This window comes from Caulobacter sp. CCG-8, from assembly GCF_037402475.1.
Taxonomy (GTDB): Bacteria; Pseudomonadota; Alphaproteobacteria; order Caulobacterales; family Caulobacteraceae; genus Caulobacter.
The window spans coordinates 1-113108 of the sequence record NZ_JBBEUD010000011.1 but is presented as its reverse complement, the minus strand read 5'-3'; the positions used below and the strand labels follow the sequence as shown (position 1 = coordinate 113108).

104 protein-coding genes, 2 tRNA genes and 1 riboswitch (1 of these 107 running past the window's edge) are annotated in these 113108 nt (G+C 70.1%); of the genes, 55 read left to right on the top strand and 51 right to left on the bottom strand.

Going from position 1 to position 113108, the window contains the following annotated elements:
* Positions 1-563 carry the 3' portion of a flavodoxin family protein gene (locus WAE60_RS12675; protein ID WP_337686832.1) on the top strand. Its footprint begins 43 nt before the window's first position, so only the last 563 of its 606 coding nucleotides appear in the window; its start codon lies off the left edge, out of view; the stop codon is at positions 561-563.
* 170 nt (positions 564-733) lie between these two features.
* Here WAE60_RS12675 and WAE60_RS12670 read toward each other — a convergent pair whose 3' ends face one another.
* Entirely contained in the window at positions 734-1588 is an 855-nt protein-coding gene (locus tag WAE60_RS12670) for a DUF2807 domain-containing protein (RefSeq protein ID WP_337686831.1), read from the bottom strand.
* Between the two features lie 185 nt (positions 1589-1773).
* On the opposite strand from WAE60_RS12670, the gene WAE60_RS12665 reads away from it, so the two are divergent.
* Complete coding sequence (locus WAE60_RS12665; protein WP_337686829.1) at positions 1774-2574, top strand: SDR family oxidoreductase; 801 nt, start codon at positions 1774-1776, stop codon at positions 2572-2574.
* Between the two features lie 80 nt (positions 2575-2654).
* Here the strand turns inward: WAE60_RS12665 and WAE60_RS12660 are convergent, their stop codons facing one another.
* Positions 2655-3350, bottom strand: a complete 696-nt coding sequence (locus tag WAE60_RS12660) for a MarC family protein (protein ID WP_029910736.1) — start codon at positions 3348-3350, stop codon at positions 2655-2657.
* An 85-nt stretch (positions 3351-3435) separates the two neighbouring features.
* Between WAE60_RS12660 and pyrF the strand changes: the two genes are divergently transcribed.
* Positions 3436-4125, top strand: a complete 690-nt coding sequence (pyrF, locus tag WAE60_RS12655; protein ID WP_029910734.1) for an orotidine-5'-phosphate decarboxylase — start codon at positions 3436-3438, stop codon at positions 4123-4125.
* Positions 4126-4175: 50 nt separating this feature from the next.
* Here pyrF and WAE60_RS12650 read toward each other — a convergent pair whose 3' ends face one another.
* A complete protein-coding gene (locus tag WAE60_RS12650) occupies positions 4176-4391 on the bottom strand; it encodes a DUF1674 domain-containing protein (protein ID WP_029910727.1) in 216 nt (71 codons plus the stop codon).
* Between the two features lie 98 nt (positions 4392-4489).
* Between WAE60_RS12650 and WAE60_RS12645 the strand changes: the two genes are divergently transcribed.
* The 10 genes from WAE60_RS12645 (at position 4490) to WAE60_RS12600 (ending at position 15723) form a co-directional block, all read left to right on the top strand.
* Positions 4490-4894, top strand: coding sequence for a hypothetical protein (locus WAE60_RS12645; protein WP_029910723.1), 405 nt, complete (start codon positions 4490-4492; stop codon positions 4892-4894).
* A 41-nt stretch (positions 4895-4935) separates the two neighbouring features.
* Positions 4936-6216, top strand: a complete 1281-nt coding sequence (locus WAE60_RS12640) for an RsmB/NOP family class I SAM-dependent RNA methyltransferase (protein WP_337686827.1) — start codon at positions 4936-4938, stop codon at positions 6214-6216.
* Positions 6217-6346: 130 nt separating this feature from the next.
* Entirely contained in the window at positions 6347-7006 is a 660-nt protein-coding gene (rpe, locus tag WAE60_RS12635) for a ribulose-phosphate 3-epimerase (protein ID WP_029910718.1), read from the top strand.
* A 9-nt stretch (positions 7007-7015) separates the two neighbouring features.
* Positions 7016-8794 (top strand): heparinase II/III family protein, encoded by a 1779-nt coding sequence (locus tag WAE60_RS12630; RefSeq protein ID WP_337686825.1) that lies wholly within the window; start codon positions 7016-7018, stop codon positions 8792-8794.
* Positions 8795-8897: 103 nt separating this feature from the next.
* The gene (locus WAE60_RS12625; RefSeq protein WP_337686823.1) at positions 8898-10625 is read left to right on the top strand and encodes a PAS domain S-box protein; all 1728 of its coding nucleotides are present in this window, start codon (positions 8898-8900) and stop codon (positions 10623-10625) included.
* A gap of 67 nt (positions 10626-10692) precedes the next feature.
* A riboswitch (ZMP/ZTP riboswitch) is annotated at positions 10693-10773 on the top strand.
* 32 nt (positions 10774-10805) lie between these two features.
* Positions 10806-12395 carry a bifunctional phosphoribosylaminoimidazolecarboxamide formyltransferase/IMP cyclohydrolase gene (gene purH, locus WAE60_RS12620; RefSeq protein ID WP_337686822.1) on the top strand — a complete coding sequence of 530 codons (1590 nt, stop codon included), beginning with the start codon at positions 10806-10808 and terminating at the stop codon, positions 12393-12395.
* 61 nt (positions 12396-12456) lie between these two features.
* The gene (locus WAE60_RS12615; RefSeq protein ID WP_337686821.1) at positions 12457-13953 is read left to right on the top strand and encodes a phosphomannomutase/phosphoglucomutase; all 1497 of its coding nucleotides are present in this window, start codon (positions 12457-12459) and stop codon (positions 13951-13953) included.
* A gap of 120 nt (positions 13954-14073) precedes the next feature.
* The gene (locus WAE60_RS12610; protein ID WP_029910707.1) at positions 14074-14829 is read left to right on the top strand and encodes a prolyl oligopeptidase family serine peptidase; all 756 of its coding nucleotides are present in this window, start codon (positions 14074-14076) and stop codon (positions 14827-14829) included.
* Positions 14830-14917: 88 nt separating this feature from the next.
* Positions 14918-15382: a hypothetical protein gene (locus tag WAE60_RS12605; RefSeq protein ID WP_337686820.1), complete on the top strand. Its 465-nt coding sequence runs from the start codon at positions 14918-14920 to the stop codon at positions 15380-15382.
* Positions 15379-15723 carry a hypothetical protein gene (locus tag WAE60_RS12600; RefSeq protein WP_029910700.1) on the top strand — a complete coding sequence of 115 codons (345 nt, stop codon included), beginning with the start codon at positions 15379-15381 and terminating at the stop codon, positions 15721-15723. Before WAE60_RS12605 ends, WAE60_RS12600 begins: the two co-directional genes overlap by 4 nt.
* Before the next feature lie 13 nt (positions 15724-15736).
* On the opposite strand, the gene WAE60_RS12595 is transcribed toward WAE60_RS12600, so the two are convergent.
* The 4 genes from WAE60_RS12595 to WAE60_RS12580 form a co-directional block, all read right to left on the bottom strand.
* Entirely contained in the window at positions 15737-16966 is a 1230-nt protein-coding gene (locus WAE60_RS12595) for a DUF418 domain-containing protein (RefSeq protein WP_337686819.1), read from the bottom strand.
* A 75-nt stretch (positions 16967-17041) separates the two neighbouring features.
* On the bottom strand, positions 17042-18361 hold the full coding sequence (locus WAE60_RS12590; RefSeq protein WP_337686817.1) for an MFS transporter: 1320 nt from the start codon (positions 18359-18361) through the stop codon (positions 17042-17044).
* Positions 18362-18443: 82 nt separating this feature from the next.
* Positions 18444-23285 (bottom strand): NAD-glutamate dehydrogenase, encoded by a 4842-nt coding sequence (locus tag WAE60_RS12585; protein WP_337686815.1) that lies wholly within the window; start codon positions 23283-23285, stop codon positions 18444-18446.
* A 269-nt stretch (positions 23286-23554) separates the two neighbouring features.
* Positions 23555-24700, bottom strand: a complete 1146-nt coding sequence (locus tag WAE60_RS12580) for an AI-2E family transporter (protein ID WP_337686814.1) — start codon at positions 24698-24700, stop codon at positions 23555-23557.
* A gap of 131 nt (positions 24701-24831) precedes the next feature.
* On the opposite strand from WAE60_RS12580, the gene WAE60_RS12575 reads away from it, so the two are divergent.
* A complete protein-coding gene (locus tag WAE60_RS12575; RefSeq protein WP_337686813.1) occupies positions 24832-26376 on the top strand; it encodes a helicase HerA-like domain-containing protein in 1545 nt (514 codons plus the stop codon).
* A gap of 87 nt (positions 26377-26463) precedes the next feature.
* Here the strand turns inward: WAE60_RS12575 and WAE60_RS12570 are convergent, their stop codons facing one another.
* From WAE60_RS12570 to WAE60_RS12545, 6 genes are all read right to left on the bottom strand, one after another.
* Positions 26464-28899, bottom strand: coding sequence for an EAL domain-containing protein (locus tag WAE60_RS12570; protein ID WP_337686895.1), 2436 nt, complete (start codon positions 28897-28899; stop codon positions 26464-26466).
* A gap of 70 nt (positions 28900-28969) precedes the next feature.
* Positions 28970-29863, bottom strand: a complete 894-nt coding sequence (locus WAE60_RS12565; RefSeq protein ID WP_337686893.1) for a DMT family transporter — start codon at positions 29861-29863, stop codon at positions 28970-28972.
* Positions 29864-29912: 49 nt separating this feature from the next.
* On the bottom strand, positions 29913-30800 hold the full coding sequence (locus WAE60_RS12560; RefSeq protein WP_337686811.1) for an SDR family oxidoreductase: 888 nt from the start codon (positions 30798-30800) through the stop codon (positions 29913-29915).
* Between the two features lie 109 nt (positions 30801-30909).
* On the bottom strand, positions 30910-31104 hold the full coding sequence (locus WAE60_RS12555) for a hypothetical protein (RefSeq protein WP_029910660.1): 195 nt from the start codon (positions 31102-31104) through the stop codon (positions 30910-30912).
* The gene (locus WAE60_RS12550; RefSeq protein WP_029910656.1) at positions 31101-32018 is read right to left on the bottom strand and encodes a WecB/TagA/CpsF family glycosyltransferase; all 918 of its coding nucleotides are present in this window, start codon (positions 32016-32018) and stop codon (positions 31101-31103) included. The genes WAE60_RS12555 and WAE60_RS12550 overlap by 4 nt, the downstream gene beginning before the upstream one ends.
* Positions 32019-32224: 206 nt before the next feature.
* The gene (locus WAE60_RS12545; protein ID WP_337686807.1) at positions 32225-33223 is read right to left on the bottom strand and encodes an NADPH:quinone oxidoreductase family protein; all 999 of its coding nucleotides are present in this window, start codon (positions 33221-33223) and stop codon (positions 32225-32227) included.
* An 84-nt stretch (positions 33224-33307) separates the two neighbouring features.
* On the opposite strand from WAE60_RS12545, the gene WAE60_RS12540 reads away from it, so the two are divergent.
* From WAE60_RS12540 to WAE60_RS12515, 6 genes are all read left to right on the top strand, one after another.
* On the top strand, positions 33308-34186 hold the full coding sequence (locus WAE60_RS12540; protein ID WP_029910649.1) for an isoaspartyl peptidase/L-asparaginase: 879 nt from the start codon (positions 33308-33310) through the stop codon (positions 34184-34186).
* Positions 34187-34321: 135 nt separating this feature from the next.
* Positions 34322-35959, top strand: coding sequence for a phosphoglucomutase (alpha-D-glucose-1,6-bisphosphate-dependent) (gene pgm, locus WAE60_RS12535; RefSeq protein ID WP_337686805.1), 1638 nt, complete (start codon positions 34322-34324; stop codon positions 35957-35959).
* Positions 35960-36131: 172 nt separating this feature from the next.
* Positions 36132-37787 carry a lysine--tRNA ligase gene (locus tag WAE60_RS12530; protein WP_029910644.1) on the top strand — a complete coding sequence of 552 codons (1656 nt, stop codon included), beginning with the start codon at positions 36132-36134 and terminating at the stop codon, positions 37785-37787.
* A 112-nt stretch (positions 37788-37899) separates the two neighbouring features.
* A complete protein-coding gene (gene galE / locus WAE60_RS12525) occupies positions 37900-38889 on the top strand; it encodes a UDP-glucose 4-epimerase GalE (RefSeq protein WP_337686802.1) in 990 nt (329 codons plus the stop codon).
* An 8-nt stretch (positions 38890-38897) separates the two neighbouring features.
* The gene (locus WAE60_RS12520) at positions 38898-39323 is read left to right on the top strand and encodes a hypothetical protein (protein WP_337686800.1); all 426 of its coding nucleotides are present in this window, start codon (positions 38898-38900) and stop codon (positions 39321-39323) included.
* Between the two features lie 119 nt (positions 39324-39442).
* Positions 39443-39652, top strand: a complete 210-nt coding sequence (locus tag WAE60_RS12515; RefSeq protein WP_029910636.1) for a hypothetical protein — start codon at positions 39443-39445, stop codon at positions 39650-39652.
* Between the two features lie 14 nt (positions 39653-39666).
* On the opposite strand, the gene WAE60_RS12510 is transcribed toward WAE60_RS12515, so the two are convergent.
* A complete protein-coding gene (locus tag WAE60_RS12510; RefSeq protein ID WP_029910633.1) occupies positions 39667-40317 on the bottom strand; it encodes a helix-turn-helix transcriptional regulator in 651 nt (216 codons plus the stop codon).
* 186 nt (positions 40318-40503) lie between these two features.
* Between WAE60_RS12510 and WAE60_RS12505 the strand changes: the two genes are divergently transcribed.
* From WAE60_RS12505 to WAE60_RS12485, 5 genes are all read left to right on the top strand, one after another.
* Positions 40504-40983 (top strand): MerR family DNA-binding transcriptional regulator, encoded by a 480-nt coding sequence (locus tag WAE60_RS12505; protein ID WP_337686892.1) that lies wholly within the window; start codon positions 40504-40506, stop codon positions 40981-40983.
* Between the two features lie 104 nt (positions 40984-41087).
* The gene (locus WAE60_RS12500; protein WP_029910625.1) at positions 41088-42878 is read left to right on the top strand and encodes an acyl-CoA dehydrogenase C-terminal domain-containing protein; all 1791 of its coding nucleotides are present in this window, start codon (positions 41088-41090) and stop codon (positions 42876-42878) included.
* Positions 42879-42880: 2 nt separating this feature from the next.
* A complete protein-coding gene (locus WAE60_RS12495; RefSeq protein WP_029910622.1) occupies positions 42881-44044 on the top strand; it encodes an acyl-CoA dehydrogenase family protein in 1164 nt (387 codons plus the stop codon).
* Positions 44045-44046: 2 nt separating this feature from the next.
* Positions 44047-44418, top strand: a complete 372-nt coding sequence (locus WAE60_RS12490; RefSeq protein WP_029910619.1) for a hypothetical protein — start codon at positions 44047-44049, stop codon at positions 44416-44418.
* Positions 44418-44804 carry a hypothetical protein gene (locus WAE60_RS12485; protein WP_029910616.1) on the top strand — a complete coding sequence of 129 codons (387 nt, stop codon included), beginning with the start codon at positions 44418-44420 and terminating at the stop codon, positions 44802-44804. Before WAE60_RS12490 ends, WAE60_RS12485 begins: the two co-directional genes overlap by 1 nt.
* Before the next feature lie 15 nt (positions 44805-44819).
* Here WAE60_RS12485 and WAE60_RS12480 read toward each other — a convergent pair whose 3' ends face one another.
* Complete coding sequence (locus WAE60_RS12480; RefSeq protein WP_337686791.1) at positions 44820-45752, bottom strand: phytanoyl-CoA dioxygenase family protein; 933 nt, start codon at positions 45750-45752, stop codon at positions 44820-44822.
* A gap of 81 nt (positions 45753-45833) precedes the next feature.
* Here WAE60_RS12480 and WAE60_RS12475 point away from each other — a divergent pair, with 81 nt between their 5' ends.
* The 3 genes from WAE60_RS12475 (at position 45834) to WAE60_RS12465 (ending at position 50159) form a co-directional block, all read left to right on the top strand.
* The gene (locus tag WAE60_RS12475) at positions 45834-47039 is read left to right on the top strand and encodes an acetyl-CoA C-acetyltransferase (protein WP_029910610.1); all 1206 of its coding nucleotides are present in this window, start codon (positions 45834-45836) and stop codon (positions 47037-47039) included.
* Positions 47040-47057: 18 nt separating this feature from the next.
* Positions 47058-49256, top strand: coding sequence for a 3-hydroxyacyl-CoA dehydrogenase NAD-binding domain-containing protein (locus WAE60_RS12470; protein WP_337686788.1), 2199 nt, complete (start codon positions 47058-47060; stop codon positions 49254-49256).
* A gap of 261 nt (positions 49257-49517) precedes the next feature.
* Complete coding sequence (locus tag WAE60_RS12465; protein ID WP_337686787.1) at positions 49518-50159, top strand: hypothetical protein; 642 nt, start codon at positions 49518-49520, stop codon at positions 50157-50159.
* A gap of 119 nt (positions 50160-50278) precedes the next feature.
* Here the strand turns inward: WAE60_RS12465 and WAE60_RS12460 are convergent, their stop codons facing one another.
* The 5 genes from WAE60_RS12460 to WAE60_RS12440 all read right to left on the bottom strand — a co-directional run bounded on the left by WAE60_RS12460 (position 50279) and on the right by WAE60_RS12440 (position 58854).
* The gene (locus tag WAE60_RS12460; RefSeq protein ID WP_337686785.1) at positions 50279-54061 is read right to left on the bottom strand and encodes a LamG-like jellyroll fold domain-containing protein; all 3783 of its coding nucleotides are present in this window, start codon (positions 54059-54061) and stop codon (positions 50279-50281) included.
* Positions 54062-54280: 219 nt separating this feature from the next.
* Positions 54281-56299, bottom strand: a complete 2019-nt coding sequence (locus WAE60_RS12455; RefSeq protein WP_337686783.1) for a TonB-dependent receptor — start codon at positions 56297-56299, stop codon at positions 54281-54283.
* 26 nt (positions 56300-56325) lie between these two features.
* On the bottom strand, positions 56326-56850 hold the full coding sequence (locus WAE60_RS12450) for a hypothetical protein (protein WP_029910594.1): 525 nt from the start codon (positions 56848-56850) through the stop codon (positions 56326-56328).
* Between the two features lie 547 nt (positions 56851-57397).
* Positions 57398-57919 carry a polysaccharide biosynthesis/export family protein gene (locus WAE60_RS12445; protein ID WP_337686781.1) on the bottom strand — a complete coding sequence of 174 codons (522 nt, stop codon included), beginning with the start codon at positions 57917-57919 and terminating at the stop codon, positions 57398-57400.
* Between the two features lie 140 nt (positions 57920-58059).
* On the bottom strand, positions 58060-58854 hold the full coding sequence (locus WAE60_RS12440; RefSeq protein ID WP_029910588.1) for a metallophosphoesterase family protein: 795 nt from the start codon (positions 58852-58854) through the stop codon (positions 58060-58062).
* A 306-nt stretch (positions 58855-59160) separates the two neighbouring features.
* Here WAE60_RS12440 and WAE60_RS12435 point away from each other — a divergent pair, with 306 nt between their 5' ends.
* A complete protein-coding gene (locus WAE60_RS12435) occupies positions 59161-59943 on the top strand; it encodes a transglutaminase-like cysteine peptidase (RefSeq protein WP_337686780.1) in 783 nt (260 codons plus the stop codon).
* Positions 59944-60139: 196 nt separating this feature from the next.
* Here the strand turns inward: WAE60_RS12435 and WAE60_RS12430 are convergent, their stop codons facing one another.
* Positions 60140-60298: a hypothetical protein gene (locus WAE60_RS12430; RefSeq protein ID WP_156035672.1), complete on the bottom strand. Its 159-nt coding sequence runs from the start codon at positions 60296-60298 to the stop codon at positions 60140-60142.
* Positions 60299-60487: 189 nt separating this feature from the next.
* On the opposite strand from WAE60_RS12430, the gene WAE60_RS12425 reads away from it, so the two are divergent.
* A complete protein-coding gene (locus WAE60_RS12425) occupies positions 60488-61141 on the top strand; it encodes a sugar transferase (RefSeq protein WP_081916652.1) in 654 nt (217 codons plus the stop codon).
* Between the two features lie 90 nt (positions 61142-61231).
* Here the strand turns inward: WAE60_RS12425 and WAE60_RS12420 are convergent, their stop codons facing one another.
* The 9 genes from WAE60_RS12420 to hemC form a co-directional block, all read right to left on the bottom strand.
* Positions 61232-63196 (bottom strand): O-antigen ligase family protein, encoded by a 1965-nt coding sequence (locus WAE60_RS12420; RefSeq protein ID WP_337686775.1) that lies wholly within the window; start codon positions 63194-63196, stop codon positions 61232-61234.
* Entirely contained in the window at positions 63186-65402 is a 2217-nt protein-coding gene (locus WAE60_RS12415; protein WP_337686773.1) for a polysaccharide biosynthesis tyrosine autokinase, read from the bottom strand. Before WAE60_RS12415 ends, WAE60_RS12420 begins: the two co-directional genes overlap by 11 nt.
* Positions 65403-65442: 40 nt before the next feature.
* Complete coding sequence (locus tag WAE60_RS12410) at positions 65443-66702, bottom strand: outer membrane beta-barrel protein (RefSeq protein WP_337686772.1); 1260 nt, start codon at positions 66700-66702, stop codon at positions 65443-65445.
* A gap of 83 nt (positions 66703-66785) precedes the next feature.
* On the bottom strand, positions 66786-67253 hold the full coding sequence (locus WAE60_RS12405) for a hypothetical protein (protein ID WP_337686771.1): 468 nt from the start codon (positions 67251-67253) through the stop codon (positions 66786-66788).
* A gap of 612 nt (positions 67254-67865) precedes the next feature.
* A tRNA-Thr gene (locus tag WAE60_RS12400) sits at positions 67866-67941 on the bottom strand.
* A gap of 95 nt (positions 67942-68036) precedes the next feature.
* A complete protein-coding gene (locus tag WAE60_RS12395; protein WP_029910570.1) occupies positions 68037-69596 on the bottom strand; it encodes a heme biosynthesis HemY N-terminal domain-containing protein in 1560 nt (519 codons plus the stop codon).
* Entirely contained in the window at positions 69593-70537 is a 945-nt protein-coding gene (locus tag WAE60_RS12390; protein WP_337686769.1) for a hypothetical protein, read from the bottom strand. Before WAE60_RS12390 ends, WAE60_RS12395 begins: the two co-directional genes overlap by 4 nt.
* A 43-nt stretch (positions 70538-70580) precedes the next feature.
* Complete coding sequence (locus tag WAE60_RS12385; protein WP_337686767.1) at positions 70581-71288, bottom strand: uroporphyrinogen-III synthase; 708 nt, start codon at positions 71286-71288, stop codon at positions 70581-70583.
* A 5-nt stretch (positions 71289-71293) separates the two neighbouring features.
* Positions 71294-72250, bottom strand: a complete 957-nt coding sequence (hemC, locus tag WAE60_RS12380) for a hydroxymethylbilane synthase (protein WP_337686766.1) — start codon at positions 72248-72250, stop codon at positions 71294-71296.
* 71 nt (positions 72251-72321) lie between these two features.
* Here hemC and tsaD point away from each other — a divergent pair, with 71 nt between their 5' ends.
* The 6 genes from tsaD (at position 72322) to WAE60_RS12350 (ending at position 76736) form a co-directional block, all read left to right on the top strand.
* The gene (tsaD, locus tag WAE60_RS12375) at positions 72322-73437 is read left to right on the top strand and encodes a tRNA (adenosine(37)-N6)-threonylcarbamoyltransferase complex transferase subunit TsaD (protein WP_337686765.1); all 1116 of its coding nucleotides are present in this window, start codon (positions 72322-72324) and stop codon (positions 73435-73437) included.
* Positions 73434-74429, top strand: coding sequence for an NAD(P)H-dependent glycerol-3-phosphate dehydrogenase (locus WAE60_RS12370; RefSeq protein ID WP_337686764.1), 996 nt, complete (start codon positions 73434-73436; stop codon positions 74427-74429). The genes tsaD and WAE60_RS12370 overlap by 4 nt, the downstream gene beginning before the upstream one ends.
* Positions 74430-74530: 101 nt before the next feature.
* A complete protein-coding gene (locus WAE60_RS12365; protein WP_337686763.1) occupies positions 74531-74812 on the top strand; it encodes a YciI family protein in 282 nt (93 codons plus the stop codon).
* Positions 74813-74964: 152 nt separating this feature from the next.
* Positions 74965-75333, top strand: coding sequence for a Rieske (2Fe-2S) protein (locus tag WAE60_RS12360; RefSeq protein ID WP_337686762.1), 369 nt, complete (start codon positions 74965-74967; stop codon positions 75331-75333).
* A 61-nt stretch (positions 75334-75394) separates the two neighbouring features.
* Positions 75395-75895: a hypothetical protein gene (locus WAE60_RS12355; RefSeq protein WP_337686761.1), complete on the top strand. Its 501-nt coding sequence runs from the start codon at positions 75395-75397 to the stop codon at positions 75893-75895.
* 58 nt (positions 75896-75953) lie between these two features.
* Positions 75954-76736, top strand: coding sequence for a class I SAM-dependent methyltransferase (locus WAE60_RS12350; RefSeq protein ID WP_337686759.1), 783 nt, complete (start codon positions 75954-75956; stop codon positions 76734-76736).
* Positions 76737-76779: 43 nt separating this feature from the next.
* Here the strand turns inward: WAE60_RS12350 and WAE60_RS12345 are convergent, their stop codons facing one another.
* The gene (locus tag WAE60_RS12345) at positions 76780-77529 is read right to left on the bottom strand and encodes a creatininase family protein (protein WP_337686757.1); all 750 of its coding nucleotides are present in this window, start codon (positions 77527-77529) and stop codon (positions 76780-76782) included.
* 124 nt (positions 77530-77653) lie between these two features.
* On the opposite strand from WAE60_RS12345, the gene WAE60_RS12340 reads away from it, so the two are divergent.
* The 8 genes from WAE60_RS12340 (at position 77654) to WAE60_RS12305 (ending at position 88359) form a co-directional block, all read left to right on the top strand.
* Positions 77654-78313: a peroxiredoxin gene (locus tag WAE60_RS12340; RefSeq protein ID WP_337686756.1), complete on the top strand. Its 660-nt coding sequence runs from the start codon at positions 77654-77656 to the stop codon at positions 78311-78313.
* Between the two features lie 220 nt (positions 78314-78533).
* Positions 78534-80474: an acetate--CoA ligase gene (gene acs, locus WAE60_RS12335; protein ID WP_337686755.1), complete on the top strand. Its 1941-nt coding sequence runs from the start codon at positions 78534-78536 to the stop codon at positions 80472-80474.
* A 35-nt stretch (positions 80475-80509) separates the two neighbouring features.
* The gene (locus WAE60_RS12330; protein WP_337686754.1) at positions 80510-81115 is read left to right on the top strand and encodes an SRPBCC family protein; all 606 of its coding nucleotides are present in this window, start codon (positions 80510-80512) and stop codon (positions 81113-81115) included.
* Positions 81112-81561 carry a thiol-disulfide oxidoreductase DCC family protein gene (locus WAE60_RS12325; RefSeq protein ID WP_029910530.1) on the top strand — a complete coding sequence of 150 codons (450 nt, stop codon included), beginning with the start codon at positions 81112-81114 and terminating at the stop codon, positions 81559-81561. Before WAE60_RS12330 ends, WAE60_RS12325 begins: the two co-directional genes overlap by 4 nt.
* A 10-nt stretch (positions 81562-81571) precedes the next feature.
* The gene (locus WAE60_RS12320) at positions 81572-83260 is read left to right on the top strand and encodes a DUF4166 domain-containing protein (protein ID WP_337686751.1); all 1689 of its coding nucleotides are present in this window, start codon (positions 81572-81574) and stop codon (positions 83258-83260) included.
* Between the two features lie 73 nt (positions 83261-83333).
* Positions 83334-86204: a pitrilysin family protein gene (locus tag WAE60_RS12315; RefSeq protein WP_337686750.1), complete on the top strand. Its 2871-nt coding sequence runs from the start codon at positions 83334-83336 to the stop codon at positions 86202-86204.
* Positions 86205-86297: 93 nt separating this feature from the next.
* Positions 86298-87116 (top strand): TIGR00730 family Rossman fold protein, encoded by an 819-nt coding sequence (locus WAE60_RS12310; protein ID WP_337686749.1) that lies wholly within the window; start codon positions 86298-86300, stop codon positions 87114-87116.
* A gap of 10 nt (positions 87117-87126) precedes the next feature.
* On the top strand, positions 87127-88359 hold the full coding sequence (locus tag WAE60_RS12305) for an NAD(P)/FAD-dependent oxidoreductase (protein ID WP_337686747.1): 1233 nt from the start codon (positions 87127-87129) through the stop codon (positions 88357-88359).
* Positions 88360-88507: 148 nt separating this feature from the next.
* Here the strand turns inward: WAE60_RS12305 and mscL are convergent, their stop codons facing one another.
* The 6 genes from mscL to aroA all read right to left on the bottom strand — a co-directional run bounded on the left by mscL (position 88508) and on the right by aroA (position 95382).
* A complete protein-coding gene (mscL, locus tag WAE60_RS12300; protein ID WP_029910513.1) occupies positions 88508-88927 on the bottom strand; it encodes a large-conductance mechanosensitive channel protein MscL in 420 nt (139 codons plus the stop codon).
* Positions 88928-89012: 85 nt separating this feature from the next.
* Positions 89013-89297 (bottom strand): integration host factor subunit beta, encoded by a 285-nt coding sequence (locus tag WAE60_RS12295; protein ID WP_007676040.1) that lies wholly within the window; start codon positions 89295-89297, stop codon positions 89013-89015.
* A gap of 144 nt (positions 89298-89441) precedes the next feature.
* Positions 89442-91409 carry a DUF3857 domain-containing protein gene (locus tag WAE60_RS12290; RefSeq protein WP_337686741.1) on the bottom strand — a complete coding sequence of 656 codons (1968 nt, stop codon included), beginning with the start codon at positions 91407-91409 and terminating at the stop codon, positions 89442-89444.
* Between the two features lie 142 nt (positions 91410-91551).
* Positions 91552-93261 carry a 30S ribosomal protein S1 gene (gene rpsA, locus WAE60_RS12285; RefSeq protein WP_029910506.1) on the bottom strand — a complete coding sequence of 570 codons (1710 nt, stop codon included), beginning with the start codon at positions 93259-93261 and terminating at the stop codon, positions 91552-91554.
* 134 nt (positions 93262-93395) lie between these two features.
* Positions 93396-94046 carry a (d)CMP kinase gene (cmk, locus tag WAE60_RS12280; protein ID WP_337686740.1) on the bottom strand — a complete coding sequence of 217 codons (651 nt, stop codon included), beginning with the start codon at positions 94044-94046 and terminating at the stop codon, positions 93396-93398.
* Between the two features lie 4 nt (positions 94047-94050).
* Positions 94051-95382, bottom strand: coding sequence for a 3-phosphoshikimate 1-carboxyvinyltransferase (gene aroA / locus WAE60_RS12275; protein ID WP_337686738.1), 1332 nt, complete (start codon positions 95380-95382; stop codon positions 94051-94053).
* A 116-nt stretch (positions 95383-95498) separates the two neighbouring features.
* Here aroA and WAE60_RS12270 point away from each other — a divergent pair, with 116 nt between their 5' ends.
* From WAE60_RS12270 to WAE60_RS12260, 3 genes are all read left to right on the top strand, one after another.
* On the top strand, positions 95499-95966 hold the full coding sequence (locus WAE60_RS12270) for a TIGR02300 family protein (RefSeq protein WP_029910500.1): 468 nt from the start codon (positions 95499-95501) through the stop codon (positions 95964-95966).
* A gap of 192 nt (positions 95967-96158) precedes the next feature.
* A tRNA-Ala gene (locus tag WAE60_RS12265) sits at positions 96159-96234 on the top strand.
* Positions 96235-96383: 149 nt separating this feature from the next.
* Entirely contained in the window at positions 96384-96944 is a 561-nt protein-coding gene (locus WAE60_RS12260; RefSeq protein WP_337686735.1) for a hypothetical protein, read from the top strand.
* Positions 96945-97091: 147 nt separating this feature from the next.
* Here WAE60_RS12260 and WAE60_RS12255 read toward each other — a convergent pair whose 3' ends face one another.
* Positions 97092-98075 (bottom strand): alpha/beta hydrolase, encoded by a 984-nt coding sequence (locus WAE60_RS12255; protein ID WP_337686733.1) that lies wholly within the window; start codon positions 98073-98075, stop codon positions 97092-97094.
* Positions 98076-98198: 123 nt separating this feature from the next.
* On the opposite strand from WAE60_RS12255, the gene WAE60_RS12250 reads away from it, so the two are divergent.
* A complete protein-coding gene (locus WAE60_RS12250) occupies positions 98199-99029 on the top strand; it encodes a helix-turn-helix transcriptional regulator (protein ID WP_337686732.1) in 831 nt (276 codons plus the stop codon).
* Between the two features lie 59 nt (positions 99030-99088).
* On the top strand, positions 99089-100039 hold the full coding sequence (locus WAE60_RS12245) for an EF-hand domain-containing protein (protein ID WP_337686730.1): 951 nt from the start codon (positions 99089-99091) through the stop codon (positions 100037-100039).
* Here the strand turns inward: WAE60_RS12245 and cysQ are convergent.
* Together cysQ and WAE60_RS12235 are read right to left on the bottom strand one after the other, a co-directional pair.
* A complete protein-coding gene (gene cysQ / locus WAE60_RS12240) occupies positions 100036-100812 on the bottom strand; it encodes a 3'(2'),5'-bisphosphate nucleotidase CysQ (protein ID WP_337686728.1) in 777 nt (258 codons plus the stop codon). The two genes, WAE60_RS12245 and cysQ, sit on opposite strands and share 4 nt — an antisense overlap.
* Positions 100813-100998 (bottom strand): DUF3553 domain-containing protein, encoded by a 186-nt coding sequence (locus WAE60_RS12235; RefSeq protein ID WP_337686727.1) that lies wholly within the window; start codon positions 100996-100998, stop codon positions 100813-100815.
* 96 nt (positions 100999-101094) lie between these two features.
* On the opposite strand from WAE60_RS12235, the gene chpT reads away from it, so the two are divergent.
* The 3 genes from chpT to WAE60_RS12220 all read left to right on the top strand — a co-directional run bounded on the left by chpT (position 101095) and on the right by WAE60_RS12220 (position 103042).
* The gene (gene chpT / locus WAE60_RS12230; protein ID WP_029910481.1) at positions 101095-101772 is read left to right on the top strand and encodes a histidine phosphotransferase ChpT; all 678 of its coding nucleotides are present in this window, start codon (positions 101095-101097) and stop codon (positions 101770-101772) included.
* Positions 101773-101855: 83 nt separating this feature from the next.
* A complete protein-coding gene (locus tag WAE60_RS12225) occupies positions 101856-102233 on the top strand; it encodes a response regulator (protein WP_197026670.1) in 378 nt (125 codons plus the stop codon).
* Positions 102230-103042 carry a protein-glutamate O-methyltransferase CheR gene (locus WAE60_RS12220; protein ID WP_337686726.1) on the top strand — a complete coding sequence of 271 codons (813 nt, stop codon included), beginning with the start codon at positions 102230-102232 and terminating at the stop codon, positions 103040-103042. Before WAE60_RS12225 ends, WAE60_RS12220 begins: the two co-directional genes overlap by 4 nt.
* A 3-nt stretch (positions 103043-103045) precedes the next feature.
* Here the strand turns inward: WAE60_RS12220 and WAE60_RS12215 are convergent, their stop codons facing one another.
* The 5 genes from WAE60_RS12215 to WAE60_RS12195 all read right to left on the bottom strand — a co-directional run bounded on the left by WAE60_RS12215 (position 103046) and on the right by WAE60_RS12195 (position 107104).
* The gene (locus WAE60_RS12215) at positions 103046-104107 is read right to left on the bottom strand and encodes a hypothetical protein (RefSeq protein WP_029910472.1); all 1062 of its coding nucleotides are present in this window, start codon (positions 104105-104107) and stop codon (positions 103046-103048) included.
* Positions 104108-104397: 290 nt separating this feature from the next.
* On the bottom strand, positions 104398-104532 hold the full coding sequence (locus WAE60_RS12210; protein ID WP_029910469.1) for an entericidin A/B family lipoprotein: 135 nt from the start codon (positions 104530-104532) through the stop codon (positions 104398-104400).
* 69 nt (positions 104533-104601) lie between these two features.
* Positions 104602-106314: a sensor histidine kinase gene (locus tag WAE60_RS12205; RefSeq protein ID WP_029910466.1), complete on the bottom strand. Its 1713-nt coding sequence runs from the start codon at positions 106312-106314 to the stop codon at positions 104602-104604.
* Entirely contained in the window at positions 106311-106916 is a 606-nt protein-coding gene (locus WAE60_RS12200) for a sigma-70 family RNA polymerase sigma factor (protein ID WP_028040105.1), read from the bottom strand. Before WAE60_RS12200 ends, WAE60_RS12205 begins: the two co-directional genes overlap by 4 nt.
* Positions 106917-106918: 2 nt before the next feature.
* Positions 106919-107104, bottom strand: a complete 186-nt coding sequence (locus tag WAE60_RS12195) for a NepR family anti-sigma factor (RefSeq protein WP_028040104.1) — start codon at positions 107102-107104, stop codon at positions 106919-106921.
* 245 nt (positions 107105-107349) lie between these two features.
* Between WAE60_RS12195 and WAE60_RS12190 the strand changes: the two genes are divergently transcribed.
* Positions 107350-108150, top strand: coding sequence for a response regulator (locus WAE60_RS12190; RefSeq protein ID WP_029910462.1), 801 nt, complete (start codon positions 107350-107352; stop codon positions 108148-108150).
* An 84-nt stretch (positions 108151-108234) separates the two neighbouring features.
* Here the strand turns inward: WAE60_RS12190 and WAE60_RS12185 are convergent, their stop codons facing one another.
* The 4 genes from WAE60_RS12185 to WAE60_RS12170 form a co-directional block, all read right to left on the bottom strand.
* Positions 108235-108486, bottom strand: a complete 252-nt coding sequence (locus WAE60_RS12185) for a hypothetical protein (RefSeq protein WP_029910459.1) — start codon at positions 108484-108486, stop codon at positions 108235-108237.
* An 11-nt stretch (positions 108487-108497) separates the two neighbouring features.
* Positions 108498-108707, bottom strand: coding sequence for a hypothetical protein (locus tag WAE60_RS12180; protein WP_337686715.1), 210 nt, complete (start codon positions 108705-108707; stop codon positions 108498-108500).
* A 327-nt stretch (positions 108708-109034) separates the two neighbouring features.
* Positions 109035-109499: an OmpA family protein gene (locus WAE60_RS12175; RefSeq protein ID WP_337686714.1), complete on the bottom strand. Its 465-nt coding sequence runs from the start codon at positions 109497-109499 to the stop codon at positions 109035-109037.
* Positions 109500-109583: 84 nt separating this feature from the next.
* A complete protein-coding gene (locus WAE60_RS12170) occupies positions 109584-109925 on the bottom strand; it encodes a glycine zipper domain-containing protein (protein ID WP_029910449.1) in 342 nt (113 codons plus the stop codon).
* Positions 109926-110057: 132 nt separating this feature from the next.
* Between WAE60_RS12170 and WAE60_RS12165 the strand changes: the two genes are divergently transcribed.
* Together WAE60_RS12165 and WAE60_RS12160 are read left to right on the top strand one after the other, a co-directional pair.
* Complete coding sequence (locus WAE60_RS12165) at positions 110058-110921, top strand: diacylglycerol kinase family protein (RefSeq protein ID WP_337686712.1); 864 nt, start codon at positions 110058-110060, stop codon at positions 110919-110921.
* On the top strand, positions 110918-111769 hold the full coding sequence (locus WAE60_RS12160) for a metallophosphoesterase (RefSeq protein ID WP_337686710.1): 852 nt from the start codon (positions 110918-110920) through the stop codon (positions 111767-111769). Before WAE60_RS12165 ends, WAE60_RS12160 begins: the two co-directional genes overlap by 4 nt.
* Before the next feature lie 13 nt (positions 111770-111782).
* Here WAE60_RS12160 and WAE60_RS12155 read toward each other — a convergent pair whose 3' ends face one another.
* Positions 111783-112397, bottom strand: a complete 615-nt coding sequence (locus WAE60_RS12155) for a superoxide dismutase (RefSeq protein ID WP_347349852.1) — start codon at positions 112395-112397, stop codon at positions 111783-111785.
* 96 nt (positions 112398-112493) lie between these two features.
* Entirely contained in the window at positions 112494-112826 is a 333-nt protein-coding gene (locus tag WAE60_RS12150) for a hypothetical protein (RefSeq protein WP_337686708.1), read from the bottom strand.
* Positions 112827-113108: the final 282 nt, after the last annotated feature.

Sequence of the window (113108 nt, the reverse complement as noted above, 5' to 3'; positions counted from 1 at the left end):
CCGCCGTCCTCGCCGACAAGATCGCGGAAGGCGTCCGCGACGCCGGCCAGACCCCGGTGCTGCTGAAGATCGAGAACGCCGCCCAGGACTTCGCCCCGATCATCGAACAGATCACCGCGGCCGACGCCGTGGTGTTCGGCGCCCCGACCTACATGGGCGACGTTTCGGGCGTGTTCAAAGTGTTCGCCGACGCCACCGCCGGCGTGTTCTTCACCGGCGCCTGGAAGGACAAGCTGGCCGCGGGCTTCACCAACTCGCACAGCTTCGCGGGCGACAAGGGCCACGCCCTGGAGAGCCTGACCATCCTGGCCGCCCAGCACGGCATGAACTGGGTGAACCTGGGCCTGGCCCCTCCCGGAGTGACCGCCGCCGAACGCGGCCCCGACACGCTGAACCGCGTCGGCTCGTTCATCGGCCTGGCCGCCCAGTCCGACAACGCCTCGCCCGAGATCACCCCGCCGGCCGGCGACCGCGAGACCGCCCGCCTGTTCGGCGTCCGCATCGCCGAGGCCGCCGTCCGCTGGACGCGCGGCGCCCAGCCGGCGCTCAGCGAAGCGGCGTAACGAAGTCCGCCCGTCCTTCCTGATCCCCCAGCCCGAAGGACGGGCCCGCGGCGCTCCGGCGCCGCCCGAGGGGACGCTTGAGCCCGAGCATCCCCTCCCCCTTCCTCCGTCGCGAAGCGGGGGAGGCGGCGCGGCGCGAACGGCGCCCTGACGGAGGGGCCGTCGCCGGCCTACGGTCCGACCACAACCTGGCCCGATCCGGCGACCGCCTTGCTGACCGGCCCCTCGGCCTTGGCGACCACCACCCTGCCGGAGCCCGAGACCGAGGCCGAGACCTTGCCGGCCACGCCGTTGAAGTCGACCTCGCCCGCTCCCAGGATACTGACCTCGACCTCGGTCGACCGGCCGCCCGCCACGCTGACGCGGCCCGGACCGGCGACATGGGCCTCGAACTTGCGGCCCACGCTGGTCGCCGCCACGCCGCCCGAGCCGGCGACGAAGATCTCCAGGTCGCCGTCGACGCCCTGGAGCGTCAGATGTCCCGAGTCGGCGATGTGGACCTCGGCCTCGCCGGCCCGGCCGGCCTTGGTGTCGCCCGGGCCCGCCTGGTTCAGTTCGAACGCGCCCTTGACGTCACCCACCGTCCAGTCGCCGCAGCCGGCGTTGGACAGCTCCAGGCTGTCGGTGCGACCGACCTCGCCGAACACGGCGCCGCTAGTGGCCAGCTCGACGCCCATCGGCGCGTGGATCACCACTTGCGGCATGTCGGCCCAGGCCACGTCGCCGATGTCGCGCACCGCGACGACGGGCTTGCCGTCCTCGACGTCGCAGCCCTTGATCCGGTCGCCGTCGACGCCGCCCGCCAGTCCGCCGTCGATCACGATGCGCGATCCCGATGGCCGGACCTGCAGCGGCAGCCTGGGGTTGGAATTCTGGATCTCGACCTTCACGTCGCTCCGCGCCTCGGGGATCACGGTCACGCGGGCGACGGCGTTGGTGATGTCGATCGACGACGCGGCCGAAGCGGCGTCGGCAATGCCCAGGGCGGCGGCGGTGGCGGCGGCGAGGATCGAAAATGCGCGCATGCTTCACTACTCTCGAAAAGGGGTGCGGCCAGAGATAGCGACGGCTCCGGCGGGAGACGACTTAATTCGAGGTCATGACCCCCGAGGCCGTGATCAGGCCGAGGCGCCGCCGCCCCGCCTTGAACCAAACGCCCGCCCGTGCTCGACTCCAGCCAAGTTTCACCGTTTCGCTGGACACTCGCCGCATGGCCCGCCGTCTCGCCCTGATCACCGGCGCCTCCGCCGGCATCGGGGCCGCCTTCGCCCGCATCTACGCCAGCCACGGCTACGACGTGGCCCTGACCGCGCGCCGGCTGGACCGGCTGGAGACCCTGGCCGCCGAGATCCGCCTGCGGTTCGGCGTCGAGGCCTATCCGATCGCCGCCGACCTGGCCCAGGCCGACGCCGTCGACCAGGTGCTGGCGGCGATCGAGGCCGAGGGGCGGGTGGTCGACGCCCTGGTCAACAACGCCGGCTACGGCCTGCCCGGCGCCTACGCCCAGACCACCTGGGCCGACCAGAGCGCCTTCCTGCAGGTGCTGCTGGTCTCGGTCTGCGGCCTGACCCACAAGGTGCTGCCGGGCATGGTCGAGCGCGGCTTCGGCCGCATCGTCAACGTCGCCTCCCTGGCGGGCCTGGCCCCCGGCGCGGCGGGCCACACCCTCTACGCGGCGACCAAGAGCTTTCTCGTGAAGTTCTCCCAGAGCCTGCACCTGGAGAACCAGGCGGCGGGCGTGCACGTCAGCGCCCTGTGCCCGGGCTTCACCTATTCGGAGTTCCACGACGTCAACGGCACCCGCGCCCAGGTCAGCCAGAGCCTGCCGACCTGGCTGTGGCTGGGCGCCGACGAGGTGGCCGCCGCCGGCTACGAGGCCGCCGAGGCCAATCGCGCGATCTGCGTGCCCGGCTCGCCCAACAAGGCCATCGCGGCCATCGCCAAGCTGGTCCCCGACGACTGGGCCCTGGCCCTGATGGCCAGCCAGGGAAGCCGGTTCCGGAAGGTCTAGGACGGTACGGGGGACACACGCTCGCTCCCGACCGCCTCCGATTTCACACCGACGCCATGCGGCGCGTGTTTCTTCGTCCGCTACCTGTGCTCGGCGTACGGGGCCTTGGCGTCGGCCCGGATCAGGCCGCGGGTGGCGTCGCCCACGCCGATCAGCACGAACTGCACCGCCAGGGCGCAGAGGATCAGGCCCAGCACCCGCACCACGATGCTCATGCCGATCCGGCCCAGCACCTTGCTGATCACCGGCGCGGCCCAGAACACGGCGACCAGCACCACCGAGACGGCGGCGATCACCCCGACGCCGGCGGCCAGGCCCGCCAGGCCCAGGGGCCGGGCCTCGCTGGCGTAGATGATCACGGTCGAGATCGCACCGGGCCCGATCAGCAGCGGCATGGCGAACGGCACGATCAGCCGCTCGAACCGCTGCTTGGCGTAGACCCGGGCCGACTGGCCCTCCACGCCCTCGGCCGCGTCGGCGAACATGGTGGTGAAGTCGTCGCGCACCATGTCCAGGCCCAGGATGAACAGGATGATGCCGCCGGCGATGCGGAAGGCCGGCATCGAGATGCCGAAGAACTCCAGCAGGCTGACGCCCGTGAAGAAGAAGAAGATCAGGAAGGCGGCGACGAACAGGCCGATATAGACCGCCACCATCCGGCGGCCGGCGGCGGCCGCGCCCAGGGTGGCGGCGGCGAACAGCGGCACGTTGCCGATCGGATCGATCAGGGCGAACAGGGCGACGAAAAAGTTGACGGCGAGCTCAGCCTGGCTCATTCGGGGTGCTTAGCCTTCAATTCGCGCGGATCCGCATCCTTCTTAGGGTGATGCGAACGCGCGCGCCAACCCCAAGGGGACCGCCATGACCGCAGATCCGCGCCTGATCCTGCCGCTCGACCTGCCCAGCACGGCCGAGGCCCGTCAAATGGTCGAGACCCTGGGCGACGCGGTGTCGTTCTACAAGATCGGCCTGGAGCTGCTGGCCACCGACGGCATGGCCCTGGCGCGCCAGCTGAAGGGCGAGGGCAAGCAGATCTTCCTCGATTGGAAGCTGCACGACATCGGCGCCACCGTGGAGCGCTCGGCCCGGGTGCTGGCCGGGGCCGGCTGCGACCTGCTGACCGTCCACGCCGAGCCGCAGGTGATGCAGGCCGCCGTCAAGGCCAAGGCCGGCTCGGACCTGAAGATCCTGGCCGTCACCGTGCTGACCAGCCTGACCGACGCCGACCTGATCGAGATGGGCTACGCCTTCTCGGCGCGCGACCTGGTGGCCCGGCGCATCCGCCAGGCGGTGGAGTGTGGGGTGGACGGCATCGTCTCGTCCCCGCAGGAAGCCGCCCTGGCCCGCGAGATCGCCGGCCCCGACTTCCTGGTGGTGACGCCGGGCGTGCGCCCCTTCTGGTCGGCCAAGAACGACCAGGCCCGCGCCGCCACCCCGGCCGACGCCCTGAAGGCCGGCGCCAGCCACCTGGTCTGCGGCCGTCCGATCACGGCGGCCAACGACCCGCGCGAGGCGGCGCTGAAGGTGGTGGCGGAGATGGCGGGCCACTAGCGCTCGCCAGCGAGGCCCTCCCCCACAGGGGGAGGAACGGGGCTTCGCCCCTAGAAATCCACCGCCACGCCCTTGCGCTCCCAGTCGCCGAACCGCGTCGGCTCGGGACCGTCGCGGCCGCCCTCCTCGGTGGGCAAGGCGGCGGCGTGCTCGGCCGCGCGGCGGGCCGCGGCTTCTTCAAGCGCGCGGCGGGCGGCCGGGGTCAGCGGCTTGTCCGGCGCGGCGCCGGGCGGAAGGTCGGGCTGGGGGGAGGGAAGCTCGGACATGACCAAGGTTTAACATCGTCCCTCTTGCCCGCGAAATCCTTCTGGTGTTCAACCCCCGGCTTCCGAATAACCGCGTTCTGCAACTCGGGGGAGTTTCCATGACCACTAGCCGCTGGCCTCACGCCTTCTTCGCCGCCGCCGCCACCTACGCCATGATCGGCGTCTGCTGGGGCCTGACGATGAGCATCACCCAGAACCACGCCACCTATTCCGCCCACGCCCACCTGAACCTGCTGGGCTGGGTCAGCCTGGCGCTAATGGGCGCCTTCTACGCCCTGCTGGGCCAGAACGTGCCCAACTGGGTCAAGCTGACGAACTTCACCCTGTCGAACGTGGGCGTGATCTGCATGATCAGCGGCCTCTTCATGTATCTGGGCCAGGTCGGACCTGTCTCGATCTACGGGCCGCTGCTGGCGGTGGGCGGGCTTTGCACCGTCGCCGGCTTCCTGCTGTTCGGCGTGACGGTGATCACGAGCCTGGTGCGCAAACCGGCCGCGGCCTGATTCCGCTTGCGCTCGCCGTCGCCTTTGGGCACGGCGAGCGGGTGACTCAGGAACTCAACGACGGCCTCCCGGCACGGGAAGGCGCCCTTGCCCTCATCGACGCGGCCCTGTCGCGGCGCGGCGGGCTCGACGAAGCCGCCTCGGCCAACGCCTTCCGCTTTCTGGAACCGCGCGAGCGGGCCTTCGCGCGCGCCCTCGCCATGGCCGCCCTGCGCCATCTGGGGCCCATCGACCGCGCCCTGGCCGGCAAGCTGGCCAAGGAGCCGCCGCCGCGCGTGCGCAACCTGCTGCGCCTGGGCGCGACCCAGGCCTTCTTCCTGGAGGTGCCGGCCTTCGCCGCCGTCGCCACCAGCGTCGAGCTGGCCGGCGCCAACAAGACCAGCCGCCCGTTCAAGGGCCTGGTCAACGCGGTGCTGCGCGGCCTCCTGCGCGACGGCGGCCTGTCCGACGCCGCCGAGGACCTGGCCCCGCCGTGGCTCTACGCCCGCTGGGTCGGCGCCTGGGGCAAGGAGACCGCCGACGCCGTCGCCGGCCAGATCGCCTTCGAGCCGGCCACCGACCTGTCGCTGAAGCCCGGCGCCGACGCGGCCGACCTGGCCGCCCGGCTGGAAGGCCAGATCCTGCCCGGCGGCACGCTGCGCACCGAGCGCCGGGGCGACGTCTCGGCCTGGCCGGCCTTCGACGAGGGGACCTGGTGGGTGCAGGACGCCGCCGCCGCCATCCCCGCCCGCCTGCTGGACGTGAAGGCCGGACAGACCGCGCTCGACCTCTGCGCCGCGCCCGGCGGCAAGACGATGCAGCTGGCCGCCGCCGGCGCGCAGACCGTGGCCGTCGACCGCTCGGCAGCCCGCCTGCAGCGCGTCACCGAGAACCTGGCCCGCCTTTCCCTGACCGCCGAGGTGGTCGCCGCCGACGCCGGGGCCTGGGAGGACGCGCGGACCTTCGACGCCGTGCTGCTGGACGCGCCCTGCTCGGCCACCGGCACCTTCCGCCGCCATCCGGACGTGCTGTGGGCCGCCCGCCCCGGCGACGTGGCCAGCCTGGCCGCCGTCCAGAGCCGCCTGCTCGACAGCGCCGCCGGCCGCCTGAAGCCCGGCGGCCGCCTGGTCTACTGCGTCTGCTCGCTGGAGCCGGAAGAGGGCGAGGCCCAGGTCGAGGCCTTCCTGGCCCGCCGTCCGGACATGGCCCTGGACCCCATCGCCCCGGAGGAAGGCGGCGCCCCGGCCGCCAGCCTGACGGCGCGCGGCACGCTGCGAATCCTGCCCCACCACCGCGAGGGCGGACTGGACGGCTTCTTCGCGGCGCGATTCGTCAAACGGTAGCCTGGAAAGCCGGCGTCCCGGCCCAAGCTCCGCGCTTGCGGACGACAACCTTGAGGCGGATGAGTGCGTTAAGCTTCCGGGCGAAGCACTCGCTTGTGGCGTGAGCCCGACACAGCTAAGCCAGGGACCCATGACCGCGCCGCTGATCGCCCCGTCCATCCTCGCCTCCGACTTCGCCAAGCTGGGCGAAGAGGTCGCCGCCATCGAGGCGGCCGGCGCCGACTGGGTGCATGTCGACGTGATGGACGGCCATTTCGTGCCCAACATCACCCTGGGCCCGGATGTCGTTCGGGCGATCCGGCCGCACGCCAAGATCCCGTTCGACGTCCACCTGATGATCAGCCCGGCCGATCCGTACCTGGAGGCCTTCCGCGCCGCCGGCGCCGACCTGATCAGCATCCATCCGGAAGCCGGCCCTCACCTGCACCGCAGCCTCAAGCGCATCCGCGAGTTGGGGGCCAAGGCCGGGGTGGTCTTCAACCCCTCGACCTCGATCGACCACGTCGAGTGGATCCTCGAGGACGTCGATCTCCTGCTGGTGATGTCGGTCAATCCCGGCTTCGGCGGCCAGAGCTTCATCCCCGGCCAGCTGCGCAAGGTCGAGGCCCTGCGCAGGATGATCGACAAGGCCGGCCTCGACATCATCCTGGAGGTCGACGGCGGCGTCACCCCGGTCACCGCCCCGCAGTGCGTGGCGGCGGGGGCCACGGCCCTGGTCGCCGGCTCGGCGGTGTTCAAGGGCGGCCCCTCCGCCTATGCCGGCAACATCCGCGCCCTGAAGGGCGGCTGATCCAGCGGCATGGAGGGGGCTCCCGCGACAGGTTCCAGCCGCAAGTCCTCCGCCCTCGCCGGCGGCCCCTCCTCCCGTGGCTCTGGAGCCCGTGGCCGCGGAGCCCGCACCAAGGGCGTGACGCTCAAGGCCCTCGGCGCGGCGATCAAGGGCAACCTGGAACGCGAATGGTTCGGCTCGCCGCCGCACCGCGCCTCGATCAGCCGGCCCAGGCCGGTCGGCCTGGCCGGCCATCCCCACGATCCCCGTCCCGTCGATCCCGACCGCGGCCGCCAGCTGCTGGACGGCCTGCTGGTGCTGGACGGCGGCGCCCTGCGGCTGGGCGAGACCGGCGACCCCTTCGACCAGCCCAGCCCGACCCGCCAGTTCGCCACCGCCCTGCACGGCTTCGACTGGCTGCCGCACCTGCTGGCCGCCGGCCCCGGATCGTCGCGCCTGGCCCTGCGGCTGCTGCAGGACTGGCGGCGGGTGTTCGGGACCTGGAACGCCTTCTCGTGGAGCGGCGAGCGGCTGGAGCGGCGCACCTTCCACCTGGCCTGCGCCGCCAAGGCCCTGGCCCCCGAAGCGTCCGACGCCGAGATCTCGGCCATGACGCAGGACATCGCCCGCGGGGCGCGCCAGTTGCTCAAGGCCTCCGACGCGCCCGAGCGCCGGCTGGAGCGGGCCGTGGTGGTGGCCATCGCCGGCTGCGCCCTGACCGGCAAGGCCAGCGACCGGCTGACGGCCCAGGGCCTCAAGCGCGTCCACGCCCTGCTGGACCTGGTCGTCCTGCCCGACGGCGGCCACGCCAGCCGCTCGCCGGAGGCCGGGCTGGAGCTGCTGTTCGACCTGCTGACCCTGGACGACGCCCTGGGCCAGCGCGGCCGTCCCGTCCCCGAGGCCCTGACCCGCGCCATCGACCGCCTGAGCTCGTCGGTGCGCTTCTTCGCCCTGGCCGACGGTCATCTGGCCGCGTTCCAGGGCGGCGAGGCGATCGAGCCGAAGCGGATCGCTGCGGCCCTGGCCCATGACGACCACGGCCCGCGCCCGCCGCAGAGCGCGCCGCATGTCGGCTATCAGAAGATGCAGGGCGGCAGCCTCCAGGTGATGGCCGACGCCGGGCCGCCGGCCACGGGCGTGCTCAGCGTCACCGCCTGCGCCCAGCCGGCCGCGGTCGAGATCGTGTTCGGCAAGGACCGGCTGATCACCAGCTGCGGCTGGAGTCCGGAAGCGACCGGCGCCAACGCCTTCCGGCTTTCGTCCGCCGCCTCGACCGTGTCGGTGGGCGACGGCTCGGCCGGCCGGCCGCTGTCGGGCTGGCGCGCCGACGCCCTGGGCCCGTGGCTGGTCGACGGCGCGACCGAGGTCGAGGTCAAGCGCCACGACGCCGACGTCGGGGTGTGGCTGGACATCGTCCACGACGGCTGGCGGCGCCTGGGCCTAACCCACGCCCGGCGGCTGTTCCTGGACCTCAAGGCCGACGAGCTGCGCGGCGAGGACAGCCTGATCCCGATCGGCTCGGCCAATCCCGACGGTCCGCGCCGCTACCTGCCGTTCTCGGTCACCTTCCACCTGCATCCGGACGCCCGCGCCTCGCTGGCGCGCGACGGCAAGAGCGTGCTGATCAAGGGGCCGTCCAACGTCGGCTGGTGGCTGCGCAACGACGCGGTCGATGTGGCCATCACCCCCTCGGCCCATTTCGACCACGGCCACGCCCGCCCCGCCGGCGCCATCGTGCTCAAGAGCCAGGTCCGTCCCGAGAAGGGCGCCAAGATCCGCTGGAAGCTGGCCCGGGCGACGGATCACTGATCCCCTGCGACATTACGTCCCACGCGCCCGCCGGAGCGCGGAATTCACAGCCCCCACCCTGTCCTGTAGCTGTTTTCGACCGCGTCGGCTGAGGGAGGGGCAGATGTCGAGCCTCGCCGCCCTGCGGCCCATCCTGAACACCGCGATCGACCCCGTCGTCGTCATGGACGCCAAGGGCGTGATCCTGGACTGGAACGCCCGCGCCGAGGCGGCCTTCGGCTGGCCGCGCGACGAGGTCCTGGGCCGGGGCCTGATCGACCTGCTGGCCCCGCTGCGCCATCAGGCCCACTACCGGCAACTGCTGACCAAGCGCCTGGCCCTGGCCGAGCCGCCGGCCGCGCGCCAGGGCTCGCAGCTGATGGCGGTGCGCAAGAACGGCAGCGAGATCCCGATCGAGGTGTCCCTGGCCGCGTTCGGCGATCCGGACGCTCTCCTGTTCCTGGGCTTCATCCGCGACATCACCGACCGGGTCGAGGTGCATGAACGGCTGGCCGCCAGCGAGGCGCGGTTCCGCGCCGCCATCGGCGCCGTCGACGGCATCCTGTGGACCAACGACGCCTCGGGCCGGATGGTCGGCGACCAGCCCGGCTGGGCCAGCCTGACCGGCCAGGCGCACGACGACTATCAGGGCTTCGGCTGGGCCGACGCCGTCCATCCCGACGACGCCGAGCCGACGATCCGGGCGTGGAACGAGGCCGTCGCCCGGGGCGGCCCCTTCACCTTCGAGCATCGGGTGCGTCGCCACGACGGGGTGTGGCGCGACTTCGCCATCCGCGCCGTCGCCGCCCTGGAGGCCGACGGCTCGATCCGCGAATGGATCGGCGTGCACACCGACATCACCGAACGCAAGCGCGCCGAGGAACGCCTGCGCGAGGGCGAGGCCCGGTTCCGCGCCATGGCCGATTCCGCGCCGGCCCCGGTGTGGATGACCTCGGTGGAGGGCGGGATCACCTTCGCCAACGAAGCCTTCGGCGAATACACCGGGGTGGCGCCGGCCGACCTGCTGGGCGACGCCTGGATCGGCCTGATCCATCCCGACGACATCCCCGGGGTCGGCGCCCGACGGGCGGCGGCGCGCACCGCCGAGGGCGGGCCGACGGCCTACGGCTTCGAGGCGCGGTTCCTGGGAGGCGACGGAAACTATCGCTGGATGGTCGCCAACGCCCGACCGCAGATCGACGCCCAGGGCCAGTTCCAGGGCTATATCGGCATGGCGATGGACATGACCGAGACCAAGACGGCCCAGGCCCGCCAGCGCCTGCTGATCAACGAGCTGAACCACCGCGTGAAGAACACCCTGGCCTCGGTCCAGTCGATCGTCCGCCAGACCCTGCGGCCGGAAGAGGCGGTCGAGGCCGTGCGCGAGCGGCTGATCGGGCGGCTGCTGGCGATGTCGGCCGTCCACGACGTGCTGACCCGCGAGAGCTGGGAGGGCGCGGCCCTGGACGACATCGTCCGCCAGGGCCTGGCGCCGTTCGTCGACGACCAGGATCCCGACCGGGTGGCGGTCAGCGGCCCCGCCCTGCGGGTGGGCGCCAGCACCGCCCTGTCCCTGGCCCTGGCCATGCACGAGCTGGCCACCAACGCGGCCAAGTACGGCGCCCTGTCGGCGGCGGGCGGCCGGGTGGACGTCGCCTGGGAGCAGACGGCCGAGGACCGGGCGGTCCTGAGATGGACCGAGCGCGGCGGGCCGCCGGTGCAGCCCCCCGAACGCCGGGGCTTCGGCACCCGCCTGCTGGAGCGCGGCCTTGCCGGCGACCTGGGCGGCCGGCCGGAACTGACCTTCGCGGCGGACGGCGCGCGGGCGGTGCTGCCGGTGCGGCTGGGGTAGCCCGGTTCTCCCCCTGTGGAGGAGGCCCCGACCCCGATTGACTCCTCTCGCCTCCCCCGTATTTTCCGCGCGTTCGCGTGACTGGCGCTAGTGATGGGCAACCATCGGGGAGCGCGGACCTCATATGCCGCGCGCCTGGGCTCCGTTTTCTCGTCCAACCAGACCAGCCAGGAGTCCGCCGTGCCCGCCGCCCCCGACTATCCGTCCGCCCCCGATCTCGTCGCCCCCAAGCGCGCCCTGCTGTCGGTCTCCGATAAGACCGGCCTGGTCGAGGCCGCCAAGGTCCTGCACGAGGCGGGCGTCGAGCTGGTCTCGACCGGCGGCACCAAGGCCGCCATCGCCGCGGCCGGCCTGCCGGTCAAGGACGTCTCGGACCTGACGGGCTTCCCCGAGATGATGGACGGCCGGGTCAAGACCCTGCACCCGATCGTGCACGGCGGGCTGCTGGGCGTGCGCGACGCCCCCGAGCACGCCAAGGCCATGGCCGACCACGGCATCGGCGGCATCGATATCCTGTACGTGAACCTCTATCCGTTCGAGGCCACGGTCGCGAAGGGCGGTTCCTACGAGGAGTGCGTCGAGAACATCGACATCGGCGGCCCGGCCATGATCCGCTCGGCGGCCAAGAACCACGGCTATGTCGCCGTCTGCACCGACCCATCGGACCTCGCCGAAGTGCTGGAGGCCCTGAAGGCCGGCGGGACCACCCTGGTCCTGCGCAAGACCCTGGCCGCTCGCGCCTATGCCCGCACCGCGGCCTATGATGCGGCGATCTCGACCTGGTTCGCCGCCCAGCTGGGCCAGGACTTCCCGGCCCGCAAGAGCATCGCCGGCGAGCTGCGCCAGACCATGCGCTACGGCGAGAATCCACACCAGAAGGCCGCCTTCTACACCTTCCCCAACCCGCGTCCGGGCGTGGCCACGGCCACCCAGCTGCAGGGCAAGGAACTCAGCTACAACAACATCAACGACACCGACGCGGCCTTCGAGCTGATCGCCGAGTTCGATCCGGCCCAGGGCCCGGCCGTGGCGATCATCAAGCACGCCAATCCCTGCGGCGTGGCCGTCGGCAAGACCCAGCGCGAGGCCTATGAGCGGGCCCTGGCCTGCGATCCCACCAGCGCCTTCGGCGGCATCGTCGCCGTCAACAGCCGCCTGACCCGCGAGGCGGCCGAGGCCGTGGTCGAGATCTTCACCGAGGTGGTGATCGCCCCGGAAGCCGACGACGACGCCGTCGCCGTGTTCGCCGCCAAGAAGAACCTGCGCCTGCTGGTCACCGGCGGCCTGCCGGACGCCCTGTCGACCGGCGACACCTTCAAGTCGGTGGCCGGCGGCTTCCTGGTGCAATCCCGTGATGACGCGCGCATCACCGCCTCCGACCTGAAGATCGTCACCCAGCGTCAGCCCACGGACGAGGAAGTGCGCGACATGCTGTTCGCCTTCACCGTCGGCAAGCACGTCAAGTCCAACGCCATCGTCTACGCCCGCGCCGGCCAGACCCTGGGCGTCGGGGCCGGCCAGATGAACCGCAAGGACTCGGCCCGGATCGCGGCCCTGCGCGCCGCCGACTTCGGCCTGGACCTGAAGGGCTGCGCCTGCGCCTCGGAAGCCTTCTTCCCGTTCGCGGACGGCCTGATCCAGGCCGCCGAGGCCGGGGCGACGGCGATCATCCAGCCGGGCGGCTCAATGCGCGACCCCGAGGTGATCGAGGCCGCCGACAAGCTGGGCCTGACCATGGCCTTCACCGGCGTGCGGGTGTTCCGACACTAGTCTGCGACAGCGGGCGGGGTGTGGTAGCTAGGGCTGTACGAAGACTTTCGAAGCAGCCTCGATGCTCCCCACACCCCGCGCCGACCTCGTTCCCAACACCGTCGCCTACGAGAACGAGCCCCTGGTCAAGGCCACGGGGTTTCGGGAATACGACGCGCGCTGGCTGTTCGGGTCCGAGATCAACCTGCTGGGCGTCCAGGCTCTGGGCCTTGGCCTGGGGACCTACATCCACGAGCTGGGCCATTCCCGGATCGTGGTCGGCCACGACTTCCGGGGCTATTCGCTGTCGATCAAGCAGGCCCTGACCCTGGGCCTGATGAGCGCCGGCTGCGAGGTGCACGACATCGGCCTGGCCCTGTCGCCCACCGCCTATTTCGCCCAGTTCGACCTGGACATCCCCTGCGTGGCCATGGTCACCGCCAGCCACAACGAGAACGGCTGGACCGGGGTGAAGATGGGCGCCCAGAGGCCCCTGACCTTCGGCCCCGACGAGATGGCCCGCCTGAAGGCGATCGTGCTGGGCGGTGAATTCGTCGAGCGCGACGGCGGCAAGCTGGTCCGCGTCGAAGGCGAGGCCGAGCGCTATCTGGCCGACGTCGCGAGCCGCGTCCGCCTCACCCGGCCGCTGAAGGTGATCGCCGCCTGCGGCAACGGCACGGCCGGCGCCTTCGCGGTCGACGGCCTCCGGCGCATGGGCGTTTCCGAGGTGATCGGCCTGGACGCCGAGCTCGACTACACGTTCCCGAAATACAATCCGAACCCGGAAGACGCCGCCATGCTGCACGCGATGGCGGACGCCGTGCATGCGCACGGGGCCGACCTGGCCTTCGGCTTCGACGGCGATGGCGACCGCTGCGGCGTGGTCGACGACGAGGGCGTGGAGATCTTCGCCGACAAGATGGGCCTGATCCTGGCCCGCGACCTGGCCCCGCTGCACCCGGGCGCGACCTTCGTGGTCGACGTCAAGTCGACCGGCCTCTTCGCCACCGACCCGATCCTGGCCGCCCACGGCTGCAAGGTGGTCTACTGGAAGACCGGCCATAGCTACCTCAAGCGCAAGAGCGCCGAGCTGGGGGCCCTGGCCGGCTTCGAGAAGAGCGGCCACTTCTTCATGAACGGCGACCTGGGCCGCGGCTACGACTGCGGCCTGAGCGCCGCCGCCGCCATCCTGGCCATGCTGGACCGCAATCGCGGCGTGAAGCTGTCGGACCTTCGCAAGGCCCTGCCCACGGCCTTCACCTCCCTGACCATGAGCCCCCGCTGCGCCGACGAGGCGAAGTACGGCGTCGTCGACGAGGTGGTGAAGGAATACCAGGACCTGTTCGCTGCCGGCGGCTCGATCCTGGGGCGGAAGATCACCGAAGTGATCACCGTCAACGGCGCGCGGGTCCAGCTGGAGGACGGCTCCTGGGTGCTGGTCCGCGCCTCGTCCAACAAGCCCGAGGTCGTGGTGGTGGTCGAGAGCACCCGCTCCGAGGACGACATGCGCGCCCTGTTCCGCCAGGAGGTGAAGCCGCGCCTGGGCGACCGGGTCGGCGCGTACAACCAGGAAATCTGAGGTCTCGGGCCGCAGACCCCAGACGGCCAAAGAAATTGAGTTTCCGCCGCCGTTCGACCATGCTGACCGCCGGAACTTTCGCGCGGGGGCGCCGTAGGATCGCATGCTGAGCGCCGACTTATGCTGAGCGCCGACTGGGGAACCAAGGTCGCCGACGCCTCGAAGGTCTTCAAGCCCGCGGGACCGGGTCCGTTTCCGGTCGCCCTGATCCTGCACGGCTGCGGCGGCAAGACCCCGTTCCTGGAGACCTACGCCCAGGTAGCGGTGCAGGCCGGCTGGGCCGCCGTGGTGGTCGACAGCTTCAAGCCGCGCGGCATGTCCACCCTGGACGGCAAGCTGTTCGTCTGCACGGGCATGACGCTGCAGGGCCTCAAGCGCTCGGCCGACATCTTCGCCATGCTGGCCTGGCTGGAGCGCCAGCCCTGGGCCGACGCCCAGCGCGTGTTCCTGGCCGGCTGGAGCCATGGCGGCTGGTCGATCATGGACGGCTATGCGATCGGCGTGAACGCCGCCCGCGCCACCGGGATCGCCGACGCCGATCCGCTGAAGCTGCGGACCCGCGTCAAGGGCGCCCTGCTGGTCTATCCGTACGCGGCCTACCCCTCCCTCACCGCCAGCCGCGGCTGGGGCCAGGGCCCGAAGGTGTTCTCCGTGGTCGGCGGCAAGGACCAGGTGGTCGGCTGGAAATATCCGCAGAAGGCGCTGGAGCGCCTGAAGCGCGACGGCCTGGCGGTGGACACGGTCTTCTATCCCGACGCCACCCACGCCTTCGACGACGACCGCGCCAATGACCCGCGGGCCCGCTACCGCCCGGACCTGTTCAGCCAGACCCAGACCTATTTCGCCAAGGCGCTGGGCATCGTCCGCAACCTCTGAGCCCGGTCCGGCGCCCACGTCACTCCCGTGAAGATTGTGGATGGCGCGATTGTGTGCCAGGCTTGCGTCGTCTCGCGGGAGGTCTCTCATGAAGCTGGCGTCGATAGCGCGGTCCGCGCTCGTCCTGACCCTTTTGCTGGCGCCCGTCGCCTGCGCGCCCGTGGCCCCGCCGCCCAATCCCGTCGCCCAGGCCACCGCCGCCAGCCTGAAGGCCCAGACCCTGTCGCTGCTGGACGTGGCGGGCGATCCCTACGCCAACCACGCCGCCGAGGCAGCGGCCCTGACCGCGAAGATCGACGCGGCGGCCAGCGCCGCGGCCGCCGATCCGCTCAACGCCCTGTCGGCCCGGCAGTGGGACGTGCTGCGCGACCCGAACCGCGCGCTCTACGGCGGCACGATCGCGCTGTGGCAGAGCCAGGGCACGCTGGGCCCGGCTTTCCGCGACCAGAAGAAGATCCAGATCGGCCGGGCGTTCGACTACATCCTGTGCCTGGAGGCCAACAAGGCCCAGACCACCTCTTGCGGTCAACCCGAGGAAGGCGGCGCGTCATGAGCCAGTTCGACGATTTCCTGGCGGCCGCCAAGGCCAACCTCACCGTCCTGGGCAAGGACAGCTTCGACGGCTATTCCGACCAGGTGAAAGCCATGGCCGAGGCCGCGCTCGACAAGGCCAAGGTCAATCTGGCGCTCTGGACGGGCCAGTTGGCGGCCGGCCAGCTGACCCAGGCCGAGTTCGAGAACCTGGTGAAGGGCGAGACCGACCTGACCGAGATCGCCGGCTACACCGCCGCCGGCATCAGCCAGGCCGAGGCCCAGCGCCTGCGCGACGCGGTGACCGTCAGCGTGATCAACACCGCGATCGACACCTTCCTCAAGTCGCGCCCGGCCGGCTGACCGGGACGTCCGGCTAGGCCGGGACCGTCGCCGCCCCGCGCGCCCGGCGCAGGGGCATGGGGCCGCGATAGACCAGCCGCCACAGCCATTCCAGCGGCCCCATGGTGAAGCGGGCCATCCACCAGTGCGACCACAGGATCTGGACCAGCCAGATCGTCGCGACGGCGGCGGCCAGGCCCGGCCGGTCGAGCCTGTTGTACAGGCCCGGCCCGCGTCCGCCGTACAGCAGCGCCGTCATCAGGATCGACTGGGTCAGGTAGTTGGTGAAGGCCATCTGGCCCACGGGGGCCAGGACGGCGGGGATCGCCTTCCAGACCCGGGTCCGCGTCGCCATGACCATCAGACTCACATAGCCCAGGCTGACCACGGGCGCGGTGGCGCTCTGCAGCCAGCGGGCCAGGGCGCGCGGCGCCCAGGGATGATCGGGCAGGACCATGTAGAGCGTCTCGGCCATGCCGACGATCGCCAGGGCGCCCAGACCCGCCCCGATCAGGGCCTTGTAGACGCCGCCGGACGCCTTGCCGCTCAGGACGCCCAGCTTGTAGAGGCCCATGCCGATCAGCATCAGCGACAGCACCAGGATCGGCCAGGTCTGCGGCCAGGTGGTGAACGAACTGAAGGTGAAGTCCCAGAAGTCCCTGGCGTTCTGGACGAAGGACTGCTGGAAGGTCCCGGCGTACTGGACGCTGTCGGCGTGGACCTTGCCCAGGAACTTGGCCATCTCGGCCGCCGAGGGGTCCGCGCCGCCCTGGGCCGCGTGCTGCAGCAGCTTCCACGCCGACCAGCCCGACAGCGACAGGTGCACGGCGATCCCCGCCTGCAGCAGGCGCTTGGCCGGCCAAGACCGGGCCCACAGCACCAGCAGGCCGACCACCGCATAGGTGTTGAGCACGTCGCCCTGCCAGATCACGAACCCATGGAACAGACCGATGGCCAGCAGGCTGACCAGGCGCAGGATCAGGATCCGCCGGCGCTCCCCGGCGTCGGCGCCCGCGCCGTCGCCGCCGACCATCAGGATCGAGCCGCCGAACAGCATGGCGAACATCGAATAGAACTTCTGCTGGAAGAACACCTGGGTGACCCACCAGACGGCCACCGACGCGGGTTCCATGCCCAGCGGCCACAGGGTGAGGCTGGTGGCCACCGAGTGCGGCTCGGCCGCGATCGGGATGTTGCACAACAGGATGCCCAGCACCGCCAGACCCCGCAGCGAGTCCAGCAGACCAATCCGTTCCTTGACCATGCACGCCCCCGAAACGCCTACCCGCGCCAATCGGCGGCGATCCTGGACCGACTTCGCGCCGGCGACAACCCTGGGTTACGCGGCCTCGGGGCCCTGGCGCGGCACACGGGCCAGGATGACGGCGCCGGTCGCCAGGAACAGGGCCGAGACCGCCACGGCGACGCGCTGGTCGCCGATCCAGCGGGTGCCGACGGCGATGACCAGGGGCGCCAGGAAGGCCGTGGCCTTGCCCGACAGGGCGTAGAGGCCGAACCACCGCCCGCTCTCGCCCGCCGGCGCCAGCTGGGCCATCCAGGCGCGCAAGGACGCCTGGGCCGGCCCGAAGGTCAGGCCGACGAACAGCGAGAAGCCCAGGAACACCCGCTCGGGCAGGCTGGCGAACAGGCGCCCGCCCGCGACCGGCGGCGCGACCTTGATCACGAAGGCCAGGGTGTCGCGACCGACCAGCCCCACGCCGAACGCCCCGAACAGCACGACGCCGGCGGCGATCAGCACCGTGGCCTTCGAGCCCAGCCTCTGGTCCACCCGCCCGCCGATGAAGGTGCCGATCCCGGCGGCCACCGACAGGGCGATGGCGTAGAGGCCCAGCTGGGTGGTGGTCCAGCCGAACAGGCCGGCGGCCAGCACGCCGCCGAAGGCGATGAAGCTGGAGATGCCGTCGCCGAGCAGCATACGGCCGATCAGGAAGCGCAGCATCCAGGGGCGGCGCGGCAACGAGCGCACCGTGGCCCACAGCTCGGCCAACGGCTTCTGGCCGGCGATCTTGGGCGGCTGGGGCGCGATCAGCATCAGCGGCCAGGAGAAGGCCAGGAACCAGACGGCCACCAGCGGCCCAACGATGCGGTCGGGCTCGTGCAGGGCCTTGGACAGGCCCAGCATCGGGACCTTGGGCAGGGAAAAGCCCAGCAGCACCACGAACAGGCTGACCAGCGCTCCTACATAGGCCAGGGCCCAGGCCGAGCCCGACAGCCGCCCCACCTGGCCGGGCTTGGCCACCAGGGGCAGCAGGGCGTTCATCACCGAACCGCTGAGCTCGGCGCAGAGCCCGGCCACGACCAGGCAGATCAGGATCGGCAGGATGCGGCTCGCATCGCCCGGCACAGCCAGCCACAGGCCGGCGCTGGCCAGGACGAACGGGATCGCCAGGCCGATCAGCCAGACGCGCGGATTGCGCCGGGCGTCGACGCTGGCCCCGACCAGCGGGCTGAACACGGCGATCAGCAGGCCCGTGACCGCCCCCGCGTAGCCCAGCAGGCTCTGGCCCCGCGCCGCGTCGCCGACGAAGCCGGCGGCGAAATAGGGGGTGAAGATGAAGGTGGCGATCAGCGCCCAATACGGCTGCTGGGCCCACTCGTAGAGCGCCCACGCGGCCCGCTGCCGATCGCCTCTGTCCATCACGCGTCCCCCGAACGAGAGACGCTTATACGCGAAGCTTCTCCGGCTGGGGACACGCACATGTGCGTGTCCCCAATTCAGGCTACGACGCGCTCGCCAGGCCCCGCAGGGCGGCGTTGGCGATGGTCAGCTTGGCGAAGGTCCAGCCGCCGCCGGCCTGTTCGATGTCCTCGACCGTGCGCTTGGCGGCGCGGACGGCCTCGGTGCGCAGGGCGCCCCACGAGGTGACCGCCGCCTTGGCCGAGGCCTCGTCGTCGCCCGCCTGGGCGTTGGCGGCGAACTTCAGCACCGCCTGGGTGATCGCGGTCTGCTCGCTGAGCATGTCCTCGATCAGGCGGCGGACGGCCAGGCGCTCGAAGGAGTCGCCGCCGACGAACGAACCGGCCGCCGAGCGCAGGCGGTCGAAGCCGTAGGCCGCGCCCACCTGGTGGTAGAGGCGGGCCACGTTCTCGACCGACCAGCTGGAGGCGTTGCCCAGGTCGACCAGGTCGGCGGCCGTGGTCACCGGCTGCAGGGCCGCCACGGCCAGGGCCAGGGCCTCGGGCGCGCCGTCGGCGACATAGGCCTTGGCCCGCTTGGCCACGGTCTTCTGCTCGAACGGCGACAGGATGGCCGTGCCCAGGCCCGACAGCGCCTTGACCGACGGCCCGTAGGCCTCGACCAGCTGCTTGACGGTGGACTTGTCCTTGAACGCCCGGCGGGCCAGCCAGAAGGTCAGGCTGCGCTGGGCGTAGGCCAGGGCCTTGTACAGGGCCAGCTGGCCGCCGGCCGAGGCCTTGCCGTCCAGGGCCGAGACCTGGTCCCACAGGGCGTCGACGCCCAGGATCTCGCGGGCCGCGGCGAAGGCGATGACCAGGGCCGTGGTGTCGCAGCCGGCGGCGGCCTTCAGGCGGCTCGGGAAGGTCGGGCCGCACATGTTGATCATCTGGTTGTCCAGCACCGTGGCGATGATCTCGCGCCGCAGGCGGTGCTGCTGCATGGCCTCGCCGTACTGGCCCAGGGCCGGCGGGAAGTAGCCCTTCAGCGTCGTCTCGAACCACGGATCGTCCGGCGCCTGGGAGGCGACGATGTCGTCGAACAGGTCGATCTTGCCGTAGGCCAGCAGGACGGCCATTTCCGGCCGGGTCAGGCCCTTGCCGGCCTTCTCGCGCTCGGCCAGGGCCGCCGCCTCGGGCAGGCCCTCGACCTTGCGGTCCAGCCGTCCCTTGGCCTCCAGCTCGGCCATGAACCGGGCCTGGGACTCCACCTCCGAGACCGCGTCGCTCTCCATCAGCGACAGGGCCAGGGTCTGGTCGTAGTTGTCGGCCAGGACGTGGCTGGCCACGTCGTCGGTCATGGTCGGCAGCAGCTGGTTGCGGCTCTCGCGGGTCAGCTTGCCGCCGCGCTCCAGGATCCCGGTCAGGATCTTGATGTTGACCTCGTGGTCGGAGCTGTCGACGCCGGCCGAGTTGTCGATGGCGTCGGTGTTGATGTGGCCGCCAGCCTGGGCGAACTCGATGCGGCCCGCCTGGGTCAGGCCCAGATTGGCGCCTTCGCCCACCACCTTGACCCGCAGGTCGGCGCCGTTGACGCGGATGGCGTCGTTGGCCTTGTCGCCGGCCTCGGCGTTGGTCTCGCCCTTGGCCTTCACATAGGTGCCGATGCCGCCGAGGTAGAGCAGCTCGGCCTTCGACTTGAGGATCGCGGTCAGCAGCTCGGCCGGCGAGACGCTCTCGGCCTTGATCTCGAACAGGGCCCGGACTTCCGGCGACAGCGGGATGGTCTTCAGCGAGCGGGCGAAGACCCCGCCGCCCGGGGAGATCAGGCTCTTGTCGTAGTCGTCCCACGACGAGCGCGGCAGCTTGAACATCCGGTCGCGCTCGGCCCACGACTTGGCCGCGTCCGGATCGGGGTCCAGGAAGATGTGGCGATGATCGAAGGCGGCCAGCAGCCGGGTCTGCTTGGACAGCAGCATGCCGTTGCCGAACACGTCGCCCGACATGTCGCCCACGCCCACGGCGGTGAACGGCTCGGACTGGATGTCCTTGCCAAGCTCGCGGAAGTGGCGCTTGACCGCTTCCCAGGCGCCGCGGGCGGTGATGCCCATGACCTTGTGGTCGTAGCCCACCGAGCCGCCGGAGGCGAAGGCGTCGCCCAGCCAGAAGCCGTAGTCCTCGGCCACGCCGTTGGCGATGTCGGAGAAGGTGGCCGTGCCCTTGTCGGCGGCGACGACAAGATAGGGGTCCTCGCCGTCATGGGCGATCACCCCGGCCGGCGGAACGATCTTGTTGTCGGCGTCGATGTTGTCGGTGATGTCCAGCAGGCCCGACAGGAAGGTCTTGTAGGCGCGGATCGCCTCGGCCTGGATGGCGTCGCGGTCGCCGCCGCGCGGCAGGTTCTTGGGGAAGAAGCCGCCCTTGGAGCCGACCGGCACGATGACCGCGTTCTTGACCTGCTGGGCCTTGACCAGCCCCAGCACCTCGGTGCGGAAGTCGTCGCGGCGGTCGGACCAGCGCAGGCCGCCGCGGGCGACGGGGCCGAAGCGCAGGTGCACGCCCTCGACGTGCGGGGCCGAGACGTAGATCTCGCGATAGGGCTTGGGGGCCGGCAGGTCCTCCAGCTCGCGCGAGGCGATCTTGTAGCTGATGTAGGGCTTGGGCTCGCCGTCGGGGCCGACCTGGAAGAAGTTGGTCCGCTGGATGGCGCCGATCAGGGCGGCGATGCGGCGCAGGACGCGGTCGGCGTCCAGGCTCTCCACCGCCTGCAGGGCCTCGACGATGCTGGCCTGCACGGCCTTGGCCTGCTCCTCGCGGGCGGCCAGGTCGGCGTGCACGGCCGGGTCGAACTTGATGCGGAACAGGTCGAGGATCAGGCGGGTGACGCCCGGGTTGTCCGACAGCGCCTGCTCCTGCACGCCCTGGCTGGGGTCCAGGCCCGACTGCTGGCGATAGCGGGCCAGGGCGCGGACCAGGGCGGCCTCGCGCCAGCCGACGCCCAGCTCCAGCACCAGCCGGTTGAAGCCGTCGCTCTCGGCGCGACCGGTCCAGATGGCGACGAAGGCGGCCTCGAAGGCGGTCTTGATGTCGCCGAACGACAGGTGCTCGCCGCGCTCGTCGCGCAGGACGAATTCGTGGACCCAGAGCTTTTCACCGCCCGGGGTCAGCTTGAAGCCGTCCTCGATCAGGGCCTTCAGGCCCATGTGCTCCAGGATCGGCAGCACGTCGGCCAGGGGCGCGGCGGCGCCGGGGCGATAGAGCTTGAAGCGGAAGGTCAGCTTGTCGTCGTCAGCGCGGCGGAAGGCGCGGACCCGCACGGCCTCGTCGGCGGCCAGGTCGTCGACCACGGCCAGGTCGGCCAGGGCCTCGGCGGCGTCGTACTGGTCGCGATAGCCCGGCGGGAAGGCGGCCTGCCAGCGGGCCAGGGTCTGGACCACGCGGCCCGGGGCCCCGCCGTCGCGGACGGCGGCCTCGAAGCGGTCCTCCCAGGTGCGGGCGGTCTCGGCGACGGCGGCTTCCAGCGCGGCCAGGTCCGGCTCGCCGTGCTTGCCCGGCGTCACGCCGATCACATAGTGCACGCGGGCCAGGGGCGCGTCGGAGAAGCTGGGATAGTAGGCGCTGACCCGGCCTTCGTAGGCGTCGGCCAGGATCTTGCCGGCCCGCTCGCGCACGCCGCTGTCGTAGCGCTCGCGCGGCACGAACATCAGCACCGAGATGAAGCGGTCGAACGGATCGTTGCGGGCGAACAACCGCACGCGCGGCCGGTCGTAGAGGTGCAGCACCCCCATGGCCATCGACAACAGTTCGTCTTCCGAGATCTGGAACAGCTCGTCGCGCGGCCAGGTCTCCAGGATGTTGCGCAGGCGCTTGCCGCTGTGGCCCTCGGGATCCTTGCCGGCCTCCTTGAGGACGTGCTTCACCTTGCGGCGGATCACCGGCACCTCGTGGGCGGGCGTCTCGTAGGCTTCGGCGGTGAACAGGCCCACGAACCGGACCTCGCCCGAGGGCTTGCCGTCGGCGCCGTACCGGCGCACCCCGACATAGTCCATGTAGCCGCGACGGTGGACCTTGGAGCGCAGGTTCGACTTGGCCACCACCAGGGGCGCGCCCAGCAGCAGGTGGTCGCGGACCTGGGGCGACAGGATCGCCGGCTCGCTGCCCCGGCGCAGCACGGTCAGGGTCTGGTCGCGCAGCACGCCCAGGCTGCCCTCGGGCTGGTACAGCGGCTCCTCGGCCGCGTAGCCGCCGTCGGGCGTGCGGGGATATTCGTAGACCCGGGCGCCCAGGAACACGAACCGGTCGCCCTCCAGCCAGTCCAGGAAGTCCAGGCTTTCCTCGCGCTGGTTCTCGGCGATCGGCGCCTTGGAGGCGCGCAGTTCGTCGATCGTGCGGCGGATCAGGGCCTTCATGGCGTCGAAGTCGTCGACGGCCAGCTGAACGTCGGCCAGGGCGTCGCGGACGGCCTCGACCAGGGCGGCCTCGCGGTCCTCGCCCACCGGGGCCAGATAGACCTGGATCATCGAGCGGCGGCCGGCGGGGGTCGCGATCACCGGGTGGAACATGGCCCGCACCGAGAAGCCCTGCTCGGCGATGGCCCCCATGATGCTGTCGACCAGGAACGGGCGGTCGGGCTGGACGATCTCCAGCAGGTCGCTCTTCAGGTCCGTCCCGCCATCCAAGCCAGGGGCGGCCCGGACCGCCGGGCGAACGCGGATGCAGAGCGGCTCGCAGGCGGCTTCGCCGAAGCGCCAGAAGTCGACCAGGGCGTGGGCGATGTCGCCGGCCTCGAAGCCCGGCAGCTCCTCGGCCGACCAGTCCTCCTGGACCTGGGCGGCGAACTGGGCCTGCGGTGCGGTGAGCGTCTCCTGCCCCAGGGCCTTGCCGAAGGCCGAAACCAAGCCGCTCGAAGGGGTAGCGGCTGCCTTGGGGTCAAGTTTTGCACCGACCATGGGATTTCCTCGCGAATTTTTGGCGACAACCTAGCCCTTCCCGGCCAGGTTTCAACCTTAACCAGGGAAAAGCACGGAATATCTTACCAAGGCGGAAATCCCAGGCGGCGGACACGGAAGCGCCGCCGGTTGGGGGGAACCGGCGGCGCGGGCCCGCCGGGGGGAGGCGGGCGATTCCGCGTCGGACGCTCCAGGAAAACGGTCTGCGTCGCGCGGGGTCGGCATGGGGGGCTGCCGACAGGATGTAGATAGGAAGGCCATTTGGGATTTTAAGCCCCCTTGGTCGACTTCTGTCGCGAAGACGACTCCGCGCCGGTTTTTTTGTCCGGCGGCGACTTGCCGGAGGCGCCCGGCGACCTGCGGTTCAGGCTGTCGCCGCTGGGATCGCCGTCTTCCGACAGCAGGATGGCGATCCAGCGCGTGCCGTCGAACTGGGCCAGGATCAGCATCGCCGCCACGGTCAGGGGCGTGGACAGGAACATGCCGGTCACGCCCCACAGGGCGCCCCAGACCGCAAGGGACAGCAGGACGACGGTCGGGTCCATGTTCAGGCTGTCGCCCTGCATGCGCGGATAGATCACGTTGCCGACCACGAAGAAGATCAGCTCCAGGCAGCCGAACAGGATCAGGGCCGGCCAGAAGCTGTCGGGGAACTGCACCAGGGCGAACAGCGGCGGCAGGATGCAGCCGATCGCGCCGCCGATGATCGGGATGTAGGCGGCCACGAAGATCAGGAAGGCCCAGAACAGGGCGTTGTCCAGCCGCAGCAGCATCATCACCACCCAGGCGGCGACGGCGATCATCAGGCCGGTGACGGTCTGGATCCACAGGTACTGCTCCACCCCGTTGCGGATGCGCTGGAACAGCTGCATCGCGCCGTCGCGCTCGGCATGGTGGGGATAGAGCGCGACGATCTTGCGACTGAACCCCCGCCGCGAGGCGATGATGAAGCCCAGATAGATCAGCACCAGGATGGCGCTGGAGGCGAAGTTCTGCAGGCTCTGGGCGGCGGCCCCCGCGTATTTGCTGGGATTGAGCTGGTTGATCAGGTCGCCGATCGTCGGCGCCACCTTGATGCCGACCAGGGAAGCCACCTTGGCGATCACCTCGTTCAGCCGCGGGGCGTAGTCGCGGATCTGGCTCACGAACTCCGCGCCGTTCGACGTCACCACCCAGACCGCGCCGGCGAACATGCCGATCGACAGGACGATGGCGCTGGGCAGGGCCAGGGCCTTGGGAAAGCGCGGCACCCGTTCGATCAGCACGCGGGCGAAACTGTCGATCATCACGGCCAGGAACACGGCCATGGCCAGGGGCGTCAGGATGTCCTGCATCCAGTACAGCGCCGCGCCGCCGGCGATGACCGCCAGGAACACCAGGGCGTTACGACCGGTGATCGACGCGGGAATGGCCATCGGGGATATCTCTTTCTCGGTCGGCGTCGGCTAGAGCGTCTGCATAAAGACTGGGGCCACATTGCGCGAGCCGATTGGCGGCGCGCAAGGCCGGGGCTAGGCTTAAGTCCCCAATGTGAAGGACGTTGCGTATGACCCTGGCGATCGGCGAAGGCGAAATCCTCATCGGGCTCAGCCAGGGAGGGGCCGGCGACGGGCCGGTGACCCAGCGCCTGGACCGCTCCAACCGCCACGGCGTGGTGGCCGGCGCGACCGGAACGGGCAAGACGGTCACCCTCCAGGTCATGGCCCAGGCCTTCGCCGACGCGGGCGTTCCGGTGTTCGCCGCCGACGTGAAGGGCGACCTCTCCGGCGTGGCCATGACCGGCGCGCCGAACGCCCAGATGCAGGAGCGCGCCGCGTCCATGGGCCTGGCCCTGACCCCGTCCGCCCCGCCCGTGGTGTTCTGGGACCTGTTCGGCCAGAAGGGCCACCCGATCCGCACCACCATCTCCGAGATGGGCCCGGTGCTGCTGTCGCGGCTGCTCGAGCTGAACGACGTGCAGGAAGGCGTGCTGACCGTGGTCTTCCACGTCGCCGACCAGGACGGCCTGCTGCTGCTGGACCTGAAGGACCTGCAGGCAGCCCTGAAATACGTCGCCGACCACGCCGCCGAGATCGGCACGCAATACGGCAACGTCTCGCCGGCCACGGTGGGCGCAATCCAGCGCAAGCTGCTGACCCTGCAGAGCCAGGGGGCCGAGAACTTCTTCGGCGAACCGGCCCTGAAGCTGGCCGACATCATGCGCACCGACGCGGCCGGGCGCGGCTACGTCAACCTGCTGGCGGCCGACCGGCTGATCCAGTCGCCCAAGCTCTATTCGACCTTCCTGCTGTGGCTGCTGTCGGAGCTGTTCGAGGAGCTGCCCGAGGTGGGCGACCCGGACAAGCCCAAGCTGGTGTTCTTCTTCGACGAGGCCCACCTGCTGTTCAACGACGCGGAAGAGCCGCTGCTGGAGAAGATCGAGCAGGTCGTGCGGCTGATCCGTTCGAAGGGCGTGGGCATCTATTTCGTCACCCAGAACCCGGCCGACATCCCCGACGCCGTGTTGGGCCAGCTGGGCGCGCGGGTGCAGCACGCGCTGCGGGCCTACACCCCGGCCGACCAGAAGGGCCTGAAGGCCGCCGCCCAGTCGTTCCGCGAGAACCCCGCCTTCGACACGGCCGACACCATCCAGGCCCTGGGCGTGGGCGAGGCGCTGATCTCGACCCTGGACGCCAAGGGCGCGCCCTGCATGGTCCAGAAGACCCTGATCCGCCCGCCGGCCTCGCGCCTGGGTCCGCTGACGCCGGAGGAGCGCGCCGCCCTGATCGCCCGGAGCCCGGTCGCCGGGCTCTACGACCAGGCGCTGGACCGCGAGTCCGCCTACGAGATCCTGCAGGGCCGCGCGGTCCAGGCCCAGCGGCAGGCCCAGGACGCCGCCACGGCGGCCGAGGCCGAGCGCCAGCGCGCGGCCGCCGAAAAGGTCCGGGAACGGGAGGAAGCGCGCGAGGCCCGGGCCGCGCCGCGTCCCCGGGCGTCCAGCCGCCAGTCCGTGGCTGAGGCGTTCGCCACCTCGCTGGTCCGCACGATCGCCAGCCAGGCCGGCCGCGAGATCATGCGCGGCCTGCTGGGCGGCATGTCGCGGCGGCGGTAGGTCGCCAGAGCGTGACAGCCGAAAGTGGAAGCCGGTTTCGGCGCCCGTCACGCTCCAAACGTTTGAACTAGAGCCCGTTATCGGGCTCTAAGCGGCCTTGCGGCGGCGCGGCTTCTTCGGCGCGGCTTCCGGCTTGTAGGCCGAGGTCGCGCTGGCCAGGGTCCAGGCTGAAATGGCGTCGACGGGCGAAGGGCGGCCAATGGCGTAGCCCTGCAGCTCGGCGCAGTTCTCGCCGCGCAGGAAGTCGATCTGCTCCTGGGTCTCCACGCCCTCGGCCACGCACGGGATCTCCAGGCTGCGGCCCAGGCCCAGCACGGCGCGGACGATCACGGTCGCGCGGTCGTGGCGGTGGATGTTCTCGACGAAGCTCTTGTCGATCTTGATCTTGTCGAACGGGAACGACTGCAGGGTCGATAGGGACGAGAAGCCGGTGCCGAAGTCGTCCATGGCGATGCGCACGCCCAGGGCCTTCAGCCGGCGCAGGTTGTCAAGCGCGCGCTGATAGTCCTTGAACAGGGCGCTTTCGGTGATCTCCAGCTCCAGCCGCTTGGGCGACAGGCCGGTGGCCACCAGCACCTCGTGCACCAGGGTCGGCAGGTTGGGCTGGTTCAGCTGCAGCGGCGACAGGTTGACCGCGATGCGCAGCGGGCGCTCCCAGGTGACGGCGTCGGCGCAGGCGCGACGCAGGACCCACTCGCCCAGCTGGGTGATCAGGCCGTTCTCCTCGGCGACCGGGATGAACTCCAGCGGCGGGACCATGCCGCGCACCGGGTGGTTCCAGCGCACCAGGGCCTCGAAGCCGCACACCTCGCCGTCGGCCGCCTTGGCCAGCGGCTGGTAGTAGACGACCAGGTCCTCGTCGGCGATCGCCTGACGCAGCTCGCGGGCCAGGGTCCGGCGCTCGCGGATCGACTCGTCCATCTCGCGCTTGAAGAAGCGATAGGCGCCGCGGCCGCTTTCCTTGGCGCGGTACAGGGCCATGTCGGCGTTGGCCAGCAGGGCCTCGGCGGTGCGGCCGTCGTCGGGGAACAGCGACACGCCCAGGCTGGCGCCCATGGCCAGCTCCTGGCCTTCGTGGGTCGCCGGGGCCGCCAGGGCCTCCAGCAGCCGGCCGGCCAGTTCGGCGGCGGCGGCGGGCTGGTCGCCGGCGGCCACCTGGACGACGATGAACTCGTCGCCGCCGAGGCGGGCCGCGAAGGACGGGGCCGTCAGGCTGTCCTGCAGACGACGCGCGGTCTCGACCAGCAGGGCGTCGCCCGCCAGGTGGCCGTGCAGGTCGTTGGCTTCCTTGAAGTGGTCAAGGTCGATGCAGATCAGCGACAGGCTCTCGCCCGAGGCCTCGACGCGGTCGAGGGCGGCGGCCAGGCGGGCCTGCAGCGAATTGCGGTTGGGCAGGCCGGTCAGGCCGTCGTGTTCGGCCAGATAGCGGATCTTCTCCTCGGCCGAGCGGCGTTCGCGCAGGTCGCGGACCGCCAGCACCGTCAGGCCCGAGGTCTCCTGGCGGGCGCCGTCGTCCATCAGGCGCGAGAACACCTCGACCGGGATCGCCCGGCCGCCGTCGGCCGGTTGCAGCACGCCTTCGCGGCGCACGCCCTCGCGGGGCGGCCCGTCGGTGTCGAAGGTCAGCAGGTTGGACAGGGGCGAGCGCAGCAGGCCGTCCAGGTCGACGCCCACCAGCTCGCAGAAGGCGGCGTTGGCGTCGTTGATGCGGCCGTCCTGGACCACCACGATGCCCTCGTAGGCGGCGTTGGCCAGGCGGCGGATGCGGTCCAGGGCCGAGCGGCTGGTCGAGGACTCGATGGCCACCGCGCCCAGGCCGCCCAGGATGATCATGCCGGTGATCGAGGTCACGGCCAGGGTCAGGATCGCGCCCGACAGCATCTGGTCGGGCACGTTGATCGAAGGATCGGGCACGATGGTGATCGCGCCCATGCCGATGAAGTGCAGGGCGCAGACGCCCAGGGTCAGGATCGCGCCCCCGCCCAGCTGCTTGAGCAGGCTGCGCGCGCGGCCGGCCAGCTGCAGCGCGCCCGCCGCGCCGACGACGCCGGCCAGGACCGACAGGGCGATGACGGCCTGCTCCCACTGCACGAAGCCCTGGGTCACGAAGGCCGACATGCCGGTGTAGTGCATGGCGGCGATGCCCATGCCCAGGATCAGGCCGCCGGCGAAGTCGTTGGTCCGCGTGCGCTGGGCCGAGGCCACGGCGAAGCCGCCGGCCATGAACAGCACCGCGATCATCAGCGACAGCAGGGTGCCCGAAGGGCTGTAGCCGGTCTTCAGGCCGGGGCTGTAGGCGACCATGGCGATGAAGTGGGTGGCCCAAACGCCCGATCCGGCCACCAGGCCGGTCAGCAGCAGCCACGCGGCCCGGACCACGCCCTTGGCTCCGCGCATGCGCGAATAGAGCCGGAACGCCGTGAAGCAGGCGGCGAAGCAGATCAGTCCGGCGACCACGACCAAACGCAGGTCATGCTCCGTCGTCAGGCAGGTCAAAACCTTCAGCAAGCGCAGGTCCCCCAGGGCATTCGTCCTATGAATACCGGGGAAGATGCAAAAAAAGCGTTTCGCTATAAGGCCGTGTTCTGAAGGCCTAGTCCACGGCCTCGGCGAGGCCCTTGCGCCGCGACAGCTGATGCTCCCGCCAGCTGATGAAGAGGGTCGAGGCCACGACGATCGCCGCGCCCAGCAGCACGGCCGAGCTGGGCGTCTCGTGGAACAGCACCAGGCCGGCGACCACCGCGAACACCAGGCGGGTATAGTCGATCGGCGCCATCACCGCCGCCTCGCCCGCCTCCATGCCCTTGATGTAGCAGCCCTGGGTCAGGGTGCCGATCACGCCCATCAGGGCCAGCAGGCCCAGGTCCGGCCAGGTGGGCCAGCGCCAAACGAACAGGGCCGGCGGAATCGAGAAGACCAGGCCCAGCCCGGCCGCGTAGACCAGCAGGGTGAAGGGCGAATGGTCGCGGGTCATCACCTTCATGCCGGTGATGGTCAGGGCGAACAGCAGGGCCGAGGCCAGGGCCGCGGCCTGCGGCCAGCCCAGCCAGTGGGCCGCGCCCGCCCCGCCCGGCTTCAGCATGACCAGCACCCCGACGAAGCCGACCAGGGCCGCGCCGATCCGCAGGGGTCCGACCGGCTCGCGCAGCACCAGCCCCGCCAGCGGCACCAGCCACAGGGTGCGGGTGAACGACAGGGCGTTGGCGTCGGCCAGCGGCAGTTCCTGATAGGCGTAGAAGGCCAGGATCATCGCCAGCACCCCGGCGCTTGACCGGAAGACCAGGATGCCGGGCCGCGTGGTCCGCAGGGCCCCGCGCCAGTCGCGCGCCACCAGCGGCAGCAGGATCACCGCCCCCGCCAGCTGCCGGTAGAAGGTCTGCAGCGCGGCCGGATAGCCCGCGCCCAGATACTTGATCAGGGTGGTCATGGCGGTGAACAGCACCGCCGAGGCCAGCATCCACAACGCCCCGCGCAGGTTCGGCGTCAGGCGGGACCCGAACGCCCGCCCGGCGGCGATCACGCCCACCGGGCCGGGCTCACTGGGTTTGCGAGGCGATCATCGCCGCCCGCATCTGCTCGGCCTGTTCCGGCGTGATGCCCATGGCCGAGAGCAGCGGCGAGGGCGAGGCGCGGTCCCAGGCGTGGCGGCCGCCGACCGTGATCCCGCCGTCCACCACAATGTGCGTGCCGGTGACGAACTCGGAATCGTCGCTGGCCAGGTAGAGGGCGGCGCGGGCGATGTCGTCGGGCAGGCCGGCCTTGGGGATCGGCTGGATCTTCGGCCCGACCTCAGCGACGCGGGCGGCCATCTGGTCGGCGACCTCGCGCGGGAGGCCCATCGAGGCGCCGAAGATCGAGGTGGCGATCAGGCCGGGGCAGATGGCGTTGACCCGGACCTTCAGCGGCGACAGCTCGGCGGCCGCGCACTTGCTCATGTGGATCACCGCCGCCTTGGCCGTCGAATAGGCCAGGGGCCCGAAGCCCGCCTGCAGGCCGGCGATCGAGGCGGTGTTGATGATGCTGCCGCCGCCGCGCTCCAGCATCGGCGGCAGGGCGTGCTTCATGCCCAGCACCGGCCCGCGCAGCAGCAGGGCGAAGGTCGCGTCCCAGCCCTCGGCGGTCATGTCGGCCACGCCGTTGGGCGCGCCGCCCATGCCGGCGTTGTTGAACAGGATGTCGAGGCCGCCGAAGGCCTCCTGCGCCAGCTCCACCGCCGCGGCGATCTGGCTTTCGTGGGTGACGTCGCACGGCGCGAAGCGGACCTTGCCGGGGAAACGCTTCTCCAGCATCGCCCCCTTCTCGGCCTGCAGGTCGGCGGCGACGACGCTCGCGCCCTGCGCCACGAACAGTTCCACCGTTCCCAGGCCGATGCCCGAGCACCCGCCGGTGACCACCGCAACCTTGCCGTCCAGACGTCCCGTCATGCGCCGCTCCCTTCGGCCGCGCGCGACCTCTCGAGGAACGGGCCGCTGCGTCAGGCGCGAGCATCCTGGCGCGCCGGAGCGCGCATGGCTAGAAATAAGTGAACAGCGTTCAGGCTTGTTGGCGGGCGAGCGCCGGCTGCAGGCGGCTGGCGGCCAGGCTGAACAGCAGCCACACCGCGCAGGGCAGCAGGAACACCGCCCAGGCCAGGACCAGACCGGCCAGGCCGAACACCGCCGCGACGCGCTGCGCCAGGCGGGGCCGTTCGACCTTCCCGGCCGGCGGCAGATAGATCTTCAAGCTCATCGTCCCCCCAGACTGTCAGAGCGCGCTAAATCCGCCGCCCGCGCATACTCGGCACGGGGGGCTTCGGACCCTTTGCGGGAAGCGGCCTGCCTGGCAATCGCTTTCCCCAAATCGCGTATAGCCGGGCCCATCAGGTGCCAGGGCTCCACGCAGTAGCGGGTGAACAGGCGCTGGGGGTCGACGGCCAGGCGAAACAGCCATTCCATGCCCACCTGCCCCATCCAGCGGGGCGAGGGCCGCTGGACGCCGGCCTCGTAGTCGAACGCCCCGCCGACCGTGAAGGTCACGCAGGCGCCTAGCCTGGACTGGTTTTCCAGGACCCAGATTTCCTGGCGCGGCATGCCCATGCCGACCAGCACGATGTCGGGCCGGTAGGCGTTGATCGCGTCGACCACCGCCTGGTTCTCGGCCGAGCCTGAGGTCGCGTCGAAATAGCCGTGATGGGTGGCGAGTTGCGCGCCCGGCCAGTCGGCCCGGATGCGGGCGGCCGCCTTCTCGCCGACGCCCGGGGCGCCGCCCACGAAGAAGACCTTCCAGTTCTCGCGGATGGCCCGCTCCCAGAAGGCGTCGCGCCAGTCCAGATAGGTGCAGCGGTGGAAGCGGCGGCTGGCCCGGCCGACGATGCGCGCCCAGAAGATCACCGGCACCGAGTCGACCTCGATCAGGTCGGACTTGCGGAAGAACTCGGCGATCCGCTCGTCCTTGCGGATCAGGTACAGGCTGTGGAGGTTGTGGTTGGCGACCACGGCGCTTTCGCGCGCGGCGATCTTGCCGGCCACGAAGTGGAAGACTTCCTCGGGACGGACCAGGTCCATCGAACCGCCGAGAACCTGCACCCGCTCTTCCGGGCGGCGGTTCAGACGGAAGTTCTGACGCACCTCTGGAGAGAATGCGTCCCTCGCTGGAAGAAACATCTTGGCCCGACTCCGACGACTTGGAGCACAGGTCTACAGGAACAGGCTTAGCCGTTTCCCAAGAAGGATGCTTAGCGACGCTTAACCTTGAAATTTCGTTTCAAGAACGATTCACCATTTAAAGTCCTGACGCCGCATGTCGATCGTAGTCTTCGAAGACTTCCGCTTCGGCGAACGACGATCGACATGCGCGCAGATGTCGCAAGTTATTCGTTGACGACCACGACCTTGCCCATGGCCTTGCGGCTGGCCAGATGGGCGATGGCGTCGCCGGCCTTGGCCAGGGGGAAGCGCTCGGAAACGTAGGGCTTGATCTTGCCGGCCGCGTAGAGGTCCATCAGCTCGCGGACGTTCTGGACGTGGCCCTTGGGATCGCGGGCCACCGAGGCGCCCCAGAACACCCCGACGATGTCGCAGGACTTCAGCAGGGTCAGGTTCAGCGGGATCTTGGGGATGCCCGACGGGAAGCCGATCACCAGGAAGCGGCCGCCCCAGCCGGCGGCGCGGATCGTGGCCTCCGAATAGTCGCCGCCGACCGCGTCATAGGCCACGTCCCAGCCGTTCGGGCCGCAGGCGCCCTTGATCAGCTCGGCCAGGGCCTTCTGTCCGTCCTTGTCGAACGGGCCGCGCGGATAGACCACGCCGGCGTCGGCCCCGTGCTTGATGGCCAGGTCGACCTTCTCCTGGCTGGAGCAGGCGGCGATCACCCGCGCCCCGGCCGCCTTGCCCAGCTCGACCGCCGCCAGGCCCACCCCGCCGGCCGCGCCCAGCACCAGCAGGGTCTCGCCGGCCTTCAGACGGCCGCGGTCCTTCAGGGCGTAGTACGAGGTGCCGTAGGTCAGGATGAAGGCGGCGGCCTCGTCGAAGGGCATGTTGTCGGGGATCGGGGTGCAGCGGTTGGCGTCCAGCGCCACCTGCTCGGCCATGCCGCCCCAGCCGGTCGAGGCCAGCACCCGCTGGCCGACCTTCAGGGTGGTGACGCCCTCGCCCACCGAGGTGACCAGGCCCGAGACCTCGCCGCCCGGGGCGAACGGCCGCTCGGGCTTGAACTGGTACTTGTCCTCGATGATCAGCACGTCGGGATAGTTGACGCCGCAGGCCTTGACGGCCAGCACCACCTGCCCCGGACCGGCGACGGGATCGGGAAGCTCCTCCAGCACCAGGGTCTCGGGTCCGCCCACGGTCTTGCTGAGCACCGCCTTCATCTCGTCTCTCTCCCGCTGTCTTCGTTGCGCGTTCTTCGTTAAGGAGCCGGACGCTAGCGCACGCCCGCCGGCCAAGGAAGCAGAATGTCAAACAAACGTTTTACTCTCGCCCTGCACGGCGGCGCCGGGCCCAAGCGCGGCCATGACTACGGCGTCGAGATCGCCCACATGCGCGGCCTGGTCGAGGCGGCGCGCGACCGGCTGGCGGCGGGGGCCCGCGCCCTGGACGTGGCGGTCGAGACCGTGGTCGCCCTGGAGGCCAGCGGCCTCTACATCGCCGGCAAGGGCGCCTCGCCCAACGCCGACGGGGAATACGAGCTGGACGCCAGCCTGATGGACGGCGCGACCCTGAAGGCCGGATCGGTGGCGGCCCTGCAGGGCTTCGAGAGCCCGATCCTGGCCGCCCGGGCGGTGATGGAGAGGACGCCGCACGTGATGCTGGCCGGCGAGGGGGCCATGGCCTTCGCCCGCGAGCAGGGGCTGAAGACCATCGACGACCCCGCGACCTGGTTCACCCACGCCGGCGCCTTCGAGGCCAACCACGCCCCTGAGGTCCTGCCCACCGGCACCGTCGGCTGCGTGGTCCGCGACGCCGAGGGCCGGCTGGCGGCGGCGACCTCGACCGCCGGGGTGTTCGGCAAGCTGCCGGGCCGGGTGGGCGATTCGCCGATCATCGGGGCCGGGGCCTGGGCCGATGGCCATGCGGCGGTGTCCTGCACCGGCCAGGGCGAGTACTTCATCCGCACCGCCGTCGCCGCCCAGATCGCCCACCGCGTCCGCTTCGGCGGCGAGAGCCTGGAGGCCGCCGCCCGGGCCGCAATCCAGGGCGTCGCCGACCTGGGCGGCCACGGCGGCCTGATCGCGGTGGACCGCGACGGCAACGTCGCCATGCCCTTCGCCTCCAGCGGCCTCAAGCGCGCGGCCCTGCTGCCGGACGGGTCGATCGTGGCCGAGGCGTTCTGACGCCCGGCGTCGGGCGATCGTCATCAGCCTCCGATACAAGCCCCCTGCCTCGCCACGCGGCGCCGGTCGCCGCGTTCGCGTCCGACACGGCGCCGGGCGTTGAACCACAGACCGGTGATCGATAAGGGTACCCGCATGCATGAACACGCCGGCCGTCAGGCCCGACCCGAAGACCTGATCGATCTCGATGCGCTGACCCGCGCCTATTTCGAGATCCACCCCGATCCCGCCAATGTCGCCCACCGCGTGGCCTTCGGCACCTCCGGCCACCGCGGCTCCAGCTTCGACGCGGCGTTCAACGAGGACCACATCCTGGCCGTGGCCCAGGCCACCGCGGAGTATCGCGCCAGCCAGGGGATCACCGGTCCGCTGTTCGTCGGCCGCGACACCCACGGCCTGTCCGAGCCGGCCTGGCGCACGACGCTGGAGGTGCTGGTCGCCAACGGGGTCGAGACCCTGATCGACTCGCGCGACGGCTTCACCCCGACGCCGGCGGTGTCGCTGGCCATCCTCGAGCACAACCGGCGCGCGCCGGGCAGCGCCGACGGGATCCTGCTGACCCCGTCGCACAACCCGCCGCGCGACGGCGGCATCAAGTACAATCCCCCGTCCGGCGGTCCGGCCGGCGGCGAGGCCACCTCGGTGATCGCCGCCCGCGCCAACCAGCTGCTGGAAGGCGGGCTGAAGGACGTCAGGCGCATCCCGTTCGAGCGCGCCCTGGCCGGGGCCAAGCGCCACGACTTCCTGGCCCAGTACGTCGACGCCCTGCCCACGATCCTGGACCTGGACCTGATCCGCTCGGCCGGGGTGAGGATCGGGGCCGACCCGCTGGGCGGCGCCGCCGTCGCCTACTGGGGCGCGATCGCCGAGCGCCATCGCCTGGACCTGACCGTGGTCAACGACGCCGTCGACCCGCGCTGGGCCTTCATGCCGCTCGACACCGACGGCAAGATCCGCATGGACTGCTCGTCCTCGGCCGCCATGGCCAAGCTGATCGACATCATGGCGGGCGGGGCGAAATACGACGTCGCCACCGGCAACGACGCCGACGCCGACCGCCACGGGATCGTCACTCCGGACGGCGGGCTGATGAACCCCAACCACTATCTGGCGGCCTCGATCGCCTATCTGTTCGCCAACCGCCCGGCCTGGGGCGGGGGCGTGGCGGTGGGCAAGACCCTGGTCTCGTCCTCGATGATCGACCGCGTGGTGGCGGGCCTGGGCCGCCGCCTGCTGGAGGTGCCGGTCGGCTTCAAGCATTTCGTGCCCGGCCTGCTGGACGGCTCGGTGGGCTTCGGCGGCGAGGAGTCGGCCGGGGCCTCGTTCCTGCGCAAGGACGGCTCGGTCTGGACCACCGACAAGGACGGCCTGCTGCTGGCCCTGCTGGCCGCCGAGATCCAGGCCAAGACGGGCCAAAGCGCCAGCCAACTCTACAAGGGCCTCACGGACCAGTACGGCGCGCCGTCCTACGCCCGCATCGACGCCCCGGCCAACCGCGAGCAGAAGGCCCGCCTGGGCGCGCTCAGCCCGTCGGACGTCACCGCTAAGGACCTGGCCGGCGAGCCGATCACCGACATCCTGACCAAGGCCCCCGGCAACGGCGAGGCCATCGGCGGCCTGAAGGTGACGACCAGGAACGCCTGGTTCGCCGCCCGCCCGTCGGGCACCGAGGACGTCTACAAGATCTATGCGGAATCGTTCCTGGGTCCGGATCATCTGAAGACGGTGCAGGCCGAGGCGCGCGAGGTCGTGGCGACGGCGTTGAAGGGCTAGCGGCGGTCAACCCTTGCCCCCTACGGACCGCTTCGCGGTCGTCTTCCCCCGGAGGGGGAAGAGCGCTGCGCCCCCTACGGGGGCAGACAGGCGGCGAAGCCGCCGGGTGGGGGCAAGGGGGTGAGCTCCCACGCCCTAGCCACCGCCGCGACTTCCCCCTATACCGCGCGGCATGTTTGAAGGCCTCTCCCCCCTCGCCCGCGACGCTCGCGCCTGGCCGTTCGAGCAGGCGCGCGCCCTGCTCGCCCGCATCCTGCGCCTGCGTCTGTCCGACGCCGAACGCGACCTCGCCTCCACGCTGATCAACAGCGGCAAGGCCGACGAGGCCGTGAAGACCTTTCCGGCCCTGGCCAAACCGGTGATCCTGGAGACCGGCTACGGCCCGTCGGGCCTGCCGCACCTGGGCACCTTCGGCGAGGTGGCGCGCACGACCATGGTCCGCAGCGCCTTCCGCGCCCTGACCGACGACGCCATCCCCACGCGCCTGATCGCCTTCAGCGACGACATGGACGGCCTGCGCAAGGTTCCCGACAACATCGAGAACAAGCAGCCGCTGATCGAGGACCTGGGCAAGCCGCTGACCGTGGTCCGCGACCCGTTCGGCACCCACGACAGCTTCGGCGCCCACAACAACGCCCGCCTGCGCGCGTTCCTGGACGGCTTCGGCTTCGAGTACGAGTTCGTCTCGTCGACCGAGTGCTACAAGGGCGGCCTGTTCGACGCGACCCTGCTGACCGCCCTGGAGCGCTTCGACGCGATCCAGAAGGTCATGCTGCCCACCCTGGGCGAGGAGCGCCGCGCCACCTATTCACCGTTCCTGCCGATCAGCCCCTCGACGGGCAAGGTGCTGCAGGTCCCGACCCTGGAGCGCAACGTCGACAAGGGCACGATCGTCTTCGAGGACGAGGACGGCTCCAAGGTCGAGGTCCCGGTGACCGGCGGCCACGTGAAGATGCAGTGGAAGCCCGACTGGGCCATGCGCTGGACCGCCCTGGGCGTCGACTACGAAATGAGCGGCAAGGACCTGATCGACTCGGTCAAGGCCAGCGCCCAGATCTGCAAGGCGCTGGGCGGGGTTCCTCCGGAAGGCTTCAACTACGAGCTCTTCCTCGACGAGAACTCGCAGAAGATCTCCAAGTCCAAGGGCAACGGCCTGTCGATGGAGGACTGGCTGCGCTACGGCGCGCCGGAGAGCCTGTCGTACTACATGTTCCAGAGCCCCAAGTCGGCCAAGAAGCTGTATTTCGACGTCATCCCCAAGGCGACGGACGAGTACCTGCAGCAGCTGGACGCCTATCCGCGCCAGGAGCCGGTCAAGCAGCTGGACAACCCCGTCTGGCACGTCCATTCGGGCCGCCCGCCGCAGTACGGCTCGCCGGTGTCGTTCAGCCTGATGCTGAACCTGGTCTCGGCGGCCAACGCCTCGGACAAGGCGATCCTGTGGGGCTTCCTGTCGCGCTACATCCCGGGCGCCACGCCCGAGAGCCAGCCGCTGCTGGACCGCCTGGCCGGCTACGCGATCAACTACTACGACGACTTCGTGAAGCCGACGAAGGCGTTCCGCGCGCCCGACGACAAGGAACGCGCGGCGATCGTCGACCTCTTGGCCCGCCTGAAGGCCCTGCCGGCCGACTGCCAGGACGCCGAGCTGATCCAGAACGAGGTGTTCGCGGTCGGCAAGGACCACGGCTTCGACCCGCTGCGCGCCTGGTTCCAGGCCCTCTACGAGGTGCTGCTGGGCCAGAGCCAGGGCCCCCGCTTCGGCTCGTTCGCGGCGATCTTCGGCCTGGACCGCACGACGGCGCTGATCGAGGAAAAATTGGGCTGACGCTGACGCGGCGAGCGGCGGGACCCCGAGCGTCCCGTCCTTTCGCCGTCACGCATTGACGCTGGGGCGTCGGGCGTTCATTCGCCGTTCGAGGCAGTTGGGGATCCAGATCTTGGGCGACACCATTCTCGTGGCGGGCGGCGCCGGATACATCGGCTCGCACACCTGTCTGCGCCTGGCCGAGGCCGGCTACACCCCCGTGGTCTACGACAACCTGTCGAACGGCTGGGAGTCGTTCGTCCAGTGGGGCCCGCTCGAGGTCGGCGACATCCGCGACGCGGCGCGGCTGGACGCGGTGTTCGCCAAGCACAAGCCCGTCGCCGTGATCCACTTCGCCGCCTTCATCGAGGTGGGCTTCTCGGTCGCCGAGCCGGGCGCCTTCTACGAGAACAACGTCGGCGGGACCCTGACCCTGATCGAGGCCGCCCGCCGGGCCGGCGTCGACAAGCTGGTGTTCTCCTCGACCTGCGCCACCTACGGCGACCCCGTCTACGTGCCGATGGACGAGAAGCACCCGCAGGCCCCGCTGAACCCCTACGGGCGCAGCAAGCTGATGGTCGAGCAGGTCCTGCAGGACCTGGCCCGCTACAAGGACTTCCGCTCGGTGGCCCTGCGCTATTTCAACGCCGCCGGGGCCGATCCCGCCGGCCGGATCGGCGAGAAGCACGAGCCCGAGACCCACGCCATCCCGCTGGCCATCGCCGCCGCCCGGGGCGAGCGCGACAAGTTCATGCTGTTCGGCGGCGACTACGACACCCGCGACGGCACCTGCGTGCGCGACTACATCCACGTGCTGGACCTGGCCGACGCCCACGTCCTGGCGCTGAAGTGGCTGCTGGACGGCAAGGCGAGCGCGGCCTTCAACCTGGGCACCGGCACGGGCACGACGGTGCGCGAGCTGGTCGGGGCCATCGAGCGGCGATCCAACCGGCCGTTCCCGCTGGAGCTGACCGGACGGCGGGCCGGCGACGCCCCCAGCCTGGTGGCCGACAACCGCAAGGCCCGCGAACAGCTGGGCTGGACGCCGCGCTACGATCTGGACGCGATCATCGAGCACGCCTGGGCCTGGCACGCCAACGGCGCGCTGGACCTGAAGCGCTGAGCGGCGCCGTGGCGAACCGGACGCAGCGGCTTCGCTGGGCGCTCGGCGACGTCGCCTTCCTCGGCTTCTGCCTCTGCGGGCCGCTGGTCCCGCTGACGTTCGGCTTCTTCAGCCTCATGTATCGGACGAAGCCGGTCGTCGCCGACCCGAGCGCCTGCCCGGTCGGCCATCTCGTCAACCACGGACGCTACGTCTGTGTCAGCGCCCACGAGCAACTAGCGTCGAACAGCTGGCTGATCACCATTCCCCTCTGCATGATCCTCCTCCCGACGGCCAAGTTCCTGGTGCGGGACCGGTCGGAGACGACCCTGATGGAGCGCGTGCTGGGGCCGCTCACGATGGCCGCGCTCGTGGTCCTGTTCTTCTTCGGCGAACATGTGGCGGCGCTGCTGACCACCGGGTCGTTGATCTTGCCCGCGGCGCCCGCGCCCTGAGCGCGTATTGCCGCCTGCGACACCGTGACCCGATAGATGAACAAGAGTTAAATTGCCGGTTAAGGGTCTGTCCGCAATTTGGAGTCTAGTCTGGTTGCGTCAAAACCAAGGTTAGTCTCATGGCTTGCTTCACCCTTCGCCCTTCCGACCGTTCGGAATTCGACTCGTTGCTCGGCGAACTGGCCGCCCAGTTCCCCGCCGCGCACGTCGAAGCCGCCCACAACGACAACTGGAAGTCCTATCGCGTCGACATCTCGTGCGACGCCCCGTGGGAAGGCGATCTGACCGCCTGGCTGCAAAGCAAGCACGCCAGCTGCCCGCGCACCTGATCTAGATCCAGGGCCTACTGGCTGGCCCACAGGATCCGGGCGATCCACACCACTTCGGCCAGGTCCAGCGCCTGGACCCGGCCGTCGCCGCCCAGCGAAGCCAGCTCCACGCTGCGGGCCGTGATCCGCGCCAATTCCTTGACCAGCAGGTCCCCGCCGGTGGTGCGGACCACCACCCGGTCGCCCCGGCGCGGCTCGACCGACGGCGAGACCAGCAGGCGGTCGCCGTCGCGATACACCGGCGCCAGGGCGTCGCCGGTGATCTCCAGGGCGTAGACGCCCTCGTCGCCCAGACCCGGAAAATCGATCTCGTCCCAGCCGGCGCCGGTCGGCGCGCCGGACTCGTCGAACAGCCCCTCTGCCCCGGCCTGGGCGAAGCCGATCAGCGGCACGGCGCGCGGACTGGGCCCCGACACGCGCCCGGGAGGCGCCCGTTCGGTCAGGGCCGCGAACTCGGAAAAGCCGACCCCCGTCGCCTCCAGCACCTTGGCCAGGCTCTCGGTCGAGGGCCAGCGCGGGCGGGAGTCGCCCTCGCCGCGCTTGGAGCGGTTGAACGCCGTCGGGTCCAGCCCGGCCATCTTGGCCATGGCCGAAGGGCTCATGTCGAAGCGCTCGGCCAGAGCGTCGATCGCGGTCCAGATCTCGGTATGCGACAGAGACGACATGGCTTGGGCCTCCTCGCCGTGATCCCGGAAAATATGCCTCGTCCCTAGGAAAGTAAACCTATCGCGCCACGGCCAAGTTGACGTTTACGTAAACGTTGACGACAGAATGTCGCGGGCATATGGTGATCGACGATAACCAACCGGCTCGGCCGCAGAAGTCGGGCCTGCCCAGGGAGGGTTCGAATGTTGGCAGACCTGCGACGCCCAGAGCGCACCTTTACAATCCGTCAGCTGTGCAACGAGTTCAAAGCCACGCCTCGCGCGCTGCGCTTCTATGAGGACAAGGGCCTGCTGACTCCGGCCCGCGAAGGCCTCAACCGCGTCTATTCCCACAAGGACCGCGTCCGCCTGCAGCTGATCCTGCGCGGCAAGCGCGTAGGCCTGTCGCTGTCGGAAATCCGCGAACTGCTCGACCTCTACGACGAGAACGACGACGGCGCGGCCCAGATGGCCCGGTCGCTGAAGAAGTTCCGCGAGCGCGCCACCGCGCTGGAGCAGCAGCGCGAGGACATCGACGGCGCCCTGATCGAACTGCGCGAAGCCTGCTCCCGCCTCGAGCGCCGCCTGGCCGAGATCCGCCCCGACCTGCTGCCCCGCGCGGCCGACTACGACCAGGTGCTGCGCGCCCGGCTGGACGGTCACGGCGACGCGGCAATGGGCAAGTAGACAAGATTCCGCGTTCTTCCTCCAAGACCGGAGCAAGACGCGGAGCCACCTCTCTCCTCCCCCGCCGATCCGCCCCCGCTGATCCGACTCACCAGGACCGTTTCATGACCTACCAGCCGCCCGTTCGCGAACATGCCTTCATCCTGCGCGACGTGCTCAACATCGACCAGCACGGCAACCTGCCGGGCTTCGCCGACGCGCCGTTCGAGACCGTCGAGCAGATCCTCGAGGCCGCCGCCCAGTTCACCGGCGAGGTCCTGGCCCCGCTGAACCATGTCGGCGACAAGCAGGGCTGCGTCTGGAACAGCGACTTCACGGTCAAGACGCCGGACGGCTTCAAGGAAGCCTACAAGCAGCTGTGCGAAGGCGGCTGGACGGGCCTGGGTTCGGACCCGACCTATGGCGGCCAAGGCCTGCCCCACGTCGTCAACCTGGCCTTCAGCGAGATGTCGAGCTCGGCCAACATGGCCTTCTCGATGTATCCGGGCCTGGCCCACGGCGCCTATTCGGCCATCCACACCGGCGGCACCGACGCGCAGAAAGAGACCTATCTGCCCAAGATGATCTCGGGCGAGTGGACCGGCACCATGAACCTGACCGAGCCGCACTGCGGCACGGACCTGGGCCTGCTGCGCACCAAGGCCGTCCCGCAGGGCGACGGCAGCTACAAGATCACCGGCCAGAAGATCTGGATCAGCGCCGGCGAGCACGACATGTCGGACAACATCGTCCACCTGGTGCTGGCCCGCATCGAGGGCGCCCCGGCCGGCGTGAAGGGCATCTCGCTGTTCATCGTGCCGAAGTTCTTCCCCAAGGAAGACGGCTCGGTCGGCGCCCGCAACGAGGGCGTCAAGTGCGTGGGCCTGGAAGAGAAGATGGGCATCCACGGCAACGCCACCTGCGTGATGCAGTACGACGACGCCGTCGGCTACCTGATCGGTGAAGAGAACAGCGGCCTGAAGCTGATGTTCGTGATGATGAACGAGGCCCGCCTGGGCGTCGGTCTTCAGGGCATCGCCCAGGCCGAGGCCGCCTACCAGGCCGCCGCCGCCTTCGCCAAGGACCGCCTGCAGGGCCGCTCGCTGACCGGCCCGAAGAACCCCGACGGCCCGGCCGACCCGATCCTGGTCCACCCCGACGTCCGCCGCATGCTGCTGCAGAGCAAGGCCCTGATCGAGGGCGGCCGCGCCTTCCTGTTCTGGACCGCCCTGCACGGCGACCTGGCCCACAGCCACCCGGACGAGGCCGTGCGCACCAAGGCCGAGGACTATATGGGCCTGATGACGCCGGTGCTGAAAGGCTATCTGACCGACAAGGGCTTCCAGGTCTGCTCGGACGCCATGCAGGTGCACGGCGGCAGCGGCTTCACCGAGCACTTCCCGGCCAGCCAGTACCTGCGCGACGTCCGCATCGCCCTGATCTACGAAGGCACCAACGGCGTCCAGGCCCTGGACCTGGTCGGCCGCAAGCTGGCGTCCAAGGGCGGCCGCGGCGTGATGACCTTCTTCCAGGAGATCGACCAGTTCATCGGCGAGAACGACGGCGACGCCGAGCTGAAGCCGTTCATCGACGCCCTGGCCGGGGTGAAGGCCCAGCTGCAGGACGGCACCATGTGGCTGATGCAGAACGGCCTGCAGAACCCCGACAACGCCGGCGCGGCCTCGACCGACTACATGCACCTCTTCGGCCTGACGGGCCTGGCGTACATGTGGGCCCTGATGGTCAAGGCGGCCAACGCCAAGATCGCCGCCGGCTCGACCGACCCCTTCTTCACGACCAAGATCGTCACGGCGAAATTTTTCATCGAGCGCATCTTGCCTGACGCAGGGGCGCATCTGGCCAAGCTGAAGACCGGTTCGGCGACCCTGATGGCGCTGCCCGCGGAGGCCTTCTGATCATGAGCGTGCTCAACGTCGAAAAGCCGGCCTTCATGGCCGAAGAGGACATCGCGATCTTCGAGGACGCGGTCGGCAAGTTCTTCGACGAGCACGCTTCTGAAACGACGGTCGCGAAATGGCGCAAGAACCACTGCGTCGACCGCGACATGTGGACCAAGGCGGGAGAGGCCGGGCTGCTCGGCCTCTCCACGCCCGAGCAATACGGCGGGGCCGGCGGCGACTACCGCCACGAGGTCGTGCTGATGGAGCAGCTGGGCCTGAAGGGCGTCGACGGCTTCGGCATCAGCCTGCACAACGCCATCGTCATGCCGTACATCACCCACTACGGCACCGAGGAGCAGAAGCAGCGCTGGCTGCCGCGCCTGGCCACGGGCGAGCTGGTGGCGGCCATCGCCATGACCGAGCCCGGCGCCGGCTCCGACCTGCAGGCCATCAAGACCACGGCCAAGAAGGTCGGCAACCAGTACGTCATCAACGGCTCCAAGACCTTCATCACCAACGGCCAGACCGCCAACCTGATCATCGTGGTGGCCAAGACCGACGCGAGCGCCGGGGCGCGCGGCACCTCGCTGCTGGTGGTCGAGACGGACGGAGCGGAAGGCTTCGAACGCGGCCGCAACCTCGACAAGCTGGGCCAGGAGGCCCAGGACACGTCCGAGCTGTTCTTCAACGAGGTGAAGGTCCCGACCGAGAACCTCCTGGGGACCGACGAGGGCCAGGGCTTCTTCCAGCTGATGGGCCAGCTGCCGCAGGAGCGGCTGAACATCGCCGTCCAGGGCATCGCCACCATCGAGCGGGCCCTGGCGCTGACCATCGCCTACGTCAAGGAGCGCAAGGCGTTCGGAAAGGCGATCCTCGACTTCCAGAACACCCAGTTCGTGCTGGCCGAATGCAAGACCGAGGGCACCGTCGCCCGCGTCTTCGTCAACCACTGCATCGAGCAGCACCTGGCCGGCAAGCTGGACGCCGCCACCGCCTCGATGGCCAAGTACTGGGTCAGCGACCTGGAGAACAAGATCGTCGACCGCTGCCTGCAGCTGTTCGGCGGCTTCGGGTTCATGAACGAATATCCGATCGCCCGGATGTACCGCGACAGCCGCGTGCAGCGCATCTACGGCGGGACCAACGAGATCATGAAGCTGCTGATCGCGAGGACGCTCTAAGCATGCTGATCGAAGCCGCCGTCGTCCTGTGCCTGACCAACGCGACCGAGACGGCCGTGTCCGGTCTGGTGCGCGACGGCCGCTCCAAGCTGACCTCGGCCAAGCTGGAAGGGACCAGCCTCAACTATCGCGAACCCCTGGCCGAGACCCCGTTCCCGGCCGTGGACGCCGGCCAGACCGGCTGCGCGGACGTCGACGGCATGACCCTGGCCAAGCCCCAGCTGGTGATCCGCGGCGGACAGTCCGTCGGCGGCGGCCAGCATCACGGCGAGACGATCTGCCGCCCCACCCGGCCGCTGAAGCCGGGCGAGCGCCTGACCTTCATCTACCGCAAGAGCTTCCTGGGCCCGTTGACCTGCAAGGAGACCCGCTGATGCCGTTGATCGTCGCGCCGCCGCCCCAGCCGCCGCCCGCCCAGCACGCCGCCGCTCCGGCGGCCGACGCCCGCGCGGCGGTCGTCTGCGTGCGCGCCTCCGGTCCGCGCCCGCTGTTCTTCTCGGGCAAGCTGGTGGGCAAGAAGCCCGGCGCGAAGTTCCCCGGCGATTTCGAGCTGCCGCTGAAGGCCAATGTCGACCAGTGCAACAACCTGCTGCGCTCGAAGGTGGCCGACTGGTCGCTGCAGGTGACCACGCCCGGCTTCAAGGCCTGCTACCTGCCCGCGCCCGAGTTCGGCCAGCGCGTCACCTACAGCGCCAAGGCCACGGCCCGCGGCCTGGCCTGCGCGCCGATCGCCAAGTCGCCGATCGGGACCTGGAAATAGGGAATGAGCTTGGCCCTACGCCTTGTTGACGCTGTTCGCCTTGATCTGGGCCGCGCCGCGCGCGTCCAGGTCCTTGCGCGTGGCCTCCAGGCTGAGCGGGCCCAGCAGGGTGGCGTTGACCGCGTCCATGCCCGGGGCGGCGACGCCCGGCTTGCGGGCGATCAGGTAGCGCAGGCTGAGGCGTTCGTTGTCGGCCGCGTCGGGCTGGGTGCCGTGCAGGGTGCAGGCGTGCCACATGGCCGCGTAGCCGGTCTTGCCGGTCAGCAGGTGCTGGCGGGTCTGGACCTCGTGGCCGCGCCCGTCGCGATAGAGCCAGCCGGCCTCGTTCTTCGTCAGGTCGTGCGGGAACAGCGTCCCGCCCAGCTTGTGGCTGTCCTCCAGCAGGAACAGCGGGGCGTCGTGCGTCCCCACGTCGTGCAGGTAGATGTACAGCGTCAGGAAGTCGGCTTCCCGGTCCTTGTAGTCGATCAGGTCCTGGTGGAAGTCGATGCCGTAGAAATAGGTGATGTCGCGGAACGGCGGCCTCACATAGGCGCCCAGGTTGTTGACCGGGTTGCCGGCGATGCGGGCCTTCAGCCAGTCGGGCACGACGCTGGCCGGCACGCCGCAGATCAGCTTCTTGAGCAGAATCTCGTAGTCGTCGCCCAGCAGGGCCGTGACGGCCTCGACGATGGCCGGATCCTTCTCGACGAAGGCCAGGTCGTCCTCGAAACGCTCCAGCAGGTTCCTGCCGGGCGCGGGGTTCACCCCTATATATTGCGGGTTGGCGTCGAACTCGGCTTCCGACAGGAAGAGGTCCGCATCGAACGTCCGCAGCGCGCGGATCCTGGCCAGCAGGGCGCTCGCCGCCGCCGGGTCCACGCCGCCGCCGAACACATGATAGCCGCGCGCGATGAAGTCGCTCACCGCCGGGTGGGCCGCGTCCGTCGCACGCTCCGCTGCCGTCATCGTCCTGATCTCCAAACCAGCGGAATCAGACGCCTTTTTGGTTAACGAACCATCCAAGCCTACGCAGGAAGGAGCCATACAATGGCCGACGCTTACATTTTCGACGCCGTGCGCACGCCGCGCGGCAAGGGCAAGAAGGACGGGTCTCTGCACGAGATCACGGCCCTGTCCCTGGCCACCCAGGTTCTGGAAAACCTGCGCGACCGCAACGGCCTGGACACCTCCAAGGTCGACGACGTCGTCCTGGGCTGCGTCGCCCCCGTGGGCGAGCAGGGCAGCGACATCGCCCGCACCGCCGTCCTGACCGCCGACTACGCCGAGAGCGTCGCCGGCGTGCAGATCAACCGCTTCTGCGCCTCGGGCCTGGAAGCCGTGAACATGGCCGCGGCCAAGGTCGCTTCCGGTGAAGCCCAACTGACCATCGGCGGCGGCGTCGAGAGCATGAGCCGCGTGCCCATGGGCAGCGACGGCGGCGCCTGGCCGACGGACCCGTCCTCGGCGTTCAAGACCTACTTCATGCCGCAAGGCGTGTCGGCCGACCTGATCGCCACCCTCTATGGCTTCTCGCGCGACGACGTCGACGCCTACGCCGTGGAAAGCCAGAAGCGCGCGGCGGCCGCCTGGGCCGACGGCCGCTTCAAGAAGTCGGTGATCGGCGTGAAGGACCAGCTGGGCCTGACCATCCTGGACCATGACGAGACCGTCCGCGGCGCCACCACCATGCAGACCCTGGCCTCGCTGAACCCGTCGTTCACGGGCATGGGCGAGATGGCCTTCGACGCGGTGGCCGTCCAGCGCTACCCGCAGGTCGAGCGCATGAACCACGTGCACCACGCGGGCAACAGCTCGGGTATCGTCGACGGCGCCGCCGGTGTTCTGATCGGCACCAAGGAAATGGGCGAGGCCCTGGGCCTGAAGGCCCGCGCCCGCATCAAGGGCGCGGCCTCGATCGGCAGCGAGCCCTCGATCATGCTGACCGGCCCGTCGCTGGTCACCGAGAAGCTGCTCAAGAAGCTGAAGATGGAGGTCAAGGACATCGACCTCTACGAGCTGAACGAGGCCTTCGCCGCCGTCGTCCTGCGCATGATGCAGGCGCTGGACATCCCGCACGACAAGATGAACGTCAACGGCGGCGCCATCGCCATGGGCCACCCGCTGGGCGCCACCGGCGCGATGATCCTGGGCACCATGGTCGACGAGCTGGAGCGCTCGGACAAGGAAACCGCCCTGATCACCCTGTGCGTCGGCGCCGGCATGGGCACCGCCACGGTCATCGAACGCGTCTAAGATCCAGGAACTAGAGACATGGAAAACTTCAAGATCGACGTCGATAGCGACGGCATCGCCCTGGTCACCTTCGACGTGCCCGGCCGCACGATGAACACCCTGACCGCCTCGGTGATCAAGGAAGTCGGCGAGGTGGTCGAGACCATCAAGTCCGACGCGAACATCAAGGGCGCGGTGATCACCTCGGGCAAGACCACCGGCTTCTGCGCCGGCGCCGACCTGGGCGAACTGGGCGGCAGCGGCGGCCTGGGCGGCGGCGGCCAAGGCGAAGAGGGCCTGAAGGCCGCCTTCGAGGCCGGCTTCGCGCTCAACAAGGCGTTCCGCGCCCTGGAGACCTGCGGCAAGCCGGTGGCCGCGGCCATCAACGGCCTGGCCATGGGCGGCGGGCTGGAGATCACCCTGGCCTGCCACTACCGCGTGGTGGCCGACAATCCGAAGATCCAGCTGGCCCTGCCGGAAGCCAAGGTCGGCCTGCTGCCGGGCGCCGGCGGCACCCAGCGCCTGCCGCGCCTGATGGGCGTGATGGCCGCCGCGCCGTACCTGCTGGAAGGCAAGTCGATGAAGCCGGCCGAGGCCCTGGCCAACAAGGTCGTGCACGAGGTCGTCCCGGCCGGCCAGGAGGTCGAGGCCGCCAAGACCTGGATCAAGACCAAGGGCGACCCCGTCGCGCCGTGGGACAAGAAGGAGTTCAAGCTCCCCGGCGGCGGCCCCTACACGGCCGGCGGCAGCCAGGTGTTCATCATGGGCAACGCCATGCTGCGCAAGCAGACCTACGGCAACTATCCCGCCCAGCTGAACATCATGAAGGCGGTCTATGAGGGCACGCAGGTGCCGTTCGACGCGGCCATCCGCATCGAGACCCGCTACTTCCTCAAGACGATGATGTCGCCCCAGGCCAAGGGCATGATCCGCACCCTGTTCCTCAGCCTGCAGGAACTGGGCAAGGGCTCGGGCCGTCCGGCCGGCGTGCCGCACTACGACGTCAAGAAGGTGGCCGTCCTGGGCGCCGGCATGATGGGCGCGGGCATCGCCTATGTCCAAGCCATGGCCGGCATCGAGACCGTGCTGATCGACCAGACGCAGGAAGCCGCCGACAAGGGCAAGGGCTACGCCGAAGGCCTGGTCAAGAAGGCCGTCTCGCGCGGCAAGCTGACCCAGGAGAAGGCCGACGCCATCCTGGCCCTGATCCACCCGACCGCCGACTACGCCAACGTCAAGGGCAGCGACCTGGTCGTCGAGGCCGTGTTCGAGAACCGCGACGTCAAGGCGTCGGTCACCAAGCTGGCCGAAGCCCAGCTGGCCGACACCGCGATCTTCGGCTCCAACACCTCGACCCTGCCGATCACGGGCCTCGCCAAGGCCTCGGTCCGCCCGGCCTCGTTCATCGGCATCCACTTCTTCTCGCCGGTCGACAAGATGGGCCTGGTCGAGATCATCATGGGCGAAGAGACCAGTCAGGAAGCCCTGGCCAAGTCGATCGACTACGTCCTGAAGATCAAGAAGACCCCGATCGTCGTCAACGACAGCCGCGGCTTCTACACCAGCCGCTGCTTCGGCACCTTCGTGCAGGAAGGCATGGAGCTGCTGGCCGACGGCTACGCCCCGGCCATCATCGACAATGTCGGCCGGGCCACCGGCATGCCGCGCGGTCCGCTGGAGATGCACGACGACGTCGCCCTGGACCTCTCCTACAAGATCGCCCAGCAGACCAAGAAGGACCTCGGCGACAAGTACGAGGAGCGCCCCTTCACCACGATCATCGAGAAGATGGTCGAGGGCGAGGGCCGCTACGGCCGCAAGAACGGCAAGGGCTTCTACGACTATCCGGAGAACGGCCCCAAGACCCTGTGGCCGGGCCTGGCGCAACTGGCGCCGACCAAGATCGCCGAGGTCGACAAGGCCGGCATCGAGGAGATCCGCACCCGGCTCCTCTACCGCCAAGCCGTGGAAGCCGCCCGCTGCTTCGAGGAAGGCGTGATCACCGATCCGCGCGAGGCCGACGTCGGCGCCATCCTGGGCTGGGGCTTTGCGCCCTGGACCGGCGGCCCGGTCAGCCTGATCGACGGCGTGGGCGTGGCCAAGTTCGTCGAGGCCTGCGACGCCCTGGCCCAGAAGTACGGCGCGCGCTTCGCCCCGCCGCAGCTCCTGCGCGACATGGCCGCCAAGGGCGAGACCTTCTACAGCCGCTTCGGCGTCAAGACGAAGGCCGCCGCCTAGCGGTCAACCTGCCACGACAACGGAAAGGCCCGGCGGCGACGCCGGGCCTTTTTGTTTGCGTCGATCGTTGGGCTTCGTTCGTTTCAGCTCCGACTTGTCGCGGCCATGGTCCCGCCCCACGCCGGCGATAGAGCTCGGCCCGTGAGATCGAGCCTGTCCCTGACGCATCCCGCCGGAGAACCGGCTCGACAGACATCATCGTCGGAGACCGGGACGAGGAGCGCCCCCGGGACGTCCCCAGGGGGTTCCAAGGAGGTCGGCATGCCCGCGACGCGGCCGTCTCGCCGACGCCCCAAGTCCGCCGCCCGGCGCCGCTGGCTGGTGGTCGGCGGCGCGTCGCTGATCTTCCACGGCCTGCTGGGCTGGGCGCTGCTGATCGCGGTGCCCGCGCCGCCGGTCCTGGTCGAGCCGCGCAGCGTCGTGGTCCAGCTGATGGCGCCCGACCGGGCGCATGCGCCGGAGCATCCCGCCGCCGCTCGTCCCCCGTCGGCGCCGCTGCACGTCCCGACCTTCCGGGGGCCGCCGCCCCCGTCGCTGCCGGCGCCCGCGCCTTCGCCGGCTCCCGCCGCGTCCGGAGCCATCGTCGCCCCGCCCGGCTTCACCGCGCGCGGGACCCTGACCGGCGGCGGCGAGGCCCTGCGCCAGGCCGCCCGCGAGAGCGGGTGCACCGAGGCCGACATCGTCCACCTGACCAAGGCCGAGCGCGACGCCTGCAACGAGGCGATCGGGGCCAAGCACAAGAACGGCCCGGCCCTCTACGCCGCCATCGATCCCGACAAGAAGGCGGCCTTCGACGGCGACTGCAAGAAGGACGACGACTGGTGCCTCTACCGCACGGGCAAGGGGCCCTATCCGGGCCTCTTCGCCCTGGGGCGGAAGAAGAAGATCAAGGGCTGGGACTAGGGCGCGCGGGAAAGCGGCCTCTCCCCGAGAAGATCCACGCCTAGATGGTTGCATCCCGGAAGCCCCGCAGGGACTGTCCGGGATGACGACTTGAGTTTCAAAACGCCAACGTCCTAGCCCTAGAGCCCGACCTCGTCGTTCAGCGCCGTGATCTGCGGCTGGGTCGTGACGATCCGCACCCGCAGGCCCGTCGCCTTGCCGCCCGGGATCGACAGCTTCACCGAGGCGGTCTTGGGCGTCAGGTCCTTGGGCGCGTGCAGGGCCGGCACGGGCGCCGAGGACAGCACCTTGCCGTCGGCCGAGACCAGCTCCAGCCGCGCCGCGGCGGCGTCCCGCGCCCCCAGGCTGTGCACCTTGACCGTGACGGCGCCGCCCTTGACCACCGCGTCGCCGCGGCCGATGCCCAGGTCCGCCCGCTTGGCCGGGTCGTCGCCCGCCGTGGCCAGCGTCATGTCGATGACCGTGGTCTGGCGCGGGGCCAGGACGACCTTGGTCCCCAGGCTGCGCTCGAAGGCGACCGAGCGGGTCTCGCCCGCGCCGTCGATGGCGTCGTCGCCGTCGGCGTCCACGCCCTGGGCCAGGCTCCACTGGCCGGGCGCGACGTTCCAGCCCGTCATGGTCGCGGTCACCGGATGGTCGGTCAGGTTATAGGCCACGACCTTGAAGCCGGTCTTGGTCGCGTCCTTGACCAGCACCGCCACGTCCGCGCCGTCGGCGCCGTCGAACCGCCAGGACACCACGTGGCCCGGGGTCATCTGGCCGCGCTTGTTGGCGATGCCGCCGAGGCGCGAGCGCTGTAGGACGTCGCTGGGCAGCTCCACGCGGTCGGACCACCAGTGGCCCTCCGTGTGCATGTACATGTGCTGGGCGTTCCACTGGATCTCGTCGGCGTAGAGCGCCTCCAGGTATTTCTTGTCGCCCGTCAGGGTCCAGGCGGCGTAGCGCTCCAGCGCCCCGCCCTTGGCGGCCTGCTTCAGGATCGCGTCCTTGTTGGCCTCGCCCAGGTTCATGGCGGTGAGGGCATTGTCGTTGATGCTCTGCAGCGACTTGATCCCGTTCTTGGCGATCCGCCAGTTGATCGGGGCCAGGTACTTGGGATCGCCGGTCATGCGCCAGGCCGACCAGAAGATCTGGAACGGGCCGTCGGCGCCCGAGCCCTGCAGCACCGTGCCGCCGCGCTCGGCGTCGCTGCGCCAGTTGATCTCGTTGGGCAGGGTCCCGTCGGGCTTGGCGTGGGCCAGGTAGCCGTCGGCCAGGCCGATCACCAGGTCGCGGGCGGTCGGGTCGCCATTGTAGTCGCCGATCAGGATGGCGGGGTGCACGACGCCGAACGAGTACGGCTTCTGCCACTCCCACGGTCCCTCGCGGTACGACAGCGCGCCGCTGTACCAGTTGGTGTTGAAGTGCACGTGGCCGGCCGGGTTCTTGTCGATCACCCGCGGCAGGGCCTTGACCGTCGTGAACAGCCGCTCGACCGCCAGCGGGTCGCCGTAGTTCACGTACATCGCCTCGGAGTTGCTGTTGATGCCCTCCTCGTAGGCGTGCAGCTCGTCGGTCACGATGGTCGACAGGCCGTTGGTGAACATGCCGTTCTTGTAGACGGCGTCGGTCAGGCGGTTCAGCGAGGCGGTGATCTTGTCCGGCTGCACGCCCATCAGGGCCAGGCCCGGCCATTGCTGGGTCAGGTCGGTGTCGTCGGAGATGCCGCCGCCGAAGTCGCCGTACTCGACCTGGCGCTGGTCGATCCACCAGTCGACGAACTGGGTCACCTGCTTGAGGTCTTCCGTCTGGCGGAAGGCCCACAGCGGAACGCCCGCCGGCGCCTTGGGCTGGTCGAAGGCCGGCCAGCCCTGGCTGCCATAGGTGATGTCGCCCCAGTATTCGCGGCCGATCTGGTTGTCGGGATCGACGCGCAGCAGGTCGGAGATGTCGGCGTAGAGCCGGCGATAGAGGCCCTGGCGCTTGGACGTGGTGTGTTCCTCGACCAGGAACGCCCAGTTGTCCTTCACCTGGTTCAGGCGATCGGCGACGTGCTCGGCCTTGGCCTGGTCGCGGTCCTTCAGCACCAGGCGGATCTTGGCGCCGTCCAGGGCCTTGGCGTCGAAGTCGGGGCTGTCGGCGGCGATGGTCAGGTACAGGCTGTCGCCGGTCAGGATGCGGTCGCGCAGGTCCAGCCACACGGTGCGGGCCTCGCCCGGCTTCACCGAGACGCTGACGTCGATCATGTTGCGGCCCGGCCAGATCGGGTCCTTGACCTGGATGTTCAGCGGGACCAGCCCGCCGTCATCGGCCGTGACCTTCAGGGCCGGGATGTCGATGGCGATGCCGTCCAGGCCGTCGCGGGCGTTCTCCCAGCCATAGGCCCAGTTGCGAGCCAGGGCCTGGGCGGCCGGGGCGTCGCCGAAGCCCGAGGGGATCAGCACGTGGACGATCGGCAGGCCCTTGGCCTGTTCGCCCGCGCGCTTGCGGCTGGGCGCGCCCTCGGGCAGGGCGACCACGGTCGAGCGCTCGGCCGCCGGGAAGCGCCCGGCGATGTAGCCGTTCAGGTCCTTGAGGTTCAGATAGTCCGGCGCGGCGTCGACCCGCACCGTGTAGGTCATCTTGAAGGCGTCCTTCGGCTCCTGGCCGGCCGAGACGTCATAGGCCCAGATCTCCTGGATCGGGGTCTCCTGGGCCACGTTGGTGAAGCTCAGCACCCCGCCCTTCAGCGGCTGGGCGAAGCTGGTCACGGTCCGCTGCTGGTCCTTGGCGCGCGTGGCGAGCTTGGCGCCCTTCGCGCCGTCAGAGGCGGCCCAGCTCAGGTCGCCATAGGCCGGACCCTGGATCTCGACGCGGTTGACCGGCTCGTCGGGCAGGGCCAGGCGCAGGGTCTTGCCGCCGTCGACATAGACGTTCCAGTCGGGCAGCTGGAAATAGTCGTTGCGGCCGGGCAGACGCGAGCGGTTGTAGACGCCGGGCCAGGTGGTCTCGGAGATCCCGTCGGTCCCCTTCCACATCCACTCTTTGAGGTCCTTGGCGTCGGCGAACTCGATCTTGCGGATGCGGGTCGAGGCGTCGGCCAGGTAGGGCGGCAGGTCGGCGGGGCGGTTCCAGCCGTAGCGCTGGCGCCAGGCCGCGCGGATGGCCGGATCGTCGAGGCTGACCGCCGGGTCTGCCGCGGCCGGGGCTTCGTTGCGGGCCAGGGCCGCGACGGCCGTGGCGTCCAGCGCCCGGTCGTAGATGCGGATCTCGTCCATGTCGCCGCCGCGCAGGAAGTTGTAGCGGCTCTGCACCTGGTGCGGGGCGACCACCCGGCCGGCGATGCCGAACTGGTCCAGGCCCGCGTCGTAGACCGCCTTGGTCTCCTTACGGGCCGCCGGCTTGCCGTCGACGAACAGCTGCACGCCCTGGGTCTCGTCCCAGGTGAAGGCCAGGTGGGTCCAGGCGTCGGGGGCCGGCGGCTTGTCCAGCTTGAACGACACCCGCGTGCGGGCCAGGCCGTTGTCGGTGACGAAGGCGTCGTAGCCGTGGCCGTTCCAGTCGATGCGCAGGAAGGCCATGTCCCAGCTGGTGTGGTCGGCGTAGCCCACGCGGAAGATCACGAAGGGCGCGACCCCGACCGGATAGCCCGAGCGCCAGAAGAACGACAGGGTGCCGCGCTGGGCCTGGATGTTGCCGGGGGCGTTCCACGACAGGACGCCGTCGTCCTCGGCGTGCAGCCCCCTGCCGGCCTTGCCGTCGGCGATGGGGGTGACCTTGTCGGCGAAGTTGGGGATCGGGTCGCCGACGGCGACGTCCGCGTTCAGCCCCTTGTCGGCCGAGACGTGGAAAAGCAGGGCGGGCTGCTTGGCCTGGACTTGGGCCTGGGCCGCGCCGGCCAGGATCAAGGAACAGGCCGAGGCCAGGAAAAGCGCCTTGGTCACCTGATGTCACTCCCCAGACAGATCTTGTTGACCCCGTCCTAGCAGCCGTTGGCGACCGCCAGGTTAACCGGTGTCATTGCTTGTATTCCCGGTGATCGCGCTTCCTGACGCCGCCCGCAAGAGGCGAAAGGCCGCGCCCTCGCCCCTTGCGGGCCGGGCCCAAACAAAAAAGGCCCCGTCCTGCGACGGGGCCCTCCTCGTTTCCGGTGAGCGAGACGCTTACCAGGCCTTGCTGAGGGTCACGAAGGCGCGACGCTCGACTTCCAGGCCCGCCGTCTGGCGCTGATGGCCGTCGGTCAGGTTCTGGCCGCTGACCGCCAGGGTGATCCCGTGGTCGAAGGTGCGGGCCACGCGGCCGCCCAGGGTCACGTAGTCCTCAACGCTGACCAGCGCGCCGGTCGACAGATAGGCCTTGTGGTCGCCGGTGTAGTGGAAGAAGCCGTCGGCGGCCCACTGGGCGTTGGCCCAGCCGAACGAGACGTTGGCGCGGGTTTCCGGCGTGGTGGCCGAGAAGGCGGCCAGGCGGACCTGCGGCGAGAAGCCGGCGGCGGCCTCGTCGTCGACGTCGGTGAAGGTCCAGTCGCCGCTCCAGTGGAAGCCGCCCTCGATCTTGCCCGAGGCCGTCAGTTCCACGCCCCACATCTTGCTGTCGCCGATGTTGCGATAGCTGAGCAGCGGCAGGACGCCCGGCGCGGTCGGCATGACGTCGATCTGGCCCGAGGTGGGCTGACCCTTCACGTCCTCGGTCTTCTGGCGGAAGACGCTGACGCCGGCCTTGGCGTCCAGGCCCGGCAGCGGACGCTCGTAACCGATCTCGTAGTTGGTCACGATCGACGGCGCCAGGGTCGGGTTGCCGATCACGCCGACGGTGTACGGGCCGGCCGTGGCGCGCAGCTGCACCGCGCCCAGGTCGACCAGGGTCGGAACCTGTACGCCGCGCGCGGCGGTGAGCTTGAAGGTGTCGGCTTGGGTCGGACGATAGACGGCGCCGAAGTTGTAGGACGCCTTCTTGATCGAGCGGTCCCAGTAGGCGTTGGTCACGGCCGGATAGCCGGCCGGGAACGTGCCTTCACGCGACAGCGAGAGGTCGTCGTAGCGGCCGGCGGCGGTGACGGCCAGCTTGTCGCTGATCGCCCAGTTCCACATGCCCGAGACCGAGACGACCTCGTAGCTCAGCTGGCCGCCGGCCAGCGGGGCGGTGTTGACCTCGTTCTTGCGGTATTCGCCGCCGATGCGGAAGGTGTGCTGCGCGCCGATCTTGAACAGGTCCTGGACGCTGACGACGTCCAGCTTGTTCTCGAAGCGCGCCTGCTGGCTGGCGACCAGTTGCTTGGCGGTCAGGTTGGTCTCGTAGGCCGAGGCCTGCAGCAGGCCCAGCTTGGTGTCCGAGGCCAGGGTGGCCTTGACCGAGGTCGTGACGTACTTGCTGGGCGAGTAGCTGTAGTTGGAGACCGCCTCGCTGACCTGGACGTTCGACCACGAGCCTTCGACCCGCAGTTCGGTCTTCTCGGTCAGCTGGGTGATGGTGTCGAGGTTGGCCGAGACCCGGGCGGGGTCGGTCACCTGGCCGGCCAGGACGGTCGAGCCGGCTCGGCCGTACTCGTCCATCTGGGCCGCGCCGGCCGACAGGCGGGCGAAGAAGCGGTCGCCCAGCTTCACCGACTTGACCACCGACAGTTCGCCGTAGCCGTTCGTGCCGCCGGTCAGGTTGATCGAGCCGGCGCTGTCGAACTTCGGGTTCTGGGTGATGATGTTGACCACGCCGCCCACGGCGTTGAAGCCGAACAGGGCGCTGTTGGGGCCCTTGACGACTTCGATCTGGCGGATTTCCGACAGCTGCACGGGCAGGGTGGCCCAGGCGGTGTAGCCGTAGTGGTCCAGATAGACCTGGCGGCCGTTGATCAGGACCAGCAGGCGCGGAGACATCGCCTGGTCATAGCCGCGGACGCTGACGTCCGAGGCGCCGGCGCCCCAGTTCAGCACGTCCAGGCCGGCCACGCGGCTGAGGATGGTCGGCAGGTCGACGGCGCCCGAGCGCTTGATGTCGTCGGCGGAGATGATCTCCATCGCGACCGGCACTTCGGTCGAGCGCTGGGGCGAGCCCGTGGCGCTGGTGGTGACCGGCTCGTTGAACAGTTGCTCCATCGCGCCGTAGTCGATCGACTGGGCGTGGGCGGCCGTGGCGGCCATGGAGAGGATGAAGGTAGCCGAAACGCCGGCCAGGAGGGTCTTTTTCATGATTGGTTCTCTGGGCTCGGACGGGATCAGACTTCGCGGATCATCATGCGGAAGGCGGCCTTGAAGACCGCGCCCACGGCGGCGGCGGCCGCGCGGTTGACGACGATCTCGACCTTCGGGTCGGCCGACACGCTCATCACGCAGGCGCCGCTGGTGGCGCACGAGGTGTCCGAGCCGATGGTGATGATCTTCTTGGCCTTGGCGGCCGCGCCGACGTTGACGCCGGTGGTGACGTAGAGGGCGGCGACGCCGCTGACGCCCGGGACAGCCGAGGCTTCGACCGGCTTGGCGGTCAGGGTCACGGCGCCGGCGCTCATGCCGCCGCCGATGGCGGCCATCACGGCGTTCTTCTCGGCGACCGAGGCGGGCTTGGACGGATCGAACACGACGCCCAGCACGGCTTTGCCGGTCGGGCCGTTCTCGAGGAAGGTCAGGGCTCGGCCGGCGACCTGCACGTCCTTGGCGGCGTCGGCGTGGGCCACGCTCAGCGGCGCGGCGGCAAGGGCCAGTGCACAGAGCGCGACAACGCCCCGAGTGTTTCTTTTCGACATTCTTGTATCCCCTGCCCGAAATTCTTCCGGGCTTCATGAGGGGGCTGATGTCGCGGGAGGCGTAAACAAGGCCATAACCGGAAATCGGATAACGTCGATATATTCTTATGTAATGTGGCCGACAAAGGCTCTATTACTTCAATACAACCAAGATGTATCTTGTATAGAAGATCACATCACTCGGGAAATACGCATTTAATTGCATCGCATCGCGATGCAACATGTTATTCAACAGTTAAAGCGAAGGCGATCACCCGCGTCCTGGACTTTGGTTTCTGATGAAATGACACGTTCCGCGGACTTCAAATTCTGAAGCCGGGCCAAGCGGAGCCGTTCAATCCTCCGCCAACGGACATTTTGTCGCAGCGCGGCGAAACCCGGCGGCGCGACGCTGGGTCGCAACGTCGCGAGGTTGCATCCGGGCGTGGACAATCTGGGGGAAGTCACGCCGGGCGGACGTTCCGAATCCGCCCACGCCCCAAAACGACATCGGGCGCTCCCGCGATCGCGGAAGCGCCCGAATGAAGTACTGGACCGAAATGCGATCCTAGAAGAAGCGTTCGCCGATGCGTATCGTGTCGCCCGGGGCCACCGTGGTCGACGGCTCCAGCGGCATCTTGGTCTCGGTCGTCTGGCCGTCGTGCTTGATGAAGACCTGCTTCTTCTCGGCCCGGTAGGTGTAGCCGCCGGCGGTCGCCACCGCGTTCAGCACCGTCAGCCCCGAGGTGTAGGGATAGGTGCCCGGCTTCATCACCTCGCCGAGGATGTAGAACGGCCGGAAGTTCAGCACCTCGGCGCTCACCCGCGGCTCGCGCAGGTAGCCGTCGCTCAGGGCCTTCTGGACCGCGTCCTGGAACTCGCGAACGGTCAGGCCCACGGCCTTGACGTCGCCGATCAGCGGCAGCGAGGTCATGCCGCTTCCGCTGACGAAGAACTCGCCCGACAGGGACGGCTCGCCGTAGACGGTGACCCGGATCTTGTCGCCCGAGCCCAGCTTGTAGTCCACGACGCTGGCGTCAATGACGGCGCCGGGCGGCGTCGCGGTTTGCGCCAGAGCAAGCGTCGGCATCGAGACCAGAATACTGGCGAGTAAAACCAGAGCGCTGTTGGCGATCAGTCGCACAATTTTCATTTGGTCGAGTCTCTGAACATACAAGTCCCTCGAATGGCCTCATCGCACGTACACTTGGTCAGGACAAGGTCGGCGATTTAAGGGCGGCGGATCTTTCGTGCATTAAGAATAACGGGCGCCTCGCCGGAAAGCTTGACGGCCGTCAGCACGCCGGTCGCGTAGGCGCCCGTGTCAATATTGATGCGATCCGGGCCTAAAAATGGCGTCTCGCTCGGCGTGTGGCCGTGCACGACCACGCAGCCCAGCCGGTGCGGTTCGGAGAGGAAATCCCCCCGGATCCAGACCAGGTCCTCGGGATCCTGCTGCTCGATCGGCACGCCCGGCCGGACGCCGGCGTGGACGAACAGATAGTCGCCGTAGCGGGCCGACAGCTCCAGGCGGCGCAGGAAGGCCTCGTGCTGCGGCGGGAACTTGCCGCGGAACTCGGCCTGGACGGCCTTCCAGCTCTCGGGGTCCCCACGCCCCGGCGGCGGGGCGACGCCGTAGGAGGCCAGGGTCTCGCCGCCGCCGAATTCCGCCCAGGCGGGGCCGCCCTCCGGGCTCTCCAGGAAGGCCAGCAGGGTCTGCTCGTGATTGCCCAGCAGGAAGCGCGCCTCGAACCGCCCCAGATTCGCCGCCGCCTCGCCCAGGGCGATCAGGCGATCGATCACGCCGCGCGACTCCGGCCCCCGGTCGACATAGTCGCCCACCAGGATCAGCACCGGGACCTGGTCCCGCCCGGAAGCGGCGGCGTCCTGCACGATCAGGTCGAGCAGCTGGTCCAGCAGGTCCAGGTGACCGTGCACGTCCCCGATCGCATAGACGAGCCGCCCTCCGGTGGAGGGCGCCGAAGGCTTCGACTGCGTTTTCGAGGAGAAGAACTTGAAGGGCATTGCCGGATCACTCGCCGCCCGGCGGTCACGGGCGATCATCGGCGGCAACTTGCCCCACACGCCCCGGCCCTTCAACCACCGACAGCGCAAATTAACGCAAGATTTATTGACCTATTTTACGGAAGTTTAACCACGCGGTTTATTGATTCATTATTGTTAATTTCAAGATTACCAAAAGTGTTTAAAGGGAAACAACTGAGTTATTTCGGCGCTAATTTATAGTTTAGAGCCAAATTAACCCCCGCAATTCTTCTGTCGGGGGTCGTTGTGAAGCTGCGACATCTTGTTAAGTACGCGAGTTTGAGCGTGACGGTCTTGGCGGCCGGCATGGCTCATGCCGGCTCGCGGTCCTTCATGCCTCAGGGGGCCGCCGTGTCGGCGCCGCCGGGCTTCCTCGACCTGTGCCGACGCGACAGCGCCGCGTGCGGTCCGGCCGGCGCCCAGGAGACGGCCGCCCTCGCGTCCTCGACGATCCTGGCGACCTCGTCGCTGGGCGGCTGGCGCGGCGGCGTCCCGCACGGGGCCGAAGCCACGGCGGAAACCGACGCGGATGCGCCCGCCCTGATCGCCTTCAGCGAACTGGCGGCCTATCGCCCCGCGATCGACGCCGATTTCGTGGCGGCCGGCGAGATGCGCCCCGCCGCCCCGGCCACGGCCACGGCCCCGGTCGCCCTGGCCGAGGCCTCGGGCCCGCGCCTGGTCGCCAAGGACAAGCTTCGCCTGATCAACATCATCAATCGCGAAGTGAACAAGGACGTCCAGAAGGCCGACGACTTCGATCTCTACGGCCTGCTGGAATACTGGTCCCTGCCCCGGGTCATCGACGGCAAGATGTACGGCGACTGCGAGGACTACGCCCTGGAGAAGCGCCGCCGGCTGATCGCCGCGGGCGTGCCGGCCCAGTCGCTGTCCATGGCCGTCGCCGTCACGGCGCGCGGCGAGAGCCACGCGGTGCTGATCGTCGCCATGGAGAGCGGCGACATGGTGCTGGATAACCTGACGCCCTGGGCCACGCCCTGGCAGGACCTGAACTATCGCTGGGTGGAACGTCAGACCGCCGGCGGTTCCGACTGGGTGTCGATCAGCTGATCCTCGTCCGCCACCGGCGCCTCGCGCGCGAGCACGAACGATGACTTGGAGACGCCGGCCCTCGTGGCCGGCGTTTCGCGTTTCGACCGGAGTCGCGGCGCGGCGACCGCCGCATACGAAAAACGCGCCGACGGATTCGTCGACGCGTTCGAATTAGGTTGATTGTGCGAAGGACCCGCGAGGGTCGCGCGGCGTGCTAGCGCAGCGCGCCGATGATCGCGAAGAGACCGCACCACAGCGCCAGGCTGACCAAGGCGGCCGCGCCCAGACCGATCAGACGCGGAAGCCGGCGCGACTTGGCCGCGCCCAGCGTAGAGCTCGAACGGATATCGATATCAGCCACGATCGTCGGCATTGGTGGATGCTCCTCTTAGCACTGACCCTACAGAAAGCTGGCTAAGAGGCCGTGAACGAACATCCCTTACGCATCTTTATTATATTTTATGGTTAAGCTCCAGTTTATGAGCGACGATGTCGCTGCGGTGCGGTAGGGATACGGCGTTGGCTAGCTTCAGGATCGACACGGCGTCCGGGAGATCGATTAATGACCGGAAGTTTTAATACAGAAGCGTTGCAGCGAGACGGCGTTGATATGGCTCCTCCGGTGGCCACGGACCCTTTTAAGCGGTGCTTCGATATTCTGGTCGCGGGCTTGCTGCTCATCTTCTTCGCGCCGCTGCTGTTGATCGTCGCGGCGATGATCAAGCTTGAGTCCCCCGGGCCCGCCCTTTTCCGGCAGACCCGCGGCGGACTGAACGGTCGCACCTTCACCATCTACAAGCTGCGCTCGATGCGCTGCGAAGAGAACGGCGACAAGGTGGTCCAGGCCCAGCGCCAGGACGATCGCATCACCTTCATCGGCAAGCTCGTGCGCTCGTCCAGCGTCGACGAGCTGCCGCAGCTGCTCAACGTCCTGAAGGGCGACATGTCGCTGGTCGGGCCGCGGCCGCACGCCCAGGCGCACGACCGCTATTACGAGACGCTGATCCCGACCTACAACCTGCGCTTCCAAGCCCGTCCCGGCCTGACCGGCCTGGCCCAGATCCGCGGCCTGCGCGGCGCCACGAACGACATCGAGGACATGGCCAACCGGGTGAAGTCGGACATCGACTACATCGACAGCTGGACCCTGATGTCCGACATCCGGATCATGCTGATGACCATCCCCCACCTCCTGCTGGCCGAGAACGCCTACTGAGGCGTCACGCGCGGCGCAGGGCTCGCGCCCGCGTCGCGCCGTCCACGGACGAGGCCTTCGGCCGCCTGAGCGCCGACCTTCCGCGATCCTCTAGTTCGAAACCCGCGCCTTCGGCGGCGGCGGCGGATGCTGCATCCGCAGGACCGCGATCTGCAGGGCCAGGCCGACGCGGCCGGCGGGATTGCGCAACTGGTTGGCCATCTGGATCAGGGGCTTGGCGTAGGGCACCCGCATCCATTCCGCCCGCAGCTGATAGACCGTCTGTTCGCGCGCGGATTGGCTGAGCACGTCCCAGTGCTCGTAGGCGAACACCGCGCGGCGCGTGAACAGGCTGCTCTGCAGCGGCGCGACGGCGAAGGAGCGTTCCAGCGCCAGGTTCGACGCCGCCTGGTCGCCCCGGGCGGCCTCGATCGCCGCCAGCCGCAGCCAGGCCGAGCCCGAGGCCGGCCGCAGGTCCAGTTCGCGATCGCTCAGACGCTTCAGCGCGGTCAGCCGCGCCGGCGAGGGGGACTGGGCCAGTCCGCGTTCGATGCCGGCCGCCAGGGCCTCGGCGGGCGCGGTCGGCCAGGCCGACAGGTCCCCGCCCAGCTTGGCCGCCAGCAAGGGCGGCGCCGTCAGGAGCGCGGCCAGGCCGACGCCGCCGGCCAGGGCCTGGGCTCCCCAGATCGGCCAGGGCCGCGCCGCGTGGGACGACCCGGGCGTACGGCCGGCGCCCAGCGACACGGCGACGCCCAGGACCATGGCCGCCAGGGCCTGGACCGCCGGGACCTGCAGGGCGAAGTCGGTGATCCCGTGCAGCAGGAACAGCACCGCCCCGCAGACGACGGCGCGCGACCAGGCGCCGACCGCGCCGGGCTGCAGGCCGCGTTTCACGACGGGCGCGATGATCGCGACGAACAGCGCCAGCATGGCCAGGGAGCCGACGACGCCGCCCTCCTCCAGCCATTGCAGATAGAGGTTATGCGTCGCCCGGACGTTGAACAGGGTCGGCAACGAGGCGCTGGTGGTGATCAGCTGGTTGATGCTGACGAAGCTGCCCAGGCCGAAGCCGAACCACGGGCTGGAGAGGAAGGCCTCGTAGTGGGGCGCGAAGATCGCCGCCCGCACGGCGACGTCGCCGTTGGCGAGTTCCAGGCGGTCGGCCAACGGGTTGAAGCTGCGCAGGGCCAGGCCCGCCACGAACAGAACCAGGGCCAGCCCGCCGAGCAGGGTGGCGACCTTCAGCTTCTGCCGCTGGGCGATGGCTTCCCAGACCAGGAACAGCGCGACCGCCACCAGGGTCGCGGCCGCGCCGGCCCGCGACGCCGTCAGCAGCAGGGCCGTGGCCATCACCGCCGCGGCGGCGAGGCTGGCCGTCGCCTCGATGTCACCGCGCATCAGGGCCGACAGCCCCGAAAGCCGGCGCAGCCGGTTGCCCAGGGCGGCGAGGGCCAGCAGCAGGCCGCCGCCGAACACCGTCGCGGCCGTGTTCGGGCTGAGCAGGGTCGCCGTCAGTCGGGGCGCGCCGCGCTGGGCCACATAGTCGACGAAGGCCATGGCCCCGTAGGCGCCGATCACCAGCACCGCGATCCGGAAGAACCAGCGGCCTCTCGGCTCGGAGCTGCCGATGATCCGGGCCGCCAGGAACAGGCAGGCCAGGCCCAGGAACTGGAGGATGTTGAGCAGGACCGCCGAGCGGTCGATCGTCAGGCTGCCGCCGCTCGGCGCGAGGTAGCGCCACACCGGGTGCGGCCCGCCCGGTCCCCAGGGGGTCAGCGGCCAGAGGACGGCGAGGAGCAGGACCAGGAACAGCGACGCCTGGATCCGCAGGCCCGCCAGCCGCCCCACGTCGCGCCGGGCCCAGCCGCAGAGGGCCACCAGGCCCTGCAGGAACAGGGCGTAGACTCCGGAAAACACCGCGGCGGTGGCGACGTCGCTGGCGCCGAACGCCAGCACCGCCAGGAAGACGACCGCCAGCAGGCCGACGATCGCCGCCCGTTCGGACGGGATCAGCTTGCGAGGACGACGGGCCGCGCGGCCTTTGGAGACCGCGCGGCCGGCGACGTCACTCGGCATAGTATTTGCGATAGCTCTTGTAATAGTAGTTCGCGTCGCCGTAGCCGTAGCGGCTCTGGGCCTTCAGATCGACCTGGGTCAGGGCTACGCCGGCCACGAAGATCCCGCGGCCCTTCAGCAGGGACAGGGCCGACAGGATGGCCTTGACCGGGGTCTTCTTCCAGCGCGCCAGCATCACCACGGCGTCCGCCGACGGCGCCAGCACCCGGGTGTCGGCGATGGCCAGCAGCGGCGCGGTGTCCAGCAGCACCAGGTCGAAGCGGCTGCGCAGCTCGGCCAGCAGGCGGTGCATGGCGGGCGAGCCGAACACGTCGCGCGGCGTGTAGGCGGCCTTGGCCAGGGGCAGGATCTTGGCGCCGCTGGCGTCGTCGATCAGCGCCTGGTCGAGGGTCGCCACGCCGTTGAGCACTTCCAGCAGGCCCACGGAGGGCGGCGCCTTCAGGAAGCGGTTGATGGCGCTCTGCCGCAGGTCGCAGTCGACGATGACGACGTTGGAGCCGGCGCTGGCCAGGGTCCGGGCCAGCGAGAAGGTGGTCGTGGTCTTGCCTTCGCCCGGCAGGGACGAGGTGATGGCGATGACCTTGGTCGGCTCGCCGACCTTCGAGAACAGGATCGCGGCGCGCAGCTTGCGGAAGCTTTCCGCGAAGCTGGAGAGCGGCTTGGCCAGGAGGTAGTCGGCCGGGCTGGTCGTGCGCGAGATCTTGGCCTCGGCCGCCGAGCTCAGCAGCGGCACCGAGCCCAGATAGGGCAGGCCCAGTCGGCGTTCGACCTCGTCCTCGGTGAACAGGCCGGCCACCAGGACCTCGGCCAGGACGACCGCGACGGCGCCGGCGCCCAGGGCCATGATCATGCCCAGGGCGAGGTTGAGCGAGGGCTTGGGATAGCTGGGCCGGGTCGGGATCTTGGCCTTCGACACGACGCGGGCGTCGGCCTGCTCGATGCCCTGGTTGGTCGAGGTCTGCTTGAAGCGGGCCAGCAGGGTCTCGTACAGCGTGCGGACCGAGTCGGCCTTCCGCTGCAGCTCGCCCAGGCGGATGCTGGCGCGGTTGTTGCCGGCCAGGGCGCCGCGCGAGGAGGCGACGCTGCCGGCCATCGAGTTCGTGCGCTGACGCGAGACCTGGGCCTTGGCTTCCAGGGCGGAGATGATCCGCCCGATCTCGGCCTGGATCTGGCTGTCGATGTCGGCCAGCTCGCGCTTGGCCTTCAGCAGGTCGGGGTGGCGGTCGCCGTAGCGGCCGGCGAGGTCGGCGACTTCGGCGCTCTTCTCGGCGCGCTGCTTGCGTAGCTGCTGGACGACGGGCGAGGTCAGGGCTTCGCCGACATCCTCGCCGTTGCTGCCGCGGGCCAGCTGGTTGCGGGCCGTGGCCAGGCGCGCGTCGGTTTCGGCCTGTTCGGCGCGAGCGGTCGCGAGTTGGGTGTTGAGGCCCGAGATCTCCTGCTCGGTCAGGGTCGCGCCCTCGGCGCTCAGCAGGTTGTTGGCGATCTTGTACTGCTGGACGGCCGCCTCGGCCTCCTGCAGTTGGTCGCGCAGCTCGGCCACGCGGCCGTCGAGCCACTCGTTGGCGCTCTTGGTCGCGTCGAACTTCGCTTCGAGCTGTTCGGTCAGGTAGAGGTCGGCGAAGGCGTTGGCCAGCTTGGCCGCCTGTGCCGCGTCGGGGTGGGTGTAGTCGATGACGATCAGGTAGGTCAGGCCCGACCGGCGGACCTTCAGGCCCTGCAGGACGTTGTCGACCACCATCTCGGCCCGGCGCTGCTGCTCGATCGGCGAGACCTGGGCGCTCGGCGCCGCCGCCTTCTTCAGGAACGGCAGCAGCGAGCGACCGCCGCGGGCGCCCGGGGCGTAGGGATTGAAATACGGATCCTCGTCGAGGTGCAGCTGCTTGACCACGCGGGCGGCCAGCGACCGGGACCGCAGGACCTCGACCTCGGTGTCGACCACCGAGGAGTCGGCCGGCAGACCGGACAGGACCGCGCTCATGTCGGTGACCTGTTCGGTCCGCACGTCCAGCATGACCTGCGCCGTCGCCGTGTAGCGGGGCGTCTCCTGCAGCGTGTAGAGCATCACCGCGACGACGACGACCAGCGCCACCGCCGCGAAGAGACGAAGCCGCCTACGGAACGTCGCGATCAGGACATTCAGATCAAACGACGCGGTCTCCGCTTCTGGCGCCGAAGCGCTGCGGGTCTCGAAGGCTGAACCGTCCATGGATACTCTCGACAGGCGTCTCCGCTACGGGAGACGTATTTCAGAACTGCAGCGCGATTGAGGCCGCCAACTTGTTGTCCGAGAAGGACGACCCCCGTTGTCCGCCGGACGACTCTTGCTTCAGATAGGTGTACGTAAGGAAAACGCCGACATTGCGATTGATCAGATAAGTCACGCCGGCGCTGGCGCCGGTGCGCTTGTCGTTACGATCGATCGACTGATAGTCGTCCTTGCCGTAGCTGGCTTCCGCCGACAGCAGAACATTACGCAGCAGCTCGTGATCGACCGAGGCCGAGACGTTGTTCGAGATGTAGCCCTGCGACCCCGTCGCGACCGCTTCCTCGATGGTCCGCGAACCGTCGAAGGTGACCGTGGTCAGCTGGGTGGGGAACCACTCGACCTCGGCCTTGGCGCTGACGCCGTCGATGTCGTCGTAGATCGGGAGGTCGTAGCTCTGGTCCATGTAGCCGATCTCGATTTCCCCGCGCACCAGGCTGGAGAGTTCGAAGTTGGCGCCGACGGTGGCCGAGTAGCCGTCCGAATCCCGGCCCGAGGTGGCCAGGTCGTAGTTCTTGGTGTTGCCGACGATCGAGCCGAACAGCGCGGTGTCGGGGCTGACGGCGTATTCCGCCTTCAGGCCGTAGTAGATTTCGTTACGGTCGCGCGCGTCCTGGTCCAGCACGCCGCCGGCGATGTTGCGCACGTCGTCGTAGTTGTAGTTCCGGTCGTTCAGGCGGCCGGTCAGGCGGATGCGGTTGAATTCCTTGACGCCGATCACGCTGCCGGTGACCAGGCTGTATTCGACCGGCGTCGCGGCGGCGAGGGGCGAGGTCGGCGAGGTCCGGGGCTCGGTCCGCTTCTGATACTGCAGCGAGCCGGTGACGTTCGATCCGCGCGTGATGTCCGCGCGACCGTTGACGCCCACCGTGTATTCCTCGGTGTTTTCAGTGTCGAAGTCGGAATAGCGATTGATCGTGGCCGAGGCGAACGCGCCCAGGGCGTGGCGCGACCAGTCCGAACGGATGGCCACTTCCGGCTTCACGCGCCAGATGGTGTCGTCCTGCTCGGCGATCGCCGTGGCGTAGATGTTGTCGTTGCGCTCGACGCTGCCGGTCACGCGCGGATAGACCGTGAAGCCGCCGGCCTTGATGCCCTTGGCTTCGTAGTCCGGGCGCGGACGCTCGCGGACGGTCACGTTGCGGTCCCGCTTGAAGTTCGAGCCCAGGTCCTGGGCGCTCGCGACATGCGGAACGACCAGCATGAAGAACGCCGCCGTGGCAGCGGAAGTCAGAAGTTTCATCGATTAAATCCCCACCTTTTTCGGTCGGCGAAGCCCTCAGGGTCCGCAACAAACACACGCGGACCCGGCTCGAACCGCCGTTGTTAGCCGCCGCAATACGCGGCGATGACGCCGGCGCACGGATCGTAGGCGGCCGTCCCGCCACCACCGCCCGCGCCCGTCAGACCCACCAGGACGCTGACGCCGCCGGCGGCGTTGGTCGACGCCGTGACGGTGGCCGATTGGCCGGTCCTGGACAGTTGGGCGACCACCGCCGGCGCGGCGGCGATCTTGGCGGCCATGTCCGGCGCGACCGCGGCGGCGACCGAAAGGGCCACGCCGGCGCTGATGGTGCCGTCGGCGACCGCCTGGATGAGCGCGTCGGCGATCACTTCGGAAGACGCGCCGCTCAGCGACAGGGCGTTCGAGACCGAAGTCACGATCGCCGCCGTCTTCGCATCCGCGGCCAGGGCCTGGAAGCCGCTCTGGGCGGCCGCGGTGCGGGCCGCGGTGGAAATCACGCCCTGCAGGCTCTGCGCGGTCGCGACGCTGGCGACCTGCGCGAAAGCCACGCCCCCGATCACCGGGGACACAACCATTGCGATATTTACGGCTACAACAACGCCAAATTTACGTGAGAACATGGCGGAGCCCCTCTCGGTATTGAATTTCGCCGGACCATAGTGCCGTGACGGCCAACACTCCAGCACTATTTACGACCAGTTAAGCATCTTGGTGCGCGAAACAGCCTATCCGATGCTTTTTTGACGCATTCCAAGGCAAAAGACCGACGTCAGACTAAACTTGAAGCATTATACAGCGCGAAATTTACCATATCTGCCGACGTTTTGCCTCGTACAGAAGAGCGATGACTCTCCACTGTCCATCAACGGATGTCGGCGTCGTTTGTCTCAACATGCCAAGATGACACCGCTAGCTTGACCATAAGAACCAGGCATCCGGCCACCCGACCCGAAAGTCGGGCGCCCCTGGCGCTCACCTGTCAGGCGAGGGATTTGCTGCACTGCACACTAGCAGAAGCTTTTGAACGTTTCTTGGAAGAACCGCAACAGATCACGAGCCGGTCGTGAAATCGGGAGACGCCTTCCACAAAAGGCGCAATCCCCAAGGCCCAGCGCCGCTTTTCGAGGCGGATGGGCGGCGGCGACACAGGTTTGGGAAGGTGGTGCCGCTTACAGGACTCGAACCTGTGACCCCCTCATTACGAATGAGGTGCTCTACCAGCTGAGCTAAAGCGGCGCGCTTCGTCTCCAGGCCCTTCCCCGGAAAGACGGGAAGCCCGGAAGACACTGGTGTTCCCGGCGCCAAATCACCGACCCGGCGCGAGGAGGGGCCTATTTAGCGGCGCGAGGGCCGCTTGCCAAGCGTCGGCGTGCGCCCGTTTTGCGACGGGGCGCCGGAGCGGGTTGTTCGGGCTCCGGAGACGGGGCCGCGTCGAAGCCGGCGGGGTCGAGTCCCAGCCCGATCCCGGGGTCGTCGGGGATGGGCATCAGCGCCCCGCCGGTCTCGGCCGCTCGGACGAACGGCGTGGATTCGGCGTAGGCCGAGGGCAGCTGCGGCAGCTCGCTCATCGTGCGCTCGCGGCGCTCGAACCGCGGATGGATCAGCTCGCCGGTCTCGGCGTAGCTGACGGTCAGCCGGGCCCAGTCGTCGCGGGCGTAGGCGAAGGCGCGGCCTTCGGGATCCAGGTCCGACCAGTCGGGCTCCTGCGGAGCGGCCACGCCCCGGGCCACCCAGGCGCGGGCCTCGTCGGCCTCGCCGCAGGCATAGGCCACGCGGGCCATCAGGCCGGCGATCCGCGCGGTCAGCTCTTCCTCGGGAAGCAGGCGGGCGGCGGCGCGGGCGGCGATCGGGTCGCCGCCGATCAGGGCGCTCTCGACCTTCAGCAGCCGGCTCTCGCGGGCCTCGGGCTTCAGATTGGCCAGGGACGCCAGGCGGGCGGCGCGCAGCTTGGGGGTCTCGCTGGTCTTCAGGTCGCGATAGGCCAGCCACAGGGCCGGGTGCGGGGCCTGCTTCCAGGCGGTCTCGATCAGGGTCCCGGCCTTGGCGGCCTTGCCGTCGGCGGCCTGCAGTCGGGCGGCCATCACCACGCCGGGCGCGAATTCGGGCTTGAGCCTGGCGGCCTGGGTCGCGAAGTCCAGGGCCTGGGCCAGGACCTTGGGGTCGTCGGAATCCTCGAGGTCGGCGGCCGAGGCGGCCAGCAGGGCCGCGCGGGCCCGCTCGGCCACCAGCGGCGGCACGATCTTGCGGTCCAGGGCGCCGCGCACCAGCTCCAGGGCGGCGGTCCAGTCGCCGGCCTCCAGCCGCGCCTCCAGCAGGGCGCGCCAGGCCCAGCGGGCGGTCTTGGCCAGGCCGTAGGCGGTCTCGGCGTGACGCAGGGCCAGGGCCTTGTCGCCCTCGGCCAGGGCGGTCTGCATCAGGCCGCGCAGCCCGGCCAGGCGCATCTCGGGAAAGCCGAGCATGGCGTTGTAGGCCTGGCGCGCGGCGACGTGGTCGCCGGCCGCCTCGGCGGCCTGGGCGGCCAGGACGCGGACCAGGGCCGGGGCGTCCTCGGCCAGCTCGGACGCCTTCTGGGCCAGGCGGCGCGCCTCGGAACCGTCGCCGGCCGCCACGGCCAGGAAGCCGCGCGACAGGGCCTCGACGCCCTGCTTGCGCTTGGCCTCGGCCCGGGCGCGGGCGGCGCGCTGCGGCGCCTCGACCACCCACAGCAGGCCGCGCCACAGGATGGTGGCCAGGAGGGCGGTGAACAGGGTCAGCAGGGCGGCGGCCGCGGCCGTCATCTCGACGCGCCAGCCCATCCAGTCGAGGCTGGCCGCGCCCGGCTCGCCGGTCAGGGCCACCACCGCCACCGCGATGGCGGCGACCACGAAGAAGACGAACGCCGCCCGGATCATGGAGCCACCGGCGCGGGGGGCGGGACGGCGACCGGCGGCGAATAGGACGGGACCTGGGCGGGCGCCATCGGGGCGTGGCTGGCCTGGACCAGGCCGGCCAAGGCGTCGGCGCGGATCGCGGCGATGTGGCGGTCGATCTCGATCCGGCGCTCGGCGGCGGCGCGCCAGGTCGCCAGCACGGTCTGGGCCGGGACGGGCAGGCTCTCCAGGGTGTTGAGCGCCCCTTCGATGTCGCCCTCGTTCAGCAGCTTCTGCGCCCGCGCCAGGACGGCGTCCGGCTTGTTGCCCTGGGTCGCGCCGACCTGGCGGATCGAGACGACGCTGGACAGGGCGTGCCGCAGCCGGGCCAGGAAGTCGGCGTTGCGGCCGGGGTCGCGGGCGGCGACGGCGGTGCGGCCGGCCAGGGTCTCGAACTCGTCGGCCAGGCCCGCGCGGGTGGGCGCGCCCTGCTGGGCCAGGCGCCCCAGGGTGCGCAGGTCCGGCGACAGGGGCAGGACCCGCTCCATCCCGGCCAGTTCCTCGGTGAAGGGCCGCGCGCCGCGGGCGGCGTCGGCCAGGGTGGCGGCGGCCAGGGCCGCGCCGGCCGCGTCGAGTGCCCGCTGCTGCCCCGTCTCGAGGGCCGACACGCGCCCCTCCAGCTGGGCCACGTCCTCGGACGCCGGCGGCGGGACCGCCGCGACGCTGGGCGCGCCGTAGGACGGCTGGCCCGGCCCGGTCTGGGCGGGCGGGGCGAAGCCGGCGACCGGCTGCTGGGCCGCGGGCGGCGTCTTGGCGCCGGCGAACCAGGTCGGACCGAATCGCGCCAGGGCGGCGCCGGCCGCGACACAGATCAGTCCGAAGGCGATCAGCGCCCAGAAGCCCGGCCCCAGGAGGCGGCGACGCCCATACAGCGCCGGGTCGCGCGGGGCGTCGGATTCAACGGGATCGGTCGCGAGCGTCATGCGCCATTCGTGCCCCACGCCGCCGCGCCGCGCAATGTTCAGCTTAGGACGCGAGCAGGTCCAGCAGCGCGGTTTCGGTCGGGTGCGGCGCGGACGTCACGGAGTCCAGCCGCCCGGTTTGCACGAGCGGCTCGAGCGGCGCGGCCACGGACGGCGACAGGCACAGCGCTCGAAGACTGGGCGCGGGACGCGCTTGCAGCACCCGCGCCAGCTTGCCCGCCGCGCGGGGCGAATGCAGGAGCACCGCCGCCAGGCTTCCCAGCTGGTCCAGGGTCTCCGGCGCCGGGTCGCGCTCGACCGTCTCGTAGACCGCCAAGCGCCGGGCCTTCAGCACCGCCGCCACGAGCGGCGAGATCAGGTCGCCGGCCGGCTCCAAGGCGCCCGGAACCAGCACCTCGCCCCCGATCCCCGACGCCCGCGCCGTGATCAGGGCCGCCAGGGCCCCGACGTCGCCGTCGGCCGAGGCCACCTCGCCGAAGCCGGCCTCGCGCGCGGCGCGGGCGGTGCGCTCGCCGACCGCGAAGACGGGACGGTCGCGGACCGCGCTCAGGCGAGCGAAGGCTTCCACGCCGTTGACGCTGGTGAAGGCCAGGGCCGCCACGCCGTCCAGGTCGACCGACGGCGACAGGGGAACCACCGCCAGCAACGGATCGACCAGCACCGGCAGCGCCATGGCCCGAAGCCGCCCGGCCGTCTCCTCCGCGCCCGGCAGGGCCCGGGTGATCCAGATCCTCGGCGCGGCGATCACCATGCGCCCTAGTCCGTGAGGATCAGGGCCGGACCGCCCTCGGCGCGGACGGCCGCGCCCAGCTCCAGGCCCAGGGCCCGGGCCTCGTCGGCGGCGTCCTCGCTGGACAGCACGACCGAGCCCTCGCGACGGAAGCGCAAGGCGCCGTCCGGGGTCAGGGCCTCGACGATCAGGGCCAGCTTCAGGCCGTCCAGCCGGGCGTGGGCGCCGACCGCCGTGCGGCACGAGCCCTCCAGGGCGTAGAGCGCCCCGCGCTCGGCGGCGACGGCCAGGGTCGTGGCCTGACAGCGCACCGCTTGCAGCCACGGCAAGTCGACGTCCTCGGCGCGGGTCTCGATGACCAGGGCGCCCTGGCCCGGCGCGGGCGGCGCGGCCAGGGGGTCGAGCCAGCTCCGGGTCAGGTGGCCCAGGCCCAGGCGGTTCAGGCCCGACTGGGCCAGCAGGATGGCGTCGGCCTCGCCGCGCTCCAGCTTGGCCAGGCGCGTGTCGACATTGCCGCGCAGCATCACGACCTCCAGGTCGGGCCGCACGTGCAGGGCCTGCGCTTGCCGACGCAGCGAGGCGGTGCCCAGGCGCGCGCCGCGGGGCAGGTCTTCCAGGCGCTCGCAGGTATGGCTGATGAAGGCGTCGCGCGGGTCCTCGCGCTCGGGCGTAGCGGCCAGGACGAGGCCGGGCGGCAGGACGGCCGGCATGTCCTTCAGCGAATGGATGGCGCAGTCGATGCGGCCGTCTAGCAGGGCCTCTTCGATTTCCTTGGTGAACAGGCCCTTGCCGCCGATCTCCATCAGGCGGCGGTCCTGGATGCGGTCGCCGCTGGTGACGATCGGGATCAGCTGGGCGTAGGCCTCGATGTCGCTCACGCCGTCCCAACCCAGGGCCTTGGCGATGCGGGCCTGCATCAGGCCGGATTGGGCCAGCGACAGCTTGGAGCCGCGCGCGCCGATACGGATGGGTTGCCGGGACAAGGTTCGAACGTTACCTGCAAGATCGAAAGACGCCTTCGCTGCTACAGGAGCGGCGAAGCGCCCGCAACCGAATGACCCCCTTAAGGAAAATGGGCCTCACCGTACTCGGACTGGAAACCAGCTGCGACGAGACCGCCGCGTCCGTCGTGCGCCGGGACGAAGACGGCCGCGTTACGGTGCTGTCGTCGATCGTCGGCACCCAGTTCGAACAGCACGCCCCGTTCGGCGGCGTGGTGCCCGAGATCGCCGCCCGCGCCCATGTCGAGGCCATCGACGCGGTGGCGGCCGAGGCGATGCGCGCGGCCGGGATCGGCTTCGACGCCCTGGACGGCGTGGCCGCGACGGCCGGGCCGGGCCTGGTGGGCGGGGTGATGGTGGGCCTGGCGTTCGGCAAGGCCGTGGCCCTGGCCCGCGACCTGCCGCTGGTGGCGGTCAACCACCTGGAGGGCCACGCGGTCTCGGCCCGGCTGGGGGCGTCGATCGACTATCCGTTCCTGCTGCTGCTGGTCTCGGGCGGGCATTGCCAGCTGCTGGAAGTGGCGGGCGTGGGCGCCTGCACGCGCCTGGGCACCACGATCGACGACGCGGCCGGCGAGGCCTTCGACAAGATCGCCAAGAGCCTGGGCCTGCCCTATCCCGGCGGCCCCGCCCTGGAGAAGCTTGCGGCGTCCGGAGACCCTTCGAAATTCGACCTGCCCCGGGCCCTGGTGGGCCGCAAGGACTGCGACTTCTCGTTCTCGGGCCTGAAGACCGCCGCCGCCCGGCTGGCCGAGAAGATCCCAGATGATCAGGCTGGCGCGCAGCAGCGCGCCGACCTGGCCGCCTCGGTCCAGTTCGCCATCGCCCGCCAGCTGTCCGAGCGCACCGACCGGGCGATGAAGGCCTATGCCGAGCGCCATCCGGGCCAGGTCCTGCGCTTCGTCGTGGCCGGCGGGGTGGCGGCCAACGGCGCGGTGCGCGCGGCCCTGCAGAAGAACTGCGCCGACAACGGCTTCACCTTCGACGCCCCGCCCCTGGCCTATTGCACCGACAACGCCGCCATGATCGCCCTGGCCGGGGCCGAGCGGCTGGCGGTCGGGATCTCCGACGATCTGGACGCCGTGGCGCGTCCGCGTTGGCCGTTGGACGAGGCGGCGGCGTTATCCAATCCGAGCAACAGTTTCGGTCGCAAGGGAGCCAAGGCATGACCTTTCAGCACGTCGGCGTCGTGGGCGCCGGAGCCTGGGGCACGGCCCTGGCCCAGGTCGCCGCCCGGGCCGGCCTGAAGGTCTCGATCCAGGCGCGCGAGCCCGAGGTGGTCGAGGCGATCAACACGAGGCGCGAGAACAGCGTCTTCCTGCCCGGCATCGCCATCGAGCCGTCGGTGACCGCCGTGGCCGACATGGCCGGCCTGGCCGACTGCGACCTGATCCTGGCCGTGCCGCCGGCCCAGCACCTGCGCTCGGCCATGGCCGCCCTGAAGCCGCACCTGAAGCCCGGCGTCCCGGTGGTGCTGTGCTCCAAGGGCGTCGAGCAGGGCTCGCTGAAGCTGATGACCGAGGTGGCGGCCGAGGCCCTGCCGGGCGTGGCCATCGCCGTGCTGTCGGGGCCCAGCTTCGCCGCCGAGGTGGCCAAGGGCCTGCCCGCCGCCGCCACCCTGGCCTGCGAGGACGAGACGCTGGGCAAGCAGATCGTCGAGGCGATCGCCATCCCGACCTTCCGTCCCTACTGGGCCGCCGACGTGATCGGGGCCGAGGCCGGCGGGGCGGTGAAGAACGTCCTGGCCATCGCCTGCGGCATCTCCGAGGGCAAGGGCCTGGGCCGCAACGCCCACGCCGCCCTGATCACCCGCGGCTTCGCCGAACTGACCCGCCTGGCCGTGGCGGCCGGCGGCAAGGCCGAGACCGTCGCGGGCCTGTGCGGCCTGGGCGACCTGGTCCTGACCTGCTCCAGCAGCCAGTCGCGCAACATGAGCGTCGGCCTGGCCCTGGGCGGCGGCCAGACCCTGGAACAGGCCCTGGCCGGCAAGGTCTCGGTGGCCGAAGGCGTCGCCTCGGCCCCCGCCGTGCGCGCCCTGGCCCGCAAGCTGGGCGTCGAGACCCCGATCTGCGAGGCCGTCGCCGCCATCCTGGCCGGCGAGGTCGATGTCGACAGCGCCATCCTGGGCCTGCTGTCGCGGCCTCTGAAGGCCGAAGCCTAGGACGACACAGGGGACACACACTCACCCCACGATCCCCGATCATCTTGCAAGGACAGACGCGTGAGTGTGTGTCCCCACCTTCATCCCGAAAGGATCCGCCCATGCCGCTGTTCGCCATCGTCTGCCGGGACAAGCCCGACGCGCTCGAGACCCGCCTGGCCACCCGGCCCGAGCATCTGGAATACCTGGCGCAGTCCAAGGTCCTGAAGCTGGCCGGCGCCCTGCTGGGCGACGACGGCAATCCGGTGGGCTCGATCCTGATCGTCGAGGCCGACGACATCTCGGCCGCCCAGGCCCAGGCCGACAACGACCCCTACACCAAGGCCGACATCTTCGAGAGCGTCACGATCAATCCGTGGCGGCTGGCGGTGGGGTCGCTCTAACTTCCCTGGCAATAAAGGTTGTCATCCCGGAAACGCGAAGCGTTGTCCGGGACCCAGGTGAACCGCACCGCTTCCGCCCAGTCCCCTGGGTCCCGGACAGCCCCTCCGGGGCTTCCGGGATGACAACGGGTGGGGGAATCTTGAACGAGCCCATGTCACGAACCGACCCCGACAATCCGGCCCGCCCCGCGCCCGGGACCGTGCTGTGCCCGCTGGACGAGATCGCCTCGCCCGGCGCGCGGGGCTTCCGGTTCCGCGCCGACGACGCGGTGTTCGCCGGCTTCGTGGTCCGGCGCGGCGAGGCCGTGGTGGGCTATGTCGACAGCTGCCCGCACGCCGGCTGGCCGCTGGCCGGGCCGAACGGGCGGTTCCTGACCCGCGAGAACGACCTGATCCTCTGCGCCGGCCACGCGGCCCTGTTCCGGATCGAGGACGGGGCGATGGTGGCCGGTCCCTGCCAGGACGTCGCCCTGACGCCCTGGCCGGTGCGGGTGGTGGACGGCGCCGTCGTCACCGCCTGAGCGAACGCCGGTCGCCAAACGCTGCGGCCAAGGTTAGGGTCCGCGCCACAGGGGGCGCGCCATGGACATCATTCTGCTGCAGCCGGGCGATCCGGACATCGTCTACGCCCCGGCCAATCCCAGGATCGACGGCCTGCCCGCCGCCGTGATCGGCGGCTTCGATCCCAGCCTGTGCGTCCAGCTGACCGCCTTCGGCCAGGACCTGAAGGCCCCCGCCTCCACGACAGCGCCGCCGGCCACGACGTTCACCGTGGTCAAGCCGGTCGATATCCTGTCGGTGAAGCTCTACGAGTTCTGCCTGCGGGCCAGACCCCTGGGCGAAGGTCACGACCGTCCCACCTGGCTGCATCGGGTGAGCAACGGCGTCCTGGCGCTCAGCATCGCCCTGCGCGACGCGGTGATCGCCGACATCCAGCTGCAGGGCCAGGCCGACGGCTCGACCGTCGAGCGCCTGACCCTGGCCCCCTCGGAGATGCTGTGGACCTACAACACGCCGGGCAGGGGCTCGCTGCACACCGGCTGGAGCACCCTGCAGAATCGGCCGATCGCCAGCTTCACCTGACCGTTCCTTAACCCCTTGGGCTTACGGTCCCCGCCGACGCAAACGGGGAAGCCGCGCCATGGCCGACGGGTCCAATCCGAATTTCGACGCCGCCCTGACCGACGCCGAGGACGCGCGCGGGGCCGGCGACAAGCTGCGCTCGCTGACCAAGATCAACCCGCGCTTCGCCGCCACCCTGGCCCGCACGATGCTGGCCAGGCGCGACCACGCCGTGGTCGAGGCCTTCAACGCCCACAGCGAGACGGTCGGCTACGAGTTCACCTCGGGCTGGGCCTCGAACAACATCCCGTTCGTGACCCCGCTGCTGCGCGACTTCGCGGCCAAGCGCGGCGACGCGGCCATCCGCTACCTGGAGATCGGGGCCTATGAGGGCCGCAACCTGGCCTTCATGGACTGGCTGATCCCCGGGCGCCTGGACGTGACCGTGATCGATCCCTGGTTCGACGAAGCCCTGAACCCGGAAGAGAAGTACCACGCGGTCGAGCCGCGCTTCCGCCGCAACATGGCCAAGACCGGCTTCCGGTCGATGACGGCCCACAAGGGCTTCTCGACCTACGAGCTGCCCAGGATGCTGGCCGCCGGCGAGCAGTTCGACCTGATCTATGTCGACGGCAGCCACACGGCCCTGGCCGTGCTGATCGACCTGTGCTTCTGCGCCAGCCTTCTGAGCGTGGGCGGCATGGTGGTGCTGGACGACTACTGGCACGACATCAGCGAGATCGGCGGCCCGGGCGTGAAGCAGGCCACCGACCAGTTCTTCAACGCCTTCGGCCGCTATTTCGAGATCACCGCCGTATACCGCCAGGTGGCGCTGACGAAGATCGCGGAAATCCCGCGGTAGATACGATTGGGGACAGGCGCATGCGCCTGTCCCCATCCGCGACCTAGACCCGCGCCTCCGCCGAGAACTCCGCCAGATCCTCGATCAGCGACTTGGCCGCCTGGGCCACCAGCGCCCCGCCCTTCTCGGGCGTGGCCTGGGCGGGGTCCGAGCCCATGCGGCCGTCTGCGTAGCGGGCACGGAAGTCCAGGGCCTCGCGGATCGGGCCGGTCGGCGCGATCCTCGGCGAATAGTCGACGGTCTTGATGGTGTCGGGATAGCCCCACTGGGTCACCGCGATCTCCGACGGCGTCGCATGGCTGCCGTGGCCGGTCGGGAACTGCTGGTTGGCCAGGCCCATCACGCCCTTCAGGTCCCACCAGTTCTTCAGCTTCAGGGCGAAGGGCGCGCGTTCCTTGCGGAAGCTGTACTCGGCGTAGATTTCCGAGAACGCCGCCTCGATCGAGGCCACGTTGCCGCCGTGCCCGTTCAGGAAATAGATCTTCTCGAAGCCGTGGGCGCCCAGCGAGCGCACCCAGTCGCCGATCGCGGCGATGAAGGTCGAGGGCCGCAGGAAGATGGTGCCCGGGAAGGCCAGGTGATGCTGGGCCATGCCGACATTGAAGGTCGGGGCCACCAGCACCGTGTCCGAAAGCTTCGAAGCCTCGTGCGAGATGATCTCCGGGCACAGCCAGTCGGTGCCCAGGAGGCCCGTGGGACCGTGCTGCTCGTTGGACCCGATCGGCACCACCACCGTCTTCGAGGTCGCCAGGTAAGCCTCGATCTCGGGCCAGGTCGAAAGGGCGAGCAGCATGACTGGAAACTCCGCGAGAAATCCTGGGCGGCGCTGGGGAGGGCGCGCGCCTACAAACTGAGGACGGCTTTACGCCCATCCCCGGGTGAAGCCGACCCCATTCTTGCGGCCAGGAGAGACAGCCATGACGCTCAAGCTCGGCGACATCGCGCCCGACTTCACCCAGGACACCACCGAGGGCCCGATCCACTTCCACGACTGGGCCGACGGCAAGTGGGTGGTGCTGTTCTCCCACCCCAAGGACTTCACCCCGGTCTGCACCACCGAGCTGGGAACCGTGGCGCGCCTGAAGCCTGAATTCGACAAACGCGGCGTCAAGGTGATCGGCCTGTCGGTCGACCCGGTGGAGAACCACGCCAAGTGGGCCGCCGACATCGCCGAGACGCAGGGGACCGCCCCGAACTTCCCGATGATCGGCGACACCGACCTGAAGGTCTCCAAGCTCTACGGCATGCTGCCGGCCGACACAGCGGGCGGCTCGGACGGCCGGACCGCCGCCAACAACGCCACGGTGCGCAACGTCTTCATCATCGCGCCCGACAAGACCATCAAGCTGATCCTGGTCTATCCGATGACCACGGGCCGCAACTTCGACGAGATCCTGCGGGTCATCGACTCCATGCAGCTGACCGCCGCCCACAAGGTGGCCACGCCCGCCGACTGGAAGCAGGGCCAGGACGTGATCATCGTGCCCGCCGTCAGCGACGAGGACGCCAAGACGCTGTTCCCGGCGGGTTGGACCACCCACAAGCCCTATCTGCGGACGACCAAGCAGCCGGGGTGAGGCATGCACCCAGGCCCTCCCCCTCTGGGGGAGGCGATCGCGAAGCGATCGGTGGGGGGATAGTGCCGAGCGGCCGGATCACTCCCCCCTCCGTCGGCTTCGCCGACACCTCCCCCACAGGGGGAGGACCTGAACAGGCTGAAAAACACTATTGGTCTTCTTGCTTCCGCCACACCGCCGCGCATAACTCCGCCGCAACAAGCCTAAGGGAGTAGACGGCGTGAGCGACGGACAGGTTTTTCCGGTTCCCGACGACTGGGCGGGCAAGGCCCATATCGACGCCGCCGGCTATGAGGCCGCGCTGGCGCGGATCGAGGCCGACCCCGAGGGCTATTGGCGCGACCTGGCCGGGCGGCTGGACTGGATCCAGGCCCCGACGAAGATCAAGGACGTCTCCTACGCCAAGGACGACTTCCGCATCCACTGGTACGCCGACGGCGTGCTGAACGTCAGCGCCAACTGCATCGACCGCCACCTGCCGCACCGCAAGGACGACGTGGCCCTGGTGTTCGAGGGCGACGAGCCGGGCGTTTCGTTCAAGGTCACCTACGGCGAGCTGCACGAGCAGGTCTGCCGGATGGCCAACGTGCTGAAGGCCGAGGGCGTCCAGAAGGGCGACCGGGTCACCATCTACCTGCCGATGATCCCGCTGGCGGCCGTGGCCATGCTGGCCTGCGCGCGGATCGGGGCGATCCACTCGGTGGTGTTCGGCGGCTTCTCGCCGGACTCGATCGCCGGCCGCATCCAGGACTGCGCCTCGCGGTTCGTGATCACCGCCGACGAGGGCCGTCGCGGCGGCAAGCGCGTGCCGCTGAAGGCCAATATCGACAAGGCCCTGGAGCACTGCCCCTGGGTGGGCAAGGTGCTGATGGTGCGCTGGACGGGCGCGGACGTGCCGCTGGTCCACGGCCGCGACATCGTCTGGGACGACGTCAAGGACACCGTCTCGGCCGCTTGCGAGCCCGAGCCGATGAACGCCGAGGACCCGCTGTTCATCCTCTACACCTCCGGCTCGACAGGGAAGCCCAAGGGCGTGCTGCACACCACCGGCGGCTACCTGGCCTGGGCCAGCTGGACCCACGAGGTCGTGTTCGACTACCGCCCCGGAGAGGTCTTCTGGTGCACCGCCGACGTCGGCTGGGTCACCGGCCACAGCTACGTCGTCTACGGCCCGCTGGCCAACGGCGGGACCAGCCTGATCTTCGAGGGCGTGCCCAACTATCCGACCCCCGCCCGCTTCTGGGAGGTGGTCGACAAGCACAAGGTCGAGATCTTCTACACCGCCCCCACGGCCCTGCGCGCCCTGATGCGCGAGGGCGACGACTGGGTGACCAGGAACGACCTTTCGTCCCTGCGCCTGCTGGGCAGCGTCGGCGAGCCGATCAATCCGGAAGCCTGGCTCTGGTACCACCGCGTGGTCGGCAAGGACCGCCTGCCGATCGTCGACACCTGGTGGCAGACCGAGACCGGCGGCATCCTCGTGTCGCCCCTGCCCGGCGCCACGGCCCTGAAGCCCGGCTCGGCCACCAAGCCCCTGCCGGGCGTCAAGCTCCAGCTGGTCGACGCCGAGGGCAAGGTCCTGGAGGGGGCGACCGAGGGCAACCTGGTCATCACCGACAGCTGGCCGGGCCAGATGCGCACGGTCTACGGCGACCATGGCCGCTTCTTCGACACCTACTTCTCGGCCTATCCGGGCAAGTACTTCACCGGCGACGGCTGCCGCCGCGACGCCGACGGCTACTACTGGATCACCGGCCGGGTCGACGATGTGATCAACGTCTCGGGCCACCGCCTGGGCACGGCCGAGATCGAGAGCGCCCTGGTCGCCCACGACACCGTCGCCGAGGCGGCCGTGGTCGGCTATCCGCACGACATCAAGGGCCAGGGCGTCTACGCCTACGTCACCCTGAAGGCGGGCGTCGAGGCCACCGACCAGTTGCGCAAGGACCTGATCCTCTGGGTGCGCCAGGAGATCGGGCCGTTCGCCGCCCCGGACGTCCTGCAGTGGGCGCCGGGCCTGCCCAAGACCCGCTCGGGCAAGATCATGCGCCGCATCCTGCGCAAGATCGCCGAGAACGAGCTGGGCAGCCTGGGCGACACCTCGACCCTGGCCGACCCGTCGGTGGTCGACGACCTGGTGAAAAATAGGGCCAAGGCCTGATGCGCTAGGGCGGGAAACTCGGCTAGGCTCGGCCCATGCTTGGCCGAGCCTCCGTCGTCGCGTTCCTCGTCCTGGCGGCCCCCGCGGCCGCCATGGCGCGGGACAACAGGGCCCAGGAGCCCAACCCCGACTGGCTGCACAAGATCGAGAGCGGCGAGGTCGCGCTGGAGGCCCACACCGACCCCAGCGGCCGGGGCGGTCAGGTGCGGGCGATGATCGACATCGCCGCCCCGCCGGAGACGGTCTGGGCCGCCATCCTCGACTGCGACCGGGCCGCCCGCATGACCCCCAGCGTCAAGAGCTGCCGGGTGCTGTCGCGCGACGCCGGCGACCGGGTGGAACTGCGCGAGCACGTGGTCAAGTGGAGCTTCCTGCTGCCGGCCCTGCACTCGACCTCGCGCCTGACCCTGGAGCCCTATCGGCGGATCACGTTCCGCTGCGAGGCGGGCGACATCAAGGACTGCGAGGGCCAGTGGCTTCTGGAGCCGCGCGAGGGCGGCAAGGCCACCCGCGTGACCTATGAGAACCGGGCCACCGCGCCCTTCGGCCTGCCCAACGGCGTGACGACCATGGCCATGCGCCGCGACGTGCCCGCCGCCCTGCGGGCCCTGCGCCGCGAGAGCGTGGCGGCGGCGCGATGAGTCCAGAAGACGTGGGAGCGCCCGACGCGCCCATCCCTGACGCGCTGTGGCTGTTCGACGGCGTCTGCAACCTGTGCTCGGGCTCGGTCCGGGCGGTGCTGGCCATCGACCGCAAGGGCCTGATCCGCTTCACCCCGATCCAGTCGGCCTACGGGCGGCGGCTGGCCCTGGAGCACGGCATCGACCCGGACCAGCCGACCAGCTTCCTGTTCCTCGATCGCGGCCTGGCGCTGGAGAAGAGCGCGGCGGTGCTGGCCCTGCTGCGCCGACTGGGCTGGCCCTGGTCGTGGCTGGCGGTCGTCGGCGTCCTGCCGAGGTCCTGGCTGGACGGCGCCTACGACTGGCTGGCCGCCAACCGCTACCGGCTGATGGGCAAGCGCTCGACCTGCATGCTGCCCACGCCCGAGCAGAAGGCCCGCTTCGTGCTGGAGCCCCCTCTTCGATGAAGACGACGTCATGACCGCCGGGTCCAGACGCATCGTCCTGGTCGGCGCCAGCGGCGTCTTCGGCCGACGCCTGGCGGCGATGATCGCCCGCTGGCCGGACATCGTCCTGGTGCTGGCGGCCCGCGACCTGTCCCGGCTGGAAGCCGTGGCCGCCGACCTGGCCGCAACCAGGCCCGCCGCGAGGATCGAGCTCGCCCGCCTGGATCGCCTGGACCCCAGGGGCCTGCCGGCCCTGGCCCCGTGGGCGGTGATCGACGCCGCCGGACCGTTCCAGGGCCAGGACCACGCCTTCCCTCGCGCCGTGCTGGCGGCCCGCGCCCACTATGTCGACCTGGCCGACGCCCGCGACTTCGTGGCCGGCTTCCCGGCGGCGCTGGACGACGCGGCGCGCGCCGCCGGACGCTGGGCGATCACCGGCGCCAGCTCGACCCCGGCCCTCAGCCACGCCGCGCTGGACGTCCTGACCGCCGGCTGGACCCGGATCGACCGGGTGGAAGCCGCGATCTCACCGGGCGCGCGAGCTCCCCGAGGACTCTCGGTGGTCCGCGCCATCCTGGCCTGGGCCGGGGCGCCGGTGCGGGTGTTCGCCCAGGGGCGCTGGACCACCCGCCCCGGCTGGAGCGGCCCGCGCCGCACCGCCTTCCCGGGCCTGGGCCGACGCTGGTCCAGCCTGGCCGAAACGCCCGACCTCGACCTGCTGCCCTCCCGCTTCCACGTCCGCCGCGACGCGGTCTTCCGGGCCGGGCTGGAGCTGCCCGTCCTGCACCTGGGCCTGTGGGCGCTGAGCGGGCTTCGGCGGATGCGCCTGGTCTCGACGCTCGAGCCCCTGGCGGTCCTGCTCAGCGGGGCGGCGGGCCTGGTCGCGCCGCTGGGCTCGGACCGCGGCGGCATGGTGGTCGAGGCCGAGGGACTGGACGCGGACGGCGTCCATCGCCTGGCGCGCTGGGGCCTGTGGGCCGAGGCCGGCGCGGGGCCGCACACCCCGGCCGCCCCCGCGGCGGCGGTCCTGCGGGCCCTGCTCGACGGCCGCCTGGGTCAGCCCCGCGCCGCGCCCTGCGTCGGCCTGGTCGACCTCGACGCCGTCCTGCGCCCGCTGCGCGACCTGCCGATCCGCACCGGGCTGGAGCGCCAGCGCCCGGACGCGCCGGGCCTCTTCCCCCGCCTGCTGGGCGAGGCCTGGCCGGTCCTGCCCGAGGGCGTCCGCCACGCCCATGCCGGCGTCGCGCCCGTCACCCTGACCGGACAGGCCCGAGGCCGCGGCGCGCCCGGCCTGCCCGCCCTCGTCCGCCGGCTGCAGGGCATGCCGCCGGCCGGCCTGCACGCGACGAGGGTGACGATCGCGCCGACGGACGGCGGCGAGCGCTGGACCCGCCGGTTCGGCGACCGCACCTTCGGCTCGGTGATCCGGCCGACCCGGGGCGATCCCTGGACCTTCGAGGAGACCGTCGCGCCCCTGACCTTCCGGTTCACCGCCGCGCCCTATCCGGGCGGCTTCTCGTGGATCTTCGACGGCTGGCGGGCGGGGCCCCTTCCCCTGCCCCGCGCCTGGGCGCCGCGCGTCCGGGCCCGGACCTTCGCGCGCGACGGCGTCTACCGCTTCCGGGTCCTGGTCGCCCACCCGTGGCTGGGCGTGATCTTCGGCTATGCCGGGCGCCTGGACGCGCGGTTGAGTCCGCCGGGCGATGCTCGCGCTTCATGACAAGACGGTAATCTTGGCACCCCGCAGCCGGATGCTAGGGTCGCGCCTTGCCGTTTCCGGAGCGCCGTCCCTCATGATCCGTCCCGCCGCCAAGGCCGCCCTCGTCGCGCTGGCCCTCTCGACCACCGCCCTTTCCCCGCTGGCCCACGCCCAGGCCCCCGCGAGCGCCCCCATGGCCACCGGCGTGGCCGTGCCGCCGATCGTCTACAAGCAGCGGACCCTGGCCAACGGCCTGAAGGTCTACACCTCGCGCGACGCGACCACGCCGAACGTGACGGTGCAGGTCTGGTACGGGGTGGGCAGCAAGGACGACCCCGAGGGCCGGTCCGGCTTCGCGCACCTCTTCGAACACCTGATGTTCAAGTCGACGCGCAACATGCCCAACGAGTTCTTCGACCGGCTGACCGAGGACGTGGGCGGGTTCAACAACGCCTCCACCTACGACGACTTCACCAACTATTACGAGGTCGTGCCGGCCAACCACCTGCAGCGGCTGCTGTGGGCCGAGAGCGAGCGCCTGGGTTCGCTGGTCATCGACGAGGCGGTGTTCAAGTCCGAGCGCGACGTGGTCAAGGAGGAGCTGCGCCAGCGGGTGCTGGCCAATCCCTACGGCCGCTTCTTCGCCCTGAACATCACCAAGGCCTCGTTCGACAAGCACCCCTACCATCGCCCGGGCATCGGCTCGATCGAGGAGCTGGACGCGGCCACGGTCGACGACGTGCGCGCCTTCCACCAGGAATACTACCGCCCCGACAACGCCGCCCTGATCGTGGTCGGCAATTTCGACGAGGCGCAGCTGAACGCCTGGATCGACCAGTATTTCGCGCCGCTGAAGGTCCCCGCCGCGCCGATCAAACAGGTGACCGTGGTCGAGCCGGCCCGCACCGCCTCCAAGGTCGTCACCACCTACGGTCCCAACGTGCCGCTGCCGGCCGTGGCCATGACCTGGCTGGCCCCGGCCGCCGCCGATCCGGACGTCCCCGCCCTGGCGGTGCTGGACGCCGTCCTGTCGGCCGGCAAGTCGTCGCGGCTCTATGACAGCCTGGTCTACGACCAGAAGATCGCCCAGCAGATCTTCTCGTCCGCGCCCAGCAACGCCCAGCCGGGCCTGTTCTACGTCGGCGCCGTCATGGCCGGCGGCAAGACGGTCGAGCAGGGCGAGGCGTCGCTGAGCGCCCAGGTCGCCAAGCTGCGCACGACCCCGCCCACCGAGGCCGAGCTGGCCGAGGCCAAGGCCGGACTGCTGGCCGACGCCGTGCGCGGCCGCGAGACCATCGACGGCCGCGCCTTCGCGCTTGGATATGCCCTGCGCACCGAGGGCGACGCCGAGCGGGCCAACACCGACCTGGCCGCCCTGCAGGCGGTGACCGCCGCCGACGTCCAGCGCGTGGCCGCCAAGTACCTGGCCGACGACCGCAAGGTGACGGTCCGCTACCTGCCGGAATCGGCCAAGCCGGCCGGCGCGCCCGACCCGTTCCCCGCCCCGCCGAAGGTGGCCTCGGTGACCTACAGCGGGCCGGTCACCGCCCTGGCGCCGGAAGGGCAGCGCGTGGCTCCGCCCGCCCCCGGCGCGCCGGTGTCGCCGGTCCTGCCCGCGCCGGTCGAGAAGACCCTGGCCAACGGCCTGCGGGTGATCGTCGCCAAGTCCAGCGACCTGCCGCTGATCACCGCCGACCTGACCGTGCGCGGCGGCTCGGGCTCGGACCCGGCCGGCCTGGCGGGCGTCTCGGCCATGACCGCCGAGCTGCTGACCGAGGGCACCAAGACCCGCACCGCCACCCAGGTGGCCGCCGCCACCGAGGCCCTGGGCGCCAATCTGGAGGCCGGCTCGGGCTGGGAGGCCTCGTCCCTGACCCTCAGCGTCATCGCCGACAAGGCCCCGCAGGGCCTGGCGATCATGGCCGACGTCGCCCAGAACCCGACCTTCAAGGCCGACGAGCTGGAGCGCGTGAAGACCGAGGCCCTGGACGGCCTGTCGGTCAGCTACCAGCGGCCCGGGGCCGTGGCCGGCTTCGTCGTGCCCACCGTGATCTACGCCGGCTCGGGCTTCGGCCATGTGGCGGGCGGCACGCCCGACTCGCTGCCGAAGATCCAGCGCGACGCCCTGGTCAAGACCCACGCCGCCAACTGGCGCCCGGACAACGCCATCCTGGTGCTGACCGGCGACCTCACGCCCGAACAGGGCTTCGCCTTGGCGCAAGACGCGTTCGGCGGCTGGGCCAAGCCCGCCGGTCCGCCGCCGGCCCCGGTCAAGGGTCCGACCGGCTACACCGCCAAGAACGTCATCATCGACCTGCCCGGCACCGGCCAGGCCGCGGTCACGGTGACCAAGCCGGCCATCCTGCGCGCCGACCCGCGCTACTACGCCGGCCTGGTGGCCAACGGCGTGCTGGGCGGCGGCTACTCGTCGCGCCTGAACCAGGAGATCCGCATCAAGCGCGGCCTGTCGTACGGCGCCGGCTCCAGCCTGTCGCCGCGCGCGGCCATCGGCGGCTTCTCGGCCAGCGTCCAGACCAAGAACGAGTCCGCCGCCCAGGTGGTGGGGCTGGTCAAGGGCGAGCTGACCCGCCTGGCCGCCGAACCGGCCTCGAGCGCCGAGCTGGCGGCCCGCAAGTCGGTGCTGGTCGGCGACTTCGGCCGCGACCTGGGCACCTCGGGCGGTCTGGCCGACATCCTGGGCAACCTGGCGATCTACGGCGTGCCGCTGAACGAGATCCAGGCCTATACGGGCAAGGTCGAGGCGGTCAGCGCCGCCGACGTCCAGGCCTTCTCCAAGGCCGTGCTCGACCCGGCCCAGGCCAGCGTGATCGTGGTCGGCGACGCCAAGACCATGGGCGCCGACGTCAGGACGGCCCTGCCCGGCGCCGTGCAGATCCCGATCGACCAGCTGGACCTGGACAGCCCGACGCTGAAGAAGGCTCCGACGCCGAAGAAGGCAAAGTAGCCCCTAAGCCCGGTGGGGACACGCCAAGGGCATGTCCCCACCGGGCGGCTCGGGCTATGGAGGCTTCGGGGGGCAACGCGTTCGGAGCACCAGATGAGCGACCACACCAGCATCCCCGAACCAACCGACCAGATGGCCTCGCCGTCGTACCGGCTGGCGGCGCTGGACCAGGACTTCCTGCTGGGCGAATCCATGCGGGGCGTGCGGTTCCTGCTGGAGTTCGCCAAGGCCGACGAGGCGCTCAAGGCCTGGGGCGTGCGCTCTACCATCGTGGTGTTCGGCAGCGCCCGGGTGCGCGAGGACGGGCCCGGAACCCAGGCCCGCTGGTACGCCGAGGCCCGGCGCTTCGGCCGCATCGCCTCCGAGCGCGGCGGGGCCATCCACGCCAGCGACGGGGTGCGCGACAACGTCATCGCCACGGGCGGCGGCCCCGGCGTGATGGAGGCGGCCAACCGCGGGGCCTTCGACGCCGGCGCCCCCTCGGTGGGCTTCAACATCACCCTGCCGCACGAGCAGCGGCCCAATCCCTACGCCACGCCGGACCTGTCGTTCCGCTTCCACTACTTCGCCATGCGCAAGATGCACCTGGCGATGCGGGCCAACGCCCTGGTGGTGTTCCCCGGCGGCTTCGGCACCTTCGACGAGCTGTTCGAGATCCTGACCCTGCGCCAGACCGACAAGGCGCCGCGCATCCCCATCGTGCTGTTCGACGAGGCCTATTGGCGCTCGGTGGTCAATCTCGACGCCCTGGTCGAGCACGGCATGATCAACGCCGCCGACCTGGAGCTCTTCCGCTTCGCCGAGAGCGCCGAGACGGTATGGTCCAGCCTGCTGGCCTGCGGGCTCAAGCCCGGCGAGTCCATCGAGCTGGAGCCGGAACAGGCTCCTGCGGCGGAGCCCGCGACGACATGACCGAGGTCCCATGACAGACATCGACGTCGCCATCATCGGCGCCGGCGCCGCCGGCCTGTCCGCCGCCCGGACCCTGGCGTCCGCGCCGCTGAACGTGGTGGTGCTGGAGGCCCGGGACCGGATCGGCGGCCGGGCCCATACCGAGACCCTGGCCGGCCTGCGCCTGGACCTGGGCTGCGAGTGGCTGCATTCGGCCGACCACAACCCCCTGGTCGCGCCGATCGCCGGCTCGGGCCTGACCATCGACAAGACCCCGCCGCCGTGGGCCAGCCCCCAGGCCACGCCCACCCTGACCGCCGAGGAGCGCCAGGCCTACGGCGCGGCCTTCGCGGCGTTCGACGAACGGGTGGAGGCCGCGGCCTGCGAGCCGGAGGACCGGCCGGCCTCGGACCTGCTGGAGCCCGGCGGGCGCTGGAACCCGCTGCTGAACGCCTTCAGCAGCTACTACAACGGCGAGGCCTTCGACCTGGTCTCGGTCAAGGACTACGCCGCCTACGACGACAGCGAGGTCAACTGGCGGGTGGCCGAGGGTTATGGGACGGGCATCACCGGCCTGGCGCCCCAGGGCGTGCGCTTCGTCGGCGGCTGCCCCGTCTCGCTGCTGCGCCACGACGGGCCGCGCCTGAGGCTGGAGACGCCCAAGGGCGTGGTCCAGGCCCGGGCGGCCGTCATCTGCGTCCCCACGGCCGTCCTGGCGGCCGGAGGCCTGCGCATCCTGCCCGAGCTTCCCGCCAAGCTGGCCGCCGCCGAGGGCCTGCCGCTGGGCGTGGCCGACAAGGTGTTCCTGAAGCTGGACGAGCCCGAGGCCTTCGCGGCCGAGTCCATGGTCTATGGCGCGCCCGACCGTACGGCGACGGGCGCCTATCACCTGCGCCCGCTGGGGCGGCCGATCATCGAGGCGTTCTTCGGCGGGGCCCACGCCCGCGCCCTCGAGGCCGAGGGTCCGGGCGCGTCGGCCGCCTTCGCGATCGAGGAACTGGTCGGCGTCTACGGCTCGGGCCTGCGGAGCCGGGTGTCGGTGCTCGCCAAGACCGCCTGGGCGTCCGATCCCTGGGCCGGCGGCTCCTACTCCCACGCCCTGCCCGGCCGGGCCGGCGAGCGCGCCGTCCTGGCCGCGCCGGTGGACGGCCGGCTGTTCTTCGCCGGCGAGGCCTGCTCGCCCCATGCGTTCTCGACGGCCCACGGGGCGTGGGAGACCGGGGAACGGGCGGCGCGGGAGGTGCTGGCGGCGTTGGGGGTCTAAAACTCGAACCTCCGCTCATCCCGGCGAATGCCGGGACCCAGATCCCATAGCGATGTGGCGAGTTGGAAGAACTCAGCGCTTATGGCGTCAGCCTCAAAGCCATTCCATCTGGGTCCCGGCATTCGCCGGGATGAGCGGATCAAAGAGTCTAGCCCTTCTTCGCCAGCAAATCCCGGATCTCGGTCAGCAGCTTCTCCTCCGGCGTCGGCGCCGGCGGCGCTTCGGGCGCGGGGTCGCCGGCCTCGGCGCGGCGGATCTGGTTGACCAGCTTGACCAGCAGGAACACCACCAGCGCCACGATCAGGAACTGGATCACGGTGTTGATGAAGGCGCCGTACTGGATCGCCACCAGCTCGACCGTTTCGGTCGCCGGGTTCTCGGGCCTGAGCACCCACTGCAGCTTCGAAAAGTCCAGCCCGCCGGTCGCCAGGCCGATGGGGGGCATGATCACGCCGTCGACCAGGCTCTTGACGATCGAGTTGAAGGCCGCGCCGATGATCACGCCGACGGCCAGATCGATGACGTTGCCGCGCGCGATGAATTCGCGGAATTCCTTGACGATGCTCATGCCGAACCTCTTCCGACTGGGGGTCGGAAGAGCTGAACGCGTTCGCCTCCGGGGGTCAAGCGCCCGGGGATCGGCTCGTGGGGGTCTATTCGTCGGCGTTCAGGCGGCCGCGCAGTTCCTTGCCGCTCTTGAAGAACGGCACATGCTTGGCGCGCACGTCGACGGTCTCGCCGGTGCGGGGGTTGCGGCCGGCGCGGGCCGGGCGCGAGCGCACCGAAAGGGCGCCGAAGCCCCGGAGCTCCACGCGGCCCCCTTCTTCCAGCGCACCGATCATGCGTTCGAGAATGACGCCGACGACGCGCTCGACATCCTTCTGGGTCAGGTGCGGATTCTCGTTCGCGAGCCTGGCGATGAGTTCGGACTTGATCATCGATATCCCCGACGCGCCAAAGCAGCCCTAGGGGGAGAGGGCCCGACGCGCGTGCGACCTTTGCCCAAGCAAGCCTGAGTCTTCAAGGGGAAAGCTTGCCTAACGCGGGCTTTTGAGTCGGGCAGGCGACAGGCCACGACGACCTCAAAGCCCCTTCGGCGCCCGGACGATCTTGGCTTCCGACGCCGCCTTGCGCAGCTGCCGGTTGGTCTCTTCGGCCGCGGCGAACGGGATTTCCCGGACCTGGCTGGAGGTCGTCCGCTCGAACCGGGCGACACCGCCGGACAGCACGCTGGTCTGGAGGCTGCGGGCGCCGCCGATCGTCTCGTCGCTGTTGGGGCCCTTGACGCTGAACCCCGCACCGGCGCGCGGCACGACGATCTCGGTCACCGTCCGCGAGAAGGTCGGATAGGCCACGGCGTAGGGCGCCTCGCTGTTCGGCCCCGGCTCGCGGCGCGGCAGGGCCTTGGCCTGGCCGTCGCCCGTGCCCGGGATATGGAACTCGCGCACGCCCAGGTCGTCGTTGAGGCGCCAGTCCAAGGTCGCGTCGCCCGTGAGGGTCAGGGTCATGGTCCCGTCGTCGGCGCGAGCCCAGTCGACGGTCTTGAACTCGATCCAGCTGAGGCCCGAGGACAGGCCCTGCTTGAGGGCGCGCTCGACGTCGGGGCGACTGGCGGCCTCGGTCACCCGCGCCATCGACCGCGCGGCGTCGCCGCGGACGATCATGGTCATCTTGGTGGGGGCCGGCGCGTCGAGGCCGGCCGAGGCGTCGATGCGCAAGGTCAGGTCGCTGTCCGGCGCGGTCAGCGGCGGCTGCTCGATCTCGACCAGGCCGGTCCCGCTCGCCTGGATGGGCAAGCCCCAACGATAGCCGGGCGGGCGCAGGGTCGAAAGGCCGCCGCGGTCTCCCGTGCGGGTGCCGTCCAGCCAGTAGACCGCGCCGTCGATGCGGGCCCGCACCAGGACGTGGTTGAACTGGGCGGCGCTGGGCGTGCGCTGGTCCAGGCCGTCGCCGCCGCCCGTCGACACCAGCACCGGCTCGGCCTGGACGCCCAGCTCGCGCAGCAGGGCCAAGAGCAGGGCAGTCTTGGCCTTGCAGTCACCGAACCGCCGCGACCAGGTCAGGTCGGCCGGGGTGGGGCGATAGCCGCCGTCGCCCATGCCCAGGAACAGGTAGCGGGTCTTGTCCTCGACCAGCTGCAGGGCGGCGAAGGCCCTGACCTTGGGGTCCTGGCTGGCGGCGGCGATCGCGGCCGCCTCGGCCTTGAGGGGCGAGTCGGCCGACAGGGTCGAGGCCTCGGCGAACAGCGGCGCCATGCGGGCCGAGATCTCGTCCCAGCTTCGGAAGGTCGAGGCCTCCAGCTGGCCCACGCGCAGGAACCGCGTCGGCGCGCCGACCGGCGGCTTGGGCGCGGTGGCGTTGGCGACGTCGACCAGCAGCTCGCGGGTCTTGCCGCTGGCCAGGACCTTGGGCTCGGGGAAGCCGGGCAGCAGCTTCCAGGCCATCGGCACGCCGTCGGGCCAGATCAGCCGCACGCGATAGCGCGAGGCCACGCCGGACCAGGCCATGCGTTCGGAATCGTTGCTGGCGCCGCCGAACAGCGGCTCGCTGTGCTTGAGGCTGTAGGACCAGTCGACGACGTCGCCGACCTGCAGGTCGTTGAGCTGGATGCTGGCGGTCATCCGCCCGTCCAGCATGGCCCGCTCCATGTTCTTCTCGCGCCGCAGGACCAGCACGTCCTTGCCGCCCTTGAGCAGGTCAATCGTCTGCCCGTTCCGCACGATGGACAGGCCGTGAAGGGTCAGGGTTTCGCGGTCGGGATCCCAGGTCATGGACCGCGAGCCCGACGAGGCCAGGCCCTCGGGCTTGGTGATCCGCACGACCCGGCGGTTGTAGTAGGTGATCCCCTGGGCGTCGGCGAAGGCATGGTTGTCGTCCAGCAGGGTCTGGATGGCCGGCGGCGGGGTCTCGTCCGGCGCGGCGGGGATCGGGGCCGGCTGCACCCACTTGGCCGGCGGGGCGTAGATCGGCTTGTCGTCCGCCAGGGCCGAGCCCGCGCCGAACAGACCCCAGGCGAGGATCGCGGCCGCGGCCGCCAAGGATTTCAGCACGACGACGCCCCCAAAGCCACGCGGCGCGTACGCGCGCACCACAACCTTAAGCCGTCGTAGCAAGCTTGCGGGCAAAAGAAAACGGCGGCCGGATCGCTCCGGCCGCCGTCTCTAAGCTCTAGTCTTCGCAGGTAAGCGAAGCTTAGTCCTTGGTGGCCCGCTCGCGCAGGGCCGCGCCCAGGATGTCGCCCAGCGAAGCGCCGGAGTCCGACGAGCCGAACTGCTCGATGGCTTCCTTCTCTTCGGCCATTTCCAGCGACTTGATCGACATCGAGACGCGGCGAGCCGCCTTGTCGATGTTGGTGATCTGAGCGTCGACGCGGTCACCCACGGCGAAGCGCTCGGGGCGCTGTTCCTGACGGTCGCGCGACAGGTCCGACTTGCGGATGAACGCGGTCATCTGGGCGTCGTCCTCGCCGAAGCGCACTTCGATGCCGCCGGTCGTGACTTCGGTCACGGTGACGGTCACGGTCTGGCCCTTGCGGTAGGTGTCGCCCGACATCGGATCGCCGCCCAGCTGCTTGATGCCCAGCGAGATGCGTTCCTTCTCGACGTCGACGTCCAGGACCTTGGCCTTGACGATGTCGCCCTTCTTGTAGCGGGCCATGGCTTCTTCGCCCGACGCGCTCCAGTCGATGTCCGACAGGTGCACCATGCCGTCGATGTCGTTGTCGAGGCCGATGAACAGACCGAATTCGGTCGCGTTCTTGACTTCGCCTTCGACTGTCGAGCCGACCGGGTGGGTTTCCAGGAAGGAATCCCACGGGTTGGCCAGGGCCTGCTTCAGGCCCAGCGAAACGCGGCGCTTGGACGGATCGACGTCCAGCACGACCACGTCGACTTCCTGCGAGGTCGAGACGATCTTGCCGGGGTGGACGTTCTTCTTGGTCCAGGACATTTCCGAGACGTGCACCAGGCCTTCAACGCCGGCTTCCAGCTCCACGAAGGCGCCGTAGTCGGTGATGTTGGTGATGCGGCCCGTGAACTTGGCGCCGACCGGGTACTTGGCTTCAACGCCATCCCACGGATCCGACTGCAGCTGCTTCATGCCGAGGCTGATGCGCTGGGTGTCCGGGTTGATCTTGACGATCTGGACCTTCACGGTGTCGCCCACGGCGAGCACTTGGCTCGGGTGATTGACGCGCTTCCAGCTCATGTCGGTGACGTGCAGCAGGCCGTCGATGCCGCCCAGGTCTACGAACGCACCGTAGTCGGTGATGTTCTTTACGACGCCTTCGCGGATTTCACCCTCTTGCAGCTGCGACACCAGTTCGGTGCGCTGCTCGGCGCGGGCTTCTTCCAGGATGGCGCGACGCGAGACGACGATGTTGCCGCGCGGACGGTCCATCTTGAGGATGGCGAAGGGCTGTTCCTTGCCCATGAGCGGGCCGACGTCGCGCACCGGGCGGATGTCGACTTGCGAGCCGGGCAGGAAGGCCGAGGCGCCGCCCAGGTCGACGGTGAAGCCGCCCTTGACGCGGCCGACGATGGCGCCGAGCACGGGTTCGTTCTTGGCGTAGACGCCTTCCAGACGGGTCCAGGCTTCTTCGCGCTTGGCCTTTTCGCGGCTGATGACCGCTTCGCCCAGGGCGTTTTCGAGGCGTTCCAGGAAGACTTCGACGGTGTCGCCGACCTTCACGGTGGCCTTGCCGGTCTCGTCGACGCCGAATTCCTTCAGCTGGACGCGGCCTTCGGTCTTCAGACCGACGTCGATGATCGCGAAGTCCTTCTCGATCCCAACGACCTTGCCCTTGACGACGGTGCCTTCAGCGAAGTCGCGGCCGCCCATGGAGTCGTTGAGGAGCGCTTCGAAATCGTCGCGCGTGGGGTTGAAGCTCATATCGTCAGCCATGCTGATCTTTGGTCTCTAGGTTGTGGGAAGCCCTGCGGTGAGCGCCGTCGGAGGACGGTTCTCGGGATTCCGGGTTGTGAGATTTTTCGGATGCGAACCGCCGTGTCCTGAACGGCGGCGAGGCGGGCGGTGGATTAGCCCTTGGGGTTTCCCCACCGGGCGCGCGCCGCCTCGACGATGCGGCGGGCCGCATCGAAGGTCTGGGATATAGTCATTTCCGACGTATCAAGCAAGACGGCGTCGGGAGCCTGCGTCATCGGCGCGCTGGCCCGGCCGCCGTCGCGCTCGTCGCGTTTCCGGATATCGGCCAGGATCTCGTCGAAGGTCACGGCCTCGCCCTGGCCGACCAGCTGCTTCCAGCGGCGGTCGGCGCGGACCTCGGGGCTGGCGGTGACGAACAGCTTGGCCGGGGCCTCGGGGGCGATGACCGTGCCGATGTCGCGGCCGTCGATGACGCTGCCGGGCTCGCGCAGGGCGAAGTCGCGCTGCAGGTCGAACAGGGCCTTGCGCACGCCGGGATGCACGGCCACCCGGCTGGCGGCCTCGCCGGCGTGGCGGGTGCGCACGGCCGGGTTCTCCAGCTCGGCCAGCGCCAGACCGCGCGCCGCCGCCTCGGCCTGGACCGCGTCGTCGAGATCGCCGTCCGCGTCCAGCAGGCGTACGCCCACGGCGCGGTAGAGCAGGCCGGTGTCCAGCATCGGATAGCCGTAGAGCTCGGCCAGGCGCGAGGCGACCGTGCCCTTGCCCGAGGCGGCGGGACCGTCGACGGCGATGACGAAAGCCATCGCCCTAGGCCTCGGCGATCGAGCCGCCCAGGCCGCGCATCAGCTCGGCGAAACCGGGGAAGCTGGTGGCGATCATGCCGGGCTCGTCGATCTCGACGGGTTCCTGCGCGGCCATGCCCAGGATCAGGTGGCTCATGGCGATGCGGTGATCGCCGTGGGTGATCACCTTGCCGCCGCCGCGCACCGGATGGTTGGCGCGGGCCGTGCCGATGACGGTCATGCCCTCGGGCTCTTCCTCGACGGTGACGCCGCAGGCCTTCAGGCCCGCCGCGGTCAGGGCGATGCGGTCGCTTTCCTTGACGCGCATCTCGCCGATGCCGCGCATGACGGTCGAACCCTCGGCGAAGGCCGCGGCCACCGCCAGGATCGGATATTCGTCGATCATCGCCGGCGCGCGCTCGGGCGGCACGACGACGCCCTTCATGTCCGGGGAGTAGCGGGCGGTGATGTCGCCCACCTGCTCGCCGCTGGACTCGCGGACGTTCGCGATCACCAGGTCTGCGCCCATCTCCTGCAGCGTCGTGAACAGGCCCGTGCGCAGCTCGTTGAGCATCACGCCCTCGACCGTCACTTCCGAGCCGGGGACGATCAGGCCGGCCACCAGCGGGAAGGCCGCCGATGACGGGTCGCCCGGCACGGCCACGTGGGTTCCGGTCAGCTTCTGTCCGGCGGGCAGGCGGATGTGGCGCACACCGTCGCGATCCTCGACGATCACCTCGGCCCCGAAGGCCCGCAGCATGCGCTCGGTGTGGTCGCGGGTGGCCTCCGGCTCGATCACCTCGACCCCGCCCTCGGCGTGCAGGCCGGCCAGCAGCACGGCCGACTTCACCTGGGCCGAGGCCATCGGCAGCTTGTAGGACAGCCCGCGCAGGTTGCCGCCCTTCAGGGTCAGCGGCAGGCGGCCCTTGTCGCGGCCCAGCCAGGTGGCGCCCATGCGGGCCAGCGGGTCCAGGACCCGGCCCATCGGCCGGCCGCGCAGGGAATTGTCGCCGGTGAAGGTGGCGCACAGCGGGAACCCCGCCGCCGCGCCCATGATCAGGCGCACGCCGGTGCCGGCGTTGCCGCAGTCGACCACGTCCGACGGCTCGACGAAGCCGCCCTGGCCCTCGATCCGCCAGCGACCCACGCCCTCCTGCTCGACCCGCGCGCCGAAGTGACGCATGGCCTGGGCGGTCGCCAGGACGTCGGCGCCCTCCAGCAGACCCTCGACCGTGGTGGTGCCCGACGCCAGGGCGCCCAGGATCATCGAACGGTGCGAAATCGACTTGTCACCGGGGGCCCGAACGGTTCCACGCAAGGCTCCGCCGGGCGTGCTCTTCAGTCCAGCCGTCGTCATGCCGAAACCGGCTCCTTGGTCATGGTGGTTTTCGCGAGGGGTTTGCTTTTGACAGCGGCCCCTCGTCATGGCAAGTGACCGGCCGCTTTTCCCATCTGGATCAAAGGGTCGCCGCCTTGGCCAATCCCGAATTGGGCGCAAAACAGATTTGCCCCAACTGCCAATCGAAGTTCTACGATCTGAACCGCCGCCCGGCCGTGTGCCCCAAATGCGGCGAGACGTTCGATCCTGAAGAGGCCCTGAAGTCGCGCCGCGTGCGCGCCCGCGCCGTCACGCCGGACTACGACGCCGACGACGAGAAGGAAGTCGTCGCGCCGAAGGAGGTCGACGGCTACGAGGACGAGGTCGATGAGACCCCGGAAATCGACGAGGCCGCCGAGGAAGTCGTCGAGACCGACGACGACGACAGCGATCCCACCGTCGCGCCGGCTCCGGGCGGCGACGACCTGGGCGTCGACTTCTCGGAAGACGAGGATCTCGCCGAGGACGAAGCCGACGACGTTCCGTTCCTCGAGGACGAAGACGACGAAGACGTCCTCGACGACGAAATCGAAGGTCTGCCGGGCGCGGACGACGACGACTGAGGTCGTCCGCCCTCTTCGGAAAATTGATCGAACAACGGTCCGAAAAATTTTCCGAAAAAAGTTCGCCGGGAGGGTTGATCCAAAAATCCTCCCGGCATAGGTTCCGCGCCTCTTCGGGGGCCACCCACTCGGAACCGCCGGAGAAACTGAGGAATACCAACGCTTCCCGCCGGGAAAACTTGGGAAAACCTTGGGGCTATAGCTCAGCTGGTAGAGCGCTTGAATGGCATTCAAGAGGTCAGCGGTTCGACTCCGCTTAGCTCCACCAAAGCGGCCGCTTCCCTAAAGGGAGCGGCCGTTTCCATGTCCGGCGCCCGGTTCGGCGGCGAAATCGCGGACGCAACCTTCCCGACAAAAAACGACTCCGCCCTGCATCGGTTTACCGGTCAGAGTGCTTCCGTGTTCGGAGGCCTGTTCATGCGACCCATCAAACCGTTTTCCCGCCCCGCCCTCGCCGCCGCGATCCTGTTCGTGGCGGGTCCCGCCCTGGCCCAGACCGAGCCGTCCAAGGTCCAGCAGATCGGAGAGGACGCCTCGAAGGTGGCCGCCTCGCCGCTCAAGGACGTGGGCGTGATCAAGGACAAGATCCCGCAGGTGCTGATCGACGCCCGCAAGGACGCCTACGCCCTGCCCTCGCCGCTCAGCTGCAAGACGATCTTCGATGCGGTCGACGCCTTGGACGCGGAACTGCAGCCCGACCTCGACGCCGAATCCACCAAGCTCAAAACCGGCATGTCGGCGACCGAGATCGGCGAGACGGTGGTCCATGGCCTCACCCCGCTGCGTTCCTGGGTCCGCAAGCTGAGCGGGGCCGAGAAGAACGCCAACGAGGTCCAGGCGGCGATCCTGGCCGGCTCGATCCGGCGCGGCTACCTGAAGGGCGTGGGCCTGCAGATGCACTGCAAGCCGCCGGCGGCCCCGCTGGGCGTGACCCTGCCGGCGGCGGCGAAGCCCGCGGCCAAGCCGAAGAAGCGCTGAGCATTTTTATCCGCTCATCCCGGCGAATGCCGGGACCCAGATGGAATGGCTTTGAGGCGGGTTCCTCGAACGGTGAGCCCTTCCAATCAGTCACACCGCTATTGGATCTGGGTCCCGGCATTCGCCGGGATGAGCGGATTTAGGCGTTCACCCGCCCCACAGCCTCAACGCCTCCTCGGCCACCACGTCCGGATATTCCTCCGGCCAGAACAGCTTGGCCTTGGGCAGGCGGCGCACGCCCTTGGCGTTCGGCAGGATCGCGGCCAGGTAGTCGGGGCTGCGCTTGTCGAAGATGTCGTCGGCCATGCCCCAGACGATGCGGGTCGGGACCGCGCACCGCCGCAGGGACGCCTCGATCCCCGCCAGGGGATTGGGGTCCAGCCCCAGGGTGTAGGCGTTGACCAGGGCCTTGCTGGCCGCCGTGGCGACCAGCGGGCCGAAATACATGGCGATCGCCGCGTCGGTGGGCTGGCTGGGGTCGGAGAAGCACATGCCGCCGAAGCCTTCCGGCGAACGCGCCAGCTTGGGGTCCTTGAACCACGGGACCAGCCACTGGTCGGGATAGGTCCCCTCCCGCGCCAGGGCCAGCACCGGCTGCAGGGCCGGCGGCGGACTGTCGGGCTCGACGTCGCAATTGGTCAGCAGCAGGGTGCGGACTCGTTGCGGGAAGCGGGTGACGAAGATCTGGGCCACCGCCCCGCCGCTGTCGTTGGCCACCAGGTCGACCGCGGCGATCTTCAGGGCGTCGAGGAAGGCCGCCAGCATGTCGGCCTGGTCGGACGGCGTCACGCCCTGGCCCGGGGCCACGCGGGTGAAGCCCAGGCCCAGGGAGTCCGGCGCGATGCAGCGGCGATGCGGCGACAGGCGATCGAAGGCGCCCCGCCATTGGAAGCCGTTCAGCGGGAAGCCGTGCAGGAACAGGGCGACCGGCCCGGCCCCGCGCTCGACATAGGCGATATCGCCGAACTTGGTGGGCAGGTGGCGGCGGTCGGCGTTCCAGGCGCGGGCGGCCTTGGCGTCGTCCTCGGCGCGGGGCGGGGCGCCTTCGGCCCAGGCCGCGCCGGCGTCGGCGCCGGCTGCGGCCAAGGTCGCCAGGCCCGTCGCGGCGGTCAGGAACTGTCGTCTTTGCATGGTCCGATCCTTTGGGCGGGAGCGCGGCGGCTCCGGTTCGCTGAAGGACTAGGAGCGCCGGATCACCGGCTCCATGACCTGGCAGGTTATGGCGATCATGCCCCGGCCGGTTAGAGTGAGGTTATGAACACCATGACCTCGCCCCCGCCCCGCTCCGCTCCCGCCGGGACCGAACACCCGCTGGGCGACCTGCTGCGCCAGTGGCGCGCCGCCCGGCGGATGAGCCAGATGGACCTGGCGCTGGAGGCCGGGATCTCGACCCGCCACCTCAGCTATGTGGAAACCGGCAAGGCCCGGCCCAGCCGCGAGCTGGTCGCCCTGCTGGCCGGGGCGCTGGACATGCCCATGCGCGACCGCAACGCCCTGCTGGTGGTGGCCGGCTACGCGCCCGGCTATCGCGAGACCCCGCTGTCGGACCCGCAGATGGCGCTGATGCGCCGGGCCATCGACTGCATCCTGGCCCAGCACGAGCCCTATCCCGCCTTCGTGGTGAACCGGCACTGGGACGTGCTGATGACCAGCCAGGGCCTGCTGCGGGTGTTCGGCTGGCTGCGCGACGGGGCCCAGCCGCACGGCAACATCATGCGCCAGGTCTTCGACCCGGCCGACATGCGGCCCTTTGTCGAGAACTGGGAGGAGGTGGCGGGCGACCTGATCGGCCACCTGCATCACGAGGCGGCCACCGACAAGACGTCCCGCGCCCTGCTGGACGAGGTGCTGGCCTATCCCGACGTACCGGCCCGCTGGGAGCACCGCGAACTGGGGGCCACGCCCCTGCCGCTGATGACCGTCACCTTCCGCAAGGGCGACCGGCGCCTGACCTTCTTCTCGACCCTGACCACCTTCGGCACCTCGCGCGACATCACGCTGGAGGAACTGCGGATCGAGTGCATGTACCCGGCCGACGACGAGACGGCGGCCTTCTGCCGAAGCCTGGCGGAAAAGGACGCCTAGGCCCCGATACAACCTCTGGCGCCGAACTTGTTGCGTTCGCCCCGACAGGAGGACGAGCGATGGACATCAGCGTCACCGGCGGGGCGACCGCCGACCTGTGGGCCTTCCTGCGCGAAAACCGGGTCTCGCTCCCGAAAGCCTACGATATCGCCGGCGGGGCTATGCAGCTCGCGGTCAAGGACCAGGTGTTCAAGGCGTTCGACGCCGACCAGGACGGCAAGGTCTCGGCGGACGAGATCGCCAAGCTCGGCAATAACGGCCAGGACAAGCTTGCCGACAAGCAGGCCCTGGTCTCGGCGTTCGACCGCAACGGCGACGGCGCCCTGGACGTCGGCGAGTTCGGCGCGTCCAGGCTGCTGGACCGCGAGAACCTGCAGACCCTGCTGGGCGTCCAGGACGAAAAGGGCGTCGCGGGCTGGCTGGTCTCGCGCGCGGACGCCGACGGCGACGGCGCGCTGTCCCTCGACGAATACGCCGCCGTCGCCTCGACCAGGGTCGGCCCCGGCCGGATCGGCGCTGACGGCAAGGCGGTCTGGGACCCGGTCGAGAAGGTCAACGCCGACAGGTTCGGCTGGACCGACGCCGACAAGGACGGACGCCTGTCCGTCGATGAGCTGGCGGCCAAGCTGGCCGCGGCGCCGGAAATCCGCCGGATCGGCGACTCCGGCCAGGCCGTCGGCGTCCTGAGCGCGGCGGCCGACGGCGATGGCGACGGCGGCGTGTCTGCCGGGGAACTGGCGGCGGCGGCCAAGGCCCAGGATCTCGACACGGGGCCCGTCGACGACCTGATGCGATCGGCCGATCGCGACGGCGACGCGAAGCTGTCCGTCGACGAACTGCGCTCGGCTGTCCAGGCGCAGCCGCGGCTCTTCAAGCTGGGCGCGGCCGACGACCCCGGAGCGCCGACGGCCGGTGAGATCCTGCTGGCCCGCCTGCTGCGGTCGACCATGGACAGCCTCAGCGACCGCACGGCCTCCGAACTGGGCGGCGCCCTGAACCGGACGGCCTAGGCCCCGCGCGCCACGAACCAGCCGTTACGGAAGCCCTGATCGGCCTTGCCGTAGGTGAAGGCCTCGCCTTCGGGCGTGGTGAAGCGGCCGCCGGCGGCGGCCAGGATGGCGTGGCCGGCGGCGGTGTCCCATTCCATGGTCGGCCCGTGGCGCGGATAGATGTCGGCCGCGCCCTCGGCGATGCGGACCAGCTTGATCGAGCTGTCCATCGGGGCGCGCAGCGAGAAGCCGTACTGGGCCGCCAGCTCGGCCGCCCGCTCTTCCTTCATGGTGTGGCTGACCAGGGCCAGGGCCTGGCCCTCGGGCCACGACCGGGCCTGGACCCGGGTCTCGGCGCCGCCGGGAGCCTCGCGCTTGAGCACGCCCTGCGCCGAAGTGAACCAGACCTCGCCGGTGGCCGGGGCGCAGATCGCGCCGGCCACGGGAACACCGTGGTCGATCAGGCCGATATTGACCGTGAAGTTGGGATCGCCGCGCACGAAGGCCTTGGTGCCGTCGACCGGGTCGACCAGGAAGAAGCGCGGGCCGACGGACTCGGGCGTGCCGAACTCGCTGGCGTGCTCCTCCGAGATCGCGGTGATGTCCGGGAAACGCTCGGCCAGCCGGGCCAGGATCAGCCGCTCGCCGGCCTTGTCGGCCTCGGTCACCGGGCTCTCGTCGGCCTTTCGGACCACGTCCAGCTCGGTGCGCCAGAACGGCAGGATGACCTCGGCCGCCGCCTCGACGATCGTCGCCAGGTCGCGGCCGTAGTCGGCCAGGTTGGTGTAGCTCATTCAGCTTCCCCGAGGGTCGTCGCCGACAAAGACCAGGGCGACGCGCGTCGCGTCGATGGTGTGCTTGCCGGCGTCTTCGAAATTGACGGTCACGCGATGGCCGATCACCGACTGCACCTGGCCCAGGCCCCAGTCGGGGCGGTCCGGATGGCGCACGAGGACGCCGGGTTCGATGAAGGGATCCATGACGGGCCCCTGATAGGCCGCCGAACCCCGGTAAACCAGCCCCCGTTTCGTCCGGTGGCGTTTGCCAAACCGCCAAATCACGCCAAAGATCGCGCCATGACCGACGCCGCCGCCCCTGCCGCTCCCGCTGACGCTCCCGAGCTGAACGTCAACGGCCCCGACTTCGCCGCCCTGGTGGCCGCGCGCCTCTGTCACGACTTCATCAGCCCGGCCAGCGCCATCGTCTCGGGCCTGGACCTGCTGGAAGACCCCTCGGCCCAGGACATGCGCGAGGACGCCATGAGCCTGATCTCGTCCAGCGCCCGCAAGCTGGCCGATCTGCTGCAGTTCACGCGGGTGGCGTTCGGCGCCTCCGCCTCGGCCGAGAACTTCGACTCCCGCGAGCTGGAGAAGCTGGCCCAGGGCGTGTTCGCCCACGTGCGCCCGACGCTGGAGTGGGCGATCCCGCCGTCGACCATGAACAAGGCCAGCGCCCGCGCCATCCTCAACATCGCCCAGATCGCCGCCAGCGCCCTGCCGGCCGGCGGCAAGGCGACGCTGCGGGCCGTGGTCACGGGCGACCGGGTGGCGATCACCGCCGACGCCGCCGGCCCGCGCGCCCGCCTTCGTCCCGAAATCCTGGCCGGCCTGAAGGGCGAACCCCTGGCCGAGGGCCTGGGCGGCCCCTGGGTGCAGGCGGCCTATCTGAACGCCCTGGTCCGGGCGGCCGGCGGCCAGATCGGCGTCGAGTTGGGCGAGGACCAGGTCACCCTGGCCGCCTGGGTCCCCGCCTGATCTTTTTCCAGCGATAATCCCTGCGGAACGGCCCCGCCGTCACCGCTCCTTAACACCCTCGGCGGCAAGCTGGGGGGATTGGAGTGGAGCGTGCCGTGAAGACCTGTCTCGTCGTCGACGACAGCCGGGTGATCCGCAAAGTCGCCCGGCGCGTCCTGGAAGACATAGGCTTCGAGATCGCCGAGGCCGCGGATGGCTTGGAAGCCCTGGCCTGGTGCCGGGCCGCGATGCCTGACGCCGTGCTCCTGGACTGGAACATGCCGGTGATGAACGGGATCGAGTTCCTGCGCCATCTGCGCCAGGAGCCGGGCGGACAGGGTCCGACCGTGGTCTTCTGCACCGTCGAGAACAAGATCGAGGCCATCCGCGAGGCGCTGGACGCCGGCGCGGACGAATACATCATGAAACCGTTCGACGGCGACATCATCGCGGCGAAGTTCGCCGAGGCGGGCCTGCTGTGACGCCCGAGGACATGGACCTGCTGTCCGCCCTGGCCCGCCAGCGCGCCGGCCTGCGGATCGAGAGCGACAAGGCCTATCTGGTCGAGAGCCGGCTCAACCCCCTGGCGCGCCGCGAAGGCTTCGAGTCGATCGACGCGATGGTCGCCGCCCTGCGCGCCCACCGCGAGGAGCGGCTGATCTGGGCGGTCGTCGAGGCCCTGACCCTGAACGAGACCGCCTTCTTCCGCGACCGCGAGGTCTTCGCCCAGCTGCGCGACGAGCTGCTGCCGACCCTGTCCAAACTGGTGCGCAAGCGGCCGATCCGGATCTGGAGCGCCGCCTGCTCGACCGGCCAGGAGGTCTATTCCCTGGCCATGACCGCCGAGGAGGCCCGCGACCTGGCGCCCGGCGCCCGCTTCGAGTTCTTCGGCTCCGACCTGTCCGACCGCTGCCTGGAGAAGGCCCAGAGCGGCCTCTACACCCAGTTCGAGGTGCAGCGCGGCCTGCCGATCCGGCTGCTGGTCAAGCACTTCGAGAACCAGGACGAGATGTGGGCGATCAGCCCGCGCATCCGCCAGGCCGTGCGCTGGCGGCGGATCAACCTGCTGGCCGACCTGTCCTCGATGGGCAAGTTCGACGTCATCCTGCTGCGCAACGTGCTGCCGGGCCTGGACCCCAGCCTGCACGGCCGGGTGATCGAGAGCCTGGCCGCGCGGCTCGAGGACGACGGCGTGCTGCTGGTCGGCAGCGGCGAGTCCCTGGAGGGCGTCACCGGCGCCGTGCGGGCCATCGCCGGACGCGCCGGCCTGTTCACCCGCGCCGCGGCCTGATCATCAGGCCCGGGCCGTCCCCAGCTTGGCGCCGCGATCGCGCCAGAACGCCAGCGCCTGATCCCAGACCGTCGCCGGCGCGCGCTCGGGCAGCGCCTTGACCAGCTTGCGATAGAGGGTCTGGACCGGCCCCGGCGCGGTCAGGGCCGCGGAGAGGTCCAACGTCTCGATCATCGCCACGGCTTCCTTGCGGTAGTCGACGGCCAGCTTGCCGGCGTGCGGCGCGGGCGTGCGGCAGTCGCCGAAGTCGAGCTTCACCCCCGTCAGCACCTCGATCGCCGTGGACATGGTGCGGGCGTATTGCGGATCGGCGCCCAGGCGGTCGACGTCGATCACCAGGTCGGCGCGCGGCAGGGCCGCCACATAGGACAGCACATAGACGGCCAGGAAGGCGGCGAACGAGGTCCGGGCGGGCGCGCGTTTCAGCCGCTTGCGCACGGCCGCGATCCGCTCGAACAGGTCGCCCTTGCCCGCCGTCAGCCCCAGCCGCCTGGCCCCGGCCTCGCCGCCGGCCGTCTCGGACAGGATCACGTACTGGCAGAGTTCGAAATAGGTGGGGCGGGGCCGCTTGCGCAGCGAATAGAACGACCGCCACTGCTGCACGGGATCGCGGATCAGCACGATGTGGGTGCCGCCGAACCGCCGCCGCAGCCAGCCGATCCGGCCCAGGGTGCGGCAGCAGGCCAGCACCGGCGTGCGCTCCTCGCGCCGCGCGGCCTCGATCAGGGTCTCGACATAGGCGGCCTGGCCGGGGTCCTCCTGATCGACGGGCAGGAAATAGTCGTCCAGGGCCAGGCGCGTCTCGAACCCGGGGACGCCGCCCTCGGGTCCCAGCAGGTCCTGGAATTCCTGCAGATAGGGCAGGCCGTCGGTGGGGTGGCGCAGGCCGCTGGTCTCCGGCCGCTCCCGGGCGATGCGCTCGGGCGTCAGGGTCGCCAGCTGCTCGTGCCAGGGCTCGTAGAAGGCCATCACCTCGGGAACGGCGCGGAAACGGCGCCAGACATAGGTGCTGGAGCATCGCCAGCCGCTGTGGACGAAGATCGGCGCTGAGGACGGACGCGGCAAATCGGAGCTCTCACCCGTGGAAGGAACCTCCAAGGTGAAGCCTCGGCTTGGCTGGCGGATATCGATCCAGGCTGGATTTGGACGAGATTTGTAACCGGTGCGCCACGGCTGAGATCGATTGTAACGAAGCCCCGCCGACCGTTTCCGGATCGTCTTCAAATTGCATTTCTGTAATAAAATCTAAAGTAGAATAACCCGGGCGGCGGGCGCGAAAAAGCCCGCCGATCCTGGGGACCGACGGGCTTGATCCCGAAGCCGGCGGAACCGGCTCCTAGACCTCGAATTTGGGACTACTTGGCGTCCTTGGCGGTGTCGCTGACGGCCTGGCCGGCCGACGAGACGTCCTTGCCGGCGCCTTCGACGGTGTTGCAGGCGGCGACGGTGAGGCTGGCGGCGATCGCGGCCAGAACGATGAGCTTGCGCATGGGTCTTCTCCGGTGATCGCCCCAATTGGGCGTCTGAGGTGTTGCCCCACTTGAACGTTGGCGGCCCAGCTAGGTTCCGGCCGTCGCGGGCTCGGCCGACGGGGCTTCGGGCGTTGGGAACACAAGGCGCACCAGCAATCCGCCGGCGGCCGAGGTCTCAAACAGCAGCTTGCCGCGCAGCTGGCGGGCGAAGGCCGTCATCAGGGTTCGACCCACCCCCTCGACCGGCCCCTTGGGCGCGCCGGGACCGTCGTCGCCGATGGCCAGCTCGGCCTCTTCCCCGCGCACGAAGAAGTCGACCGTCAGGGTGCCGCCCCGCTCGGCCAGGGCGTGCTTCTGGGCGTTGGTGATGGCCTCGACCGCGAACAGGGCCAGGGGCGCCAGCCGGTCGGGGTCGATGACCAGGGGGTCGGCGTGGACCTCGGTGCGGATCGGACCGCCGGTCGACATGTCGCCGGCCAGCAGCAGGGCCGTCAGCTCCTCCAGGAACGGGCGCAGGTCCACCCGCTTGAGGTCGGGCCCCTGGTAGAGCGCCCGGTAGATCTGGGCCAGGGCGGTGATGCGCTGGCGGGTGTCGTTCAGGGCCGTGCGGGCGGCGGGGTCGGTCAGGGCCCGCTGCTGCATGTTCAGCAGGCTGGAGATGATCTGGAGGTTGTTCTTCACCCGGTGATGGATCTCGCGCATCAGCGCGTCCTTCTCGCCCAGGCTGTCGCGCAGCGAGGCGTCGCGGGCGACGATGCCGGCGGCCATGTCGTCGAGGGTGGCGGCCAGCTCGCGGATCTCGGGCGGCGCGCGCTCGGCCTGCAGGGGGCGCACGGTGAAGCGGCCGCGGGCGTAGATGGCCGCGACCCGGCGCAGATAGACGATCCAGCGGATCACCGCCTGCTCGGTGGCGTAGAGCACGGCCGCCAGGGCCAGGACGAACGCCAGCAGCGGGGCCAGCAGGCGCAGCATCGGGTTCAGCCAGGCCCAGGAGGCGATTCCCGGGGCCTTGGCCGACAGGATGACGAACACCTCCTGGCCGACCAGGGGCGCGGCCGAGAAGTCGCGCGGCCGGCCGTCGGCGTCGCGGCCGGACCACAGGGCCGAGCCGCTCTTCACGGCCTGCTCCCGCCAGGCCATGGTCGGCGTGCCGAACGCCCGCCGGTTGGTGGCGGCGAAGACATGGCCCTCGGAATCGGCCAGGGCCACCTCGGCCCCGCCCGGCAGGTAGCGGTTGGCGGTCTCGGGCTGGATCGTCGACAGGGTCAGGACGGCGGACATGGCGCCGTCGAAGCGGCCGTCGCGCGTCTCGGCCCGCACCGCCGTCAGCACGGCGGGCTCGTCCGCGTAGTCGACGCCGGGGATGCTGGCCACGACCATGTGCGATCCGGCGGCCAGGCGCTGGAACCAGCGGCGGCTGGCGCGGGTGGGATCGGGCGGCGTGGTGCCGGCGGCGCAGGACACCCGGCCGTAGGCGTCGAACCGGATCAGGTTGGCGTAGCCCGGCAGGCGCTCCTTCACGGTGTCCAGCCGCTGGGCGCATTCCAGCCCGACCGAGCCCGGCCCCAGGGTCTGGAGCAGGACGCCGGCGGCCTCGATGCGGGCCCGGGCGATGGCGGCGCTGCGCCCGGCCGCCAGCTCCAGGCTCTGGCGACGCGAGTCGGCCTCGGCCTTGAAGGCGAACACCGATTGCAGGACGCCCAGGATCAGGACGGGCAAGAGCGCGAGGAACAGCGCGCCGGCCAGTCGGACCCGGATGGACCCGACCGCCCCGGCCCCTCGCCCGAGAAGAGACTTCACCGCAGGGTGCTCAGTCTCTCCGCGTCGGCCAGGATGGCGTACATGGCGTCGCCGGCGGCGGCGCCGTCGCGGTCATAGGCGCCGGCCTCGAGAATGGCCTGCAGGGCGCGCCGCGCGCGGCTGACCCGGCTCTTCACCGTGCCCACGGCGCAGCCGCAGATCTCGGCCGCCTCCTCGTAGGCGAAGCCGCCGGCCCCGACCAGGATCAGGGCTTCCCGCTGTTCGGGCGGCAGCATGGCCAGGCTGAGCCGCAGCTCGTCCAGCGCCACCGGCGCCTCGGGATCGTCGACCGCCACCAGGGTGCGTTCGGCGGCTTCCTGGTCGAGCTGGCTCTGGCGCCAGGAGCGGCGCTTCTCGGAATAGAACTGGTTGCGCAGGATCATGAAGGTCCAGGCCTTCATGTTGGTGCCCAGCTGGAAGCTGGCGCGGGCGTCCCAGGCCTTCATCATGGCGTCTTGCGCCAGATCGTCGGCGGCGGTGGGATCGCCCGTCAGGGTCCTGGCGAAAGCCCGCAGATGCGGGATGAGCGTGACGAGCTCCTTCTTGAAGGTCCCGTCGCGGGCCGGGTCGAAAGGCGAGCGGCCGACTTGCGCTTCGCTCATGCTCACCGCTCTCCCGAAGGCGTCTCGGCCTTGCGCAGGATGTCCAGAAACTCGTCGGGGACCGGCTCGTTCACCACCTCGTCGAACATCTGACGAAGCTTGACGCCGATAGCCTGCTGACGGAGCCGCGCTTCGTCCAGCGCGGCCGCCCCTTTGCGGTGATCTTCCATGGGTACGTGTTCGATCATGTCCTCGACGCCGACAAGACGCGGCGCCCGCCCCCTTTGGCCGAATGAGTGTACGCCGGATGACAACGTCGGATTCCGTATGGGGTTCCACAAGCTTGAGCATATGATGGCAAAATTCTTCGGACTTCGGAACCTGTCATGGAACCGGGGCCTGGGGGTTGCGTTTATGTTCGGATGGCCGAACGGCGTAGCTTCACCGCACCCCCGGCTTTTTTGTACCCGAAGACACTCACACGGGAGGGGTCATGAGTCTTCTTGCCCGGCTGGCGCCGCACCTGCCTTACGTTCGTCGCTACGCGCGCGCCCTGACCGGCGATCAGACGACCGGCGACCACTATGTCCGCGTCGCGCTCGAGGCCCTGGCGGCCGGCGAGCGGTCGCTGGACGCCAACCTGTCGCCGCGCGTCGCCCTGTATCGCGTCTTCCACGCCATCTGGCTGTCCTCGGGCGCCCAGCTGGAAGCGCGGCGCGACGACCAGTCCAACGCCGCCGACGACGCCTCGCAGCGCCTGATGCGGATCGCCCCGCGGTCCCGCCAGGCGTTCCTGCTGACCGCCCTGGAAGGCTTCACCCCGACCGAGGCCTCGCAGATCCTCGACTGCGACTTCGCCGAGGTCGAGCGCCTGATCGCCGAGGCCCAGAGCGAGATCGACGCCGAACTGGCCACCGAAGTCCTGATCATCGAGGACGAACCGGTGATCGCGGCCGACATCGAGGCCCTGGTCCGCGAACTGGGCCATGACGTGATCGACATCGCCGCCACCCGCGGCGAAGCGGTCGACGCCGTGTCCCGCCGCACGCCCGGCCTGGTGCTGGCCGACATCCAGCTGGCCGACGGCTCGTCGGGCATCGACGCGGTCAAGGACATCCTGGCCCGCCTGGACGTGCCGGTGATCTTCATCACCGCCTTCCCCGAGCGCCTGCTGACCGGCGAGCGTCCGGAACCGACCTTCCTGATCACCAAGCCCTTCCAGCCGGAAACGGTGAAGGCGGCGATCGGCCAGGCGCTGTTCTTCCATCCGCGCCGGACCCAGAAGGCCGCCTGATCCACGTCAGGTCCTGAAACGATCAAGGCCCCGGTGCGAACCGGGGCCTTTTTCGCGCGCGCTAGTCGTTGGACGCGGAGGGGATCAGCCGGCCGGCGTCTGCTTCACCGGCGCCTGCTCGGTCGAATACTGCTGGGCTTCGCCCTGGGTCGTGGCGCCCTTAGTGTGTTCGACCGACGCCAGGTCGCCCGAGCGCAGGCCCCAGGCGCCGAACAGCGCCGCGGCGGCCAGGACGGTCGAGATGACCAGCACCCAGAAGACATGCTTGCCCCAGCGGCCCTGGCGGGCCCGGGTGGCGTTGACGGCGGGATGAGGGTGTTCGAGGTCTGCGGGCATGGAGGGCCTCCTTAGCGGGCGGCGGAATAGGTCCCGACGTCCGGCGCCGCCGGTCCGCTGGGAGCGAGGTTGTCGTTGAAGCGCTGGAGAAGCGCCGCCGAGGCCGCCACCGCGGCGATCACCGCCAGGGCCGCCACGCGGTTGCGCCGGACCTTCTGCTTGCGCGTCAGCGTGGTTTCGAAGGCCAGTCCACCGTGTTCGGTCTGATAGGTGCGGATCACGACGTAGCTCCCCAGAGCGAGGCCGGGCGGCCTCCTGGAAAATCAACGTCCCGTCCCTGGCGACGTTCCCTTCGGCCCTTGCCGGAAGGGGTTCGCGGGCCCCTGAAAAAATAATCGCGGGAAAGGCGAAAAAAGTTTCGATCGGCGGGAACCCGGTCGGGGGAGCCACGTTTTCGATTTGCGGAGGCGGCGACGCCCCCCCGACTTGAGGCTGGTGAAAGCCAGCCTGTCGCCTCCGCACCCCCCTCTTTGCCCTTCAGGCGGACCCTTTCGGATCCGCCTTTTTTGATGCGCCCTGAAGCGCCCGAAGAGGGGTCGCCGCGACGATTACAGCTTGCCGTCGAGATCGAACCGGATGTCGGCGCGTCGCCGCAGGGGACGGGCCTCGCCGTCGCTGGTGGTGGCGCCGGCGTCACCGGCCGCGCCGACGTCGAACTCCACGTTCCCGTAGCCCATCTTCGCCAAGGCCCGCGTCACGATGTCGGCCCGCTGCTTGGACACCGTCAGGCTGGCGTCCGGCGAGCCCACGGCGTCGGCCAGGCCGATCACCCGCACCGAAGCCACCTTGCAGCCCGTGGCCAGGGCGTCGGCTCCCTTGAGCACCGAGCGCGCCTCGTTGGTCAGCTTGGCCGACTTGCTCTCGAAATAGATCTGGACCGAGAAGTCCTCGCAGCTCGGCGCCGTCTGCACGATCTGGGACCTCGACTTGGGCCACGGGCTTTTGCTCGCGCATCCCGTCGCCAGGACCCCCAGCACCGCCACGCCGACAATCGCCAATCCGACTTTCTTCATCGTTTGCCCTCTCTGACGTCACGGCGCGCAAAAGGCGGCCGACACGAGTCGACCGCCTTCTGAAGATTTCAGGCCAGGCCCGACTTAACGGGGGCTGCCGTCTTCCCAGTAGTAACGACCGCTGCGCGAGTCATAGTAGTAATACCGTCCGGCTCGCTCGTCATAGTACTGACGGCGATTGACGTTCGTGGCGCCGCAGCCGCCGTCCTCGCGGCAGCCCTTCACGGCGCCGACCGTGCCGCCGATCGCCGCGCCGACCAGGGCGCCGGTGCTGGCGCTGCCGCCGCCGACATTGTTGCCGACCACCGCGCCCGCCAGGGCGCCCAGGCCCGCGCCGGCCGCGGCGTTGCGTTCGGTGTTTCCGGTTGCGGTGCAAGCGCTGGCCAGCACGCCGACGCCCAAGAGGGCGATCAAAGTCTTGTTCATCGTGGCTCTCCGTTCGAGCTTGTCCCAAGCAGGCAAACGACCTCGCCACGACAACGGTTCCGGGAACCGCGCTCAAGCGCCGCCGTTTCCTTCGGGCCTCCCCGCGCACGGCCGCGCCTTCTGGAATTTCGCATGCGTGTGGAAGTCGTCACCAACATCGCCTCCGGTTCGGTGGGCAAGGACGCCCCGGCCCAGGCCGAGGCCATCCTGGCCGAGCACGGCGTCACGGGGCGGGTCCACGCCCCCAGCGAAGGCGAGCTGACCGCCTGCCTGCGCGAAGCCCTCGACGCCAAGCCCGACGCCCTGCTGGTGGTGGCCGGCGACGGCACCGCCCGGGCCGCGGCCGAGATGGCGGGCCCCGAAGGTCCCCTGGTCGCGCCCCTGCCCGGCGGCACCATGAACATGCTGCCCCACGCCCTGTACGGCGCCGTGCCCTGGCAGCAGGCGATGGCCGACTGCCTGAAGGGCGGTCACGAACGGATGATCTCGGGCGGCGAGATCAACGGCCGCCTCTTCTTCGTCGCCGCCATCCTGGGCAGTCCCGCCCTGTGGGCCGACGCCCGCGAGGCGGCGCGGGCCGGACGGGCCGACCTGGCCCTGCTGCGGGCCCGGCGGGCCCTGCGCCGCGCCTTCTCCAGCCGCCTGCGCTACGTCCTGGACGGCCGCCCCAAGGGCAAGACCGAAGCCCTGAGTCTGATGACGCCGCTGGTGTCGACCGATCTGAATTCCGAAGACCAGGCCCTGGAAGCGGCCGCCCTGGACCCCGCCGGCGCCCTCGACATCTTCCGCCTGGGGGTCAACACGGTGACCGGCAACTGGCGCAACGACCCGTCGGTGATCGTCGGCCGCTGCCGGATCGGCAAGGTCTGGGCGGGCGGGCGGATCCCCGCCATCCTCGACGGCGAGCCCGCGCGGCTGGACGACACCGTCAGCATCCGCTTCCGACCGAAAGCCTTCCGCGCCCTGGTCCCCACGCCCACGGCGCCCGCCAAATGACCCCGCTGAAGCTGGTCCAGGTCTCCGACATCCACTTCGGGGGCGAGCACAAGGCCGCCGTCGAGGCGGCCGTCGCGCGCATCCACGCCGAGCGCCCCGACCTGGTGATCGCCGCCGGCGACCTGACCAAGGACGGCAAGGTCGAGGAGTTCGACGCCGCGCTGGCCTGGCTGAACCGCCTGCCGCAGCCGCGCCTGGTCTCGCCCGGCAATCACGACGTCCCGTTCGCCGGCCCGCGCGAGATCCTGACCCGGCTGGTCGCCCCCTGGCGGCGCTACGAGGACCGGTTCGGCGCGCGGATGAACAGCGACTGGGACGATCCGCGCGCCACGGTGGTCACGCTCAACTCGGCCCGCGCCTTCCAGCTGCGGGCCAACTGGTCCAAGGGCGCGGTGTCGCGCCGCCAGGTCCGCGAGGTCTGCGCCGACCTGAAGGGCGCCGCGCCGGGGGCCTTGAAGATCGTGGTCTGCCACCATCCGCTGATCGAGATGATCGGCGGCCCCATGACCGCCAAGGTGCACGGCGGAACCGCCGCCGCCCAGACCTTCGCCCAGGCGGGCGTCGACCTGGTCCTGACCGGCCATATCCACGCGCCGTTCGTGCATCCCTATCCGTTCTCGGACGGCTGCACCCAGGCGGTCGGCTCGGGCACCCTGTCGGTGCGCGAGCGCGGCGTGCCGCCCGGCTTCAACGTGATCGAGGTCGACGACGTCGACATCCGCATCACCGCCCTGGCCTTCGAGCGCACCGAGTTCGTGACCTTCCGGACCTGGTCCGTGCCGCGCCGCTGCGTCCCCAAGGCCCCAAACGAAAACGGCGCGACCGAGGTCGCGCCGCTCAAGGTCTGAGATCCGGTACCGCTTAGGCGGGGTAGGTCCAGACGGCGCCCTGGCCCTTGGCCGCGGCGAACTGGGCGTCGGCGAACGCCCAGTTGGGCAGGACGTCGAACCAGGCTTCCAGGAAGCCCTTCCGGTTGTTCTGGTGGTCCAGATAGTAGGCGTGCTCCCAGACGTCGCAGACCAGCAGCGGGGTGATGCCGTCCTTGGTCAGGGTGTCGTCGGCGTCGTGGGTCGAGATCACCACCAGCTTGCCGCCTTGCACGGCCAGCCAGACCCAGCCCGAACCGAAGTGGCCGATGCCCTCGGCGACGAACTTCTCCTTCAGGCCGGCCAGGTCGCCGAAGGCCTCGGCGATGGCCGCCGACAGCTCAGCGCCCGGACCGGCCTTGTCGGCGCTCATGCATTCCCAGAAGAACTGGTGGTTCCAGATCTGGGCGGCGTTGTTGAACACCTTGCCGGGGCTGGCCTCGCGGATCACCGCTTCCAGCGGGCGCGTGTCGCCTTCCGGCAGCAGGCCGTTGAGCGCGTTCACATAGGCCGCGTGGTGCTTGTCATGGTGGAAATGAAGCGTGTTGGCCGAGATGGTCGGCTCCAGGGCTTCATAGGCGTAGGGGAGGTCGGGGAGTTTGAACATGATCGCTCCAGGGCAAAACGCCCCCGGAAGATGGGCGGGGAGGCCCAGAAAACCAGAGGCGGGAAAAGCTCGTCTTGTCGAAAGTCGCCTGGACCCGCCTCAGCGCGGGGGCGGCTTCTGGGAATCCAGCAACGCCTTGGCGACGATCGCGGCCAGGGCCGGATTGCGGAAGGCGATGATCCCCGCCGCCAGGCCGGCGCCGACGGTTAGGATCGGACGCTCCTTGACCATCTCGATGGCCTTCTCGGCGAAGGCCAGCGCATCCGGCGCGGGTGGCGGACGATGCCGTTCCTCCGCCTTGAAGGCGGCGATCAGGCCGGCGACGCCCACGATGGCCGCGGCCACCGCGGCGACCACCGCCGCCGCCCCGGCCGAGCCGAGGTGGGGCGCCAGCACCGCGAAAAGCGCGAAGGCGGCGGAGACCACGCTCACAGCAGCGGGCGCGGCGGGCGGCCCCGCCCCGGCCCCGGTGGCTACCCTCTAGCACCCCATCACAACTGCCGGCCCCACACGCTTAATGCCACCACACCCCCCCCCCCACACCCCACCCCCCCCCCCCCCCCCCCCCCCCCCCCCCCCCCCCCCCCCCCCCCCCCCCCCCCCCCCCCCCCCCCCCCCCCCCCCCCCCCCCCCCCCCCCCCCCCCCCCCCTCCCCCCCCCCCCCCCCCCCCCCCCCCCCCCCCCCCCCCCCCCCCCCCCCCCCCCCCCCCCCCC

Coding starts and splice junctions, on each gene's coding strand:
- WAE60_RS12670 (WP_337686831.1), bottom strand. CDS start 1,588: ATGCGCGCATTTTCGATCCTCGCCGCCGCCACCGCCGCCGCCCTGGGC.
- WAE60_RS12665 (WP_337686829.1), top strand. CDS start 1,774: ATGGCCCGCCGTCTCGCCCTGATCACCGGCGCCTCCGCCGGCATCGGG.
- WAE60_RS12660 (WP_029910736.1), bottom strand. CDS start 3,350: ATGAGCCAGGCTGAGCTCGCCGTCAACTTTTTCGTCGCCCTGTTCGCC.
- pyrF (WP_029910734.1), top strand. CDS start 3,436: ATGACCGCAGATCCGCGCCTGATCCTGCCGCTCGACCTGCCCAGCACG.
- WAE60_RS12650 (WP_029910727.1), bottom strand. CDS start 4,391: ATGTCCGAGCTTCCCTCCCCCCAGCCCGACCTTCCGCCCGGCGCCGCG.
- WAE60_RS12645 (WP_029910723.1), top strand. CDS start 4,490: ATGACCACTAGCCGCTGGCCTCACGCCTTCTTCGCCGCCGCCGCCACC.
- rpe (WP_029910718.1), top strand. CDS start 6,347: ATGACCGCGCCGCTGATCGCCCCGTCCATCCTCGCCTCCGACTTCGCC.
- WAE60_RS12630 (WP_337686825.1), top strand. CDS start 7,016: ATGGAGGGGGCTCCCGCGACAGGTTCCAGCCGCAAGTCCTCCGCCCTC.
- WAE60_RS12625 (WP_337686823.1), top strand. CDS start 8,898: ATGTCGAGCCTCGCCGCCCTGCGGCCCATCCTGAACACCGCGATCGAC.
- WAE60_RS12615 (WP_337686821.1), top strand. CDS start 12,457: ATGCTCCCCACACCCCGCGCCGACCTCGTTCCCAACACCGTCGCCTAC.
- WAE60_RS12610 (WP_029910707.1), top strand. CDS start 14,074: ATGCTGAGCGCCGACTGGGGAACCAAGGTCGCCGACGCCTCGAAGGTC.
- WAE60_RS12605 (WP_337686820.1), top strand. CDS start 14,918: ATGAAGCTGGCGTCGATAGCGCGGTCCGCGCTCGTCCTGACCCTTTTG.
- WAE60_RS12600 (WP_029910700.1), top strand. CDS start 15,379: ATGAGCCAGTTCGACGATTTCCTGGCGGCCGCCAAGGCCAACCTCACC.
- WAE60_RS12595 (WP_337686819.1), bottom strand. CDS start 16,966: ATGGTCAAGGAACGGATTGGTCTGCTGGACTCGCTGCGGGGTCTGGCG.
- WAE60_RS12590 (WP_337686817.1), bottom strand. CDS start 18,361: ATGGACAGAGGCGATCGGCAGCGGGCCGCGTGGGCGCTCTACGAGTGG.
- WAE60_RS12585 (WP_337686815.1), bottom strand. CDS start 23,285: ATGGTCGGTGCAAAACTTGACCCCAAGGCAGCCGCTACCCCTTCGAGC.
- WAE60_RS12580 (WP_337686814.1), bottom strand. CDS start 24,700: ATGGCCATTCCCGCGTCGATCACCGGTCGTAACGCCCTGGTGTTCCTG.
- WAE60_RS12575 (WP_337686813.1), top strand. CDS start 24,832: ATGACCCTGGCGATCGGCGAAGGCGAAATCCTCATCGGGCTCAGCCAG.
- WAE60_RS12560 (WP_337686811.1), bottom strand. CDS start 30,800: ATGACGGGACGTCTGGACGGCAAGGTTGCGGTGGTCACCGGCGGGTGC.
- WAE60_RS12555 (WP_029910660.1), bottom strand. CDS start 31,104: ATGAGCTTGAAGATCTATCTGCCGCCGGCCGGGAAGGTCGAACGGCCC.
- WAE60_RS12550 (WP_029910656.1), bottom strand. CDS start 32,018: ATGTTTCTTCCAGCGAGGGACGCATTCTCTCCAGAGGTGCGTCAGAAC.
- WAE60_RS12545 (WP_337686807.1), bottom strand. CDS start 33,223: ATGAAGGCGGTGCTCAGCAAGACCGTGGGCGGACCCGAGACCCTGGTG.
- WAE60_RS12540 (WP_029910649.1), top strand. CDS start 33,308: ATGTCAAACAAACGTTTTACTCTCGCCCTGCACGGCGGCGCCGGGCCC.
- pgm (WP_337686805.1), top strand. CDS start 34,322: ATGCATGAACACGCCGGCCGTCAGGCCCGACCCGAAGACCTGATCGAT.
- WAE60_RS12530 (WP_029910644.1), top strand. CDS start 36,132: ATGTTTGAAGGCCTCTCCCCCCTCGCCCGCGACGCTCGCGCCTGGCCG.
- WAE60_RS12515 (WP_029910636.1), top strand. CDS start 39,443: ATGGCTTGCTTCACCCTTCGCCCTTCCGACCGTTCGGAATTCGACTCG.
- WAE60_RS12510 (WP_029910633.1), bottom strand. CDS start 40,317: ATGTCGTCTCTGTCGCATACCGAGATCTGGACCGCGATCGACGCTCTG.
- WAE60_RS12500 (WP_029910625.1), top strand. CDS start 41,088: ATGACCTACCAGCCGCCCGTTCGCGAACATGCCTTCATCCTGCGCGAC.
- WAE60_RS12495 (WP_029910622.1), top strand. CDS start 42,881: ATGAGCGTGCTCAACGTCGAAAAGCCGGCCTTCATGGCCGAAGAGGAC.
- WAE60_RS12490 (WP_029910619.1), top strand. CDS start 44,047: ATGCTGATCGAAGCCGCCGTCGTCCTGTGCCTGACCAACGCGACCGAG.
- WAE60_RS12485 (WP_029910616.1), top strand. CDS start 44,418: ATGCCGTTGATCGTCGCGCCGCCGCCCCAGCCGCCGCCCGCCCAGCAC.
- WAE60_RS12480 (WP_337686791.1), bottom strand. CDS start 45,752: ATGACGGCAGCGGAGCGTGCGACGGACGCGGCCCACCCGGCGGTGAGC.
- WAE60_RS12475 (WP_029910610.1), top strand. CDS start 45,834: ATGGCCGACGCTTACATTTTCGACGCCGTGCGCACGCCGCGCGGCAAG.
- WAE60_RS12470 (WP_337686788.1), top strand. CDS start 47,058: ATGGAAAACTTCAAGATCGACGTCGATAGCGACGGCATCGCCCTGGTC.
- WAE60_RS12465 (WP_337686787.1), top strand. CDS start 49,518: ATGCCCGCGACGCGGCCGTCTCGCCGACGCCCCAAGTCCGCCGCCCGG.
- WAE60_RS12455 (WP_337686783.1), bottom strand. CDS start 56,299: ATGAAAAAGACCCTCCTGGCCGGCGTTTCGGCTACCTTCATCCTCTCC.
- WAE60_RS12450 (WP_029910594.1), bottom strand. CDS start 56,850: ATGTCGAAAAGAAACACTCGGGGCGTTGTCGCGCTCTGTGCACTGGCC.
- WAE60_RS12445 (WP_337686781.1), bottom strand. CDS start 57,919: ATGCCGACGCTTGCTCTGGCGCAAACCGCGACGCCGCCCGGCGCCGTC.
- WAE60_RS12440 (WP_029910588.1), bottom strand. CDS start 58,854: ATGCCCTTCAAGTTCTTCTCCTCGAAAACGCAGTCGAAGCCTTCGGCG.
- WAE60_RS12430 (WP_156035672.1), bottom strand. CDS start 60,298: ATGCCGACGATCGTGGCTGATATCGATATCCGTTCGAGCTCTACGCTG.
- WAE60_RS12425 (WP_081916652.1), top strand. CDS start 60,488: ATGACCGGAAGTTTTAATACAGAAGCGTTGCAGCGAGACGGCGTTGAT.
- WAE60_RS12420 (WP_337686775.1), bottom strand. CDS start 63,196: ATGCCGAGTGACGTCGCCGGCCGCGCGGTCTCCAAAGGCCGCGCGGCC.
- WAE60_RS12415 (WP_337686773.1), bottom strand. CDS start 65,402: ATGGACGGTTCAGCCTTCGAGACCCGCAGCGCTTCGGCGCCAGAAGCG.
- WAE60_RS12410 (WP_337686772.1), bottom strand. CDS start 66,702: ATGAAACTTCTGACTTCCGCTGCCACGGCGGCGTTCTTCATGCTGGTC.
- WAE60_RS12395 (WP_029910570.1), bottom strand. CDS start 69,596: ATGATCCGGGCGGCGTTCGTCTTCTTCGTGGTCGCCGCCATCGCGGTG.
- WAE60_RS12390 (WP_337686769.1), bottom strand. CDS start 70,537: ATGACGCTCGCGACCGATCCCGTTGAATCCGACGCCCCGCGCGACCCG.
- WAE60_RS12385 (WP_337686767.1), bottom strand. CDS start 71,288: ATGGTGATCGCCGCGCCGAGGATCTGGATCACCCGGGCCCTGCCGGGC.
- tsaD (WP_337686765.1), top strand. CDS start 72,322: ATGACCCCCTTAAGGAAAATGGGCCTCACCGTACTCGGACTGGAAACC.
- WAE60_RS12370 (WP_337686764.1), top strand. CDS start 73,434: ATGACCTTTCAGCACGTCGGCGTCGTGGGCGCCGGAGCCTGGGGCACG.
- WAE60_RS12365 (WP_337686763.1), top strand. CDS start 74,531: ATGCCGCTGTTCGCCATCGTCTGCCGGGACAAGCCCGACGCGCTCGAG.
- WAE60_RS12360 (WP_337686762.1), top strand. CDS start 74,965: ATGTCACGAACCGACCCCGACAATCCGGCCCGCCCCGCGCCCGGGACC.
- WAE60_RS12355 (WP_337686761.1), top strand. CDS start 75,395: ATGGACATCATTCTGCTGCAGCCGGGCGATCCGGACATCGTCTACGCC.
- WAE60_RS12350 (WP_337686759.1), top strand. CDS start 75,954: ATGGCCGACGGGTCCAATCCGAATTTCGACGCCGCCCTGACCGACGCC.
- WAE60_RS12345 (WP_337686757.1), bottom strand. CDS start 77,529: ATGCTGCTCGCCCTTTCGACCTGGCCCGAGATCGAGGCTTACCTGGCG.
- WAE60_RS12340 (WP_337686756.1), top strand. CDS start 77,654: ATGACGCTCAAGCTCGGCGACATCGCGCCCGACTTCACCCAGGACACC.
- WAE60_RS12330 (WP_337686754.1), top strand. CDS start 80,510: ATGCTTGGCCGAGCCTCCGTCGTCGCGTTCCTCGTCCTGGCGGCCCCC.
- WAE60_RS12325 (WP_029910530.1), top strand. CDS start 81,112: ATGAGTCCAGAAGACGTGGGAGCGCCCGACGCGCCCATCCCTGACGCG.
- WAE60_RS12320 (WP_337686751.1), top strand. CDS start 81,572: ATGACCGCCGGGTCCAGACGCATCGTCCTGGTCGGCGCCAGCGGCGTC.
- WAE60_RS12315 (WP_337686750.1), top strand. CDS start 83,334: ATGATCCGTCCCGCCGCCAAGGCCGCCCTCGTCGCGCTGGCCCTCTCG.
- WAE60_RS12310 (WP_337686749.1), top strand. CDS start 86,298: ATGAGCGACCACACCAGCATCCCCGAACCAACCGACCAGATGGCCTCG.
- WAE60_RS12305 (WP_337686747.1), top strand. CDS start 87,127: ATGACAGACATCGACGTCGCCATCATCGGCGCCGGCGCCGCCGGCCTG.
- mscL (WP_029910513.1), bottom strand. CDS start 88,927: ATGAGCATCGTCAAGGAATTCCGCGAATTCATCGCGCGCGGCAACGTC.
- WAE60_RS12295 (WP_007676040.1), bottom strand. CDS start 89,297: ATGATCAAGTCCGAACTCATCGCCAGGCTCGCGAACGAGAATCCGCAC.
- rpsA (WP_029910506.1), bottom strand. CDS start 93,261: ATGGCTGACGATATGAGCTTCAACCCCACGCGCGACGATTTCGAAGCG.
- cmk (WP_337686740.1), bottom strand. CDS start 94,046: ATGGCTTTCGTCATCGCCGTCGACGGTCCCGCCGCCTCGGGCAAGGGC.
- aroA (WP_337686738.1), bottom strand. CDS start 95,382: ATGACGACGGCTGGACTGAAGAGCACGCCCGGCGGAGCCTTGCGTGGA.
- WAE60_RS12260 (WP_337686735.1), top strand. CDS start 96,384: ATGCGACCCATCAAACCGTTTTCCCGCCCCGCCCTCGCCGCCGCGATC.
- WAE60_RS12255 (WP_337686733.1), bottom strand. CDS start 98,075: ATGCAAAGACGACAGTTCCTGACCGCCGCGACGGGCCTGGCGACCTTG.
- WAE60_RS12250 (WP_337686732.1), top strand. CDS start 98,199: ATGAACACCATGACCTCGCCCCCGCCCCGCTCCGCTCCCGCCGGGACC.
- WAE60_RS12245 (WP_337686730.1), top strand. CDS start 99,089: ATGGACATCAGCGTCACCGGCGGGGCGACCGCCGACCTGTGGGCCTTC.
- cysQ (WP_337686728.1), bottom strand. CDS start 100,812: ATGAGCTACACCAACCTGGCCGACTACGGCCGCGACCTGGCGACGATC.
- WAE60_RS12235 (WP_337686727.1), bottom strand. CDS start 100,998: ATGGATCCCTTCATCGAACCCGGCGTCCTCGTGCGCCATCCGGACCGC.
- chpT (WP_029910481.1), top strand. CDS start 101,095: ATGACCGACGCCGCCGCCCCTGCCGCTCCCGCTGACGCTCCCGAGCTG.
- WAE60_RS12210 (WP_029910469.1), bottom strand. CDS start 104,532: ATGCGCAAGCTCATCGTTCTGGCCGCGATCGCCGCCAGCCTCACCGTC.
- WAE60_RS12200 (WP_028040105.1), bottom strand. CDS start 106,916: ATGAGCGAAGCGCAAGTCGGCCGCTCGCCTTTCGACCCGGCCCGCGAC.
- WAE60_RS12195 (WP_028040104.1), bottom strand. CDS start 107,104: ATGATCGAACACGTACCCATGGAAGATCACCGCAAAGGGGCGGCCGCG.
- WAE60_RS12190 (WP_029910462.1), top strand. CDS start 107,350: ATGAGTCTTCTTGCCCGGCTGGCGCCGCACCTGCCTTACGTTCGTCGC.
- WAE60_RS12185 (WP_029910459.1), bottom strand. CDS start 108,486: ATGCCCGCAGACCTCGAACACCCTCATCCCGCCGTCAACGCCACCCGG.
- WAE60_RS12175 (WP_337686714.1), bottom strand. CDS start 109,499: ATGAAGAAAGTCGGATTGGCGATTGTCGGCGTGGCGGTGCTGGGGGTC.
- WAE60_RS12170 (WP_029910449.1), bottom strand. CDS start 109,925: ATGAACAAGACTTTGATCGCCCTCTTGGGCGTCGGCGTGCTGGCCAGC.
- WAE60_RS12165 (WP_337686712.1), top strand. CDS start 110,058: ATGCGTGTGGAAGTCGTCACCAACATCGCCTCCGGTTCGGTGGGCAAG.
- WAE60_RS12160 (WP_337686710.1), top strand. CDS start 110,918: ATGACCCCGCTGAAGCTGGTCCAGGTCTCCGACATCCACTTCGGGGGC.